This is a genomic window from Leminorella grimontii (assembly GCF_039789245.1).
In the GTDB taxonomy this organism is placed as follows: domain Bacteria; phylum Pseudomonadota; class Gammaproteobacteria; order Enterobacterales; family Enterobacteriaceae; genus Leminorella; species Leminorella grimontii.
Window position 1 is genome coordinate 945,063 of sequence record NZ_CP146357.1, and the last position, 114,162, is coordinate 1,059,224.

Here is a 114,162-nt window from a genome sequence, read left to right on the forward strand (position 1 = left end):
AGCTGCTTGACTACAATCGATATCAGGCGGATGCGAGAACGGAGAAATCCCATATCGATCTCGAGCTGATGGCGTCGGAGGTTATCGCGGCCCACAGCCTTCCCGCACGCGCCAAACTGATGACTACCGAATGCCGACTGGCGCAGAGCGAATGCTGGGCAGAATCACCGCTGTTGAAACGGGTGCTTGATAATCTCTACTCCAATGCGGTGCACTATGGCGAGGAATCCGGTACTATCTGGATTGTGAGTCAACGAGTCGGCCAAATGATTCAAATAGATGTCGCCAATACCGGTGAAAAAATACTGCCGCAGGAAAAAGCGATGCTGTTTGAACCCTTCTATCAGGGAAGTCGTCAGAGAAAAGGCGCCGTGAAGGGCAGCGGGCTGGGGCTTAGCATTGCCCGTGACTGCATTCGCCAAATGGAGGGCGAACTGCATCTGGTTGACGTAGACTATGCCGACGTGTGTTTCCGCATTGAGTTACCTTTATCCATTGAGAAGTAAAAGATAATGCCTAAGAGTTCTGCCAGAACCATAACAGCAAAAGAAAAGGCGAAGAACGCGCGCTGCCGACTGAAAAGTAAAATCGGCGGCGCTTTACTGCTGTCAGCATTCGCCCTGTTGAGCGGATGCGTCGAACGCGGCGTGGTTGACGCCGCTTCCGGAGAAATAAAGTATGAATCGCCCGATCGTAAAGTGAACGACTACTCGCGCGTGCGCTGCGACGGCGATATCTGGAAAAGCCAAAACGATGAAACCAATGCCAACGGGCTCTATTGGCTGAGGCTGATTAGCTGTGCCGGAACCTTTACGCCGACGCAGGCGCGAGTGCAGTCTTACGGTTACGACGGCACGAAATGGGACGGTGTGTTTAAGCGCGCGATCCTGCTTTCCAAGCTGGATTTAGGCAACGCAGAGCGGCGCGGCGCATTGGAACAGCTAAAGAATTTTCAGGCAACCTATCCCGACAGCGTCTATTCGCTGGTTCAGATGTGGCGCAGCGAGCAGCAGCTCCAGCTAGGCCTTCAGGAAGAAAGGGCGCGCGCTCAGCGTCAAAAAGAGGGCGCGGAATCGCAGATAGTCGATCTCCAACTGCAAATGGTGGAGATTAAGCATCAGCTGCACGAAACAACCCGCAAGCTGCAAAACCTGACCGACATCGAGCGCCAGCTTTCCTCCCGCAAGCTGACGCAGGGCGAGTCGCTGCCTCCGGTCAATGCGCTGCCTCCTCAAAATCCGAACGCGGGCTCGGCGGTAAATGAGCCTAAGCCTCAGCCGGTAGAAGCGGCGGCGCCGAAGGTGGATGAAAAGGTTGAAGAGAAGGCGGCTCAGCCAGCCAAGGCCCCTCAGGAACCGGCCGTTGCTGAACCTAAAGCAGAGGTTAAAAGCAGCGGCGCTTCAACAGAAACAAAGCAGCCTGAAAAACCGGCCACCGCAGAGCCTGAGTCCAAGCCTGCGCCCAAATCTGAGACAAAGGTAGAGAAGCCCGCGCAGCCGGCTCAAAGCCAGCCTGCGCCGAGTGAAGCCGCGCCAGCGGCGCAAAAGCCCTAACGCGGTGACGGATGAAAGGAGTTTGCTGAAATGACACAGCGTAAAACCGCCAGTCTATTGTTGGTCGATGACGACCCCAGTCTGCTTAAGCTGCTGGGAATGCGCCTGACCAGCGAGGGATTTAACGTCACAACGGCGGAAAACGGTCAGGAAGCGCTGCGGCGTTTGGCCAGAGAGCAGGTGGATTTGGTGATAAGCGACCTGCGGATGGACGAGATGGACGGCATGGCGCTGTTTGCCGAAATACAAAAGCGCCAGCCGGGCATGCCCGTCATCATCCTGACGGCGCACGGTTCTATCCCCGACGCCGTGGCTGCAACCCAGCAGGGCGTATTCAGCTTTTTAACCAAGCCGGTAGATAAAGACGCCTTGTATAAGGCGATCGACGACGCGCTGGCGTTAAAAATACCCGCCAGCGCCAGCGACGACGGTTGGCGAGAAGAGATAGTCACCCGCAGCCCGACGATGCTGCGCCTGCTGGAACAGGCAAAGATGGTGGCGCAGTCCGACGTCAGCGTACTGATTAACGGCATGAGCGGTACCGGTAAAGAGGTGCTGGCGAAGGCTATCCACCGCGCCAGCCCGCGCGGCGGCAAGCCGTTTATCGCGATCAACTGCGGCGCGCTGCCCGAACAGCTGCTTGAATCAGAGCTGTTTGGCCACGCCAAGGGCGCGTTTACCGGCGCGGTCAGCAGCCGGGACGGCCTGTTTCAGGCGGCAACCGGCGGCACGCTGTTTCTCGATGAAATCGGCGACATGCCGCTTGCGCTGCAGGTCAAGCTGCTGCGGGTATTGCAGGAGCGTAAGGTCAGGCCGCTGGGCAGCAATCGCGATCTGGACATCGACGTGCGCATCATTTCCGCGACCCACCGCGATTTGCCTAAGGCGATGGCCAAGGGCGAGTTTCGTGAAGATCTCTACTACCGTTTGAACGTCGTAAACCTGAAGATCCCCGCGCTCAACGAACGCTCGGAGGATATTCCCCTGCTGGCGGAGCACCTGCTGCGCGAGTCCGCCAAGCGCCATAAGCCGTTTGTAAAAAGCTTTTCCACCGACGCAATGAAGCGCCTGATGGCCGCAAGCTGGCCGGGCAACGTGCGCCAGCTGGTAAACGTGATTGAGCAGTGCGTCGCCTTGACCAGCACGCCGGTGATTAACGAATCTTTGGTGCAGCAGGCGCTGGAAGGGGAAAACACCGCGCTGCCGACCTTTGTTGAAGCGCGCAACCAGTTTGAGCTGGTTTACCTGCGCAAGCTCCTGCAAATGACCAAAGGAAACGTGACCCACGCGGCCAGAATGGCGGGCCGAAATCGAACCGAGTTCTACAAGCTGCTTTCGCGCCACGAGCTGGATGCGAACGATTTTAAAGAGTAGGCTTTTTAATTCTCAGGACGGTCATTTATACTGCCGTCCTCATTACCCGATAGCGAAAGTGAATTGATATGAGTAAAGCGCTTTCTATTGCATTAGCGCAGTTGAACTGGCTGGTTGGCGACATCGAAGGAAACGCCGATCGGATGCTCCGCACCGTTGACGAACAGCGGCAGGCCGGAGCGGATATCGTCATGTTTTCGGAGTTGGCGCTGACGGGCTATCCGCCGGAAGATTTACTCTATCGCGACGACTTTTATCATCGCTGCGATGAACAGCTTGAGCGCCTGCGTGAGGCTTCCAGCGACGTTGCCGTTATCGTTGGCCATCCTTGGCGGGCGGACGGCAAGCTTTATAATGCGCTGTCGATGTTCTGGCAGGGGGCGCTTCTGGTGCGTTACTACAAGCAGCAGCTTCCCAACTACGGCGTGTTTGACGAGAAGCGCTACTTTAGCGCGGGCAATGAGAGCTGCTGCATTGAGTTCAAAGGCTATCGGTTAGGCTTGCTCATCTGCGAAGATCTTTGGTTTAACGGGCCGGTCGACGCGCTTAAGGCGCTCGAAGTCGATCTTATACTGTCGATTAACGCGTCGCCCTATAATCGCGAAAAGCCCTACATTCGCAACCAGCTGCTGTCTGAGCACGCGCGCCGCACCGGCATTCCGCTGGTTTACTTAAACCAGGTAGGCGGGCAGGACGAGCTGATTTTCGACGGCTGTTCCAAAGCGTTTAATGCAGACGGCGTTATGACTCACAAACTGGCGCCGTTTAACGAAGAAGTGCGTCGGATTGCTTTTCAAAACGGCCAGCTCGACGCGATGACGATTCCCGAGCAGCCGTCCGACCTTTCGCTGATTTACGATGCGCTGGTGCTGGCGGTGCGCGACTACGTGACGAAAAACGGCTTTAAGGGGGCGATCCTCGGGCTGTCCGGCGGGATTGACTCGGCGCTGACGCTGGCGATTGCCGTCGACGCGCTGGGGAAAGACAAGGTTCAGGCGCTGATGATGCCGTTCCGCTATACCGCCGAAATGAGCATTGAAGACGCGCGGGAAGAGGCGGAGCTGCTTGACGTCGAGTTTGACGTTGTGTCCATCGAGCCGGTGTTTGACGCATTCATGGGGCAGCTTTCCCCGCTGTTTGCCGATACGCGCCGCGACACGACGGAAGAGAACCTGCAGGCCCGCTGCCGGGGCGTTATCCTGATGGCGCTTTCCAACAAGCGCGGCCGTCTGGTATTGACCACCGGCAATAAAAGTGAGATCGCCGTAGGGTATTCGACGCTTTATGGTGATATGGCCGGCGGTTTTGATGTATTAAAAGACGTACCGAAAACGCTGGTGTTTAAACTTTCAGAATATAGAAACACGCGTTCTTACGTTATTCCGCAACGCGTTATCGACCGCCCGCCGTCGGCGGAGCTGGCGCCCGACCAGAAGGACGAGGACAGCCTGCCGCCTTATCCTATACTGGACAGGATCCTGGACGGCTACGTCGAGCGCGACATGTCGGTCGAAGAGCTGGTGGCGGAAGGATTTGACGAGGCGGTAGTGCGTAAGGTAATCCGCCTGGTGGATATTAACGAATACAAGCGTCGTCAGTCGCCGGTGGGCCCAAGGATCACCGCGCGCAACTTCGGTAAAGATCGGCGTTATCCGATTACTTCAGGCTTCGGCCGCAAAAACTGGTAAGGGCTCGACTTTAATGAAAAAAATTGACGCGATTATTAAACCGTTCAAATTAGACGACGTTCGCGAAGCGCTGGCGGAAGTCGGCATCACCGGTATGACCGTCACGGAAGTGAAGGGGTTCGGCCGTCAAAAAGGCCATACCGAGCTGTATCGCGGCGCCGAGTATATGGTGGACTTCCTGCCCAAGGTAAAAATTGAAATCGTCGTGCCTGACGACATCGTCGAGGTATGCGTTGAAACCATTATGAAGACCGCCCAAACCGGTAAGATCGGCGACGGAAAGATTTTTGTCTTTGACGTGGCGAGGGTTATCCGCATTCGCACCGGCGAGCAGGACGAAGACGCGATTTGATGCAATAGAAAAGCCGCTGCAAAACAGCGGCTTTTTTGTCACCGATAGCCCGTGCTACAGCACCTTATGCGGGCCGAACACCTCATAGTGCAGGCGTTCTTTCGCTACGCCCCGGTCAGTTAGCTGACGAGCGGCGGACTGCATAAAGGCCAGCGGGCCGCAGAAGTAGAACTCCGTTTTGGGTGGAAACGCTTCGTTTATGGCCTCCAGCGAGAGCAGCCCTTCGTGATGCGCTATCGATCCGGCGCTTGAATTGCGATACCAGACGTGGCAAACGGCGTCAGGCAGAGTGCGGCAGGCGTCAGCGGCCTCCTGCCTGAAGGCGTGGCGCTCTTCGCTGTCGGCGGCGTGCAGCCAGTAGACCTTCCCCTTATGCTGACGCTGTTTTAGCGTATTGAGCATGGCGAGCATCGGCGTTTGCCCGACGCCGCCGGAAAGCAGCGCGACGGGCGCGTTTGGAGGCACGTCCAGCCAGAAGTCGCCGTAGGGCGGCGCCAGATGAATCACGTCCCCCTGCTGCGCCACGTCGTGCAGATAGCGGGACACTTTCCCTTCATCTTCACGTTTAACGGCGATGCGGTAGGAACGTCCGTTAGGCGCGTGCGTTAGCGAATACTGTCTGATCTCCTGGTTTTCCATATCATCGCTGCGAATATAGACGGCGACGTACTGGCCCGGCCTGAAGTCTGAAACCGGCTGTCCGTCCGTCGGGACGAGGGTAAAGCTGGTAATTACGTCACTTTCGCGCCGCTTCTCTTCAATGCGGAAAGGGCGAGTGCCTTGCCAGCCGCCCTGAGTTTCCACCCTGTCCTGATAGATTTCACTTTCACGATTGATAAATACGTCGGCCAGCACCTGATAGGCCTTTCCCCAGGCGTCGAGCACGTCCTGTCCGGGGCTTAGCATTTCGTCGATAGTCGCCAGCAGGTGGTGGCCGACGATAGCGTACTGTTCGGGGCGGATGCCGAAGCTGGCGTGCTTTTGTGCGATGCGCTCAACGGCAGGCAGCAGGGCGGGGAGGTTTTCGATGTTTGCGGCGTAAGCGCAGATGGCGTCAAACAGCGCCTCTCTCTGCGCGCCGCTAAACTGATGGCTCAGGTTGAAGATGTCCTTTAGTTCTGGATTGTGGAGGAACATACGGTCGTAAAAATGGGCGGTTAGCGCCGGACCGGTTTGGGCAAGGACCGGGATTGTCGCCTTAACGGTGGCGATAGTTTGGCCGTCTAGCATGATGCTTCCTGTCGTTGGATTTAACATGCATTTAAAATATATGTTTATATTGATCTATGTCAATAACTTTCTTTACAGACGATATTGTCGGGTTAACCTGCTGACGAAGTGGAAAAAACGTGTTGGTATAAGATAAACATCGGTATTAGGTAGTTTTTCCTGAGAATATTCGGATGTATTCGACGGAAAGCCCCGCAGGCAGTGGAAGCAATCGTTTGCTATAAAAGCGGTTGAGGGGTCTATTTAACAACATGAAAACATATTACACTGAGGCAGGTCACACTTTTAGGCGTTGATTAATACTATTCAGGAGATGCGGATGTTAAAGCGAGAAATGAACATTGCCGATTATGATGCCGAGCTGTGGGCGGCGATTCAAAAAGAAAATGTTCGCCAAGAAGAGCATATCGAGCTGATTGCTTCTGAAAACTACACCAGCCCGCGCGTTATGCAGGCTCAGGGTACTCAGCTAACCAACAAGTATGCAGAGGGCTATCCGGGCAAGCGCTACTACGGCGGCTGTGAGTACGTCGACATCGTTGAACAGCTGGCGATCGATCGCGCTAAAGCGCTGTTCGGCGCCGACTACGCTAACGTGCAGCCGCACTCCGGTTCTCAGGCTAACTCCGCCGTTTATATGGCGCTGCTGAATCCGGGCGATACCGTGTTGGGTATGAACCTGGCCCACGGCGGCCACCTGACCCACGGCTCCCCGGTTAACTTCTCCGGCAAGCTTTACAACATCGTGCCTTACGGCATCGATGAAAGCGGCCACATCGACTATGACGATCTGGCCCGCCAGGCGCAAATCCACAAGCCGAAGATGATCATCGGCGGCTTCTCCGCTTATTCCGGCATCGTCGACTGGGCCAAGATGCGTGAAATCGCCGACGGCATCGGCGCCTATCTGTTTGTCGACATGGCCCACGTCGCGGGCCTGGTTGCCGCCGGCGTTTATCCAAACCCGGTCCCTCATGCGCACGTGGTGACGACGACGACCCACAAAACGCTGGCCGGCCCGCGCGGCGGCCTGATTCTGGCGAAAGGCGGCGATGAGGATCTGTACAAGAAGCTGAACTCTGCCGTCTTCCCCGGCGGTCAGGGCGGCCCGCTGATGCACGTGATTGCGGCCAAGGCCGTGGCGCTGAAAGAGGCGATGGAGCCAGAATTTACCGTCTATCAGCAGCAGGTAGCCAAGAACGCGAAAGCGATGGTTGAAGTCTTTAAATCTCGCGGCTACAAGATTGTCTCCGGCGGAACCGACAACCACCTGATGCTGCTGGACCTGGTCGATAAAGACATCACAGGTAAAGACGCCGACGCCGCTCTGGGGCGCGCCAACATTACCGTTAACAAGAACAGCGTGCCGAACGATCCGAGAAGCCCGTTTGTCACCTCCGGCGTGCGCATCGGTACCCCGGCCGTCACCCGCCGCGGTTTCAAAGAAGCCGAAGTGCGCGAGCTGGCGGGCTGGATCTGCGACGTGCTGGACAACATCAACGATGAAGCGGCTATTGCAGCCGTGAAGGCGAAAGTGCTGGATATTTGTAAGCGCTATCCGGTTTACGCGTAATTATTCGTTTCTAACAGACATAGGCCTCGGAATATTTCCGAGGCCTATTTTTTTATGGTCAATTTGTATCATCAGTTATGATTTATAAACGAGAAAGCTTAGGCTGTGCCCTGCAATTGCGGGACATAACTTGGTATAAGCATGTAAAATCATTTGATGAATATTCTCATTTACGCTATCTCTGTGGCGATAGCCGTGGAGAGTCAATCAGTAGAAATTTCAAAAGGAGAGGCGGATGAAAAAGCATAACCCCGGGTTTGAAGCACTGTGTGAAGCAGCTCGCAAGCAGGTTAAAGAAGCCAGCGTTGAGCAGGTAAAGGAGATGATGGACAACGGTACTATCCCGCTGGTGCTGGACGTGCGTGAAGAGAGCGAGTGGGGGAAAGACCACCTGCCGGGCGCTCGCCACCTTGGGCGCGGCGTTCTGGAGCGCGACATTGAAACCGTCGTTCCCGATAAGGCGACGCCGATGGTGCTCTACTGCGGCGGTGGCTATCGTTCCGCGCTGGCGGCTGAGAGCCTGCAAAAAATGGGCTATACCGGCGTGATTTCCATGGACGGCGGTTACCGCGGTTGGAATGAAGCCGGTTACCCGCTGGTAAAAGAGTAATCCGCTGGGTATGACGCCGCTAATGCGCTACGCCGCAATGGCGCTATGCCTGATGCTGTCGCCTTTAGCGGCTGCGCATCCGCACAGCTTCATTGATATGGAAGCCCGACCGGTGGTGAAAGAGCTGACGCTGGTCGGCGTTCAAGTCACGTGGGAGATGGACGAACTGACGTCGGCTGAGCTGCTGCTTGACGCAGCGATGGCAAAAGATAACCCCACGGTTTGGCAGAGCATGGCCGATGAGCTGATGGAAAATACGCAAAATCAGCTCTACTTCACCTATATGCATTACGACGGCAAACCCGTGCGCTTGGGCGAAAAGGCCAACAACTATTCTCTGTCGCGCCACGGCAATCGGGCCGTGTTCACGTTTGTCATGCCGTTAGCCAAGCCTTTAGCCTTGGCGGGGCATACGATAACGATGTCCACCTATGAGCAGAGCTACTATGTCGACATCCGCTATCCGTCGGCGAAAGGCTTTCAACTGCCGAATGAAATCGCCCACCTGTGCCGCGTTGACGTTAACACGCCTAAGCCTGACACCTCGCTGTTGGCTTACGCCCGGTCATTGGATAAAAAGGACGCACCGCCTGAAGACATGATGCTAGGCCGCCGGTTCGCCCAAACGGTGACGATGGTATGTCGCTAAACGTCATCCCCGCCAGCGCACCTCCCTCCGGCTGGAAAACCTTCTGGCCTCTATTGCTGTGCGCTGCGCTTTTGCTTGCTCTGGGCGCCGCGCTGTGGCTGCACTGGCAGGACGCGCTGCTGCAAAGCTCACTGTGGCAAAAGGCGCTGCACCAGCGGCTGGTTTCTCTATTGCAACAGGTGGTGGAAAATCCGCTGAACGCCGGCGCGATGCTGATGCTTTTCAGCTTTATTTACGGCGTGCTGCACTCGGCGGGGCCGGGGCACGGCAAGGTGATTATCGCCACTTATCTGGCGACTCATCCGCTAAAGCTGAAGCAGAGCCTGAGGCTGACGCTGGCTTCCTCTTTGGTTCAAGGCATAGTTGCCATTGTGCTGGTGACCGTTGTGCTGTCCATCCTTCAGCTGTCTACCCGCATGGTTCACCAGAGCGGCTTTTGGTTGGAGAAGGGGAGTTACCTGCTGGTAGCCCTGATAGGTCTGATGCTGTGCTATCGGGCCGCAAAGAGGATGATCACCCTTGTTCGTTCGTCCCGGCGAGCGCCTTTGCAGATTTCCGCTATCAGACCGCTTGAGCCAATGCACGTTCACGGGCCAGACTGCGGCTGCGGCCATCGTCATCTGCCGACGGCACAGGAGATGGAGGCCAAAGGCGGTTGGAAAACCACGCTGGCTATCGTGTTGTCTATCGGCATGCGCCCCTGTTCAGGGGCGATTGTGGTGCTGCTGTTTTCTAAGGTTTTAGATATTTATTACTGGGGAATGGCGGCGGCGATAGCGATGTCGTTCGGTACCGCCGCGACGATTTCTCTACTGGCGCTGCTGGTTCACAGCGCGCGCCGTTTGGCGCAGCGATTGACCGTTCGCGGCCAGTCCCCCGCGTGGGGAAGCATTGCGGTTTCCAGCCTGTCCCTGCTGGGCGGGGCGCTGTTGATTATCGCAGGCGTGATGCTGTGGGTGTCGGCATCGCCCGCGGCGTCCGGCGGGCTGCGGGCGTTTGGCGGATGATGAAAGAGAATATGAAAAGAATCTACGCTCACCGGGGCATGTCGTCTCTGGCGCCGGAAAACACCCTGTTGGCCTTCAGGCTGTGCGCCGAGCACCGGGTGGCGTGGTTTGAGTGCGATATCGACATATTAAGCGACGGCACCATCGTGGTTTTTCATGATGATACCTTGGAACGCTGCACCGACGGCAGCGGGCCGCTGTTTGCCCAAACGCAGGCGTCGTTGAATACGCTGGACGCCGGAAGTTGGTTTAGCCCACGGTTTGCCGGCGAACGCGTGCCGACGCTGGCGCAGCTTATCGCGCTAATGAACCGCTGTCGGCTTAATGCGAATATCGAGATAAAGCCCGGTGAACGTACGCCCGAAGCGACGGCCAGCCTGCTGAAGGGGCTTGATGTCGCGCTTGACCGGCTTGACGCCGAGCGGCAGTACCTTATTTCCAGCTTCGATCCTTCGCTGGTTGGGGTCTTTAAGCAACGGCGTCCGCAGGCCGACGTCGCCTGCCTGTTAGAGAACGAAGCGCTGAACGACGGCTGGCGTGAAACGATGGCGCGCGTTGGCGCAACGGCTATCCATCCGCAGAACGAAGGGCTGACGCGGTGTCAGGTCGAGGCGTTCAAAGCGGGGGGCTTTCTGGTTAACGTGTGGACGGTCAACGATGCCCAAAGGGCGCGGGAGCTGTTTGAATGGGGCGTCGACGGTATTTTTACCGACTATGCGCAGGAATTTGTGGATTAACTCAGTTCATATTTTAGGCGGCTTTTTCGAAAGTCCTTCATCGTGACTTTGTTCTTGCAAAGCTCGCTAGCGTTATGCGCTTCTATCTCACGTTGTGGCGCGCAGTAAATCGACTAATGGAGTTATATTAAATGGCTATTGATGTGGGAAAATTGATCAAACAGTTAGGTAAGCCATATTTGGAAATTTTTGAACAAGGGCTAATTCCCTACAAAACAAAACCAAGTGGTACTGTTAGCGATTATAATCGCATATTAGACATGAAGCGAGAAGGGATATTCTTATCGTTTGTAAATAATCAAGATATAACTCTTAAGGAAGTGACCTTACGGTTAGAGGATGAGAATAAAACTGACAGGTTATTCCCTAACGTGCTGCCCTTCGGTCTTGAACCAGTGATGACCCAGCAATGGGTGCGGGACCAATTTGGACATCCGGTTGCTTACGTTGATGCTTGTGTGGTTATGAAGACTTATGTCGGTGTGAAAGAAATGTATGTTTTACCAGCTCCAAATCATAATATCGCAGCGGTATTTACTTACAGTAAAGATTTTTTTGTCCAAAAGGTCACATTTGTCACGTTGGAACAGGCAAAAGAAATGCAGTCAGCACTTGAAAAAAAACGGCTTAGTGGCAAATGAATATTGATGTCGAAATGCTCGTGAAACAATTAGGACTGCGCTATCAGGGGATTATTGAAAAAGGATTGATCCCCTATAAAACAAAACCAAGTGGTACTGTTAGTGATGATATATGTAGATTAGACATGAAGCGAGAAGGGATATTCTTATCGTTTGTTAATAACCAAGATAAAACTCTTAAGGAAGTGACCTTACGGTTAGAGGATGAGAATAAAACCGACTGGTTATTTCCTAACGTGCTGCCCTTTGGTCTTGAACCAGTGATGACACAGCAATGGGTGCGGGACCGATTTGGACATCCGATGACTTACGTTAATGCTCGTGTGATTATGACTATTTATGTTGGGGTGGAGGAAACATATGTTTTACCAGCTCCAAATCATAATATTGCAGCGGCATTTACTTACAACAAGGATTTTTTTGTCAACAACATCACATTTATCCCGTTGGAACGGGCAAAAGAAATTCACGCTGCACTTGAGAAAAAACGGCTTGGTGGCAAATGAATGTTGATGTCGAAACGCTCGTAAAACAATTAAGCAAACCCTATCAGGAAATTTTTGAACAAGGGCTAATTCCCTACAAAACAAAACCAAGTGGTACTGTTAGTGATGATATTTGCAGATTAGATATGAAGCGAGAAGGGATATTCTTATCGTTTGTTAATAACCAAGATAAAACTCTTAAGGAAGTGACCTTACGGTTAGAGGATGAGAATAAAACCGACTGGTTATTTCCTAACGTGCTGCCCTTTGGTCTTGAACCAGTGATGACCCAGCAATGGGTGCGGGACCGATTTGGTCATCCGATGACTTACGTTGATGCTCGTGTGATTATGACTATTTATGTCGGGGTGAAAGAAATATATGTTTTACCAGCTCCAAATCATAATATTGCAGCGGCATTTACTTACAACAAAGATTTTTTTGTCAACAAGGTCACATTTATCCCGTTGGAACGGGCAAAAGAAATTCACGCTGCACTTGAGAAAAAACGGCTTGGTGGCAAATGAATGTTGATGTCGAAACGCCCGTGAAATAATTAGGACAGCGCTATCAGGAGATTATTGAAAAAGGATTAATTTCTGATAAGAAAAAAACTTATGGTGCTATTGATGATGATACGGCCAGATTAGATATGACACGAGAGGGGGGTATGGGAAAGTCAGCTTATCCATATAAAATGCGGGCGGGATACGTTTCCCGCCCGATTCTTTATTAACGCTTCAGCGCGTCACTCAGCTCGTCGCGAACGTTGGCCAGCAGCGCTTTAACCACGCGCGGGTTACCCGCAACAATGTTGCCGGACGTGTAGAAATTGTGGCCGCCGACGAAGTCGGTGATGATACCGCCGGATTCGCGAACGATAAGCTCGCCGGCCGCGAAGTCCCACGGCTTGAGGCCGATTTCAAAGAAGCCGTCCACGCGGGCTGCGGCGACGTAGGCCAGGTCCAGCGCGGCAGAACCGGTGCGGCGGAAGTCGGCGCATTCGGTAAACAGCTTGCTCACCATGTTGATATAGGACGGCGCGTGCTGCTTGAGCTTGAACGGGAAGCCGGTGGCTAAAACGGTGCCGGAAAGGTCGCGCGCGTTGGAACCGCGCAGGCGATAGCCGTTGAGCTGGGCGCCCTGACCACGGGTCGAGGTAAACAGTTCGTTGCGCATCGGGTCGTAAATGACGGCAACTTCCGTGCGGCCTTTGATGCGCACGGCGATGGAAACGCTGAAGTGGGGTAAACGCTTAAGAAAGTTGGTGGTGCCATCCAGTGGGTCGATAATCCATTGCACGTCCTTGTCTTCGCCGACAATCTCGCCGCGCTCTTCGCTGATGATGGTGTGTTGAGGATAGGCTTTGCGAATAACCTCAACGATCAGGTGTTCTGCATCGCGGTCGACGTTAGTAACGAAGTCGTTGTTGCCCTTCAGGCTGGCTTCGACGGCGTCGGGCGTTTCGTAAAACTTGGCTATCAGGTTACCGGCCTTACGCGCAGCGCGTACGGCGATATTCAGCATTGGATGCATGGGTATCTTCCACTAGATGTTAAAGAACGAATATAAAAAGCGGCGCGTAGTGTATCACCACATGTAGCCGCCCTGCAATCGGCGGCGCGTTTTTTGAGCGGCGTTTTCTTTTCGGCTTTTCTATCATTCATTCTCCATTCTCACTATCGCCGTTGTTCTTAACCTACGCCAACGGAATGAAATAATGCGTGGTAACGTCAGGATAAGATAATGGCGAACGCTTTCCCGAGCATCATGTGTGATACAACGGGGAAGGAAGATGGTATATTTCCGTCCCTCAATGACATTATTTCGCAGGGAGCAATTCATATGGCAAACCGATCTTATCTTTATAGTCTTAGCAATCGACCTACATCTTATGCGGATCGCCCGGAAACTATTTCAGGCCTTTCCGAGTGGGGATACTGCGTGCCCCTTTCCTTCCGTATCTTAATGTCAGGCGATCCTATGCTGTGTCCTTCATTAGTCTCCGATGGTTTTGATGAGGAACCTGAAGATAAAAAGACGAAGCTATATGCTATTAGCAGCGATTTTGAGACAGGCTTCCTGCGATTGAAAAAATTTTTTACCATCCTGAATGCGGCAGTGGGGGACAAAGCGCCCTATCTGTCCGAAGAAATCGACGACGCTCTTGCCTTTCTTGAGGCGCATCGTGATAGCCATCTTTTACTCGAAACTATTGAGTTGGACATGATGACTGCCGCTGATGAAAGCGCGCTTAAGCAAAGCGTTAACGACGAACTATCTCGCTGTTTTTTTACGGGCATAGCGGTTGATGCGCTTTCAGATAATATTGATGAAGCGGTAGAGCAGCTACGCCATGCGGGTGAAGTTTCTGCCGGTTTAGAGCTGGTTCCTCTCAGCATGCTCAATCTGAATGCCGATTACGATCGCAGTGACGATGGATGCCCTGCCGGCGTAGGATATTGGAGTGAGCATCTATTTTTTGGGCTCTGGAATCGTGCTGAATTTGAAGCGGCGCTTTAGGGCTATAACGTGAGCAACTTTTTATGTCAGATCTGATTTGTAATCAAGACGCCAGCACGCCCGACTCGCTGGCGAACATTCGCATCGTGCTGGTGGAAACCTCCCATACCGGCAACATGGGATCGGCCGCCCGGGCGATGAAAACCATGGGGTTGACCAATCTCTATCTGGTAAACCCGTTGGTGCTTCCAGACTCCCAGGCCATTGCGCTCGCCGCCGGCGCCAGCGAAATTATCGGCAACGCGACCATCGTCGATTCGCTGGACGACGCGCTGGAGGGCTGCCGCTTGGTCGTTGGCACCAGCGCGCGTTCGCGTACGCTGCCGTGGCCGATGCTGAGCGCGCGCGAATGCGGCGTGAAGATGATGCAGGAGTCCGCCGCTTCCCCGGTTGCGCTAGTGTTTGGCCGCGAGCGGGTGGGGTTGACAAACGAAGAGCTGCAAAAGTGCCACTATCACGTCTCTGTACCGACCAACCCGGACTACAGCTCGCTGAATCTGGCGATGGCGGTACAGATCATGACTTACGAAATCCGCATGGCGTGGCTGGCCGCGCAGGAAGGCGGATTGCCCGAGCCGGTGTACGACGTTGCCTACCCGCCGGCAGACAATCTCGAGCGTTTCTATCAGCATTTGGAAAAGGTGCTGCTGGACATCGGCTTTATCCGCGCCGCGCATCCGGGGCAGGTGATGAACAAGCTGCGCCGTTTTGTTAACCGCGCTCGCCCCGAAAGTCAGGAATTGAACATCCTGCGGGGGATTTTAAGCGCTATTGAAACGCCCGATGCGAGAAATAGGCATAAATAATGCTCGTTATACCCCTTTCGAACTTGTTACAATAGGTATGACAATATCGACCAATCCCCTGTTTCCGCGGGTTTTGGATGAAACATCAGCGTTCATGCAACGAAGCTAATAGTTGACTAAAATAGTCAAGTAAATAGTTGACTGAAATAGTTGGGAATGCCAAACTATCTGCATATTCACACACAGATGGGCAATACCAATGAGACTGACATCTAAAGGTCGTTATGCCGTTACCGCCATGTTGGACGTGGCGCTGCATTCACAAGATGGACCTGTCCCTCTGGCCGATATCTCCGAGCGTCAGGGGATTTCTTTGTCGTATCTTGAGCAATTGTTCTCCCGCTTGCGCAAGAACGGGCTGGTGACCAGCGTACGCGGTCCCGGCGGCGGCTACCTTTTAGGTAAAGACGCGGGAGACATTGCCGTAGGTTCAGTGATTAGCGCGGTCGACGAGTCCGTTGACGCCACTCGCTGCCTTGGCCGAGGCGGGTGTCAGAGCGGCACGCGCTGCTTGACCCATACGCTGTGGCACGACTTAAGCGAACGCATCAGCAGCTTCCTTAATGAGATCACGCTGTCTGAGCTGGTCAAGAATCAAGAAATACTGGAAGTCGCCGATCGTCAAAACGGCGATAGCCAAAGTTCGGTCGTTCCCTCTCGTCGCGATTACGATGAGTCAAAAAAAATTAATCTGCGCGCATGACGGGCGGAAATAGATACATTATTTAATTTAGAAGTAGTGTACGGAGCAAAGAATGAAATTACCTATCTATCTTGACTATTCAGCAACGACGCCGGCTGACCCGCGCGTAGCTGAAAAGATGATGCAGTATCTGACCCTGGACGGGATCTTCGGCAACCCGGCTTCCCGTTCGCACCGTTTCGGCTGGCAGGCCGAAGAGGCGGTGGATATTGCCCGTAACCAGATAGCCGAGCTGGTCGGCGCCGATCCGCGTGAAATCGTGTTTACGTCAGGCGCGACAGAGTCGGACAATCTGGCGATTAAAGGCGCTGCAAATTTCTACCAGAAGAAAGGTAAGCACATCATTACTTGCAAAACCGAGCACAAAGCGGTTTTAGACACCTGTCGTCAGCTGGAGCGTGAAGGTTATGAAGTGACCTACCTGTCTCCGCAGCCTAACGGCATTATCGACCTGGGCGAGCTGGAAGCGGCGATGCGTGAAGACACCAGCGTAGTTTCCATCATGCACGTCAACAACGAAATCGGCGTCGTGCAGGACATCGCCACCATCGGCGAAATGTGCCGCAGCCGTGGAATTATCTTCCACGTCGACGCGACCCAGAGCGTGGGCAAACTGCCTATCGATCTGTCCCAGCTGAAAGTCGACCTGATGTCGTTCACCGGTCACAAAATTTACGGCCCGAAGGGCATTGGCGCGCTGTACGTTCGCCGTAAGCCCCGCGTTCGCATTGAAGCGCAAATGCACGGCGGCGGCCACGAGCGCGGCATGCGTTCCGGCACGCTGGCGGTTCACCAAATCGTCGGTATGGGCGAAGCCTACCGCATCGCTAAAGAAGAAATGGCGACCGAAATTCCCCGCATTCGCGCGCTGCGCGATCGCCTGTGGAACGGCCTGAAGGACATTGAAGAAGTGCACTTAAACGGCTGTCTGGAACAGGGCGTCGCCAGCATTCTAAACGTCAGCTTTAACTATGTTGAAGGCGAATCTCTGATGATGGCGCTGAAAGATTTAGCCGTCTCTTCCGGTTCCGCCTGTACTTCCGCCAGCCTTGAGCCCTCTTACGTACTCAGAGCGCTGGGGCTAAATGATGAACTGGCCCACAGTTCAATTCGCTTCTCTCTGGGGCGTTTTACCACCGAAGAAGAGATCGACTACACCATCGATCTGGTGAAAAAGTCCATCGGCCGCCTGCGCGAGCTTTCCCCCTTGTGGGACATGTTCAAGCAGGGCGTAGACCTGAACACCATCGAGTGGTCTCATCATTAATAAATGCGGGTTGCAGGCTGTGAGAACCGCAGCCTGCGCCAGAAGAGCAGGAGTAACAACATGGCTTACAGTGAAAAAGTAATCGAACACTATGAGAACCCGCGTAACGTGGGCTCGTTTGACAACGAAGACCCGACGGTCGGCAGCGGCATGGTCGGCGCGCCGGCGTGCGGCGACGTGATGAAATTGCAGATTAAAGTCAACGATAGCGGTATTATAGAAGACGCGCGTTTTAAAACCTACGGCTGCGGCTCGGCGATTGCCTCAAGCTCTCTGGTGACGGAGTGGGTCAAGGGCAAATCTCTGGAGCAGGCAGAAGCCATCAAGAATACGGACATCGCGGAAGAGCTGGCGCTGCCGCCGGTAAAAATCCACTGTTCTATTCTGGCGGAAGACGCCATCAAGGCCGCGATTGCGGACTATAAAAACAAGCGCGGTGAAAAATAATATCGACTCGCGGCATGAAGCGCCGCGGGCATAAGCGAGAACGATTAGAGGTTTGGTTATGGCGATTACCATGAGCGACAGCGCGGCACTGCGCGTTCAGACTTTTTTAACCAACAGGGGCAAGGGAATAGGCCTGCGCCTGGGCGTAAAAACGTCGGGGTGCTCCGGCATGGCGTACGTGCTCGAATTTGTTGACGAACTGCACGATGAAGACCGCGTGTTCGAAGACAAGGGCGTGAAGGTAATCGTCGATGAAAAGAGCCTGGTCTATCTGGACGGCACCGAACTCGACTTCGTCAAAGAGGGTTTAAACGAAGGGTTCAAGTTTAACAACCCTAACGTCAACAGCGAGTGCGGCTGCGGCGAAAGCTTCAACGTTTAACCGCTCTGGCGGCGTCCTTTATGACGCACTGATTTGTTAACCTCCACTGGCCGCGCGTTTCTGACTGAATCAGAGCGCGCGGCCTGATAAAGAGCATTAGAACACGTCATGGATTATTTCACTCTGTTTAACCTTCCCGTCCGTTTTGACGTGGATACCCAGGCTCTTTCCTCCCGCTATCAAGAACTCCAACGTCAGTACCATCCCGACCGTTTCGCCTCGGCGCCTGAAAACGAGCGTCTGGCTTCCGTTTCACATGCGGCCACCGTCAACGACGCTTATCAAACGTTGAAAGATCCGCTGCGTCGTGCAGAATACCTCCTGTTGCTTAACGGGATAGACGTAAAAAACGAACAGCAAACCATGCACGATACCGCGTTTTTGATGGAGCAGTTGGAGCTTCGCGAAGAGCTGGACGAGATTGAGCGCAGCAAAGACGCAGAGCCTGCCCTGTCAGCCTTTCGCAAGCGGGTTGAAGAAATGAGCCGCGTTCGAAGCGAACGCTTAAAGCAAGAGCTGGACGAGCAGAGCTGGCCCGCAGCGGCGGATACCGTGCGTAAACTGCGTTTTTTAGACAGGCTTTCACAACAGGTCGAGCAGTTGGAAGAAAAACTGTTTGATATCTGACGGACACTGAACATGGCTTTATTACAGATTAGCGAACCGGGCATGACTGCCGCCCCGCATCAGCGTCGTTTGGCTGCGGGCATCGACTTGGGGACGACCAATTCTCTGGTGGCGACGGTTCGCAGCGGGCAGGCGGAAACGCTGCCTGATTCAGAAGGGCGCCATTTGCTGCCCTCCGTCGTTCACTACCGGCAGGACGGCATTGACGTCGGCTGGGACGCGCGCGCGCAGGCGGCGGAAGACCCAACCAATACGCTAAGCTCGGTCAAGCGCATGATTGGCCGCTCTTTGGACGATATCCAACGGCGCTACCCCAATCTTCCCTACCGGATGGCCCCGACGGAAAACGGCCTGCCGATGATGCTGACCGCCGCCGGAGCGATAAACCCCATTCAGGTATCGGCAGACGTGCTGACTTCGTTGGCCGCCCGCGCTCAGCAAACGCTGGACGGGGAGCTGGACGGCGTAGTGATCACCGTTCCCGCCTACTTCGATGACGCGCAGCGTCAGGGCACCAAAGATGCGGCCCGCCTAGCAGGGCTGCACGTGCTGCGGCTGCTCAACGAGCCCACGGCGGCGGCGATTGCCTACGGTCTGGACTCCGGACAGGAAGGCGTGATCGCCGTTTACGATCTGGGCGGCGGCACCTTTGATATTTCCATTCTTCGCCTGAGCCGCGGCGTGTTTGAAGTGCTGGCGACCGGCGGCGATTCCGCGCTGGGCGGCGACGACTTTGACCATCTGCTTGCCGACTGGATTTGTAAGCAGAGCGGCATCAGCCCGCAGGGGAACCACCGGCTTCAACGCCAGCTGCTTGACGCGGCGACGGCGGCGAAAATCGCGCTAAGCCAAAGCGACGCGGCGACAATCAGCGTCGGCGGTTGGCAGGGTTCGGTGAGCCGAGCCCAGTTTGATGAACTGATTGCACCGCTGGTGAAAAAGACGCTGCTTTCCTGCCGTCGCGCCTTGAAAGACGCGGGCGTTGACGCCTCCGAGGTGTTGGAAGCGGTGATGGTCGGCGGCTCGACCCGCGTGCCGCTGGTACGCGCGATGGTGGGCGAATTTTTTGGACGCACTCCGTTAACCAGCATCGATCCCGACCGAGTTGTCGCCATCGGCGCGGCAATCCAGGCCGACGTTCTGGTGGGCAACAAGCCCGACAGCGAACTGCTGCTTTTGGACGTCATCCCGCTCTCGCTGGGAATAGAGACCATGGGCGGGCTGGTGGAAAAAATTATTCCTCGCAACACCACGATTCCGGTAGCCCGAGCGCAGGAGTTCACCACCTTTAAAGACGGACAGACCGCAATGATGGTGCACGTGCTGCAGGGCGAGCGCGAGATGGTGAGCGACTGCCGCTCGCTGGCGCGCTTTACGCTGCGCGGCATCCCGCCGATGCCCGCGGGCGGCGCGCACATCCGCGTAACTTATCAGGTTGATGCGGATGGGCTTTTGAGCGTAACCGCAATGGAGAAATCCACCAACGTTCAGTCGTCCATTCAGGTTAAGCCCTCCTATGGGCTAACCGACGACGAAATCGCCAACATGATTAAAGACGCGATGGCCAATGCCCAAGAGGACAACGGCGCGCGCAGGCTGGCAGAACAAAAAGTCGAGGCTGCCCGCGTGCTTGAGAGCCTCTACGCGGCGTTAAACAGCGACGGCGATCTGCTGTCGCCTGCTGAAAGAGAAGAGATCGACGCCGCCGCATCGGCCCTGTCGACGGTGGCCGAAGCGGATTCCCCTGTCGCTATCGAAGACGCTATTAAAACGCTGGATCGTGTGACTCAAGATTTCGCCGCGCGCCGCATGGATTCATCCATCCGCCGCGCGCTGGCGGGCCATTCTGTAGATGAGGTTTAAGCAATGCCTAAAATCGTTTTTCTGCCCCATCAGGATCTTTGCCCGGAAGGTAAAGTGGTTGAAGCGAAAGAAGGGGAAACCATTCTGGAAGCGGCGCTGCGCAACGGCATCGAGGTTGAGCATGCCTGCGAGATGTCCTGCGCCTGTACCACCTGCCACTGCATCGTGCGCGAAGGCTTTGATTCCCTTGACGAGAGCAGCGAGCTGGAAGATGACATGCTGGATAAGGCGTGGGGACTAGAGCCCGAAAGCCGCCTCAGCTGCCAGGCGAAGGTGACGGATGAAGATCTGGTGGTCGAAATTCCGCGCTATACCATTAACCACGCCCGCGAACACTAAAGCGTAAGGAAAAGAGCATGAGCCTAAGCTGGAAAGATTCACGCGAAATCGGCGAAGCGCTGTACGATCTCTACCCCGACGTCGATCCGAAAACCGTTCGCTTTACCGACCTGCACCGCTGGGTTTGCGAATTGGAAGAGTTTGAGGACGACCCTAACGCTTCGAATGAAAAAATTCTGGAAGCCATTTTGCTGGTCTGGCTGGACGAAGCCGACTAGCTGAAATTTAATGAGGCCGCATGACGCGGCCTTTTTACTGTTTTAAAACTTGTGTCTTAAAGAACGAATTAAAAACGGAGAAAATAATGACAACAACCTCTATGCCTATCCGCCTGTCCTATGAGCCTGCCGACGCCGTCTGGGGAGATAAGGCGCTGCTGAGCGCGGGCGCTGACGGCATGACGATTCACCTGACCGGGGAAGGGCGTCTGGGCGCCATCGCTCGCGCGGGCCGCAAGCTGGATGCGCAAGGTATTCGCCAAGTCGCATTGATCGGCGACGGCTGGGATCTGGAGCGCTGCTGGAGCTTCTGGCAGGGGTTTCGCTCGCCGAAGGGGGAGCGCAGCGTCGTTTGGCCGACGCTTTCGGCCGATGAGCGTGAAGAGCTTGAAAGGCGTTTAAAAATCGTTGACTGGGTGCGCGACACCATCAATATGCCGGCTGAGGAGCTGGGGCCGGAGCGCCTGGCTCAGCGCGCCATCGACCTGTTCTGCGGCCTTGCCGGCGACGCTATCAGCTATCAGATTATCAAGGGCGAAGCGCTGCGCGAGCAGGGCTATATGGGCATTCACACCGTCGGGCGCGGCTCCAAGCGCGAGCCGGTGCAGCTGTCTCTGGACTATAACCCTTCCGGCAACTCGGACGAACCGGTGATGGCCTGCCTGGTGGGCAAAGGCATCACTTTTGACTCCGGCGGCTATAGCCTGAAGCAAAGCGCCTTTATGGATTCCATGAAGTCCGACATGGGCGGCGCGGCGACGGTTACCGGCGCTCTGGCGCTGGCGATAGCGCGTGGCCTTAATAGCCGAGTGAAGCTGTTCCTTTGCTGCGCCGACAACATGGTCAGCGGCAATGCCTTCAAGCTGGGGGACATCATTCGCTATCGTAACGGGAAAAGCGTTGAGGTGATGAACACCGATGCGGAAGGGCGGTTGGTTCTGGCCGATGGCCTGATTGACGCCGAGGCGCAAAGCCCACAGATGATTATCGACTGCGCGACGCTGACCGGCGCGGCTAAAACGGCGTTGGGCAACGACTATCACGCGCTGTTTAGCTTCGACGATGCGCTGGTAGGCGAACTGCTGGCCTGTGCGGAGGAGGAAAACGAACCCTTCTGGCGCCTGCCGCTGGCGGAGTTCCACAGAAGCCAACTGCCGTCTAATTTTGCCGAGTTGAACAACGTGGCGGGCGCAGCCTACACCGCCGGCGCCAGCACTGCGGCGGCGTTCCTGTCCCACTTTGTGAAGAACTACCAGCGCGGCTGGATCCATATCGACTGCTCGGCTACTTACCGTAAGAGCGCCGTCGAGCAGTGGTCCGCAGGGGCGACGGGGCTGGGGGTAAGAACGCTGGCTCAAATGCTGTTGAGCAAAGAAAGCTAGCCAACGGCGCGGCGCTTCTGTACTCCGGAGCGCCGCGTTACGTTCTTGCCCTCGCTATTTAACTATGCGCCGCCTTCTCTCTTATCCCGATCTCTACGCCACGCTTCGTCGGCTGCTGATTGCGACGCTGGTTGGCGTATTGGCCGCTTTGGCCGTAGCGCTGTTTCGCCACGCCATGCTGGCGTTGGAATGGCTGTTTGTCGACGGCAGCGGCAGCTTGGTTTTCGCTGCCAGCACTCTGGCACCCTGGCGCCGTCTGATTACGCCCGCCTTGGGCGGCCTTGCTGCGGGCGCGTTGCTGTGGGGCTGGCAGCGGTATACGCGTCAGCGTCCGCATGCGCCTACCGACTATATGGAAGCGCTGGAAACCGGAGACGGGCAGTTCGACTACGGCGCCAGCATCGTTAAATCATTGGCTTCGCTGCTGGTAGTGAGCAGCGGCAGCGCTATCGGGCGCGAAGGCGCAATGATCCTACTGGCGGCGCTGGCTGCCTCCTGTTTTGCTAAGCGATTTGCGCCCAAACAGGAATGGAAGCTCTGGGTCGCCTGCGGCGCCGCTGCCGGTATGGCCAGCGCCTATCATGCGCCGCTGGCGGGCAGCCTGTTTATCGCCGAAATTCTTTTTGGCACGCTGATGCTGGCCTCTCTGGGGCCGGTTGTCGTCTCTGCCGTCGTCGCTCTGTTGACCACCGTCCTGCTCGACGGCGGCGTCTCGACGACGCTTTATCACGTTCAGCCTTTACAGAACCTCTCAGCGCTCGACTACGCGCTTATTCTCGCGGTTGCTCTGTTTGCCGGCCTTTGCGGCCCCGCGTTTATTTGGCTGATGGCGCGCAGCCATGAGCTGTTCCTGCGGCTTAAGCTGGCGCCGCCGCTGCAGCTGGCGCTGGGCGGGCTTATCGTCGGCGGGCTGTCGCTGTTAACGCCCGCCGTTTGGGGAAATGGCTATAGCGTCGTACAGTCGTTTTTATTATCGCCTCCGCTTACGCTTACGCTGCTGGGCATTTTTGCGTGTAAGCTGCTGGCGGTGTTGGTTAGCAGCGGCTCTGGCGCTCCGGGCGGCGTTTTTACGCCGACGCTGTTTATCGGCCTGGCGGTGGGAATGCTGTTCTCCAGCCTGTGCGGTCTTTGGCTGCCTGGGGATGGAGAAACGGCGATTTTGCTGGGGCTGGCCGGTATGGCGACGCTGCTTGCCGCGACGACGCACGCGCCGATAATGTCTACGCTTATGATCTGTGAAATCACGGGAGAATATGCTCTTTTGCCCGCGCTGTTGATTGCCTGTGCGATAGCGTCGGCGCTTTCTCAAACGTTACGTAAAGATTCCATTTATCATCAACAGCCTTCCGCGCGCCGCTAAAATTCCGCCTGCAAATTATACTATGCTCTATGTCGTGCCCCCTTATCGCGTGATAAGATATCGAGTATTTGGCTGTCTAATCCAACATTTCAGAGAGAATCGCTTATGCGTCAGGGACGTTCTGATTTTTTGTTGCTTAAAGGATTGCTGCTGGCATCATGCCTCAGTCTCTCATCGACGCCGCTTTACGCCGCGCCGTCCGCACCGGTTGCCGCTTCGGCGGAAACAAAAACCCCCGAGCAGCAGCTCGCCGAGCGTTACGCAGGGAAGGCGTTTACTATCCTTGATGCGTCCGAAGTCCAGTTGGACGGCGCCAGCGCTATGGTCGTGACGTTCTCAATTCCCGTTGCCGCGAATCAAAAGTTTGCCTCGATGCTGCATTTGGTTGACGAAACCAGCGGCAAGGTCGACGGCGCATGGGAGCTGTCCGATAACCGGATGGAGCTTCGCCTTCGCCACCTGGAGCCTGCGCGCAAGCTGATTCTTACCGTTGATAAAGGCATCGCGGGCGTGAACGGCGCCTCTCTCGGTTCCGAGTTTCAAAAGAAGCTGACGACGCGGGACATTGAGCCCTCCATCGGCTTCGCCAGCCGCGGATCGCTGTTGCCGAGCAAGGTGATTACCGGCCTGCCGGTAATTGCGCTTAACGTCAATGCGGTCGACGTCAACTTTTTCCGTATCAAGCCTGAAATGCTCTCCAGCTTTCTGGCCTACTGGGGCGGCACCGGGGCGAAAGGCTACTGGGAGTCTCAGGATTTTCTGAAGAAGGCGACGCTGGCCTATACCGGCCGCTTCGATCTTAACCCGCAGCGCAATACGCGCGAGCAAATTCTGCTGCCGCTGGGCAGCATCAAGGCGCTGCAGCAGCCCGGCGTATATATCGCCATGATGCAGGAAGCGGGCACCTACAACTACAGTAACCCCGTGACGCTGTTTACCCTAAGCGACATCGGCATTTCTTTGCACCGCTACCATCAGCGCTATGACGTCTTTACTCAGGCGCTGGAAGGCGGGGAAGGCATTTCCGGCGTGAAGGTTGAGCTGCTGGACGAAAAGGGCAATTCGCTGACGCAGGCGAAAACCGACTCTGACGGCCACGCTCAGCTCGTTCGGGCGGAAAAGGCAAAGATTATGCTGGCGACCAAAGACGGCCAGACCAGCATGATCGACCTGTCCAAGGCGGCGCTGGATCTGTCTGAATTCGATATCGCCGGGCCGGAAGGCTTTGCTACCCAGTTCTTTGCGTTTGGACCTCGCGACTTGTATCGCCCGGGCGAGACGCTTCTGGTTAACGGCCTGCTGCGTGACGCCGACGGCGCCGCACTGCCGGACAGGCCGGTAAAAGTGGACGTGCTGAAGCCCGATAACCAGGTGACGCGCAGCTTTGTCTGGCAGCCGAAAAAGAACGGTTTCTATCAGTTCCAATACGATATTCCACAGGGCGCGCCGACCGGCGAGTGGTCTTTGCGCATCAATCTGGGCGACTCGCTGCCCCGTTTCTATAAGTTTAAGGTTGAAGACTTCATGCCTGAGCGCATGGCGCTGGATTTGAAGTCGGTAGAAAGCGAGCCCGTTTCGCCTAAGCAGGAGATCACTTTCGACGCCACCGGCCGCTACCTGTACGGCGCGCCTGCCTCCGGCAACAGCCTGCAGGGGCAGCTTTATTTACGCCCGATGCGGGACGCAGTGGCGAAGCTTCCCGGCTATGAGTTCGGTTCCGCGCTGGATACCAACCTCAGCCGTTCGCTGGACGAGTTCAACCTGAAGCTGGACGAAGAGGGCATGACCAGCGTTACGGTGCCGAGCAGCTGGGGCGAGAGCAAGTCGCCGATGAAGGTGATGGTTCAGGCCAGCCTGATGGAGTCAGGCGGCCGTCCCGTCACGCGCCGCGCCGAGCAGGCAATCTGGCCTGCGGATAAAATGCCGGGCGTTCGTCCGCTGTTCAGTCGTAAAGAGATGTACGACTACAAGACCAATAGCTATAAGCCGCAGTACATGGTTGATGAAGACAGCCTGGCCGGCTTCGACATTGCTTACGCCGACGTCAAGGGCAACAAGCTGTCGGCTAACGGTTTAAACGTTCGCCTTATTCGCGAACGCCGCGATTACTATTGGGAGTGGTCTGCCAGCGACGGCTGGAGCTCTCGCTACGACCAGAAAGATCTGGTCATCAATCAGGAAACGATTTCCATCGGCGCCGGGCAGACGACGAAGGTCAACTACCCGGTAGAGTGGGGTTCTTACCGCATAGAAGTTGAAGATCCGCACAGCGGCGTGGTGACCAGCCTGCGCTTCTGGGCCGGCTATAGCTGGCAGGACAACACTGACGGCAGCGGCGCACTGCGCCCCGATCAGGTGAAGCTGAAGATTGACAAACCGGCCTATCGCCCCGGCGAGAAGGTGAATCTGCACGTTGAGGCGCCGGCGGCGGGTAAAGGCTATCTGATGCTGGAATCCAGCGATGGCCCGCTGTGGTGGAAAGAGATTTCCGTTCCGGTCGGCGGCGCAAACTTTGAGGTGCCGATTAATGACGAGTGGACGCGTCACGATCTGTACCTCAGCGCGCTGGTGGTTCGCCCCGGTGACAAGGCCGTTCAGGCAACGCCTAAGCGCGCAGTCGGCCTGCTGCACCTGCCGCTGATGGATGAAGGCCGCAAGATTTCACTGGCATTGAACTCGCCGGAGAAAATGCGCCCGAACCAGACGCTGACGGTGAAAGTGAAGGCGTCAATGAAGGACGGCGAGCTGCCAAAATCCATTAACGTGCTTCTGTCCGCCGTGGACAGCGGCGTGCTTAACATTACTGACTTTAAAACGCCGGATCCTTACGACGCTTTCTTTGGCCGCAAGCGCTACAGCGTCGATCAGATGGACATCTACGGCCAGCTGATTGAAGGCAAGGGCAAAACCGCCAAGCTGAGCTTCGGCGGCGACGGCGAGGACGACAAGCTGTCGCGCGGCGGCAAGAAGCCGGTGACGGTGGTGAAAATCGTTGCCCAGCAGGCGGTGCCTATTACGTTGGACGATAAGGGCGAAGGCGAAATTCAACTGCCGATCCCTGACTTCAACGGCGAGCTGCGCCTGATGGCGCAGGCCTGGAGCGATGAAGAGTTCGGCAGCGCCGAAAGCAAGGTTATCGTGGCGGCGCCGCTGATCGCGGAGCTTTCCATGCCGCGCTTTATCGCCGGTGGCGATCGCAGCATTCTGGCTTTGGACTTAAACAACCTGAGCGGCGGTGAGCAAAAGCTTAGCGTCACGATAGAAACCAAAGGTCTGGTGAAGCTGACGTCCGGTTCGAAGCAGGACGTTAAGCTGGCGAAGGGCGAGCGCAGAACGCTAAGCATTCCGGTCGAAGGGCTTCACGGCTTCGGCCAGGGCGATATCACCGTTCGTATTAACGGCCTGGTGCTGCCGAACGAACCGTCGACCGCGTTTGAACGCCACTGGACGCTGGCCGTTCGCCCGGCAGTGCCTGCGAAAACCAACGGCTATGCGCTGACGCTGCGCCCCGGTGAAAGCTGGGCGCTGCCGCCGGACGCCCTGCAAGGGCTGGCCACGCCGACGATTGAAGGGCAAATGACGCTGACGGCGACGCCGCCTTTGAACGTTGCTCAACATATCCGCGAACTGTTTGCCTATCCGTACGGCTGTCTGGAACAGACTACCAGCGGCCTGTATCCGTCGCTGTACTCGAATCAGGCGCAGCTGGCCGCCATGGGCATCAAGAGCGACACCGATGAGGTTCGCCGCCGCAACGTGGACGTCGGCATCGAGCGACTGCTGGGCATGCAGAAAGACAACGGCGGTTTCTCCCTGTGGGAGCGCGAAGGCTATGAAGAATACTGGCTGACGGCCTACGTCACTGACTTCCTGACCCGCGCTCGCGAACAGGGGTACTCGGTGCGCGACGAGGCGCTGAATAAGGCCAACCAGCGCCTGCTGCGCTACCTGCAGGATCGCAACCAGATGGAAATTCGCTACGGCAGCAGCACCGATGTGACCAACTCGGCGAAGTTCGCCGTGCAGGCCTACGCCGGTCTGGTGTTGGCTCGCCAGCAGCAGGCGCCGCTGGGCGCGCTGCGCCAGCTGTTCGACCGCCGGGCTGAAGCCAGATCCGGGCTGCCGCTGGTGCAGCTTGGCGTTGCGCTGCAGCTGATGGGCGACATGCCGAAAGCGCAGCAGGCGATTAGCCAAGGTATCGCCATGGGCGGCTCTCCTCGCGGCAACGTCTGGTTAGGCGACTACGGCAGTACGGTGCGCGACAACGCGCTGATCCTGGCTCTTCTGCAAGAGTACGGCCTGCAGCCGGAGAAGCAGGACAGCCTGCTGATGACGCTGTCTGACGAGCTGGTGGCCCAGCGTTATCTGTCGACTCAGGAGCGTAACGCCGTCTATCTGGCGGGGCGTGACCTGCAAAAGCGCCAAAGCGCCGAGTGGGAAGTCGAAATGACCGGGGCGAAGAAAGAAGCCTTTGAAGAGGACAAGCCGATAAGCCGCCTCTTTGACGCGGGTCAGCTTGGTCAGGGCATTAATCTGAGCAACACCGGCAACGTGACGGTTTATCCGCGCGTCGACGTCGTGGGCTATCCGCTCAAGCAGCCCGCGCCGGTAAGCAACAAGCTTTACATCGAGCGTCGCTTCCTGAATCTGGACGGATCAGAGGCCTCTCTGAATAACGTTCAAAGCGGCCAACTGATGGTGGTGCATCTGAACCTGTGGTCCGACAGCCAGATTAACGACGCGCTGGTGGTGGATCTGCTGCCGGCCGGCTTTGAACTGGAAAACCAGAATCTGGGCGACAGCAGCGCTAGCCTGACCGACAGCGCGGGCGAACTGATGTCGCTTCAAAGCAGGATGCAGAGTGCGGAAATCCAGTATCAGGAGTATCGCGACGACCGCTACGTGGCCGCCGTGAAGGTGAACGGATCGAGAAGATATCCTGTCACCCTGCTGTATCTGGTTCGCGCCGTAACGCCGGGCAGCTACAGCGTGCCTGCGCCTCAGGTGGAGTCGATGTACAAGCCTGAGTGGCATGCGGTGGGTTCGACGCCGGGGCGGTTGGAAGTAAAATAATCGCCGTGAAGGTGGGATGGGGAAAGGGCGTGTGAGCGCCCTTTCCGATTACTGACAAACTACCCAAATTACCTTTAGTGAATATTCCGACCGAAAATGCATTGTGCCTATATGGTCATTGTGCGCGGTCGGAAGAGCGCCTGTATTAGCATTGGTGCGCGGCGGGCCTAGCCCTCCTACGGGCACTTCGTTGGCTTACGCCAAGTCGACCCCAACGGAGGCCTCTCCCGCCGTTTTACATCGAGAGTTAATATCAATTGTTTTATGAAGTTTTGTTAGTAGTCTGCTTTTTTTATCAACCTAAAAAATACAGCCGGACTTGTTACCTTTGAGCCGCTTTTTTTCCCGCATGAAAACCCTGCGCTTTTGGCGCAGGCTGTTTGTCGCATTTACCCTATTTATCGCATTCAGCGCTGCGGCGCTGTGGTGTGCGGACAGGCTTTGGCCGCTGCCGGACCCTAACGTTCAAGCGGCGCGGGTCGTTGTGGCGGACGACGGGAGTCCGCTGTGGCGCTTTGCTGACTCGGAGGGCGTGTGGCGCTATTCCGTCTCGTTAGACCAAGTGTCCCCTTACTATCTCGAGGCGCTTTTGACCTACGAGGACCGCTGGTTTTATTCTCATCCCGGCGTTAATCCGCTGTCGATTTTGCGGGCGCTGTGGCAGAACGTCACCAACCATCGGGTCGTTTCCGGCGGCAGTACGCTGTCTATGCAGGTGGCGAGGCTGATAGAGCCGCACGATAAAACCCTGACCGGCAAGCTCAGGCAGGTGTTTCGCACGCTGCAGCTGGAGTGGCACTACAGCAAAGAGCAAATACTCACCATCTATATCAACCGCGCGCCCTACGGCGGTACGCTTCAGGGCATTGGTGCGGCCAGCTGGGCCTATCTGGATAAGCCGCCTTCAGAGCTGACCCGTTCGGAGGCCGCGCTGCTGGCGGTGCTGCCTCAGGCGCCGAGTCGGCTTCGCCCGGACCGCTATCCCCAGCGGGCTCAGGAGGCGCGGGACAAGGTGCTCGATCGCCTGCAGGAGTATGGCGTGTGGAGCGAGCAGCAGGTGCGTGAAATCAAGCAGGAAAGCGTCTGGCTTGCCGAGCGTCAGGTGCCGCAGCTCGCGCCGCTGTTGGCCCGACGCCTGCTGGAGGAAAGCAAAGACGACGTTATTCATTCCACCATCGACGCTTCGTTGCAGCGGCGGCTTGAAGACATGGCAATGGGCTGGAAAAGCCAGCTGCCCGCCAATACCTCGATGGGCATTCTGGTGGTGGAAAACGCCACTATGTCAGTGAAGGCTTACCTCGGTTCGGTCGACCTGAATGACGACAGCCGCTTCGGCCACGTCGATATGATTAGCGCCTGGCGTTCGCCTGGCTCGACGCTCAAGCCCTTTGCTTACGCGATGGCGTTGGACGAGGGGCTGATTCATGCGGAATCGCTGCTGCAGGACGTGCCTCGCCAGTTCGGCGACTATCGCCCAGGGAACTTTGATACCGGCTTTAGCGGCCCGGTCAGCGCGTCAGACGCGCTGACGCGCTCGCTGAACCTGCCCGCCGTACAGATTTTGGAGGCCTACGGGCCCAAGCGCTTTACCGGCAACCTGCGCAACGTCGGCGTTGAGCTGCGTTTTCCGATGAACAGCGACCCTAACCTTTCGCTGATACTGGGCGGGACGGGCATGCGGATGGATCAGTTAGTCAGCGCTTACAGTGCCTTTGTGCGCGAAGGTAAAGTGGCGGCGCTGCGCTATCGGCCTGAGGATCCGCTGGTTGAACGGCGCCTTATCTCTCCGGGGGCCGCCTGGATTGTTCGCCGCATTCTGGCCGGGGAAGCTCGCCCGGTGGCGGACAGCCAGCTGTCTGATTCGCCGGGGCTTGCCTGGAAAACCGGCACCAGCTATGGCTATCGTGACGCATGGACGGTGGGGATGAATGGCGGATACCTGATCGGCGTTTGGGTTGGCCGACCGGACGGGACGCCGGTAGCCGGGCAGTTCGGCTACGCGACGGCGGTGCCTGTCCTTCATCAAATTAACCATCTGCTGATTAATCGGGCCGGGCCGGCCGCCCAGCGCTGGCCGAAAGATCCCAAACCGGTAACCGTCAGCCGCGCAACGATTTGCTGGCCTCAGGGGCAGAGCCTGGCGGCGAACGATCCCAACTGTCGGCAGCGCAGGCAGGCCTGGATTTTGGACGGCACCATTCCGCCGACGCTCTCATCGCCGGGGCAGGACACCGGCATCGGCGGCTGGCTGAACTTTTGGGTCAACGGGCAGGGCAAGCGGGTTGCCGCCGACTGTAGCGGCGCAGTGAGCCGACGCATCGCCCTGTGGCCGATCGCGCTGGAAAGCTGGCTGCCCCCGTCCGAGCGGCGCGCCAACCGGCTGCCGGAAAGGGACGAAGCGTGCCCGCCGATAGGCTACGACGCCAGCCCGCCGCTGCTGATTTTGGGCGTGAAGCCGGATGCGGTGCTTAAACGGCTGCCGGGTACGCCTTCGCTGGATCTACGGTTAGATACTCAGGGCGGTCGAGGCAAGCGCTGGTGGTTTATCAACGGCGAAGCGGTGATGGAAACCGAGGAGGACAAACCGATGGTGCAAACCCTGTCCGATCCCGGTAAATATCAGGTCAGTGTGCTGGACGAAGGCGGGCAGGTGAGCAGCGTCGGGTTTGTGTTGGAGTAGCTTCGTTATAATTCCAACTGCCTTCAGCCTTCTTTTGGGGAGGCTGAGCGTTCAGGTGCGAGCTCGTTTTGCCAAGTGAATCGCATTTGCTTCATGAACTTTAAAAAAATGTTAAAGCCCAGATAGGCAAGTTAATGCACCCACCGTATAATCACTGGCGAAAAGACGTTGTTAAATCACAGTTAAACCCGTCCAGAGGTGAAAATGTCTACGGAACGTACCCTTTCAATTATTAAACCCAATGCGGTAGCCAAAAACGTTATTGGCGCTATTTATTCTCGCTTCGAAAATGCGGGCTTTACTATCGTTGCGGCCAAGATGCTGCATCTGACCAAGGAGCAGGCGGCGGGGTTTTACGCCGAGCATGAGGGGAAGCCGTTTTTTGACGGCCTGTTGGCGTTCATGACTTCCGGCCCCGTTATGGTACAGGTTTTGGAATCAGAAAATGCCGTACAGCGCCATCGCGACCTGATGGGGGCGACTAACCCGGCAAACGCGCTGGCGGGCACGCTACGCGCTGACTATGCAGACGGCCTGACGGCGAACGCGGTTCACGGTTCTGATTCTGTCGCGTCGGCGCAGCGTGAAATTGCCTACTTTTTTAGCGATAGCGAAATTTGTCCAAGATAGGACTAATAACACACTGTTTTTAAAAAAGGAAAGGTGAGTATCAATAACTTACCGCGTTAATTTGGCCTGTCAGTATGCAAAACCGGCGATTTTTAGCGCTGGTTTTGTTTTTTTGCTCCGACAGCGGCAAACCTGAACCAATGTGCGTGGCAACACAATAACAAAGAGAGTACAATGCGACGGCATAACCCTCTGCCCATAGGCTTTGAGCAGGGGATAGTTTTAGTCTTTTTGGAATATCTAGATTTTCTAGCGCCATAATGTGTAATAACGAGGCCCCTGCTTTTTATGAATGACGCCGTTTCCGTATCTTCTGACGATCTCGCTGTTTCTGAGCGCCCCGCAGAAAAAATCAACCTGTTGGATTTGAACCGTAAGGCCATGAGGGAGTTCTTTATCTCCCTGGGCGAAAAGCCGTTTCGCGCCGATCAGGTGATGAAGTGGATTTACCATTTTGGCCACGACGACTTTGAGCAAATGACGGACGTCAATAAAGCGCTGCGTAATAAGCTTAATGAAGTGGCGGAAATCCGCGCTCCGGAGGTTGTTACCGAGCAGCGCTCGGCGGACGGCACCATCAAGTGGGCGCTGGCGGTAGGCGATCAGCAGGTTGAAACCGTTTATATTCCTGAAGACGATCGCGCGACGCTGTGCGTGTCGTCTCAGGTTGGCTGTGCGTTGGAGTGCAAGTTCTGTTCAACGGCCCAGCAGGGGTTCAACCGCAATTTACGGGTATCGGAAATTATCGGTCAGGTGTGGCGCGCGGCCAAGATTATCGGGCCGTCCCGCATTGCCGGGCAAAGGCCTATTACGAACGTTGTTATGATGGGCATGGGGGAACCGCTGCTGAATCTGACCAACGTCGTGCCGGCGATGGAAATCATGCTCGACGACTTCGGCTTTGGGCTTTCCAAGCGCAGGGTTACGCTGTCTACGTCAGGTGTAGTGCCGGCGTTGGAAAAGCTGGGCGATATGATAGACGTAGCGCTGGCGATTTCTCTGCACGCGCCGAATGATAAGATCCGCGATGAGATCGTGCCGATCAATCGTAAGTATAATATTGAGACGTTCCTGGCGGCCGTTCGGCGCTATCTGGAGAAGTCCAACGCCAATCAGGGGCGAGTGACGGTGGAATACGTCATGTTGGATCATATTAACGACGATATGACGCATGCCCACCAGTTGGCTGAATGCCTGAAGGATACGCCCTGCAAGATTAACCTGATTCCGTGGAACCCGTTCCCCGGCGCACCCTATGGCCGCAGCTCGAACAGTCGCGTCGATCGCTTCTCTAAAGTGCTGATGGAGTATGGGTTTACGGTTATCGTGCGCAAAACGCGCGGCGACGATATTGACGCCGCCTGCGGTCAACTGGCCGGCGAAGTGATTGACCGGACCAAGCGTACGATGAAAAAAAGAATGCATGGGGAACCAATAGGCATTAAAACTGTCTAAAAATTAATTTGCTACAAAGAGATACGCACTACTGTCTGGGGGAGACGGCGAGCGTCAGAATAGGAAACCAATTCGATGCGAAACAGGCTGTTACCTTTACTACTTGCCGCCGTGCTGTTAACCGGATGCGCAGCAGGCAGTAACGATGATGCGGGCTTTGACGTTAAGCAGGCCGCGCAGATTCGTTTAAATTTAGGCTTAACCTATCTGACGTTGGGAAACGTTCAGAAGGCGCGTTTTAATCTGGAGCGAGCGCTGGAGTATGCGCCAGAGGACTATCGCATCCAGCTGGGAATGGCGCAGTATCTGCAGGAAACGGGTGAAAACACGTTGGCGCAGGCGCGTTACCAGCAGGCTTTACGGCTAGCGCCGCAGAGCAATGAGGTTTTAAATAATTACGGTGCGTTTCTTTGCCGCATAGGGCAGTATGATTCAGCGCTGGGTTATTTTGATAAGGCTTTGCAGACACAAAATTTAGGAGAAATTGCCAATAGCCTTGAAGGTTCAGGCTATTGCCTGCTTGATGCCGGAAGAACCGATGAAGCGTTTGAACATCTGGGACGGGCGTTAAAGCAGGATCCGAGCAAGGGCGAGCGCGTATTGACCGAATCCGCCCGCGACTTTCAGCAGGGGAAGCATAAAGAGGCCGTTGCGTTACTGGGTTTTTACCACCAGGCGTTGCCCGCTACCGCTGAAAGTTTATGGATGCAAATACAATTTGCCGCGTCAGAAAACCGTATGGGCGACGTTCAGCGCTACGGGAAAACTTTGGCGCGAGAGTTTCCACAGTCACGACAATACCAATTATTCTTAGCCCATGAATACTGATGTATCACAAGAAGTTACACCGCTCGCCGAAGTCGGTCGCCGACTCCGCGAAGCCAGGGAAGCGTTGAACCTCAGCCAACAGGTGGTTGCCGACGAGCTGCGTTTGAAAGTGACTACCGTCCGCGAACTTGAGGAGGGGCTCAATCCGCTTGGCTTGGCTCCGACCTTTATTCGCGGATACGTCCGTTCCTATGCGAAGCTGCTTCAACTGCCGGAAGAGGAAATCCTTGCTCTGTTGCCTAAAGGCGTTCAGGGTAAGAGCGACAGCCTCGCATCGAACCGCGTAAAAGGCTTTTCGCTCAGCAAGCCGCGCAAGAAGCTCGACCGCTGGTTGACCCTCTTTACCTGGCTTATTATTTTTGTCGTACTCGGCCTGACGGGCGCATGGTGGTGGGAGAACCACAAGGCGCAGCAGCAGGACGACGCCATAGAGGTAAGCGGACAGAATCAGATTGCCCTGCCGGGCAGCGGTTCTTCATCGCCTTCAGTACCTTCAGAAGGCGCTTCGATCTCTCTTTCTCCTTCTGGCAATGCCGCCAACGCACCGGCGGCGGCTCAGCAGGCGCCCGTTCAGTCTACTCCTGCATCTACGCCTACGCCTGCGGCTCCGACGCTTGAACAGGCCGTTGCCGCTCAGGTTGCGGAAGCTGAAGCGGCTAAGAATCAGACTCAGGGACAGCTGGCTCCCCAAACGCCGCAGGACGGTAACGATATTTATCTGACCTTCAGCGCCGACTGCTGGCTTGAGGTGATTGACGATCGCGGCAAGAATCTCTACAGCGGCCTACAGCGTAAAGACGGCAAGCTGTCTTTGACCGGCCAGCCGCCCTATCAACTGAAGCTTGGCGCACCGGCCGGCGTGTCGATAACCTACAAAGGCAAACCGGTTGATATGAGTCAGTACAAGAACGCGAATCGCACGACGCGCATGACGCTACCTGCCAACTAAGGCTGCGTCGGGCAAGGTTTTTGGGAGAGTAGAGTAAGATGCACAGTGAAACGCCGATAGTTCGTCGCAAGTCCAAACGTATTTATGTCGGAAATGTCCCCATCGGCGACGGCGCGCCGATTGCCGTTCAGTCCATGACCAACACCCGCACTACCGACGTCGAGGCGACGGTGAAGCAAATCGAAGCGCTGCAGCGCGTTGGCGTTGATATCGTCCGCGTTTCCGTACCGACGATGGACGCGGCGGAAGCCTTCAAGTTCATCAAGCAGCGCGTGTCGGTGCCGCTGGTGGCCGACATCCACTTTGACTACCGTATTGCGCTTCAGGTCGCCGAATACGGCGTTGACTGCCTGCGCATCAATCCGGGCAACATTGGCCGCGAAGACCGCATCCGAGCGGTAGTGGACTGCGCCCGCGACAAGAATATTCCTATTCGCATCGGCATTAACGCCGGTTCGTTGGAAAAAGACATTCAGGAAAAGTACGGCGAGCCAACGCCGCAGGCGCTGGTTGAATCGGCGATGCGCCACGTGGAGATTCTCGACAGGCTTAACTTTGACGCGTTCAAAGTCAGCGTTAAGGCGTCGGACGTGTTTCTGGCCGTGCAGTCCTATCGCCTGCTGGCTGGGCAAATTGAACAGCCGCTGCATTTAGGCATTACCGAAGCCGGCGGTGCGCGAAGCGGTTCGGTGAAGTCCGCTATCGGGCTTGGCATGCTGCTGGCCGAAGGCATCGGCGATACGCTGCGCGTTTCGCTGGCGGCGGATCCGGTGGAAGAAGTGAAGGTTGGCTTTGACATTCTGAAAGCGCTTCGCATTCGCTCTCGCGGCATTAACTTTATCGCCTGCCCGACCTGCTCTCGCCAGGAGTTTGACGTTATCAGCACGGTTAACGCGCTGGAACAGCGTCTGGAAGATATCCTGACGCCGATGGACGTCTCGATTATCGGCTGCGTGGTCAACGGCCCGGGCGAAGCGCTGGTGTCGGACCTCGGCGTGACCGGCGGCCACGGCAAAAGCGGCTACTACGAAAACGGCGAACGTCAGAAAGAGCGCCTCGACAACAACGATATGATCGACCAGCTAGAGGCCAAAATTCGCGCCAAGGCGGCGATGCTGGATCTGTCGAAGCGCATTGACGTTAGCGAGAAGTAGTCTGGGCGAGTTGAAAGGGCGGTACTGATTTCATCATTACCGCCTGTTTGCATTGATGTCAAAGGCCGAAAGCCCCTATAATCAACCCCATTTGATGAAAACAGACAGAGAATTGACGTGGCAAAGAATATTCAAGCCATCCGCGGGATGAACGACTACCTACCGCAGGAAACGGCGCTGTGGCAGCCGATTGAGCGCGTATTGAAGCGGGTGTTGGCAAGCTACGGCTACGGCGAGATCCGCCTGCCTATCGTTGAGCAAACGCCGCTGTTTAAGCGCGCCATCGGCGAAGTGACCGACGTGGTTGAAAAAGAGATGTATACCTTTGACGACCGCAACGGCGACTCCTTAACGCTGCGCCCCGAAGGTACTGCGGGCTGCGTGCGCGCCGGTATCGAACACGGCCTGGTTTACAATCAGGAGCAGCGCCTGTGGTATATGGGGCCGATGTTTCGCCACGAGCGCCCGCAAAAGGGCCGCTATCGTCAGTTTCATCAGCTTGGCGCGGAAGTTTTCGGCCTGCAGGGGCCGGACGTCGACGCTGAGCTCATCATGCTTAACGCCCGCTGGTGGCGCGAGCTGGGGATTTCCGAACACGTCACGCTGGAGCTGAACTCTATTGGCTCCTTAGAGGCGCGCGCCCGCTATAAAGAGGCGCTGACCGCCTATTTGGAACAGTTTAAAGAAAGGCTGGATGAAGACTGCCAGCGCCGCATGTACACTAACCCCATGCGCGTGCTCGACAGTAAGAATCCTGACGTTCAGGCGCTGTTGAACGATGCGCCCGAGCTTATCGACTATCTGGACGAAGAATCGAAGGAACACTTTACCGGCCTGTGCGCCTTGTTGGACAACGCGGGCATCAGCTATCGCATTAACCCTCGTCTGGTGCGCGGCTTGGACTACTACAATCGGACGGTGTTCGAGTGGGTAACGACCAGCCTGGGTTCTCAGGGGACGGTATGCGGCGGCGGTCGCTACGACGGCCTGGTGGAGCAACTGGGTGGGCATGCGGCTCCCGGCGTTGGCTTTGCCATGGGCATGGAACGGCTGGTGCTGCTGGTTCAGGCCGTTAATCCTGACTTCGCTGCCGATCGCGGCGTAGACGTTTATGTGATTTCCTCCGGCGAGGGGGCGCAGGCTGCGGCGATGATGCTGGCCGAACGCCTTCGCGACGAGCAGCCTGAACTTCGCGTTATGGTGAATCACGGCGGCGGAAACTTTAAGAAGCAGTTTGCCCGTGCCGATAAGTGGGGCGCGCAAGTTGCGCTGGTTCTGGGCGAAAATGAAATCGCTGCGGGCGAGGTCGTGGTTAAAGACCTACGCAGCGGCGAACAGCAAACGCTGGCGCAGGCGAACGCTGCGGCGCATTTGGCTAAATTGATCGGTTAATTCAAGAGGGACACCGTGCAAGTCTACAATAGCGAAGAAGAACAAGTTGAAGCGGTGAAAGGCTTTTTCCGCGAGAACGGTAAAGCTATCGCGGTTGGCGTCATACTGGGCGTAGGCGGCCTGTTCGGCTGGCGCTATTGGCAATCGCATCAGCACGAAACCAACACGACGGCGTCAATGTCTTTCGATCAGGTTGTGGCCCATGCAGACAACGCCGCGAATGCGAGCGCCTTTATTCAGGCTAATGACAACAGCTATGGCGTTTTCGCCGCGTTGTCCCAGGCCCAGCAGTGGGTGGATAAAGGGGATTTCGCCAAGGCTAAAGAACAGCTTTTGTGGGCGCAGAGCCACACCAAGGACGATAACCTGCTGCCCGCGATAGCGTTACGCCTGGCGCGCGTTCAGGTTCAGGAAAAGCAGTTTGACGATGCGTTAAAAACGCTGGATTCAGTACAAAAGGGCAGCTGGTTTGCTCAGGCTCAGGCAATTCGCGGTGACGTTTTGGTCAATAAAGGCGACGTTAAGGGCGCGCGCGAAGCTTACAGTCAGGCGATAGAGGCCAATCCTTCGCCGATGCTGAAAGAAATGCTGAACATTAAGCTTAACAATCTGGCCGCCTAAAGGGGATGTGAATGAAGTTACGTAAACTTTTTTGCGTAGGATTACTTTCTGCCACCATGCTGAGCGGCTGTTCGCTGTTTGGCGGTGATGACGATGCGGTAAAGGTGTCACCGCTGCCTAAAGTAGACAACCAGTTTTCTCCCAAGAAAATGTGGAGCACGTCGGTAGGTGACGGCGTTGGTGAATACTACTCACATCTGCGTCCGGTCTGGAAAGACGGCCGTATCTACGCTGCGGCGCGCAACGGCATCGTTAAGGCCGTGGACGCCGATAGCGGCAGCCAGGTGTGGAAAACCGACGTCACGGAGAAAAACGGGTTCTTCTCTTCATCGACCTCTCCGATGCTGTCCGGCGGCGTAGCTGCGGCTGAAGGCAAGGTTTTTGTCGGCAGCGAGAAGGCAATGGTGTATGCGCTGAACGCTGAAGACGGTACGCTTGCGTGGAAAACGACCGTTGCCGGCGAGGCGATTTCTCGTCCGGTCGTCAGCGATGGCCTGGTGCTTATTCACACCACTAACGGCATGTTGCAAGGGCTTAGCACGACCGACGGGTCCATCAAGTGGACCGCTAACCTCGGGATGCCGCTGCTGTCTCTGCGTGGGGAATCTTCTCCCGCTACGGCTCACGGCGCGGCGATCGTCGGCGGCGACAACGGCCGCGTGAGCGCGGTGATGATGAACAGCGGCATGCTGATTTGGCAACAGCCTATCGCACAGCCGAGCGGTTCTACCGAAATCGACAGGCTGATCGACGTCGACAGTACGCCGGTAATTATGGGCAACGTCATATTCGCCCAGAGCTACAACGGCAGCTTTGTCGCGCTGGATCTGCGCTCCGGTCAGATTATCTGGAAGCGCGACGTCGGTTCGGTTAATGACTTCTTTATCGAAGGCGATAAGGTTTATCTGGTCGACCAAAGCGACCGCGTGATGGCGCTTTCCTTGAACGGCGGCACCATCTTGTGGACGCAGAACGACCTGCTGCACCGCGGCCTGACCGCGCCGGTCGTCTTTAACGGCTATGTAGTCGTAGCCGACGCAGAGGGTTACATGCACTGGATGGACAGCGCGTCCGGCCAGTTCGTGGCTCAGAATAAGGTCGATGGCGACGGCTTCCTGTCTTCACCGATCGTTGCAGGAGACCGACTGGTTATCCAGGCGCGCGGCGGCGACGTTTATTCGTTCACGCGCTAATCGGCAGTAGTGATTATGTAAACGGCTCCTGACATCAGGGGCCGTTTCGTCTTGTAAAAGCGGACGCGCTGCGCGCCCGCTTAATGCTATAGAAAGAGGCTTTTATCATGGTTCCAGTTATCGCGCTGGTCGGGCGTCCCAACGTGGGCAAGTCCACGTTATTTAACCGTTTAACGCGTACTCGTGATGCCCTGGTGGCTGATTTCCCCGGTCTGACCCGCGACCGTAAATACGGTAAGGCGGAAATCAACGGGCGCGAATTTATCGTTATCGATACCGGCGGCATCGACGGTGCAGAGCACGGCGTGGAAACCCATATGGCCGATCAGTCTCTTCTTGCCATCGAAGAGGCGGATATCGTTCTGTTTATGGTCGACGCCCGCGCCGGGCTGATGCCTGCGGATTCGGCTATCGCTCAGCACCTGCGCGCTCGGGAAAAGGCGACGTTTTTGGTCGCCAACAAAACCGACGGTCTGGACGCTGACAGCGTTATTGGCGATTTCTACGCGCTGGGGTTGGGCGACGTGTATCCGATCGCGGCTTCCCACGGTCGGGGCGTGACGTCGCTGATTGAGACCGTGCTGGGGCCGGTGGATGAAGAAGAGGAACCCGCCGCCGATGAAGACGACTGGGAAGACTTCGATACCGAAGATTCAGAGGAATCAGGCGAGGATGAAGAGGAAGAGTTCGACAGCACCTATCTGGAAAATCTTCCTATCAAGCTTGCCATTGTCGGTCGCCCCAACGTCGGTAAGTCCACGCTAACCAATCGCATTCTGGGCGAGGATCGGGTCGTGGTGTACGACATGCCGGGCACCACGCGCGACAGCATCTATATTCCCATGACGCGCGACGAGCGCGAGTACGTGCTGATTGACACCGCGGGCGTGCGTAAACGCGCCAGAGTGACCGAAACCGTTGAGAAATTCTCGGTAATAAAAACTCTGCAGGCCATTGAGGACGCCAACGTCGTGCTGCTGGTGATTGACGCCCGCGAGGGTATTTCCGATCAGGATCTGTCTCTGCTGGGCTTTATTATCAACAGCGGGCGTTCGCTGGTCATTGCGGTCAATAAGTGGGATGGTCTGTCTCAGGAAGTCCGCGAGAAGGTGAAGGAAACGCTGGACGAGCGCCTGGGCTTTGTCGACTTTGCCCGCGTGCACTTTATTTCCGCGCTACACGGCAGCGGCGTAGGGAACCTGTTCGAATCCGTACAGGAAGCCTATCGCTGCGCAACCCGTCGGGTGAGTACGTCGCTACTGACCCGCATCATGCAGATGGCGCAGGACGATCACCAGCCGCCTTTGGTCGGCGGCCGCAGAGTGAAGCTGAAATATGCTCACGCCGGTGGCTACAACCCGCCTATCGTAGTGATCCACGGTAATCAGGTGAAAGACCTGCCGGATTCGTACAAGCGCTACCTGATGAACTATTTCCGCCGCTCGCTGGAGGTGATGGGTACGCCTATTCGCATTCAGTTCAAAGAGGGGGATAACCCGTTTGCCGGCCGCCGCAACAAGCTGACGCCGACCCAGCAGCGCAAGCGCCGTCGTCTAATCCAGCATATTAAGAGCCGGAGTAAGTAGCGGGCACGGTTCTGATTGAAGGGTTAAAAAAGCAAGGGCGCCAAATTTGGCGCCCTTGCTGTTTATTGGACCAAAGCTTAGTTCGCTTCGGGCTTTTGCTCCGGCATTATTGGCGCATTGGCGCCGTCGTCCTGCGGCAGCTCAAAGTCGGTATCGGTTTGGATGAGCGATGCCGGCGCGTCTTCCGGCTCGTCCTCTGGGACGATTTCTGACGCCAACATTTCGTCCTTACGCAGAGAGTCAACCAGCTCGGACACTTCGTCGTCGGCAACGCCCAGCACCTTAAGGGCTTCGGCGCCGATGTGCAGGCTGCTTTCCAGCGTTTCGATAACCACCCAGTTGGCGCCGGCTTCCAGCAGCTTATCTTTGAGGTCCATGTCGAGCACCCGTGCGAGGATTTTCAGCATCGGGTAGAGCGATCTTAGGGTCGAAACGGCCTTCAGCGCGCTGGCGCTGTGGTCGATGGAGACGATCACCATCTGCGCCTGTTCTACGCCGATAACGTTAAGCAGCTTGGGATCGGTGATGTCGCCAAAGTAGGCGGGAATGCCCGCTTTCTGCGCCTTTCTAACGATTTCCGGATTTTTCTCAATCACAATGTGCGGAATGGCGGAATCCTGCAGCATCTGCGCCAGAACGTAGCCGGTGTCGCCGTAACCGGCTACGACCACCTTCGCGCTGTGTGCGGCGTCGTCCGGCTTCAGGGCGGAGTTTTCTACGTCCGCGATGACCATCTTTCTGGTCAGGCGGCAGCCGAGCGCGTACAGGCTGGGCGTAAAGGCCATGCTGACGGAGATAACGCCGATGCCGATGATGAAGGTGGAGTCGTCGATGACGCCGAACGCCTTGGCAACGCCAAACAGCACGAAGCCGAACTCACCGCCCTGGCACAGAAGGAACGCAACCTTGGTAGCCGCCTCTTTCGAGGTGCCGAACGCCAAAGACAAAACGAACAGCAAAATGATTTTCAGCAGCAGGATGACCGCGACGTGGCTGATAAAGAAGAACGGCGCCTGCGCCAGCGTTGCAAAATCGATGGACATCCCTACCGAAATAAAGAACAGGCTCATCAGCAGGCTTTTGGCCGATTCAACGCTGGCGTGAATTTGGAAGCCGTACTTCGACGTTGAGAGCATCATTCCCATGATAAACGCGCCGAGCGCCATCGACAGGCCGAAGTGGTCCATGATGTAGGCTGCCAAAACCACGGCGAACATGACGAACAGGGAAAAGCTTTCGCGATAGCCTTTCTTGGCCATGCGGTTGAGGATCCACGGCACGCCGTAGCGGCCAAAGGCGATAACTACCAGCAGAGCGCCGATAACCGACAGGGTCTGCATCCACATCGGCGAGTCGTCCGGCAGGACGGCAATTTTGTCCGACAGCAGCGGCACCAGCGCCAGCAGCGGTACGATGGCTAAGTCCTGCATCAGCAGGATGGCGAAACCGAGACGGCCGTGCTCGCTGGAAAACTCGTTATGGTCCTGCAAGATTTGAATAACGAAGGCGGTGGAAGAGAGCGCCAGCGTCAGGCCGATAATCACGGCGGCGTTTACGCCATAGCCGAACAGATAGAAATAGCCGCCGATGGCCGCGCCGCTGAGAAGAATTTGCAGCGTACCCAGCCCAAACACCATGCGGCGCATTGACCACAGGCGCCTTGGCTGCATTTCCAGACCGATGATAAACAGCAGCAGCACGATGCCGAATTCCGAAACGTGCAGGATCTTATCCACGTGCTCTTTAAGAATGAGCTGGCCCGGCGTATGGGGACCTATGACGATCCCGGTGAGCAGCAGGCCAAGGATAGCGCCAAGACCAACCTTCTTTGATAGCGTAACGGCAATTGCAGCAACGAACAGAATAATAACTAAAAGCAGCATCGGGTCATTCATCGGCAGACCTTCCTGTAACCGGAGCTATTACTGGTTAGACCAGAGGAGAGCAGAGACTTCATGGCGTGATATTCCTTATCGCGTAATGAGTGAGTATCAGGCTGTTGCCGTTTTCTGAATTGACCGGAAGCTTAGGCTGCGTTCTTAACGAGGAACACAGTCTGGTGATTGCACCGCAAATCGGGCGGGACATCGTCTAAGCGTGGCGCATAGCGACGGACAAACTCCGTATATTATACTCAAAGCGGCAGGTCTCGTGCAGACCTTAAATGATTTTTTTGGCAGAAATATCGATGAATAATGCCAAATAGGAATAAGTCCCTCATAAGAGGTAAATAATTGTTCCCTGCACCCGTTGTTATATTTCTATTTAAAAATAGAATGAGAGAAGGCTGTCTTATATTTTTCTCATTAACGTTACGCTCAAGCTGCACAAAGGATAAAAAATAAAATGATGTCGTGGGAGACGTGGCAGTTCGCTTTTAGCGTAACGGTGCCCAACCTGCTGATGCTACTGATGGGGATAGGGCTGCGCCGCTTTCGCCTGATTAATGATGAGTTTTGTGATTCCGCCAGTCGCCTGGTGTTTAACCTGGCGCTGCCCTGCATGCTGTTTTTCAGCATCGCCACTAACCACAGCGGCCTTACTCATCACCTGCTTTTAATGAGCTTTGCCGGCGTAGGCACCTTTATCAGCTGGCTGCTGCTTGAGCTAGCGGCACCGTTTCTGGTTCGCGAGAAGAAGGAGCGCGGGGTTTTCGTTCAGGGTGGCTTTCGCGGCAACGCCGCTATTCTGGGCGTGGCGTACTGCGCCATGGCGTTCGGCGATGAAGGCGTTGCAATTGCCTCATTTTATATCGTCATGACCGTCATTCTTTACAACGTCCTTTCGGTGGTGACGCTGACCCGCAGCCTGTCCGACTGCGAAGGAAGCGGGCTTGCCGTTTTCAGCATGGTAAAAAATATTGTTAAGAATCCGCTTATCGTCGGCATTCTGACCGGGCTGCCGTTTTCTCTGTTCGACGTTCCGCTGCCGGATGTGCTTATCCGAACCGGCAGTTACGTCTCTTCCATCGCGCTGCCGCTGGCGCTGCTGTGCACCGGCGCCAGCCTGGACTTTCGCTCGATGCTGAGAACTTCCAATACCGCGATACTGGCGAGCATTGCCCGAGTGCTGGTCGTGCCGACGCTGCTGGTGCTTGGTGCGATGCTGTGCGGCTTTAAGGGGATGACGCTGGGGATTATTTTCCTGCTGTCGGCAACCCCCACCGCGGCAGCCAGCTACGTGATGACGCGGGCCATGGGCGGCAACGCGACGCTTGCCGCTAACATCATCGGGCTAACGACGGTAGGATCGTTTTTCACCACCGCGCTGGGCCTGCTGCTGCTTCGCGGAAGCGGAATGATATAAAACGAGAAGGGCGCTTCTTTGTAAAGCGCCCGTCATTTAGCGTTTTTATCAAAACTGGTAGCGCAGGCCGCCGTTCACCGTCCAACCGCGATACCCCTCGCTCAGCTCTCGCTGGCCGGCGGCGTCCGCATACAGCGACAGAGCGTTATTGACGTTAAACGTGACGCCGCCGCCAAGCTCTACGGAACTGCCATAGTCCGCCGTACTGAAGCTGTCCCCGCCCAGTTTGATATGGCCGCCGTCCAAAAAGCCGTGCAGTACGTTGGCCTTAACGTAGGGCGTTACCGTTTGGCCGTTGTTTAACACATGCGAGTAGAGCAGGCGCGCGCCCAGCCGGCCGATGAGCTGGTCCTGATCCCCGAGCGAGACGGAGAAGTTGTCTTTCTTATCGTGCGTATTGTCAAAGTGGGCGCGGATATAGCTCAGCTGCGCCTGCGGCTCTAGCGACCAGCCGGCGGCGGGCGTGAACGGATATCCGGTTTCCAGCGAAACAAACCACGTTGAACCGTCCAGATTGGCCGTTTTGCCGCGCGCATTGGTCTTCACGTCGCCGTCAAAGATCCCCGTGCCCAGCACGGAGTCCACATACCAGCCTTGCTGAGACTGATAGGTGCCGTACAGCGCCACCGAATAGGAGTCGGAGCGTCCTTCCGGGGAGCTTTCCGCGTCGGCGGTATAGCGCAGATGACCAAAGGAGACGGCAACGCCTGCGCGCAGCGTTCCTGCGTCATCCCGGCGGGCGAACAGGTTGCCGCCGAGCTGGATGGCGGCGTAGTCCAGATCGCCGTCGTACTTATAGCCTGCGGCACCATCGTCCGAATGGTAGTCGTAGCTGCCGCCGTAGCCGCGTATCCAGACTTCGCCGGTTCCGGTATCGCGGTTATACAGGCGGTCATCGCGGATTTCCCCAAGTCGACGGTGTAGGCTGTTGATGTCCAGATATCCCGCATACAGCACGGCGTTTGGCGCGCTCAGGTAGGCCGCGCCCTGCGGCACAAGCATTCTTACCGCAGGCGGACTGTCGGGGTTATCCGGATCTTCCGGTTCGGTTGCCGGAGCGTAATAGGCCGACTGCAGGCGGAAGTCCCAGTGGTCGGTCGTGCCGTCGACTATCTTTTGCGTGGGGTCCGCTTGGCCATGTTCTGAATCCGGGCCGTAGGCGTACAGGCGATACTGATACGGCTTTCCGTCCATCGCGACGTAGCCGCCCGCCAGCTGGAAAGACGCCGCCGTTGCCTGGCCGTTGACCTGGATCAGCGAGATCCCCTCACAGGAGCTGCCGGTGCCGCCGCCTGCCGTGGTTGGCTGCGGGTTACTGTTAGCGCTTGGCGACACGTACACTTTTGTAGTGCCGACAGCGTCGCCGTTGATGATGAGCCGGTCAGTAAACTGATTGCCCACCGCGCCGCCGCCGTTCATCAGGGTATTGAACACCAACGTGGCGTTACTGGCGGTGTAGTTGTTTTGTACGGTCAGCGTTTTGAAGTCCGTATTGCCTGCCGGCGCGGCAAAGGCTAGCGTACTGTCCGATATCGCCAGCGAAGATATCGTAGAGGCCGTGCTTATGCCGCCGTTAACCACGTCGCTGGCGGGAGTCAGCGTCCAGACAGAGCCATTTTGCAGCGTTAAGTCCGTGGTTGAGCCGTTGCGCAGCAGCGCGCCGCCGTTCAGCTTAGTATCGTCAGCCAATATAGTGAGCTTGGACGGCGTTAACTGCGTTGCATGCTGGTCCACGTCGAACAGTGTGCCGTTGCCTGACGTTACCGTCGTGTCGGTAAGAGACAGATAGTTGTCGCTGCCGCGTACTGAAATGGCGACGCCCTGCGCGCTGGTATAGCTGCCGCCTTTAATCGTGATAGTATTCACCTGGCCATCGTAGCCCGTCATGTGCAGCAGTCGCCCATTCGGACCTGTGGTTGTTACCTGCATGTCAGTCAGCTTCACTTCGCCTCCCTGCCAGGCGATTACGCCATACGCAGAGTCGCCAGCCGTGTTTACCGATCCGCCGGTCAGATCGACTAACGTATAGCCCGAACCGCTCGCCACCAGCGACACAACGCCGTGGGCCTGCTCGCCGGTGGTGTTGATGTTCACGTTGCTGCCCGTGATGCGGCTGGTCGTGGCGTTGCTGCTGGAGGCATACAGTCCCCAGCCGCTATTGCCTTGGGTATTTATGGTGGTATCCGTCAGCGTCGTCGTTGAGTTTGATTCTGCGTTGATGCCGTATCCGTAAGCGCCGGTCGCCGTAATAGTGGAATCTTTAAGGCTGAGCACTGAGCAGCTGGTGCTTTTATTGGCCAGGTTACAGCCCGCATGTATGCCAGAACCAGCGCCCAAAATAGTCACGTCGTCAAGCGCGGCGTTGCCGTTCCACAGGTGCAGCGCCCACGAGCTTACGCCGGTCATTAGTTCGCCTCCGGTCATGGTGAAAACGGTAGTACCGTCGCCTATACCGTTTACCTGCACGCCGTAGGTTCCCGAGATGGATGAGACGTTAACGTTGTTTAGGTTCATCCACCCGGTAGTACCGGTGCCGCTGGTGCCGACCAGTATGGCGGTGCCGCTATGAGTGCGGGTAATCGAGCCTCCCGTTAGCGTCATTTTCCCGCCGGCGCCGGCCCGTACGGGGGCGCCTCCGGTTATGGCGCCGTCGTTGATCGTCAAGTTAGTGCCGTTAATGGTGCTATTGAGCCCGATGGCATACACGGCGCCCCCCGTCGTGAGGTTTGTGCTAAACGATTGATAGGTTGCTCCATCCGGCGCGGTGGCGGTGGTACCGTTGGTGACCAATAGCTGATTGGCTAAGGCTTTGGATGGTAAAACCATCAAAGCGCTCAGAGCGGCGGTCATTGACAGTGCAAATCGTATATTTGTGCCTAATAGTGATAGTTTATATGCGTTGCGTTTCACGGAGGCCTCCCAAAGACTTCTGGTTTTAAAGTGTTTTTAATTATTTGAATTGAATTATTCCCTCTTGAAATTAAGTTTTAGCTCTATTTACATTATTTACAAATTTTAATTATTTATAATATTTTTAAATGTTTTCAAAAACGTTTCTTTAATATTTAAATCTTATTTCAAAAAGCAATTAATTTGTTTTAATTCAATTGGGTGAATTATTTTTAAGGAGTGTTTTAATGAAAGTGATTGTCTTAATAATTTTGTTGTTATGAGGGGCGATTTGTAAAATGGCGAGTTAAAAAATAAACAAATATGTTGGCGGTGGACGCCAGTTTCCGGCATGATTTATGCGAAATAAAATAACGTTAACTGCAGCGCCCCGCAGGAAGTGCTTTTTTGCTCATGTCCTGAGAGGCTTTGCGTTAAATAGCTAAAGGACGTTCAATGACTTCGCTTTGCCCACGTTGCCGCAAGGCCATGCTCTGGCGGGAAGGGGACCGCTTTTACTGTGAAAGCTGCCGCAGGGTTTATCAGCAAATAGCGCGCTGCCCGGAATGTGAACATCCGCTGGAAAAGCTCGCGGCCTGCGGCGCGGTGGACTACTTTTGCCAGCACGGCCACGGGCTGATATCGAAAAAGAGGATTGTGCTGAAGTATGAAGAAGTGGCCTAAGGGGCTAACTTACGTACGGCAGTGACCGTGCTGTCCACCCAGCCATCGCTCAGGCGAGTGGCGATAGCGTCGCCTGGGCTTATCGACTCGATGTTTCGCAACGCTGCGCCGTTTGCGCCCTGCGTAACGCTATAGCCTCTGGCGAGCGTCGCCAGCGGGCTTACGCCCTCAAGCTGCGTATAGCCGACGCTAAAGCGCTGGCGCGCGGCGTTGAGCCTGCGCTCCATCGCTTCTCTTAGCTGAAACTGGAACTGCTGAATTTGCCGCTGGCCTCGGTGTACTTGCTCCATCGGCTGGGCCTGCTGTAGCCTAAGGCGCAGGCGCTCGGCCCTTCTACCTTCGCGCAGCAGCTTTTGCTGTAGGCCTTCTTCCAGCCTGCGCTGGAGCTTTATCAGCGCCGTTTGCTGGCGCGACAGGCGAAGCTGCGGGTGCTGCTGTTGGAGGCGGCTTTCCCGCTGCGCCAGCGCCTGACGCCGACGGGCAAGGAAGTAGTCCATCGCCATTTCGAGCCTCTGCCGCTGGGACAGCAGCTGGCGCACCAGCTCGGTTTGATTGCGGCTGACCAGCTCGGCGGCGGCGGAGGGCGTCGGCGCGCGCAGGTCGGCGACAAAGTCGGCGATAGTGACGTCGGTTTCGTGTCCGACGGCGCTGACGATGGGAATTCGGCTCTGGTAAATCGCCCTGGCGACCGCCTCTTCGTTAAAGCACCACAGATCTTCCAACGAGCCGCCGCCGCGCCCGACGATCAGCACGTCGCACTCGTTTCTTTGGTTGGCGATCTCAATGGCGCGAACGATTTGCATCGTCGCCTCTGCGCCCTGAACCATGGTCGGATAAATCACCACCGGCAAGGAAGGATCGCGCCGCTGAAGAATGTGCAGCACGTCGTGCAGCGCCGCGCCGGTGGCGGAGGTCACTATCCCGACGCGGGTCGCGGGGGCGGGCAGCGGGCGTTTGCGGGCCGGATCGAACAGCCCTTCTTCGGACAGCTTCCCTTTGAGCAGATCGAACCGCTGCTGTAAGAGGCCGTCACCGGCGGGCTGCATGCTTTCGGCAATTAGCTGATAGTCGCCGCGCGGCTCATAAAGCGTGATGGTCGCTCGCACCAGCACCTGCTGGCCGTTTTGCGGCGCAAAGGTGACTCGGCGGTTGGCGGTGCGAAACATCGCGCAGCGCACCTGCGATCGGTCGTCTTTCAGGGTGAAGTACCAGTGGCCGGAAGAGGGCTGGGAGAAGTTGGAGATTTCCGCCGACAGCCAGATTTGCCCCATTTCCATTTCCAAAAGCTGGCGAACCGTTTGGTTTAAACGGCTGACGGTAAAAATAGAGGGGGTAAGAGGTATCGACATGTGACGGAGATCAAACTCTAAAACAGAGACTTAATTTACTGATACTACATGGCTGAGCCAATGAATCAAGCCCTGCGTGAAAAAAAGTGTGGAGGGAAATCGGTTTCCTCTGTATACTTCACCGGCAATATTTTATCAGTTTCCCCTTCAACCTACCCGGTGAGATATTGCACATGCTACGTATCGCGAAAGATGCCCTGACGTTTGACGACGTCCTGTTAGTTCCCGCCCATTCTACCGTTCTGCCCAACACTGCCGAGCTTTCTACCCAGCTGACGAAAACCATTCGTCTGAATATTCCTATGCTTTCCGCCGCGATGGACACCGTGACCGAAGCGAACCTGGCGATTGCGCTGGCGCAGGAAGGCGGCATTGGCTTTATCCATAAAAACATGTCCATCGAGCGCCAGGCGGAAGAAGTTCGCCGCGTGAAGCGCCACGAAAGCGGTATCGTCACCGACCCTGTCACCGTCGCGCCGGAAACCACCGTGCGTCGGATTAAAGAGATGGCGGTCGAGCACGGCTTTGCCGGTTTCCCGGTGGTGATTAAGAACAACGAGCTGGTCGGCATTATTACCGGCCGCGACGTGCGTTTCGTCACCGATCTTGACCAGCCGGTCAGCGCGCTGATGACGCCGAAAGAGCGTCTGGTCACCGTGAGCGAGAAAGAAGCCAAAGACCGCGATCTGGTATTCCAGAAGATGCACGAAAAGCGCGTAGAAAAGGCGCTGGTGGTGGATAAGAAGTTCCAGCTGCGCGGCATGATCACCGTGAAAGACTACCTGAAGGCCGAACAGAAGCCGAACGCCTGTAAAGACGAGCACGGCCGCCTGCGCGTAGGCGCTGCGGTCGGCGCCGGCGCCGGTAACGAGGAGCGCGTTGCCGCGCTGGTGGAAGCGGGCGTAGACGTGCTGCTTATCGACTCGTCTCACGGTCACTCTGAAGGCGTGCTGCAGCGCATTCGCGAAACCCGCGCCGCCTATCCCAAGCTGCAAATCATCGGCGGCAACGTCGCGACCGCAGCCGGCGCTAAAGCGCTGGTGGAAGCGGGCGTAAACGCGGTGAAAGTGGGTATCGGCCCCGGCTCTATCTGTACTACCCGCATCGTCACCGGCGTAGGCGTGCCGCAAATCACGGCTATTGCCGACGCGGTTGAAGCCGTAGGCGCCATGGGCATTCCGGTTATCGCTGACGGCGGCATCCGCTTCTCCGGCGACATCGCCAAGGCTATTGCTGCCGGCGCGTCCTGCGTGATGGTGGGCTCCATGCTTGCCGGTACGGAAGAATCTCCGGGCGAAATCGAGCTGTATCAGGGCCGTTCGTTCAAGTCCTACCGCGGCATGGGCTCACTCGGCGCGATGTCTAAAGGCTCTTCCGACCGCTACTTCCAGACCGACAACGCGGCGGACAAGCTGGTGCCGGAAGGCATTGAAGGTCGCGTGGCCTATAAGGGCTACCTGAAGGCCATCGTGCATCAGCAAATGGGCGGCCTGCGCTCCTGTATGGGCCTGACCGGCTGCGGCACTATCGACGAGCTGCGCACCAAGGCCGAGTTTGTCCGCATCACCGGCGCGGGCATTCAGGAGAGTCACGTTCATGATGTGACAATTACTAAGGAATCGCCTAACTACCGTATGGGGTGATTAGGTTCGGCGGCCTTAGCGCTAAGGCCGCCGCGTTTAAGCGAGAGGTGAGTTAGGTCGATACGCCTCTCGTAATCTTTCTGTTAAGTCGGCTATAATGCCGGGTCTGATTGTTGGCAAAGTCTTTAAATATACATCAGTGATCGTTCCGGCCGAGAACACGCCGTGCCTATATGATCATTGTGTTCGGCCGGAAGGGCGCTTGTTTTTAGTCTTGGAGCGCGTCGGGCATAGCCTTCCTAGGGGCGCTTCGTTGGCTTACGCCAAGTCGACCCCAACGGAAGACTCTCCCTCCGTTTGGCTCCGAAGGTCGTCCGGAACTTACTTCAGGCGTTTGTCATTATTCTGACTCGGTTGTAGCACTGAGTAATTTTCTTTTTCTTGCTCGTTTATCGGGCGTGATTCTCTCGTTTTTGGAAAGCGTACATGTCAAAAAACATTCATAGTCACCGCATTCTGATTTTGGACTTTGGTTCTCAATACACCCAGCTGATTGCCCGTCGCGTTCGTGAGATCGGCGTGTACTGCGAGCTGTGGGCCTGGGACGTCAGCGAAGCGCAGATCTGCGAATTCAATCCGACCGGGATTATCCTTTCCGGCAGCCCTGAAAGCACCACCGAAGCGGGCAGCCCGCGCGCGCCGGAGTACGTTTTTAACGCCGGTATCCCGGTGCTCGGCATTTGCTACGGCATGCAGACCATGGCGGTCCAGCTGGGCGGCGAGGTGCAGGGCTCCAACGAGCGTGAGTTCGGCTACGCCAAAGTCGACGTGATTAACGAAAGTGCCTTTACCCACGACGTGAAGGACTCTATCTCCGCCGAAGGTAAAGCGCAGCTTGACGTTTGGATGAGCCACGGCGACAAGGTGACGGCAATCCCGGCGGGCTTTACCGCCGTTGCGCGCACCGACACCTGTCCGTTCGCCATTATGGCTAACGAAGAGAAGCGCTTCTACGGCCTGCAGTTCCACCCAGAGGTGACTCACACCAATCAGGGGCTGCGCCTGCTCAAGCGTTTCGTGTTGGACATCTGCGGCTGTGAAGCGCTGTGGACGCCGGCCTCTATTATTGAAGACGCCGTTGAGCGCATTCGCCAGCAGGTGGGCGACGACGAGGTTATCCTTGGCCTGTCCGGCGGCGTTGACTCCTCCGTTACCGCGATGCTTTTACACCGCGCTATCGGCAGCAAGCTGACCTGCGTTTTCGTCGACAACGGCCTGCTGCGCCTGAACGAAGCCGAGCAGGTGATGGACATGTTCGGCGACCGCTTTGGCCTTAACATCGTGCACGTGCCCGCCGAGCAGCGCTTCCTGAGCGCACTGGCCGGCATTGCCGATCCGGAAGCCAAGCGTAAGACCATTGGCCGCGTGTTCGTCGAAGTGTTCGACGAAGAGGCCTCAAAGCAGGTCAACGTTAAGTGGCTGGCGCAGGGCACCATCTACCCTGACGTGATTGAATCCGCCGCGTCCGCGACCGGCAAGGCCCACGTGATCAAGTCTCACCACAACGTCGGCGGCCTGCCGGAAGAGATGAAGATGGGGCTGGTTGAGCCGCTCAAAGAGCTGTTCAAAGATGAAGTGCGCAAAATCGGTCTGGAGCTGGGCCTGCCGTACGACATGCTCTACCGCCACCCGTTCCCAGGCCCCGGCCTCGGCGTTCGCGTGCTGGGCGAAGTGAAGAAAGAGTACTGCGACCTGCTGCGTCGTGCCGACGCCATCTTTATCGAAGAGCTGCATAAGGCGGACCTGTACAACAAGGTCAGCCAGGCGTTCACCGTCTTCCTGCCGGTGCGCTCCGTCGGCGTAATGGGCGACGGCCGCAAGTACGACTGGGTCGTCTCCCTGCGAGCGGTGGAAACCATCGACTTTATGACGGCGCACTGGGCGCATCTGCCGTATGACTTCCTGGGGCGTGTGTCGAACCGCATTATTAATGAAGTGAACGGGATCTCTAGGGTGGTTTACGATATTTCTGGGAAGCCGCCGGCGACGATTGAGTGGGAATAGGAATCTGATATTCTCCGATAGTTAGAGAGCATTTAAAAAGCCAGCTATGTCATTTGATTAGCTGGCTTTTTTATTTATGCCATTATGTGTTTCTTCAATGGAAATAGTATTTATACCCGTGTCGGAAGGACTGAATAAATCCTATCTGGCTGTCAATAAACAATTTTTTCTAATGCAGACTCTGCCTGAAAAAATTGATTCACTGTATTTGTTTGATGTGAATAGATTTAATAACGCGGTAAATATTGCCTGATATGCGCGTTTTGATGATGATTATTTTGAGTTTTTTCTAATGTTCGTTCTATATTATCGTTCTAGGAATATCTTCTTAAAATATCCAAACAAGCGTATTATATTATAGCGGTATTGGTGTGAAGATGTATGTAAAAGGACATGATTTAATATAGGGAGTTGCGGTATGAGCGATGGCACAAATTCCTCGGAGTTAGACTGGAAGAAAGTTTTTTGTATTTTGTTTACCATTTTTGTACTGGGTAAAATGGGCTATAAAGCATATGACGCTTTTATCGTTCAGCCACGTATAGAGGCACAAATTGAGCAGGAAAGGAACGATCCGTTTTCAATAACCAATCAGCTTAAAGCATTACGTAAAAGGAATGCGGCTGCTGATGCTTGGATAAAAGAGTTTAACGATAAAATAAAAGCATCACCGCCAGAAAAAGATGAAACATTCAGACTGGTGGAGCTGGCGCGTCACGAGGATGAGATATCATTTATTAGGGCGGCAAAACTCAACGCGCAAACACTTGATGCAATAAAAGCGGATAAGGTAAAGGCGCAGCAGGAGATTAAAGCCAAAAAAATAAAAGGGATATGTCGTGAAAATAGCGCTACAGCATCATTACTAAATGCCGGTTTTAATGTGAAAAACGTCTATGTGGGAGAAGACAATCAGGAAATTATTTCCTATGTTGTTACGGCACGCGAGTGTGAAAAACTACAGGAAAACGCTCAGGACATTCCAACATCGGGTGGTCAACAACCTGGATAGTATGAATATATGCGCTCGATGGGTGATTGGTGTTTAATCGATAACTTCAAGTGACGAAATGTTATCCTACATAAGACTTAATAAAATTCGGTTATAAACATAATGAATGACTCCAGCACTCCCAAACCATGGACTGAAGCGGAACTTCGCTCTTCGGTTATCGCCTACCTAGAAATGCTGAAGCTTAATCAGTCAGGCAAAAAATTTAATAAGAAAAAATATTATGACGAACTAGCAGCTCAATTTGGTAGAACGACGAAAGCGTTCGAATACCGCATGCAGAATATTTCTTATGTTCTATCTCTTATGGGCCGAAGTTGGCTGCCTGGTTTGAAGCCCGCGAAGAACGTGGGCTCAAACGTTGGTGGGCAAATTGAGAAATTGATTGCTGACGCCGAGGGTATAACGTCTTCTGTCGCCGCCTTTGAGATTGCGGTTCGGGAAGCGATGAAGAAAAAAAGGACGGGACCGCCGCCGGGAAACGCTAAGCCGAAAGCAGCGAGAGTTTATTCAGTACAATATCAACGCGATCCAGAGGTAAAAGCTTGGGTATTGAAGCGAGCTAACGGTGTATGCGAGTGCTGCCAAAGGCCAGCGCCTTTTCTAAATTATGAAGGGAATCCCTATCTTGAAGCGCATCACGTTAAGCGCTTAGCGGATGGGGGATCGGATACGGTCACTAACGCGGTAGCCATTTGTTCTAACTGCCATGCGGAACTTCACTATGGCGCTAATGCAAAAGAAGTCGCTGAAAAACTGTATGACAGTCTTCAATGTTTAATCCGCGAGTGATCGTGATGGCCGGTATCAGCCGTAACTTGATAAAAGGCTAGTGCAAGCTGGCCTCAGTTTTTGTTGATGATAAAGGTTTTATTGCGGCATTCATCGCATTCCACGTGCCATACGTCTGAAATAACTACAAGCTACCTTGGCGAAAAGTCGCAATTTCCCCAAATATCAAATCGAAGGTGAAGACAAGCGCCTTGGCTTTCTAGTATACCTCCATAACCCACTGACAAAAGATTAAAAACAAAGCCTCGCTTGTTGGTGGTCTAAATATGGTCTATATTAAAATCAAGGTGCATTCCATGAGATCAGAGATCGTGAAAGTAGAAACCATCAGCTACATCAAAAGAAACGCGGCGACGCTTGACCTGTCCGAGCCTATCCTGGTGACGCAAAACGGCGTGCCGGCCTACGTGATAGAGTCCTACGACCAGCAGCAGGAGCGGAAAAACGCCATTGCACTGCTGAAACTGCTAACTCTTTCAGAGAAAGATAAGTCCGAAGGGCGCGTGTTCTCAAAAGAGCAGCTATTAGACGGCATCGCAGACTGAGGCTTAGGCTGCTTGATGGCTAAGGGACCTAGATGAAAAACGACGTTACCTTTGAGTACACGCTTACGGTGAAACACTGCATTGACCATATCGTGAATCACCTGCGCCGCATTGGCGCTGAACCTCGCCCGATTATTGCGGATATTCTGACCCAGTTTGAGCATACCGTTGGTCAATTTCCGCTTGGATGCCAGATTTGTCCTGAACTGCTGAAGATTGGCTGCGCGAAGTACCGTGAATATAACCACGCCGAAGGTTATCGGGTTTTGTATTCCGTTGACGAGGTATTAGTGACCGCGCATGCGATCCTGTCGCATCGGCAGGATATACAGCAGTTGCTGTTTAAGCGTCTGATAGCGGCGTGATCCCGCTCGGCAATAGTTCAGTTCCCCGCAGCTTTATAAAAAATTGCGGGGATCTTCGTCGGACAATCAGTTACCGCCCACTTCCTGCCTCTCCAGCGTAGAAAACGCCACCCGTCCCAATTCTCCCAGCGCCGGCACCAGCTGCCCAATCGACGTTATCCCATGCCCCAGCTGACAAAGGCTCTCTGGCGTGAACTCGTGCACGTCGCTTTGGGCGAAGCTCAGCATCGTATCGCCGATAAACGTCAGGCAGTGGCAAAGGCCCGCTTGCGCTTCCTGACAGCAGTGGGCCAGATGCAGGCGCTCTTCGGGCGTCAGGGTGGAGACGTCGACCTTTTCCAGCGCGTTCGCCAGGTCAGAATAGAGGATCTCGGCGTTGGGCAGTGCGTCGAAATACTTGTTCGTGTTACTATTATCGATAGCCATATCATTACCTTGTTTAATGTTGTGGTTAGACGCCTCGACAGTGTTACCGCACTTCGGGGCGTTGTTTTTTGTTCGGTGTGATAGTAATGTGTCATCACACATAGCTACATTAACTCAAGTGTAATTTAGGTGTCAATACACATGAATGAAAGAAGAGGTAATCCTCCGTTTCAGTTTCGCCTCGACCCCGAGCTGAGAGCCGCAATGGAGAAAGCGCAGCGTGAGGACGGCGATGAGTCGCTGGCTGCGTGGATCAAACGAATCCTCCGTAAAGAGCTGCGCGAACGCGGCATCGATCCAAAAGGCTAATCCAACCCCAACGGCCAACACCGCCATGAAAACAAAAATCCTGGTCAGCGCCTGTCTGCTGGGCCATGAAGTCCGCTATAACGGCAGCGCTAAAGCGCAACTGTTGCCCACGCTTGAGCGCTGGCGGCAAGAGGGGCGGCTGGTGGTCCACTGCCCGGAGCTGGCGGCGGGGCTGCCGACGCCGCGCCTACCTGCGGAAATCGTCGCCAGTCAGGGTAGGGCGGTGATGCAGGGCAAGGGAAGGATTGTCGAAAGCAGCGGCCATGACGTCACCGCGCACTACCAGCTAGCAGCCTGGCTGGCGCTAAAGGCTGCGACGGAAGGCGGATGCCGCGTGGCGCTGTTGACCGACGGCAGTCCGACCTGCGGTAGCCGGTTTATCTACGACGGCTCGTTTAGCGGGCAGCGTAAGCCGGGCGAAGGCGTCGCCGCCGCGCTGCTGCGCGAGCACGGTATTGAGGTGTTTTCAGAAGAACAGCTTGCCGAGCTTATTGCTCGTGTGGAAAAGATGGACGCCGATTAAATCGAGGTACCTTACAGGGAAGAGTAACAAGATGAAGATAATAGCCGTTTCCGGGCTTTTGCTGCTGGCGTTTTTGCTTCCTAACGTCGGCTATAGCCATATCTATCGCGGTTTGGAAGACGATCGTACCAACGACGTCAAGCATGGGCTGTATGAAATCAACGAAGAAGCGGAAAAATTTCTCGTTGAAGAGGAAGCCAGAACGCATATCAAAAGAAAAAGCCTGGGACCAAACTTAAAAGTGGTTGTTGCTCCGTGCGCCGTTCCCCTCAAGTCAGGGTGGGCGCCGAAAAGCATGGGGCTTTCTGTAAAATATACGGTTTTGGTAAGCTGCGAGCGAAGCGAAAAGGGCCAATATGGGGATGGTAAAGGCTGGCGCGTCGGCGTTCCCACGGCGCTTCTGGATGAGTAGTTAATTTTGTAATAGGCACAGGCCTAATCGGCCCGAGGTCAGCCCTGCCGCTATCGTCAGTGATGTTTCATTCGTTATTATTTATTGTTAACTTATGCTGCGAATCCACCCATTGCCACACTACGGAGCAAACCCATGCAAAAATGGCTAAACGCCGCGCTGCTAGCGCTACTGTTTTCGACTCCGTTAGCTCAGGCGAATGCCGCATCGTCTGAAGAGGCGCTGACGGGCGAATGCTTGAAATACGGCCTGGAGGCGGTTAAAGACAACCCAGGGTTTCAGACCCGGCTGAAGGGGCTGACGCCAGAGCGCGATAGCATTATCGTAGAGAGGTATGACGCGAAGGTGGGCAGCCAGCATATCGCCACGCAGTTGACCGCGACGCTGGAAGATAAGCTCGGGGAGCCGCTTAACATGCTGTGCCTGTTAGAGAACGACGCTCCGCTTTATGTTTATTTTTATGAGTGAGCACTGACAGGCGTCTTTGTTTGCGTTGCTAATTAAAAACCGGACTTTTTGATTGAGAAGTCCGGTTTTTTAGGAAAATGGCCCTGATATTATTTATCTACTGCCTTCGATAGAACATGAGGTTGAGCTGGAACCAATGCCGAACAGCCGCTCAATCTCTGCTTCTCCCATCCGGTCAAAATCATCAGGTACGCTGATATTTCCCACCATAAAGCCTAAACGCTTTTCCTTATGGGCTTTTGGCGAATTGACTGTAGGAATTTCTATCTGTGGTTTATCCGCTTTGCCTTCGTGAATGTTGGGTATTTTCATGACGTCCTCGTAATCTTTGAGGTGAAACGCCCCTCCACCAGAACAGCGGCAGCGGCCTCCATCACCCGTAACGATAAAACCCTTTCCCACTCTTCTTGCCAAGCGCGCCGCCGCGGACCATCTTGCGCAGCAGCACGTGCGGCCGATACTTCGGATCGCCGGTTTCTGAGTAGAGCACTTCCATAATGGCGAGGCAGACGTCTAGCCCTATAAGGTCGCCCAGCGCCAGCGGGCCCATGGGGTGGTTAGCGCCAAGCTTCATGGCGGTATCGATGTCTTCCGCGCTGGCGGTGCCGTCAGCGTAGATGCCGATGGCCTCGTTCACCATCGGGATCAGCACCCGGTTAACGATAAAACCGGGGGCGTCCTTGGAGATAACCGCCACTTTGCCGACTTTTGTCACTAATTCCTGCATTTTGGCTACCGTTTCGTCGGTAGTGCCCAGGCCAACGACGATTTCCACCAGCGCCATCACCGGCGCGGGGTTGAAAAAGTGCAGGCCGATGACCTGGCGGTCCAGCCCGGCGCTGAGTTCGGTAATGGACAGCGAAGATGTGTTGGAGGCGAAGATTGCGTCGGGCCGGCAGGTTTTCATCAGGCTATTAAAGAGCTGGCGCTTGATCTCGATCTTCTCGACTACCGCCTCGATGATGAGGTCGCAGTCGGCGACGGCGTCCGTCAGGCCCGGGGTAATATTGGCCGCGATCGCCTTGGCCTTTTCTGGCTCCATCTTGCCTTTTTCCACCAGTCTGCCGAGCGCGGCGATAATGCCGTTTTTCCCTTTCTCTGCGAACTCCTGCTTGATATCGCAGAGAACCACCGAAAAGCCTTCTGCGGCGGCAAACACCTGAGCAATGCCTGCGCCCATTGCGCCTGCGCCGATAACGCCTACTTTCATATTTAGATCCTTTCTATTTTTCAACCGGTTGGAGAGCTTTTTATATTTATTTAAGGATTATATCGCCAAGCGGCGGAGAAGACCGTGTCGCGGAGCGCAGATTTGGAACATGCGTTGTATTTTATCCGCCGCACTCGCCCTTTAGCCATTGGCTGAACGTCTTAAAACGAGGGCGCTCGCGGTTTTCCTTCGGGCAGATCAGGTCGTAGCCAAACGGTGACGCAACGGCCTCGTCGCTGAGGCTGACCAGCCTGCCCGCCGCCAGCAGCGGCTCGATCAGCGTCAGCCGCCCCATCACCACGCCCAGCCCGCTTTCCGCCATCTGAACCGCAATGGAATGGTTGTTGACGCCGTAGCATCGCGCTTCAAAGGGGAGGTCGCGGCCCGTTTCCTTGCACCACAGGCGCCATTCGGCAAACCGGTCCTGCACGTCGGTGGACTCCTGTGCGTGGATAAAGGTGGCGTCGGCGAGTTTCTCTACGGAGTGTAACCGGTGCTGCTGCCGATAGGCGGGGGAGCAAACCGGCAGCAGCTTTTCTCCCATCAACCTTTCCTGATAAAGGTCGGGGTAGCGCGCCGCGCCGTAGTAGAGGGCCAAATCGACGCGCTCTTCGTTGAAATCCATCGCCCCGGCGCGCACTTTGAATTGGAGATTCAGCCCCGGCCAGGCGGCCTGAAAGCGGGGCAGGCGAGGCGTCAGCCACAGGTGCGCCAGCGTCGGCGCAATGCCGATGTGCAGCGTGCCGCGCAGGTCCTGTTCGCGGATATCTTCAATTTCGTCGACGATGGCGCGCAGCGAGTGGCTCAGCGTGGCAAGCAGCCGCTTTCCCTCTTCCGTCAGCGCTAGTCTTCGAGTCATGCGGATAAACAGCCTAAAGCCAATCTGCATTTCCAGCCGGTGGATGCGGTGGCTGATGGCCCCCTGCGTCAGATTTAGCTCCTTTGCCGCCAGAGTAAAGCTCAGGTGCCGCGCCGTCACCTCAAAGGTTTGCAAAAGCGCCAGGACGCTCTGTTGTTCCAGCATGTTTTTCCCCTTCGTTATGCATTAATCAGGTTAATGCATAAGCCGATTTTTTTCGTTTGTTCGCGCATTTCATCGCCTTTTTAATAGTTATATATCAATTCATGAGGGGGGAACCATGTCGAAGCTTAAAATAGTCGTCATCGGCGGTGGCTCCAGCTATACGCCGGAGCTGATTGAAGGGTTGCTTAAGCGTCACGGCGAGCTGCCGGTAGGGGCGCTGTGGCTGGTGGACATCGAAGAAGGGCGCGAGAAGCTGGAGATTATCACGGGCCTGGCACGGCGGATGATCGCCAAAGCGGGGCTGTCGATTGAGGTGGTAGCCACGCTTGACCGACGGGCGGCGCTAGAGGGGGCGGACTTCGTCTGCTCCCAGTTCCGCGCAGGCTGCCTGGAAGCGCGCATCAGCGACGAGCGCATCTCACTGAAGTACGGCCTGATTGGCCAGGAAACCAACGGCCTCGGCGGCTTTGCCAACGCCTGTCGAACCATCCCGATCGCGCTGGAGATTGCCCACGAGATGGAGCAACTCTGCCCGGACGCATGGCTGCTTAACTTCACCAACCCGTCGGGCATGGTGACGGAGGCGATTTTACGCCACAGCGGTGTCAAAACCGTTGGCCTGTGCAACGTGCCGGTCATTATGCAAAAGGGCGTGGCGCAGCTGCTGGAATGTGAAAACGAGAGCGATTTCATTATGCAGGTCGCCGGGCTAAACCACTTTATCTTTGCCCGTCAGATCCTGCACAGGGGCAAAGAGCGCCTTAACGACGTTATCGCCCACATCAGCGCCGGGCGCGATCCGCTGGTGCCAAGAAACATCCCGCCGTTCAGCTGGCCGAAGCACCTGCTGCAAGGGTTGGGCATGATCCCCTGCGCCTACCTGCGCTACTACTACATGAAGGGGGATATTCTTAAACAGGAACAGGCGGAAGCGGGCGGCGAGGGCACGCGCGGCGAAGTGGTGAAACAGCTGGAAAAAGAACTGTTCGACCTCTATCGCGACCCAAGCCTTGCGGTTAAGCCGAAGGCGCTGGAAGGGCGCGGTGGGCAATACTACTCCGAAGCGGCCTGTGAGCTGATGAACGCTATCTACAACGACAAGCGCACCATTATGCACGTCAACACGCGTAATAACGGCGCTATCAACGGCCTGCCGGACGACTGTGCGGTGGAGGTCAGCTCGCTGATTACCCGTTCCGGCCCGCTGCCGCTGAACGTCGCGCCATTCCCTGAGGACACGCTGCGGCTTCTCCAACTGATGAAGTCGTTTGAGCAGCTGACTATCGAGGCGGCCGTTACCGGCGACCGGCACACCGCGTGGCGCGCGCTGGTGCTCAATCCGCTGATTACCAGCGGCGAGGCGCTTGAGCAGGCGCTGGACGAGGTGATTGAACACAATCGGCCGCTGATGCCGGCGTTTCATCGGCGTCGGGGATAGGCTACGGTCGCGTAAAACCCTGAGCTGAACGCCTTCGCTCAGGGTCTTTGCGCTACGGCGGCGTCAATCCTGTCGGCAATTTCCCTAATTTGATAAACCGGTATCCCGTTTTTTGCCAGCTCCACCATGGCGTTGAGATAGGGCACCATCGTAGCGAACATGATCTTATAGCCTTCGCAGAAGTAGGAAATTGGGTTGTCCGTTCCCTTGTTGATCCGGTGCTTTGGGCAGCCGCCGTGACAGATGGGCCTATAGCTGCACTGCTGGCATTCCAAAGAGAGCTTCTTTTTCTGGGCGGAGAGCGTCACGCTGCTCATGGTCTTGAGGCTGTCGCGGTGTATATTCCCGGTTTTATAGTCGTCGTAAACGAAGTGATCGCACTCATAAATATCGCCGTTGGACTCGATCACCATGTTGTCTTTGCACGACTCCTGAAAGATACAGCTGGTGTGGCCGTTGCCGAGAAAGCGGCTGACGAAGGTTTCAAACTGGCGGACGAACACGTCGCCGACGTCGTTTTTTACCCAATGTTTGAATATTGCAGACATAAAGCGACCGTAAGCCGCCGCCGGAACGGAAAAGGCGATAACGTCGTGCTTTTCTTCCGGTGAGCCGAAGCAGACGTTGGGCTTGGCCGTTTCAAGCAGCTCGATAAACTGCATGTGGCGGCTGCCGATGCTTTTTAGAAACTCGTAGACTTCAAGCGGATGCTGGACGTTATGCGCGTTGACCACCGTCAGCGTATTGAACTCAACGCCGTGCTGCTTAAGCCGTTCGATGGCCGCCATCACCTTATCAAACGTGCCTTTTCCTGCCCGAGTACGGCGATAGCGGTCATGCATTTCCTGCGGACCGTCGATGGAGATGCCGACTAAAAACTGATTATCCTTCAGGAAGCGGCACCACTCGTCGTTAAGCAGCAGCCCGTTGGTCTGAAGCGCGTTGTGGATAGTTTTACCCTTTTTGAAGCGTTCCTGATAGCTCAGCGCTCGACGAAAAAAGTCGATGCCCGCCATGGTCGGCTCGCCGCCCTGCCAGGTGAAGTAGACGTCGTTACCCGGCGAGGCCTCAATATAGCGGCTGATAAAAGCGCTCAGCGTTTCGTCGTTCATCCAGCCTTCGTGCTTAAAGACCGTCTCTTTTTCCAGATAGAAGCAGTAGTCGCACTTTATGTTGCACTGGTAGCTGGTAGGTTTAATCGTGAAGTGCATAGCGTTCCTCAAAAAGGCAGGAGGAGTATTCCCCCTGCCGAACAGTCAACTACTTGGCGGCGTCGAGCGATGCCTTAATATGGTCAAACTTCGCCTGATTGACTTTACTCAGAGGCCTTTGGCTCCCGTCAATGAAGTCTTTAACGACGCCTTTCATCTCTTTGACGACGTCAGGCTTTTGGTCCGCCAGGTTGTTGGCCTGCTGAAGATCCGTCAGCTTATACAGCCCCAGCTTATTGCCCTCGTAAGTGTAGACCAGCGAGTACTCGTTGCTGCGAACGGTATAGGAGAACTCGCTCAGGTCTTCGGTGTTGGGGTTGTGAGGATATTCGTCGGACTGCTTGCGTACGTACTTGTGATAGTTGTCCCAGAACGGGATGTTCTCTTCATCGAACCAGTGCGAGTAGGAGGTGACCCACGTCAGGTACTGGTGCGGATTACCCGCTTTTTTCTCCTTGGTCAGATAGGGCAGTAGGGATACGCCGTCGAGGTTTTTAGGCGCGTCGATTTTGGCTGCGTCCAGCACCGTGGGGTAGAAGTCCATGGCGGATACCAGCTTGTCGTAGTTGCCTTTTACCAGCTTGCCTTTCCACCACATAAACATCGGCGTGTGGGTTCCGCCCGGATAGGTTTGGCTCTTGTAACCCTTTTGCGCGCCGTTAAGCGGCAGCGGGCCGTCAATGACCGCACCGTTATCGGAGGTGAACAGAATGATGGTATTGTCGTACTGCCCGTTCTTTTTCAACTGCTCGAGCAGCTTCTTCACGCCCTGATCGACGGAATAAATAGCCGCGTAGAAGTTATCTGCGGTAGGGCTGCCGGTGTTGAACTGCTTTTGATATTGCTCCGGCGCAGGATTATCGTTCGGCAGGTGCGGCGCGTTGTAGGCGAGGTAGAGCATAAAGGGCTCATCGAGCGACTTGGCGCGGTTGACGACGCCGATGGCCTCATCGGTCAGTTGGTCGCTTATGTAGCCTTTGGCCGCTACTCGCTCGCGGTTGTGGAACAGCGACGGAGAGTTGTAGTAAGCCGTGCCCGCCGCGTGGAATCCCATAAAGTAGTCAAAGCCGCGGTTTTGCGGCTGCCACTCTTCGGCGGAGTAGGTGGTGAAGTTGTCGTGATAGTCGCGGGTCTGCTTGGACTCCGGCACCGGCACGTTGCTGATTTTCGACAGGTGCCACTTACCGATGGCCGCCGTATAGTAGCCGTGGTTTTGGAACAGCTCCGGCAGGAATTTTTCCGTCAGAGGAATGCCGTCCTGCGCATCAGTGTTGGAGTAAACGCCAAACCGCGCCGGGGAACGCCCTGTCATGATTGCCGCTCGGGATGGGCCCGACACGCCGTGAGCCACGTAGCCGTTGGTAAAGCGTACGCCTTCGTCCATCAGTGAGAGCAGGGTAGGCGTTGACTTCTTGGCCGCTTCGATAGCCTTATCGATACCGATCTTGTAAGTATCAACGACCTTGCGGTTTTCCATTGATTTTGTATCGAACGAGCCCTGATCGAAGGGCAGTTGGCCATATCCCAGATCGTCCATCGTCAGAATGATAACGTTGGGCTTCCCTTTGGTGGAATATTCTGTCGGCGTGAAGTCGGAGAAGGCAACGTTGGTTTTAGTCGCTTTCAGATTGACGTCATCGGCGGCGTTAACCGATGCATTCATCATTGTGCCGGCTAATACCATTGATACCGCCGCACTGGCGACGCTGCGTTTAAATGTCATTGTCATAAAGTCTCCTCGTTTTAAAGAGCCTTTTATTTTTCGTTGAAAAAAAAGATTTTTCTGTGAAGAGTCTCAAAAATAAGTTCCAAAAGAAAATATTTACATTGGCAATTGATTTAATTTTAAATGATGGATTTTTTGGCGTCATTGGCAGGAAATTTGAATAAGGATGGACGGTTATTATTGGTTTTGCAGGTGATATATCCCCTTATTTTCTCTTGAGAATTAAATGTAGCGCCCTGCTTAATGCGGGCGGGCTCTCTTCGTCAGCCGATGCGCAAACGCGGCGGAAAAGAAAAACGCCCGATAAGGCCGAGAATAATCGCTCTGTATGACTAACTGCATGAAAATAATGAGATACCGCTAGCAGAACCGTCGAACTCAAGGGCGTATAGTTTTGCCCACGCGTTTTTTCACAAGGCAGGAAAGAGTAAATGTTTAAAAAGGGTTTATTCGCACTGGCTCTGGCCTTCAGCGCTTCGGCCTTTGCCGCCGAGCACTGGATTGACGTGCGCATTCCAGAGCAGTATCAAAGAGAGCATATTCAGGGCGCGGTCAACATCCCGCTGCAGGAGCTGACGGAGAAAATCGCCGCTCAGGTGCCGGATAAGAGCGACACCGTCCATCTCTACTGTAACTCCGGCCGCCAGTCCGGCCTGGCGAAAGAGGCTCTGCTGGACATGGGCTACACCCAGGTGTTTAACGACGGCGGTATTAGCCGGATAGATAAGCCTAAGGTTAAGGGCGAGTGATCGGCCCGGTTAGTTTTCTGACCGCAGCTGCCAAATCTGTTTAAGCGACTCGGCGCTATCAACGCTGTCGCAGCTGGCCGGGAAGGGCTTTTTCTCCCGCGCCAGCGCCGTTATTTTATCTTCCTGGCAGAGCTCGGCCTGCCCCTTGGCATAGCCTTCCAGATAGGCGATGCGGTTGATCTCCGCTTCCCCGTACCATTCCGACAGCGATGCGTTGTCCTTTACTCCGTTGCCTTCTGCGGCCTCTTTATAGCCGACGTCAAACCAGGTGGAGGAGCGCTCAGTCGTTTCTGCCGCGTCGGCGGGGACGCTTTCGCTGGCGGCCGCTCCGCAGCCGGTCAGAAGCCCGACCAACAGCAGCATGGTGATATTTTTCACGTTGTTATTCATTTCCGTTATGCAATGCCCAGTTGTTCTTTCAGCGGTTTCAGATAGCGGCGGCTGACGGGGATGCGTTTGCCTGAGCGGGTTACCGCCTCCGCGCTGCCGTTATCCAACAGCTGGATTTCGCCGATGTGGTCCAGATTTAACAGGTACTGCCGGTGGCAGCGGGTAAACGGCGTTTTTTCTTCTAAAATTTTCAGCGTAAGCTGAGTATATCCGCTTTGCTCTGTACCGATGACGCGAACGCCGCTCAGCTCGCTGCTTAGGTATTCGACGTCGTCCAGCCTCAGGAGAAAAATGCGGTTGTGGCCGTAGCAGGGAATGTGCTTCAGCGCGTTGTCCGCAATCAGGTGGACGTTTCTATTGACGGACCTGGCCCCTCTCAGACGTTCGATGGTCTTGAGCAGGCGCTGGCCGTCGACCGGCTTTAGCAGGTAGTCAAAGGCGTGCTGTTCAAACGCCTTTACCGCGTATTCGTCATAGGCGGTGGTGAATACGATGTGCGGCATGGTGGCCGGATCGAGCATGGCTGTCATTTCGAGCCCGCTTATTCTGGGCATCTGTATATCGAGAAAAACCACGTCAGGCTGCAGGCGATGAATGGCCGCAATGGCTTCCAGCGCGTTGCTGCATTCGCCGACGACGGTCAGGTTTTCAACATCGGCAAGCAGTTCGGCCAGCTCTTCCCGAGCCGGCTGCTCGTCGTCAACAATCATTGCTCTAAGCATGTTCCCTCCACAGATTTCGGTCAGTTTATCATGTAGGTAAATCTCCTTAAATGGAAAGATATATTTACGGTTATTTTTATTTCTATTGCTGTTATTACTGGATATAAAAATAACAGTAAAATTATCTTTACAAATTTGGATTCTAAAGTTTACACTCAGCTCAGCGTCGTTAAAAACGACCCTCGACTCTTCATCTTAAGGCGTTTTAACCCATCAGGGGATGGGCCTAAGGAACAACTATGATCATGCAGAAAGACCAGCTTAATAACGTAAACATCAGCGCAGAACAGGTTTTGATTACGCCCGAAGAGCTGAAGCAGAAATATCCCCTGAGTCGGGAGGATGAGGCCTCTATTTCGGCCGCCCGTCAGACTATCGCCGACATTCTCCACGGGCGCGACCGTCGCCTGCTGGTAGTCTGCGGCCCCTGCTCGATTCACGATCCCCAGGCCGCTATCGAGTACGCCCACCTCCTGAAAAAGCTAGCGGACGAAACCAAAGATCGCCTGTTTATCGTGATGCGCGTTTACTTTGAAAAGCCGAGAACTACCGTTGGCTGGAAGGGGCTGATTAACGACCCTCACATGGACGGATCGTTCGACGTTGAGCACGGTCTGCATGTGGCGCGTAAGCTGCTGCTTGAGCTGGTGGCGATGGGGCTGCCGCTGGCGACCGAAGCGTTGGACCCGAACAGCCCGCAGTACCTTGGCGACCTGTTCAGCTGGTCGGCCATCGGCGCGCGCACTACCGAATCGCAAACCCACCGCGAAATGGCATCGGGCCTGTCGATGCCGGTCGGATTTAAAAACGGCACCGACGGCAGTCTGGCGACGGCGATCAATGCCATGAAGGCCGCTGCTATGCCGCACCGCTTTGTCGGCATCAACCAGGAAGGGCAGGTTTGCCTGTTGCAAACCCAAGGCAACGCCAACGGCCACGTCATTTTGCGCGGCGGCAAAACGCCGAACTACGATCCTCAGAGCGTGAAGGACTGCGAAGAGCAAATGAAGAAAGCGGGGCTTAATCCGGCTCTGATGATCGACTGTAGCCACGGCAACTCCAATAAGGATTTTCGCCGTCAGTCCGAGGTCGTCTTCTCCCTGTTGGAACAAATTAAGGCGGGCAATCGTTCCATCATCGGCATGATGTTGGAAAGCAACATTCACGAAGGCAACCAGTCTTCCGAACAGCCAAGAGCCGACATGCGCTACGGCGTTTCCGTAACGGACGCCTGCATCAACTGGGAAACCACCGAACGCCTGCTGCAAAAGGTGCACGCCGAACTGGGCGAAGCGGTGCTTGTGTGTCAGTGATTTTTATCTGATGATTATCGTTTATCTGGCTGATGATAAATTATTCAATCGGCTTTGGAGTATGTTCCGTCCGAAAACACGGCCTGCTTATATCACCATCGTGCTCGGCCGGAAGGGCGCTTGTATTAGGCTTGGGTGTGCGGCGGGCATAGCCTTCCTAGGGGCCGTTATGAAGCCCTTCGGGCTTCACCCTAAAGGGCCAGCGCAAGCGCTGTTCAAACCGGCTTTGCCGGTTTGTCGTTGGCTTACGCCAAGTCGACCCCAACGGAAGACTCTCCCGCCGATTGATGCCGCAAATTATCCAGAATTTACGTTTAGGGTTTGTTAGCAGCCGAATGCCGCCGAAAGGCGGCATGTTTGTATACTCGAGAAAATAAAGGGTATAAGCATTAATTTGGGGAGAGAACAACAACATGGTGGCGGAACTGACGGCGCTGCGCGAGCGCATTGACGAAGTGGACAAAGGGCTATTGAAGCTGCTGGCCCAAAGGCTTGCGCTGGTAGCCGAAGTAGGAGAAGTGAAAAGCCAGCACGGGCTGCCGATTTACGCGCCCGATCGGGAAAGCAGCATGCTGGCTTCTCGCCGCAAAGAGGCGGAAGCTATGGGCGTGCCGCCGGATTTGATTGAAGACGTTCTGCGCCGCGTGATGCGTGAGTCCTACACGAGCGAAAACGATAAAGGATTTAAAACCCTGAAGCCGGACATGGGACCGATTGTTATCGTCGGCGGTCGCGGCAAGATGGGGCAGCTGTTTGGTCGACTGTTTACGCTTTCAGGCTATCAGGTTCGCGTTCTGGAGCAGGAAGACTGGCCGAACGCTGACGAGATACTGAAAGACGCCGGTATGGCGATCGTCAGCGTGCCTATTCATCTGACCGAACAGGTCATTCGCCGGCTGCCTAAGCTTTCCGACGACTGCATTCTGGTGGATTTCGCCTCCATCAAGCAAAAGCCGATGGAAACCATGCTGGAGGTTCACGCCGGGCCGGTGCTGGGCCTGCACCCAATGTTCGGGCCGGACGTCAGCAGTCTGGCCAAACAGGTGATCGCCTACTGCGACGGAAGAGCGCCCGAAGCCTACCAGTGGCTGTTGGAACAGCTTCAGGTCTGGGGATCGCGGCTGCATGCCATTACGCCTGCGGAGCACGACCGCAACATGGCCTTTATTCAGGCGCTGCGCCACTTCGCTACCTTTACCTACGGCCTTAACCTGTCGCATGAGAACGCCGAGCTGGAGCAGCTTTTGGCGCTGTCGTCACCCATTTATCGCCTGGAGCTGGCGATGATCGGCCGCCTGTTTGCGCAGGATCCGCAGCTGTATGCGGACATCATTATGTCGTCTGAAGAGAATCTGGCGCTGATTAAGCGCTACTACGCCTGCTTCGGCGAGGCGGTAGAGATTCTGGAGAAAGGGGACAAGGCGGCGTTTATCGACAACTTCAATCAGGTGAAGAATTGGTTCGGCGATCACGCGAATCGCTTCTTGAGCGAAAGCCGTACGCTGCTGCGCCAGGCGAACGACAGTCGGCAGTAAGGGAATTAGAAAAATGGAGAGTAGCCACGCCGTTCGGCGTGGCTTCAAATAGCTCAGGCTACGTCCGGCATGTTCCTGCCGTAGTAGATTTCCTGCATTTCTTTACGCACCAGATTAGTAATGTGCTGGCGCTCGCTCTGGCTTAAGTCTTCCGGCTTGGCGTTGAACAGGTAGTGGTCGAGATCGAACTCTTTGAGCATCATCTTGGTGTGGAAGATGTTCTCCTGATAGACGTTAACGTCCACCATATGAAACTGAGAGGTGATGCTCTCGGCCATAAAGTTCTGAATAGAGTTGATCGGATGGTCGATGTAGTGCTTCACGCCGTTGACGTCGCGGGTAAAGCCGCGCACGCGGTAGTCCAGCGTTACGATGTCGGACTCAAGCTGGTGAATAAGATAGTTGAGCGCCTTAAGCGGAGAAATTACGCCGCAGGTAGACACCTCAATATCCGCTCGGAACGTGCATATCCCGCCCTGAGGGTGGCTTTCCGGGTAGGTATGAACGCAGATATGGCTTTTATCCAGGTGAGCGACCACCGCTTCGGGCAGCGGACCGGGATTTTCTGACTGGTCGACCAGGCTTGGGTCGATCGGTTCCTCGCTGATGAGGATCGTCACGCTGGCGCCCTGAGGATCGTAGTCCTGACGGGCGATGTTGAGGATGTTTGCACCGATGATAGAACAGGTTTCCGTCAGGATTTCGGTCAGACGGTTGGCGTTGTACTGTTCATCGATGTAGGCAATATATTGCTCTCTGTCATAGTCCGTTTGGGTATAACAGATGTCATAGATACAAAAACTCAGGCTTTTGGTTAAGTTATTGAAGCCGTGTAGTTTTATTTTGTGCAATTTGGTTCACCGCCTTAGTTTGTCGATGTAGGAAACGAATGATTATTTATCGTTCAGCGCGTCGTGTAAATATTGCGGTAGCGCAAAGCTGCCCGCGTGTATTGCCGGGTTGTAATAGCGGCAGTGCAGGCCGGAGGCCTTAAAGCGCGCTTCCAGCGTCGCCAAGTCGTGCTGGCGGAGCATCGGATTCTGGCTCGCCCAGGCGAAGGTCATGATGCCGCCGTAGTAGGTTGGGATCGCGGCCTGATAAAAGCTGACGTCGTCGAAGTAGTGCGACAGCTTGCGGTGGCTGTTGACCGCTTCGTCCTGCTGGAGGAAGCAGACGCCGTTTTGCGCAACGAAAATGCCGTTTTCATTCAGGCAGCGCGCGCAGCCCTGATAGAAGTCCGACGTAAACAGACTTTCTCCGGGGCCGATGGGATCGGTACAGTCGGAGATAATCACGTCGAACTTCAGGTCCGTTTGGCTAACGAAGTTAACGCCGTCTTCGATAACCAGATTAAAGCGCGGATCGTCATAGGCGCCGCTGCTGTGGTTGGGCAGGTACTGGCGGCAGAATTCCACCACGCCCGCGTCAATTTCTACCATCGTCACGTGCTCGACGCTCTGATGGCGGCACACTTCGCGCAGCATTCCGCCGTCGCCGCCGCCGATGATAAGAACCCGCTTAGCCTTACCGTGGGCAAAGATCGGCACGTGAGCCATCATTTCATGATAGATAAACTCGTCGCGCTCGGTGGTTTGAACGACGCCGTCGAGCGCCATCACGCGCCCCAGCACGTCGTTTTCAAAAATGATTAAATCCTGATGTTCGGTCTTATTGTGATAAAGGGTTTTATCAATGGAAAAAAACTGACCAAAGCCGCTATGCAGCGTTTCAAACCAGATCTCTTTTTGAGACATGCGCCTTAATCCTCAATGCCGGACAAAAAATTTAGCGCGATATCATAGCGAATTTAGGGCGGGGATGCACGGTAAACGCCGTATTTATGCACACCAGGCTGCAAATATAGGCACAACGAAACGGCAGGGGCCTCAGCGAGCGATAAGGCCGAAAGAGTCTTTGGCAAGGCTGCGGCACTTAATCTTTTCATCAATGGGAATTCGTTTTAAATCTCGGTAGCTGGCGCTGCCGAGCTCTTCCATATTGAGCTGGTTGTAGTTGCTCAAGTCCCAGTGGTTTTGTTGAGCAAAATAGATAAGCGCGCGCTTGATTTCAGGAATAGGCAAATCACCGTAGCCGCACTCTTGCTTAAGGTATAAGAATACGGCGGTCAGGTCGGCGAGGTCTTCGGCCTCGGGCTCCGTTAAAGCCTGGCTCTCGAAAGAGAGCCCCGACAGGGACAGCAGTAAAAGGGGTAATCGAAAGAAGGATTTGCGCGTCATATCACTGATATTCGTTACGGATTCCTAACGACGTTATCACACCGCATGACGATGACAAATCTTTTTATTCTTTCGGCCTGCGCGGGAATAAAACGGAAAAGGATAACGATACCGCTCTCAGGCGCGATAGCGGTAGTCGGAAGGGGTCTTGTCATACATTTTTTTAAACGCTCGGGTAAAGCTTTGCTGAGAGTCGAACTGATACTTATAGGCGATGTCCGCAATGGTTTTGCGGCTTTGCTTAAGCTCGGACGCCGCATTTTGCAGGCGCTTTTTGCGAATGTAGGTCGCTAGCGAATCGCCGGTGGTGTTCTTAAACAGCCGCTGTAGGTGCCACTGAGAGTAACCGGCCTTCGTGGCGACGCGCTTGACGTTAAGCGGCTCCTCTAAATGGTTCTCTATCCAACTGACCAAGTCATGAATAATGGTTGTTTGCAGCATTGCGTTATTTCCTTCAGCTATGGTTCCGAGCTCGGGTTCTTCAGGCTCGTCTTTTGCATTTCTTGACTAAATGCGTCTTATTCATTTCATATTCGTACTGTACGGTACAGTATTTTATTGAGGGGAAAGCGTCAAATAAAACAGCACTAAAGGTCAAAAATGGGGGAACCCGCAGGAGAGCTGGAATGTGTGGACATGTAATCAAATTAATTTATAAATGTTAAAAAATTTTAGCATTAAAAGTTAATACAGCGTCAGTTTTTGGATCTAGGATTCATGCATGGTTTGAATTAAATTGATTTAGATTTTTTTATTATATTTATTTAATTCAAATTATTAGGTTTTTATCCATTAATATGTTGGATAATTTTGAATATCATATTCAGAAATTTTGAATTAAATGTCTGGATGAAAATTACGAGGCAATTTTATGAAAAAGTCAGCTGCACTTATCGCTTTGCTATTCTCACTTGGCGCCGGTTCCGCTATGGCGGCGACTCAGGTTAGCAGCCAACAGGCACAGCAGTTACAAAGCATGGGCTCTATTTCCGGTTCGGTTCAGGTTGTTGACATGGACCAAGCGGTGAGCGCCATTGCGAAAAAGGCGGAAAGCATGAATGCAGGGCACTATCGCGTTATCGCGGTGGATTCACGGGATAACTCGAATAACTGGCGTATTTCTGCTGAGCTCTACCGCTAACCGGTTGTAGTGGCTGCCGAAGCGGGTATGAATAGTTTGGGGCCGGACGGAATTTTATTTGCCTTCTGTCCGGCGTATGATGACTGAACGTAGAATTTGAAAGGGCGTTCATCATGAAATTAGTATCGGCTTCGGTGATGTTTCTGACGCTTATTATCAGCAGCTATGCAAGCGCCATTACGGAGATCCCCCGCCGCGACGTGGCTGAAAAAATGGGGCTGCAGAGCATGGGGGTGATTAGCCTTACGGTAGACGTTTCAACCCAGGATCAGGCCGTTGAGGCGATTGCTAAAAAGGCTGAAAAAGAAGGGGCTGACTACTATCGCGTCATTGGCGCACGCGACTATGACACTTCCCCTTACTGGCGGGTTTCCGCCGAGATTTACCGCGCAGGCGGAACGGATACCGCGCCGGCTAAAAAGTAGCGCACCCTATTTTCCCTCGATTGAACCAAACGGCGGCCTCGTCCTGTAGGCTGCCGTTTTTCTATTTTGATAAGCAAACGTTAACGTATTTTACATATGCCACATCCATCAAAAAGATGCCTTCTGATAACAATAAATAATTCATTGTTTTTAATTTATAAATTTACCGTGGTGGCCAAAAGGCCAGTTGCGTGAATACGTATCAAAATGTAATAAAAAATACATATATCTCTTTGGGAGAGGTCGGAGGAGTTTGTCGTTGGCTTTGTTGTTTGCAGGTTTTTTTGCCCTGCGAGTTGAAACATTTTCAGGTAAGGGGCGCTCTTGAGAGCGCGGTTAGGGGAATATTCGGAACTCTATGATGAAAATAAAAAATGACGTCCAGGATGGAAAACGCGCCGCTTTGACCGATGAACCACAAAGAATGACTCGGGTGCGGGCCCGTACGATGGACAAGTTGATGACGACGGCAATGAACGTGCTCGAGAACGGCAAAATACCCTCCATTACAGAGCTGGCATGCGAAGCCGGCGTATCCCGGGCAACGGCCTACCGCTATTTCCCAACTCAGAGTGCGCTGATATCCGCTATTGTCAGCGACGTTTTAGCCCCGATGAAAGCCTGGAAGCCAAAAGAGAAGTCCGTGGCCGAGCGTCTGGAATCCCTGCTGGCTTTCGCCTATCCCCAGTTGGAAAGGCACGAAGGCGCCCTGAGAGCCGCGCTGCGCATCTCTCTTGAGCAGTGGGCCGCCCAGCGCTCAGGGGAAGGCGAGGCCGACATGGGGCCGCCGCTGATAAGAGGAAACCGTAAGCAGCTGGTGGAATTGGTCGCTCAGCCGATGAAAGAAAAGATGCCCAAGGCCGAATGGGACAGAATGAAGTATGCCTTTTCCCTGATTTATGGTTCAGAAGTTTTTCTTGTCCTCAAGGATATCTGGGGGCTGGAGAGCAACCAGGTTCTCGACGTCATACAGTGGATGGGCAAGGCTATCGTGCGCCAGTCCGAAGAAGAGGCCGGGCTGACTCAGCATTAACCAACGTTGATGCCCAGCGTCTCGGCGCCGTATGGCGGCAGCCTGAATCGCAGTGGGTATAGCCGGTCGATGTCCCCTTTTTATCGTCCGGCTTTTTTCTACCTTTAACCGCTTACCTTTCTCCTCGTGGGTTATGTATAACCGATGCTAAGATGTGTTACACTCCTTGGCCTTCCGTTTAATAACGCTCAATTCTAAAGGATCGTTCGATCGGGCTCCCCGATCGTTTTTCGCTATGAAACATATTGTTGAAACCATGATTTCCGAGCAGGAAGTGAAGGCGCGCATTGCTGAACTGGCTGCTGAGATTAACGCACGCTATAGCGATAGCGGTAAAGAGCTGGTGCTGGTTGGGCTGCTTCGCGGTTCGTTTATCTTCATGGCCGACCTGTGTCGAATGATAACGGTTCCCCACGAAGTCGATTTTATGACCGCTTCCAGCTACGGCAACAGCATGGACAGCAACCGCGACGTAAAAATTCTTAAAGATTTGGATGAAGACATTCGCGGTAAAGACGTGCTGATCGTCGAGGACATCATCGATACGGGCTATACCCTGACCAAAGTACGCGAAATTCTGCTGCTGCGAGAGCCTAACTCGCTGGCGCTCTGTACGCTGCTGGACAAGCCGTCTCGCCGTGAAGTACCGGTACCGATCGACTATATTGGCTTTTCTATCGCCGATGAGTTTGTAGTGGGATACGGTATTGACTATGCGCAGCGCTATCGCCATCTGCCCTACGTCGGTAAGGTCGTTCTGCTGGACGAATAAAGTTAAAAAAATAACCCGGGCGGCGTCTGCCGCTCGGGTTTTTACCTGAAGGTGGTTACTTGTCCGCCTTGTCCGTAACGAGCAGGTTGGAAATAGCCTTGCGGTACAGCAGCTCGAGTGATTCGCGGCTTGAGGCGCTGATTTCCAAGTCGCGCAGTTTTCCGTCCTGTACGTCATAAACCCAGCCGTGGATCAGCACCTTTTGCCCGCGCTTCCAGGCCGACTGCACGATGGTTGAGTGGCCCAGGTTATAAACCTGTTCCACCACGTTGATTTCGCTGAGCAGGTTGGCGCGCTTTTCCGGCGGGAATTCGCCGATAAGCGAGCTGTGCTTATACCAAATGTCGCGGATGTGCAGCAGCCAGTTGTTAATCAGACCCAGCTCCGGGTTGTCAATGGCGGCAGTAACGCCGCCGCACTCGTAGTGCCCGCAGATGATGATGTGCTCAATTTCCAGCACCTCAACCGCATACTGCACGACGGAAAGACAGTTTAAATCGGTGTGAATAACCAGGTTAGCGACGTTGCGGTGAACGAACAGCTCGCCAGGCTCAAGCCCGGTCAGGCGTTCAGCCGGTACGCGGCTATCGGAACAACCAATCCATAGAAAACGCGGCTTTTGCGCCAGCGCCAGACGTTCAAAAAATCCGGGATCGTCCTTGCTGATAGTAGCTGACCAAACCTCGTTGTTGTGCATCAGTCGTTCAATGTCTTTCATAAGTGCTATCGCTCATTGTGTTTAACGGCGTTAATATACTCGTCATACTTCAAGTTGTTGGCGCAGAAGCTGACCGTTCGGCAGAGAAGGGCCAAGGCAGCTTCATCAGGAAGACGACCGAGCGTTATTTTATACCTGATTGAATTGTTTCAAAAGTGTTAATTGATTTGTTATGCAGAGCTAGAGCGATTAAGCTGGTCGTATGTGTGGGGAATAACCCACGAATCTGCTCCGTTCCTCATTTTTCAAAATAAGGTAATCCTGTTGGCTATGACGTACGCGCTAGAATTATCTAAGTTAACCAAAGTGTATGCCGGCGGCGTTAAGGCGCTTAAAGGCATCGATTTGACCGTCGAAGCCGGCGATTTTTACGCGCTGCTGGGGCCCAACGGCGCGGGGAAATCGACCACTATCGGCATCATCAGTTCTCTTGTCAATAAAACCTCCGGGCAGGTAAAGGTGTTTGGCTACGATACCGATACCTCTTTGGTAAACGCCAAGCGGCAGCTGGGGCTGGTGCCTCAAGAGTTTAACTTTAACCCTTTTGAAACCGTACTGCAGATAGTCGTCACGCAGGCCGGATACTACGGCGTGCCGCGCCAGGAGGCGATGGAGCGCGCCAAGATGTATCTTAAGCGCCTGGAGCTTTGGGAAAAGCGCAACGAGCGCGCGATGCGCCTTTCTGGCGGCATGAAGCGCCGGTTGATGATTGCCCGCGCGCTGATGCATCAGCCCAAGCTGCTTATCCTCGATGAGCCGACTGCGGGCGTCGATATCGAGCTGCGCCGCTCGATGTGGCTATTTTTGAAAGAGCTTAATCAGCAGGGCATTACTATTATCTTGACCACGCACTACCTGGAAGAGGCGGAGATGCTGTGCCGCAACATTGGCATCATTCGTCAGGGAGAGCTGGTGGAAAACACCTCCATGCGCGAGCTGCTGTCCAAACTGCAGTCGGAAACCTTTATTCTCGACCTGGCGCCCAAGAGCCCGATCCCGCAGTTGGAAGGGTACGTCAGCCGCCTGGTGGATACCGCCACGCTTGAAGTCGACGTGGAGAGGGAGCAGGGGCTTAACGGCGTCTTCGCCCAGCTTAGCGCACAGGGCGTGCCGGTCTTGAGTATGAGAAACAAGGCGAACCGTTTGGAAGAGCTGTTTGTTCATCTGGTTAACGACTATAAGGAAGGCGAGCAATGATTCGTTTGTACTGGATTGCGCTAAAAAGCATCTGGATTAAGGAAGTCACCCGCTTCGCCCGGATTTGGATCCAGACGCTGGTGCCTCCCGTCATTACCATGACGCTCTACTTCATTATTTTCGGCAACCTTATCGGTGGGCGCATCGGCGAAATGCAGGGTTTTGGCTATATGCAGTTTATCGTGCCGGGCCTTATCATGATGTCGGTTATCACCAACTCCTACTCTAACGTGGCGTCTTCGTTCTTTGGCGCCAAGTATCAGCACAGCATTGAAGAGCTGCTGGTAGCGCCGGTGCCAACCCACATTATTATCCTTGGCTTTGTCGGCGGCGGCGTTGCGCGAGGGATCTGCGTCGGCATTCTGGTTACGCTGGTGTCGCTGTTCTTCGTACCGCTGGAAATCCACTCCTGGTGGGTGATTGCCGCGACGTTGCTTTTGACGTCGGTACTGTTTTCACTCGGTGGATTGGTTAACGCGGTGTTTGCCGAAACGTTCGACGACATCAGCATCGTACCCACGTTCGTGCTGACGCCGTTAACCTACTTGGGCGGCGTCTTCTATTCACTGACCCTGCTGCCGCCGGTGTGGCAGATGGTGTCCAAAGTGAACCCGATAGTCTATATGATTAGCGGCTTTCGCTACGGCTTTCTCGGTATTACCGACGTATCGCTTGCGATGACGTTTGGCGTACTGCTGGCCTTTACCGCCGGGTTTTATCTGCTGAGCTGGTGGCTGATTTCCCGTGGAAGAGGGCTGCGTAGCTGACGTTTATTTGTTTGTATTGTTTCGGCGGGTTATCATCCGCCGACCGTTTTTCCTTTCTTTGATTTAAACAGGGACGTTTTAGTGATGAAAAAGATATCTTTTATTTTCGGCGCATTTTTAATGCTGCTGCTGACCGGTTGCGACATGAACAAGCCGGAAATCACCGCCGAGCAGTTTCAAACCGCGATGGAAGCGGAAGGCTTTACGATGGATAACTCCAAGGATTCAAACGGCAAAGACGACGTTATTAAGCGCTATCTGATTGCGGAAAAGGACGGCGTGGCCGTTAATTTCTTGACGTTTTCCAACGAGGCGCAGGCTACTCGTGCCTATAGTCTGATGCAAAAAAAATATGAGGAAGAGAAGTCGGCGTCGAACCTGACCTCTTCAAATAAAGTCAGCATGGGAAATTACAATAAATACTCCCTGAGATATAACGATAACTATGCGCTGATGTCTCAGATTGGCAGTACGCTTATTTATGTCGGCACGCAGGCGGACAAACGGGAATGGATTGCTTCCGTCGTCGAAAAGCTGGGCTACTAGCGTTTTTTGTAACCCGTTCCGTCTTGGATGAAAAGGATGTCATCAATGACAAAGACCGTTTTAATCACCTTCCTGCTGCTGGGCGCAGGGCTTTTCGCCTCTTACGCGGCGCTCTCTGAGCAGCCGCTGGAAGTTCCGTTCGCGGCGCAGGACGCGGTGATATCGGCGCCCGTGAAGCCTAAAACCAACCTGGCGCTGGCCCGCAGCGCCGAAACTCAGATTGGCAAAACCCTCTACTACGACCCCGCCTATGTCTCTTTGCCTTATCCTAACGGCGACGTACCGGAAGACCGCGGCGTGTGTTCTGACGTCGTTATTCGCGCTTTGCGCCTTCAGGGCGCAGATTTACAGCAATTAGTTCATAAGGATATGAAGGCGAATTTTTCGTCCTATCCCGCGCGCTGGGGGCTAAAAAAGCCCGATACAAATATCGATCACCGACGCGTTCCGAATCTTGAAACTTATTTTAATCGGCATAGAATGGGCGAGCCGATTACGTTTAATCCAAAAGATTACCAGCCCGGAGACATTGTTTCCTGGCGTTTAACTAATGGATTACCCCACATCGGTATTGTGACCGACAGCTATACCTCTGACGGACGGCCTTTAGTGGTTCACAATATAGGTTCCGGAGCTCGGGTTGAGGATATTCTCTTTTTATGGACGATAAACGGACACTACCGCTATTTTTCTGAGTAAATAATGACGTTATTTATTGGAAGGACGGCGCGGTCTTATTTCAGGATGTCTCATCTTTGCCTCTATCGTCCGGTTATCTTTATGATTCTAATAAAATCAATACGATAATTTTATGAACTTCAAACATGTTCTCCGTTTGCCGATTGCGCTGTTTCTGTTCGTCGTCGGCTCCACGCTGGTCTGCGCGCAGGATACGCCTTTGCCTGATGCGAAATCCCCTCCGATTCAGGTCAAGCTGATCCGCGACAGCGAGGTTATGGCGCCGGTTGCTGGCGAAGTGATTAAGGTCGGCACGCTGCGCGAAAACGTGGAGCTTATGGCCTATCCGCTTAACGATGACTACTATGAATTTACCTTCGGCAACGGCAACGGGCTTATTGATAAAGACGATCTGAAGCCGGTGCAAAAATCGAAAAAGGCGATGGGGCTTGAACTGGCGGATCTGCAAAAGCTTAATCAGAACCTGATAACCACCCGTACGACCTCGCTCTACAACCATCCTACTGCGAAGAGCCGCGTCTTCGGCGAGCTGAACGAGAACCTGCGTTATCCTATTTTGGGGCGGCTTAAAGGCGATGACGGGGTCCTGTGGTATGAAATCAACGTCGGTGACGACGTAAAGTACGTGCGTGCCGACGACTGCGAGCTGGACAACGGCATTCCCGTCCTGACCTATCACCACGTGCTTCGGGACGAAGAGAACAAGCTTTTCCGCAATACGTCCACCACTACGTCGGATACCGCGCTCGACGCCCAGATGGGCTACCTGAAAAGCGCTGGCTATAAAACCCTATCTATGGCTCAGCTTGAAGGCTATTTGAACAACAGCGTTAACCTCCCGGCGAAGGCGGTCGTACTGACGTTTGACGACGGCCTGAAGTCGGTTTATCGCTACGCCTACCCAATACTGAAAAAGTACGACCAGCATGCGGTTGCGTTTATCATTTCTTCTCGCGTTAAGCACAATCCTCAGGCGTGGGACGCCAGTTCGCTGCAGTTTATGAGCATCAGCGAACTGAAGCAGATTCAGGACGTGTTCGAGATCCAGTCGCACACCCACTTTTTGCACCGCTATTCTGACGACCGGCGCCCGGTTCTGCTAAGCCGCACCGAGCACAATATTCAGCTGGACTTCGAACGCTCTGCCCGCGCGCTGCGGCAGTTTAATCCTAAGGTGCTTTACGTTTCCTATCCGTTTGGCGGCTATAACGACAAGGCGATTGAAGCGGCCAGGCTGGCGGGGTATCGTCTGGCGGTTACGACGGTGAGAGGAAAAGTGAAGCCGGGCGATAACCCGTTTACGCTCAAGCGGCTTTATATCTTACGCACTGACTCTATCGACACCATGGCCGAGCGCATTGCCAACAACCGTTCAGACGTCAAGCCGATGGAGGTAAAGCAGTAAGCTCAATAGCCTAGGGCGAAAACCAGAGAGAGACTCCCTCATTGCTCAGCTGTGCCAGACGTTGGCGCAGCGGCGTTCCATCGGGGAATATGAGGTCGGGAGCGATGTCGGCCAGCGGGTAAAGCATAAAGGCCCGATTGTGCATATCGTAGTGGGGGACCGTCAGGCGAGGCGTATTGATGATGCGATCGCCAAACAGCAGGATGTCGAGATCCAGCGTGCGGGGGCCCCAGCGCTCTTCTTTTCTGACCCGTCCCTGCTGGAGCTCAATCTTTTGAGTGGCATCCAGCAGCGCTTCAGGCTCCAGCGTGGTTTCCAGCTCGACCACCGCATTAAGGTAGTCGGGCTGATCTTTAGGCCCCAGCGGCGCAGTGCGGAAATAGCGCGAACAGCTGACCAGCCGCGTTTGTTCAATGCGTTTGATAGCCTCCAGCGCCGCTTCAACCTGCTTTAGCGGCTGCTCCAGATTGCTTCCCAGCGCGATAAATACCCGCGTACGGTTATGGGCCACAGCCTAAGCCTTAGTCCTGAGCCTTCGGCGTCCGCTTGCGCGGACGGCGGGGACGGCGGGGCCTGTCGGGCTCGTCGCCCAGAGAGTTAAGCATGGTTTTTTGCCGCTGGGTGTCCGCTTCCTGAAACTCTTCCCACCAGTGGCCAAGCTTCTCCAGTTCGCCTCGCTCAATTTCGCCGCGCAGCAGCAGCAGATCGAACGCCGCCCGGAATTTGGGGTGCTCCATCAGCTTATAGGCCTTTTTACCCTGGCGGCGCGGCAGGCGGATTTGTAGCTGCCAAATGTCGCGAACCAGCGAAGTGATGCGCTTAGGGATAGCCAGCGTGCGGCACTGTTCGTCCAGCGTATCATTCATTGCCAGCGCGAAGGCGTCGTAGTAGGTCAAGCCGCTTTCCTGAGCCAGCTTGTGGGCAAGCTCGACCAGCGGATACCACAGCATGGCGGCAAACAGGAAGGCCGGATTAACGCGCTTTCCGCTTTGCAGGCGACGGTCGGTGTTCTGCAATACTTTCACCAGCAGCTTTTCCATATTGCTGTCGCCGCCGGGCGTGAAGTTACGAGCGATAACCGGGAACAGCGGGCCAAACAGCCGGTGTTCGCGCATCAGCAGATAAGTATCGTAACCCTGGCCGGACTGTAAAAGCTTGAGCGCCTCCTCAAACAGCCGTGCGGGAGGAATGTCGTTCAGCAATTCCGCCAGTCGTGGAATGGGCTCGGCGGTCGTCGGGTCTATTTTCATACCTAGCTTGGCGGCAAAACGCACCGCCCGCAGCATTCTGACCGGATCTTCGCGATAGCGAACTTCCGGTTCGCCGATAAGCCTGATGATGCCCTGCTGGAGGTCGCTTAAGCCGCCGGTAAAGTCGCGCAGCGTGAAGTCGCTGGCGCTGTAGTAAAGGCTATTGATAGTAAAGTCGCGGCGATAGGCATCTTCGGTAATTGAACCGTACACGTTGTCGCGCAGCAGCATGCCGCTGTTGGCCTGCTGAGAGGCATTTTTATCGTCGCTGTCGTCGTGGGTGCCGCGGAAGGTGGCGACTTCGATGATTTCCGGCCCGAACATGATGTGGGCAAGGCGGAAACGGCGACCAATCAGGCGGCAGTTGCGAAACAGCTTGCGCACCTGCTCCGGCGTGGCGCTGGTGGTGATATCGAAATCTTTCGGCTTTTTGTTTAACAGCAGATCGCGGACGCCGCCGCCGACCAGATAGGCTTCATAACCGGCCTTATTCAGCCGATAGAGCACTTTCAGCGCGTTGTCGCTGATGTCTTGGCGGGAAATGTTGTGCTGCGCGCGAGGAACGATAAGAACGTCGTCTTGGGCATTGTCGTCTTGCAGTTCGCCTGATCCAGGCTCTCGAGTGAATACCTTGCGGCAAAAATCAGCTACGCGGGTAAAAATAGGACACCTCGGTTGTTGTCTTTCTGTAAACCAATGAGCCCGAAAGCGCGCTTGCGCCATAACGGCCAAGCGGTCGGGCTCTGAAAATTCGTTAATTCCGCCCTTAGGCGGACGACATCATCCACTGTGGATGAAAAAATCGGCGGCCTATGATAGCTCACGCGAAGGCGTTTGAGAACGAAAACCGTATTAGGGCCGCTTTCCTCAATTACTGGTAGCGCCTGTACTGTGCGAAGGGCAGGGGATCGACGACGGCGTCCAGTGGCCGATCGCCCACGCCAGAAGTTCGTCGGTCGATGCGTCGGCCCAGCCGTCGGGCAGCGTTTGCCCAAGAAACGTGAGCGCCTTGCCAAGCGTCGGCACGGGATTTCCTTCCGGCAGCGCCGGCGCGTGATTCTGCTTGGACAGTTTGTCGCCCGCCTCGTTGAGCGCCAGCGGCAGGTGCAGGTAGTCCGGTTCCCGCCAGCCAAGCTGGCGATAGAGCGCAATCTGCCTGACGGTGGGAAGGATGAGATCGGCGCCGCGTACGATTTCCGTCACGCCCTGAAAGTGGTCGTCCACCACGACGGCAAGGTTATAGGCGAACAGGCCGTCTTTGCGGTGAATGATAAAGTCTTCTTTGGCAAATTCAGGCGGCACGTTGATATCGCCGCAGAGTTGGTCGTGAAAGCCTAAAACGGGCTTAGCTAATCTAAGTCTGAGGGCAGCTCCGCCTGCGGGAAGGTTCAGGTCTCTGCAGTGGCCGTCGTAAACGCCGTCAAGCAGCTGGATTCGAGCGCGGGTGCAGTTGCAGTAGTAGCAGAGATTTTGTTGATAGAGGGAGTCAAGCACCTGTCGATAGGCGTCGGCGCGCTGAGACTGATAGAGAACGTCGCCGTCCCAGTGAAGCCCGTAGCGCGCAAGCGCGTTCAGTATTCTGGACGCGGCGCCGGCAACCTCACGCGGAGGATCGATATCCTCAATGCGGACCAGCCAGCGTCCGCGGCGGGCTTTGGCCTGCAAGAAGCTGCCCAGCGCGGCGATGAGTGAACCAAAGTGCAGGTCCCCGGAAGGAGAGGGGGCAAAGCGCCCCACATAACGAGTCGTCATGAAAACGGAGTATGCGTTAAGAAAGGCGAACCTTTCTCTTTAACGGTATATCAGCGAAGCCGGATGGCGGCGTTAGCCCGCCATCTGCTTTTCACGGATCTCAGCCAGCGTTTTACAGTCGATGCACAGATCGGCCGTAGGACGGGCTTCAAGACGGCGAATGCCGATTTCAACGCCGCATGACTCACAGTAGCCGAACTCGCCTTCAGCGATTTTTTGTAGCGTTTTGTCGATTTTCTTGATCAACTTACGCTCGCGATCGCGGTTACGCAGCTCCAGGCTGAATTCTTCTTCCTGCGTCGCACGGTCAGCAGGATCGGGGAAGTTTGCCGCTTCGTCTTGCATATGGCTAACGGTGCGGTCAACTTCATCCCTGAGCTGCCCACGCCACGCTTCAAGAATCAGCTTGAAGTGTGTAAGCTGGGCTTCGTTCATATATTCCTCTCCCGGCTTCTCTTGATAAGGCTCTAAGCCCGCAATAGCCAGGATACTTAAGGACGAGGTCTTACGCTTTTGCCCTTCTTGCATTTTGCTTCTCCTACAAAATACGCGTTGTCGATTTGACTCTAAGAAAAAATCAGGCCGCTATAAATAACAGATGAGGATGAAGTTAGCAATTTTTCCTCCTCTGAGTATGACAATGCTGTGAGGGAAAGCACTTTCCGCTGTAAACACTGTCGTTTCTTTAAGCAAAACTGTTTCACGCGTTATTTTTTATTCTAAAAATCACTCTTTAAAAGGTAGCGGCGCCTGCAGGATCATCCCCTTTGGGGAGATATCTGCTTTATAACAGACGACTTCGACACCGCATTCCTTAACTCGTTCAAAAAGCTTAGCGTAAGTCGGATCCACGTGCCTTGCGACGTCGACGCACTCAATGCCTGAATGCAGTACGGCAAACAGCAAAACGGCTCGATGACCCCGCTCGGCTTCGGCCTGCAGCTCTCTTAGGTGCTTCTGGCCGCGCGCGGTGACGGCGTCGGGAAAGTAGCCGCATCCGTTTTCCAGCAGCGTGACTGACTTCACTTCAATATAGCAGTCAGGTCTGTTTTCGTGCCCCAGCAGAAAGTCGATGCGGCTGTTCTCTTCCCCGTAGCGCACCTCGCTGCGAAGGGTCTCGTAACCCTTTAGCGGTGCGATGTTGCCCTGTTGCAATGCCTCTTTCACTAGCTCATTGGCCCGTAACGTATTGATACAAATAAAGTGCCCTGCCTGAGTTTGAGTGAGCTCCCACGAGTGCGCATATTTCCGCTTTGGATTCTCGGACGTAGAGTACCAAACCGTGTCGCCGGGCTCCGCGCAGCCGGTCATTGCGCCGGTGTTGGCGCAGTGCAGCGTCAGGGTTTCGCCCTGTGGCGTGACGACGTCGGCTAAAAATCGCTTATAGCGCTTGATAAGCAAAGCGGATTTCAGCGGGGAGGAAAACAGCATGGCAGTCGTTGTCCTTCATAAGTAAAACGCTATGGGGGGAGGATTATTCACTATGTCGGGCGATAGGTAAAACACTAAACGCGTCATTTCGTCGTTTATGTCGGCAGGAATTGAAATCCCCGCGAAGCCTTATCGCTTCGCGGGGGCGCTCACTTCAAGAAGTGACGAACGTCGTCGGCAAAAAGATGAGTATCCAGAATGCCGGCCATATGCCCCTTTTGGCTCTCTATTTCTACTAAAGTGACCTCTTTTTGCATATCGCTTAGCGTCTGCGCCATCTGGCGGTTATAGACCGTCGGCTGAAGCTGATCCTGTCGGCAGGAGACCAGCAGGACCTTAGCCTGAATTTTCTCCAGCGCGTTTTTCAGCGAATCGTGCCCTCGCGCCGCGTCGTGAAGCATCGTTGCCCGGCAGGTGTAATACCAGTGGCTGGCGTCAATAACGGCGCAACTTGCCGCGACGGCGTTGCCCAGCGTGGTCTCGAATCCTAGCGGATGATCTATCGACGCATAGGGTGCGTCCGCGCTGTCGCGCGGGTAGGCCTGCTCATATAATTCGGCGCTAAAGGCGCCGGCGTTCATCATCTGCACCGCCAGGCGTTTACCCTCTTCTGGCTCCCGATCGTCTTCGTAGTCGCCGTTCTGCCATTTGGGATCCAGTGCAATGGCGCGCATGGCGTGCTGGCATACGTTAAACGAGGTCTGAACCGGGTTTTGAGGATTGGTGATGACACCGATTGCCCGCTCCAGCATGGTCGGATAGAGGATAGCCCACTCAATGGCGGCAAAGCCGCCGGCGGATGCGCCCGCTACGGCGTACAGTTTTTCAATACCCAACTGAGTGGTTAAGAATTGGTGCTGAATGCGCACCATGTCCTTGAAGGTGAATTGGGGAAAGCGGCTTCCCCAGCGCTTTCCCGTCGCCGGGTTGACAGATCTTGGGCCGGTCGTTATCACCTTTGGGTTTTTCCACTGTACGTTGCAGAGGTTGTCGATGGCGATAACGAAAAACCGACGGGTGTCGATAGCTTTTCCCGGCCCGATCAGGCCGTCCCAGTATCCTGGCGCTGCGTCCTGCGGCGAGTATTTTCCCGCAGCGTGGCTGGAGGCGCTGAAGTAGTGGGCGATAAGAATAACGTTGGACTTTTCGTCGTCCAGCGTCCCATAGGTTTCATAGCCCAGCGTTATCGGAATGGACTGGCCGCACTCCAGCGTGAAGCTTGCTAACTGAAAGCTTTTCTTTTCTACCTGATTGAGTTCCATTACTTAGCCTCCTGACGCCGTTTTCTGCCGGTTTCAGGCAGAAGAAAAGAGCCGATAAAGAAAGACAAACTCAGCGCGACCGACAGGTATAGTCCGGTCTTAAAGCCATAGGCATCGATGACCAGCCCTACGCCGTAGTACGCTACCGTTTCAAAAATATAGGAAAAGGACCAGAAGAACCCCATCATCAGCGTGAGCCTGGACGGCGTCATTTCCGGCAGCTCCTGCGGAATGGTCAACAGTGCGGTCATCGGCAAAAACATCATAAAGCCTAGGCCCGCAGCGGCGGCTAACGCCACCGGCGCGGACGACGCCGTCACCATGAGCAGACCGAAAGCGCTCATTACCAGGCCGGACCAGCGAACGATCGGTAAACGCAGCGGGAATTTTCGTACGGCAAAAATACCGCAGGCCGCGCCGACGACGCCGGCGAAGGCCACCGTGGCGCTCAGGTTTTTCGGGTCGATGGCGCTTATCTTGGAAATCGGCAGGATAGTTAATACCACGATGTAAAGCAGCAGCAGGCCGGAGTAGGTAAAAGGCATAGCATAATTGAACGGGTCTTTGAGCCCGTCGGAAAAGCCGTACTCTTTTTTCGGCGTTGAGGTAGTCGCCGCGTTAGCGGGCTGGTTCAGCGGAAAGTCTTCACCGATAAACAGCCACAGCACTAAAAGCACCGCGCTGCATCCGGCAAAGAAAATCAGCGTTCCCTGCCAGCTGTTTTGCTGCCAGGCGACGACCGGCGCAACCACTATCATGGCTAAAATGCCGCCGATGTTGTACGCCGAGGCGTTGATGCCGTTCATCAAGGGGCGCTGCGACGCTTCAAAATAGCGCACCACAAAGGGGGCGAAGTAGACCACCAGCAGCGCGCCGCCGAACCCCATGACAAAACGCATCAAAACAAACATCCAGTACTGGGTGGCGAACGCCGCCAGCAGGGCGCCCAGCACGATCGCGCTCGACGCGAAGGCCACCGCCCACTTGGGGCGAAGCTTGACCAAAAACCAGGCCGCCATCAGGTTTCCTACGATTTTTGCCAACGTAATCGCATTGGAAATCAGCGTGGCCGATGCGAACGACGTCAGGCCGAAGAAGGCCATTATGCTTCCGGTCAGCGTCGAGCCGGCAATCCAGTTCACGGCAAAAAGGGCGTAGGAGAAGAAAAGTAAAAACTCAACGAGGTAAGCGCGAAGTCCCGGTTTGTTCATTTTTCATGTCCGTCTCAGAAGTTGAAGGAAGTAACAAAAAGGAAAGGGCTCTTGGCATTAATTCTATACTGCGGCGATTTTTATTCTATGAAAGACGGTGGATGAAACTCGTCGTCAGAAGGCGTCGTTTTAGGCTTTTGGGCGGTGACCGATTATCGGGTCGGATGTATCTATATGAGATGCCGCCTGGGTTCTACGCAAATGACGTGTATAATTGCGGGACACTGCGGAGGCACACTTTTTGACTATGTATGGTTTTCAGCAAAACTCTTTTTCGTTATCCATAAACGACGTTCTTGAACCTCTGTTCGAGGAGATGCAGCGTTCGCAGGCCGTATTGTTACAGGCGCCTCCCGGCGCGGGAAAGTCGACCTGGCTGCCCCTAAAGCTTCTTGAGCAGCCGTGGCTTACCGGGAAAATTATTATGCTGGAGCCGCGCAGGCTGGCGGCGCGCAGCGTTGCCCAAAGGCTGGCGGAACAGCTCAATGAGCCGGTGGGAGAGCGGGTCGGCTATCGCATGCGTTCAGAAAGTCAGTGTGGGGCAAACACGCGCCTTGAGGTGGTTACCGAGGGCGTGCTCATTCGCATGCTCCAGCGAGACCCCATGCTGGAAGGCGTTTCTCTCGTTATCCTCGACGAGTTCCACGAGCGCAGCCTGCAGGCGGATTTGGCCCTTAGCCTGCTGTTAGACGTTCAGGGCGGTTTGAACGATGAATTAAAGCTCCTTATCATGTCGGCCACGCTGGATAACCAAAAGCTTCAGCAAACGCTGCCGCAGGCGCCGGTGATTAGCGCCGAAGGGCGCAGCTTCCCCGTCGAGCGCCGCTACCTGCCTTTACCCTCTACCGGGTACTTTGAAGATAACGTCGCCCAAGCCGTTCGACAGATTTTGAACAAGCATCAGGGCTCGCTGCTGCTGTTTTTACCCGGTGTGGCGGAAATCCGACGCGTATACGATGCGCTGAACGGTACGCTTTCGCCCGATATCGACCTGTGTCCTTTATATGGCGCGCTTTCGCTGGCCGAGCAGCAAAAGGCGATAGCGCCGTCGCCCGACGGCAGGCGCAAGGCGGTGCTGGCAACCAACATTGCTGAAACCAGCCTGACGATTGACGGCATCAGTCTGGTGGTGGACAGCGGCCTGGAGCGTACCGCGCGCTTTGACGCCAAAAGCGGGCTGACTCGCCTGGTGACGATGCGCGTCTCCAAAGCCTCGATGACCCAGCGCGCCGGGCGCGCCGGGCGACTGATGCCCGGCCAGTGTTGGCACCTGTTTTCTCAGGAGCAGGCCGAACGGGCGGCGGAACAGGGCGAACCGGAGATTTTGCAGACCGACCTTTCTATGCTCTCGATGGAGCTTCTACAGTGGGGCTGCCGCGATGCCCTGCAACTCACCTGGCTCGATCGCCCGCCGGAGGCGTCGCTGTCCGCTGCGCGCCGCCTGTTGACTCAGCTTGGCGCGTTGGCGCCGGACGGCGGGCTGAGTCCGGCCGGTAGAAAAATGGCCCAGATGGGCTGCGAACCCCGGCTGGCGGCCATGCTGGCCTTTGCCCAGACGCAGGGAGAAGGCTCGCTGGCGACGGCGCTTCTGCTTACGGCAATGATGGAAGAACCCCCGAGAAGCGGAAGCCGCGACGTGGCGCACTGGTTGTCCAAGCCGCTTCCCCAGTGGCAAAAACGCGTTCGACAGCTTCGCTCCAGGCTGTCTGGCCCAGTGGGAAGGCCGGACGCCGACGAAGCGCCGGTGCTTTTGGCCGTAGGGTTTGCCGACCGCATTGCCCAGCAGCGCGGCTCCGACGGCCGCTATCTGCTGGCAAACGGGCTGGGCGCACAGCTGGAGCCGGACGATCCGCTAAGCCGCTCCCCCTGGCTGGTAGCGGCCTCTTTATTACAGGGCGCCAGTAGCCCCGACGCGAGAATTTTGCTTGGTGTCGCTGCCGATCCCGAGCGGCTTGCCCTGCGCCTTCCCCATTTGGTGAGCAGCCAGAGCGCCATTGAATGGGATGAAGAAAAGGGCACGCTGCGCGCCTGGAAGCGCCAACAGATAGGCCGCCTGGTGCTGAAAGCCGCGCCGCTGGCCAAGCCGTCAACGGAGGAGCTGCACGCAGCGCTGCTTAACTGGGTAAGAACGCAGGGCGTTGACGCGTTGGGCTGGGACGACGACGCTCGCCTGCTTCGTTTGCGCATTCTGCGCGCCCGCGAGTGGCTGCCGGATTCCCCTTGGCCGGACGTCAGCGATGAAGGGCTGCTGGCGTCGCTGGAGCGCTGGCTGCTGCCTGCGCTTGAGGGCGTGCGGGATATTAAAGGCTTAAAGCAGGTTTCTTTAGCTAAGGCGCTGGGCCAGCTGTTGGACTGGCGGCAAAAGCAGCGCCTCGACGACGCGCTGCCTGTCGCCTACCGCGTGCCGACCGACAGCCTGATCCCTATTCGCTATAGCGAGGAGGGGCCGCCCGCGCTGGCCGTGCGGCTACAAGAGATGTTTGGTGAAAGGCAAACGCCGACCATTGCCGATGGGCGCGTTTCTTTGGTGGTCGAACTGCTTTCCCCGGCCCATCGGCCGCTGCAAATTACGCAGGATCTGGCCGCCTTTTGGCAGGGCGCCTATCGTGAAGTGCAAAAAGAGATGAAGGGTCGCTACCCGAAGCACGTATGGCCGGACGACCCGGCGAACGCCGCGCCGACTCGCAGAACCAAGCGGTTTTATGAGGGGTGAACGAGCCAAAATGAGATGGCGAACCTTGCTGTGTTCTAGGGTACAATACGCCCCGGTTGCGAGGATGCAGCCGGGATATTTCAAAGGGAATAAACGAACGTTGCTTGGAGTTATTGATGGCGAAAGCAAAAAAATCCCGTAAGAAGCCAGGCTTGATAAGGCGCCTTTTTGGGCTGTCCGTCAAGCTGGGGATTGTAGCGATAGCGCTGCTGGCGTTTTACGGCGTCTATTTGGACTCTCAGATCCGCAGCCGCATCGACGGCAAGGTGTGGGATCTGCCCGCGGCGGTTTATGGCCGGATGGTCAACCTTGAGCCGGGCATGTCCTATAGCCAAAAGGAGATGGTCGATCTGCTCAACGGCATGCAGTATCGCAACGTCACCAAAATTACCCGGCCTGGTGAATATTCCGTGCAGGGCAACACCATTGAACTCCTGCGCAGGCCGTTTGACTTCCCTGACGCGAAAGAGGGGCAAATCCGCGCCCGATTGGAGTTTAATAATCTGGGCCTGGCGCGCATTTTGAATTTGGATACCGGGCGCGAGTTCGGCTTTTTCCGCCTCGATCCTAAGCTGATTACCATGCTTCAGGCGCCGAACGGCGAACAGCGCCTGTTCGTTGCCGGTAAAAACTTCCCGTATCCGATGTCTGACATGCTGATTGCGACCGAAGACCGCAACTTCTATCAGCACGACGGCATCAGCATTTTGTCTATCGGCCGGGCGGTGCTGGCTAACCTTTCCGCCGGGCGCACGGTGCAGGGCGGCAGTACTCTGACGCAGCAGCTGGTAAAGAACCTGTTTTTAACCAACGAACGCTCCCTGTCGCGCAAGCTGCGCGAAGCCTATATGGCCGTTATTCTCGACGCCCGCTATAGCAAAGAGCGCATTCTTGAACTGTATATGAACGAAGTGTTCCTTGGCCAAAGCGGCGCGGATCAAATTCGCGGCTTCCCACTGGCCAGCCTCTACTTCTTTGGCCGACCGGTTAACGAGCTGAGCGTCGATCAGCAGGCGATGCTGGTGGGGATGGTGAAGGGTGCTTCGCTGTACAACCCGTGGAAGAACCCGCAAATCGTGCTGGAGCGCCGCAACCTGGTGCTGAAGCTGGCGCAGCAGCAAAGCGTTATCGATCAGGAGCTGTATAACGTGCTGAGCGTTCGCCCGCTGGGCGTGCAGCCCAGAGGCGGGGTGATCACTCCGCAGCCTGCGTTTATGCAATTGGTGCATCAGGAAATGAACGAAAAGCTGGGCGATAAGGTGAACAACCTGTCCGGCGTGAAGATTTTCACCACGCTCGATCCGGTATCGCAAAACGCGGCGGAAAAGGCGGTTGAGGACGGTATCCCGGCCCTGCGCGCAGCGCGCGGCGTAAACGATCTGGAAGCGGCGATGGTCATCGTTGACCGCTTCAGCGGCGAAGTGCGCGCGGTGGTCGGCGGCTCTCAGCCGCAGTTCGCCGGCTTTAACCGCGCCGTTCAGGCGCGTCGCCCTATCGGCTCTTTGGCTAAGCCGCCGACCTATCTGACCGCCCTGAGCGAGCCGGATAAGTATCGGCTTAACACCTGGCTTGCCGACGAGGCGCTGGCTATTCCTCAGCCCGGCGGTAAAACCTGGCGGCCGCAAAACTACGATCGCCAGTTCCGCGGCCGCGTGCTGCTGGTGGACGCGCTGGCCAACTCGCTGAATATCCCAACGGTTAATTTGGGACTGGAAGTCGGGTTGGATAAGGTCAGCGATATGCTGCAGCGTCTGGGCGTGCCGGAAAGCTCGATTCAGAAAGTGCCGGCCATGCTGCTCGGGTCGACCAGCCTGACGCCAATGGAGGCCGCGCAGATGTATCAAACCATCGGCAGCGGCGGCCAGAGAGCCAAGCTGTCAGTGCTGCGTTCCGCTATCGCTGAGGACGGCACGGTGCTGTATCAAAGCCTGCCGCAGGCGCAGAGGGTGGTTGAACCGCAGGCGGCCTATCTGACGCTGTATGGGATGCAGCAGGTCGTTGAGCGCGGAACCTCGCGTTCGCTGACGGGGAAGTTCGGCAAGTATCATCTGGCGGCTAAAACCGGTACCACCAACGATCTGCGCGACAGCTGGTTTGTCGGCATCGACGGCAAAGAGGTGGCGATCGCCTGGGTGGGGCGCGACAACAATGGCCCCGCCAAGCTGACCGGCGCCAACGGTTCGCTGACGCTCTATCGCCGCTATCTGGAAAACCAGACGCCGCTGGCGCTCAACCTGGTGATGCCGGAGCGCGTTTCTATGATGGGCATTGACGCTGACGGCAGCTTTGTTTGCAGCGGCGGTGCACGTACGCTGCCGGTGTGGACCGACTTCCCGGACGATCTGTGTCGACAGCAGCAGCCTGCGGCTCCTGCCCAGCAGGAAGAGAGCAGCGTGCCGGGCTGGATCAGGGATATGTTCGGCAACTGATGCATGACCGTGCTTTAGGGTAAATAACGGAAGGCCGCTTTGAGAAAATGCGGCCTTTTCTCTAAAACGGATATGTTTGGCGTAGTTTGAAAGGAGATTAAGTACATGGAGTTAACGTTAGAGCGCATGCGACAGGCGTTTGCCGATCTGCCCGAAGGCTATGTGACCTACGAAGAATTTTTTTCCCACCGGCCCATTGTGGACTTTTATCAGCAGAGCATCCAACAGAAGCGACAGGATGACGCCGTAAGGTTTCTGGCCAGCGAGTTTAGCCAGAAGTCCCTGCCGCAGGCGGCGCTGATGGCGTTTCTTTGCGGCAGCCTGGTTGAGAGCGGCGCCTCGCCGGAAACCGCCTTTCTTCCCTCTGCAAACCTGCTGCTAGCTATTCTTCAAGAGCTTGAGCCTTACTGTGCCGAAGCGCCGAGCGAGGTAGAAGAGGGGGAAGAAGACGAAGAGAATATCGCTGCCTCCACGCATTTTAGCGACGTGCAGGCGCTTCTTGCCAACCTGTCGAAAGAGCCCAAAGATCGGTTAGATAAGCTGCATCGCGCCGCTGATATTCTGGTGCTGCCTTTAATGGCGATGCTGATGCGCAGCCCGGAAAACCATCGACGCTTTCTGGAAAATAAGGCGCTGGTCGCCCTGATTCGAGACTGTGCCTATAACAATACCCTTGAGTTTAGCGATCTGCACTATTTAGAGCTGTCGGCACAGTTGACCTACGAGGACATCGTCGTGGTGCTCCCGACCAGCCGAACCGGTCTTTTGGTGAGGATCCACGCCGCCAACAACACCTTTCACGCGCTGACGCTGCTCCAGCCGCTGATGGCGGAGCATGCCGCTGCCCTACGGTTAGGACGCGTGAATCCCGACGTTTTACAACCCGAATCGGTGGAGTATGCGCGCTATAGCTGGCTGTCAGCCGTCGCCTATCAGGGCGGCGAGCTAAAAAACAGCCTGGCGCTGGCGTGGGGCGAGCCCCCTTTATACTCGCACCCGAGGCGCGGTGGGAAAGTGGTGCTTTTTGCCGTTGAAGATGAAGAGAAGAACTACCTGAAAAGAAGCTGGAATAACTTCTGTAGCGTCATCCATGAGGAACAGCGCGCCAGCGCGACGTTTATACGCTATCTGACCGAGGAAGAGGTTTCTCTATATATGGCGGGTTAGACCCGGTTTTCCCGTTTTCTCCTTCCATTTTCTTCCTTGTTTTATTTTGAAATAACCCGCTTTCATTTTGAAATGAAAGCGGGTTTCTTCATATTAAGAAACGTGATGCCAGTCACCGGCGAAAAAACGAATCTGAAAAGGAGAGTCATTAAAAGCGTTTAATATCAAATAGATATAATTTTACCGTTTGAATTTATGCCGCTTGGCACGGCGAATGCAATAAGGAGGGCGTAGCTAACAACAAACTCAAAAAGGAGAAAGTGAATGACTTTTAAAATTCTGCTTCCGCAGGAAATCATGCAGGAAGGAAGAGAATATCTTGAAAGCCGCGGCTATCAGCTGATTGACGGCTCCGGGATGGAAGAAGAGGACATTATCCGCGACATTCCCGACTGCGACGGCATCATCGTTCGTCTTTCCAAAATGTCCGATCGCGTGTTTGAAGCGGCGAAAAAGCTGAAGGTGGTCGCTCGCCACGGCGCCGGCTACGACACCGTCGACCTGGAGTCCGCCAAGCGTCACGGCGTCACCGTGCTCAATGCCCCGGTGGCAAACAGCATGTCGGTGGCTGAACTGGCCATTTTCTACATGCTGCACTGCTCTCGCAACTTCAAGCTGGTCCAGCAAAAAATGCTGGAAGACTACTACTTCGCCAAGCTGCGCACGCCAAAGGTTGAGCTGGACGGTAAAACGCTGGGCATCATCGGCGTCGGCAACATCGGCTCTCGCGTAGCGCTTAAGGCCCTTCACGGCTTTAACATGAAGGTCATCGCCTACGATCCGTACAAGACTCAGGAGCAGGTTCCGGAAGGCGTAGAGCTGACCGACGACTTCGATCGCATCTTTAAAGAGAGCGACTTTGTCTCTCTGCACTGCCCGGCGACTAAAGAAACCTTCGACTTCATCGGCGAGAAGCAGCTTGCCATGATGAAGCCGACCGCTTATCTCATCAACACGGCGCGCGGAAAGATTGTCGATGAAGGCGCGCTGTATCGCGCTCTGAAAGACGGCTTTATCGCCGGCGCTGGCGTAGACGTTCTGAAAGAAGAGCCGTTTAATCCTGAACATCCGCTGTTTAGCCTGAACAATATCGTTATTGCCCCCCACATTGGCGCGGCGACCAAAGAGGCAACGGACAGGGCTTCCCTGCATTCCGCCATCGGCGTTGACGAAGTGCTGTCTGGCAAAAAGCCATCCTGGCCGGTCCCTGGATTCTGAGGAGAATAAAAATGACGATTGGAAATCGAATCTTCACCAAGCGCCCTGAGTTTGATCTCGCACTGCTCGAGGGTTACAAAGCGCTTCCTGCCGCCAACGTAGCGGACAAAATGAACCGCATCGCCGTACTGGGCAACGGTATTCGGCGGATTTCATCGCCCAAGGCGCCGGTAATGGCGGGCTATGCGATTACCGTAAAGGCTCGCGCCGGGGATAACCTAATGCTGCACGCCGCGCTGGACATGGCGGGAGAAAATGACGTGATCGTGGTTTCAAACGAAGGCGATCGTTCGCGTGCGCTGATGGGCGAAATCATGGTGGCCTATGCGCACTACGATAAAAAGATCGCCGGCATCGTGCTGGACGGCCCGATACGGGATATCGACGCGCTGTCACAAATGGACTTCCCCCTTTTCGCCACCGGCTCCAACCCGGCCGGCCCTTTCAAAGAGGGACCGGGCGAGGTGAATACGCCGATTGCCGTCGGCGGCGTGGCCGTTTGTCCGGGCGATCTCATCATCGGTGACGCCGATGGCGTTATCGTTGTTCCTTTAAGCGACGCCGCTGGCCTGCTTGAGGCAGCGACGGAGTATGCGAAGTTTGACTCCTCCAAGGTTGAAGCGGCAAAAAGCGGAAAGGCGAACCGCGCTTGGGTAAATAAGTCGCTTATTGAAAAGGGCGTTGAAGTTATCGACGACGTGTATCGCTAAGCGCACGTTTTCTATAAATTCTCATAAATAATAATCAGCCATGCTAACCGCACGGCGGCGCATGGCTGTCAAAAAAGGGTAACAACGATGTTCTATTTAAAACTCTTACCTATTATTTTATTTCCGGTGCTTTTCTGGGTTATACCTAATCCCGAAGGCGTTTCGGCCCAGACGTGGCACATGGTCGGCATTTATTTGGCGATGCTGTGCGGGCTGGTTTTACGCCCATTTACCGATGCGGTCATTATGCTCATTATTCTTGGCATCGCTTCGGTCTTTATTTCTCCCAACCTGCTTTTCGCCGGATTCGGCAGCCCGATGGTATGGTTTATCATCAGCGCCTTTATCATCTGTAAGGCGTTCGTCATTACCGGACTGGGTAAACGAATCGCCTATTTGTTGCTGAGAAAATACGGAAAAAATACGCTGACGCTCGGCTATCTAATGATGGTAACCGACACCGTTTTGGCGCCGGCGACCGGTTCCAACATGTCTCGCTCCGGCGGCATCACCTATCCTATTTTCCGCAATATCGCCGAAGCGCTGGGCTCCACGCCTGAAGAGGGCAGCCGCAAAATCGGCGCCTACCTGACTATCCTGATGTACGTTGTGTCAATGGGCACCTCGTCGCTGTTTTTGACCGGCATGGCGACTAACTCGATCACCGTGTCGCTTGCTAACGAAATCATGGGGGTAAACCTCGAGTGGATGGTCTGGTTCAAGGCCGCCATCGTTCCCGCCGGCATTATCCTGTTGGCCGCGCCGCTGATTATGTACAAGCTTTATGCGCCCGAACTGAAAAAGATCGACAACGTGGCTGAAATCGCAAATCAGGGGCTATCCGCGCTTGGGCCGGTGAAGCGTGAAGAAAAGCTGCTGATGCTCTTCTTCGTGCTGGGCGTTTTAGGCTGGATGACAGGCTCGCTGACGGGCATTGCCTTTATTCCCGTCGGATTGGCGTTTTTAGGCTGCCTACTGCTGTTTAAAGTGCTGAGCTGGAACGACGTGGTTAGCGAAAAGAGCGCGTGGCAAACCTTCGTATGGTACGGCGCGTTTTACGGCGCGGCGGTAGCGCTTTCCAAGGGCGGTTTCTATGTCTACCTGGTGGAGCTGATTAAAAACTATCTCGATCTTTCCCAACTGAGTGAGCTTAGCGCGCTGGGCGTGCTGGTGTTCATCAGCCTGGCGGTGCGCTACTTCTTTGTTTCCAACAGCGCCTTTGTGGTGTCTTTCTATCCGGTGCTGTTCACGCTGGGAATGACGACGCAAGCACACCCTATGTACGTCGCGCTTTCGCTGGCCTTCTCTGCGGGCTATGGCGCGCTGCTTACCCACTACGGCAACGGCGCGGGCGTATTCACCTTCTCAAGCGGATACGTGCCGCAAAAAACGTTCTGGCTGCTTGGCACCATCATGGTGCTCATCAACGTGTTGGTCTACTTCCTCATCGGCATACCGTACTGGAAGATGATTGGAATTTAACGTTTTAAGGATGCCTTATGAAACTGGATATTTTGATTAAAAACGGCCTGGTTGCCGACGTAGAGAGCGGAACTTTTTCTAACCGCAGTATCGGGGTACGGGCAAACAGGATAGTCAGTCTGGCTGACGGTGATGAAGCAGACGTGGAGACCGTGATTGACGCAAACGGCGCGCTGGTGCTGCCGGGGCTGATTGACTTTCATGCGCACGTTTTTCACGGCGGTGCGCCGATTAGCGTCAATCCAGACGTGGTTTGCCTTCCCAACGGCGTCACCGGCATCGTTGACGCCGGAAGCAGCGGCTGGGCGAACTATCCCTCGTTTTTTAACTCGGTGATTACGCCTTCGACGGTGAAAATCAAGAGCTATCTAAACGTAGTGAACGTGGGGCTCTCCACGCTGGGCGGCGGCCCAACCGGGTATTTGGAAAATACTAACCCTGCCAACTACAACGTGGAAAGAATCAAAGCGACGTTTGAGCGCCATAGCGAAAACCTGCTGGGCCTTAAGCTGCGCTACAGTCAGGACATCGCTAAAAACCGGAATTACAGCGCCGATCCGTTTCTTGCTACGCGGGCGCTGGCCGATGCGCTGAACGTCTCTTTGTGCGTACACGTGACCGATTCGCTGATGAGCGCCGACGAGCTGGTCGGCCACTTCAGGGAAGGGGACGTTTATGCCCACTGCTTCCACGGCACCGGCCATACGATACTGGACGACTCGGGCAAGCTGTATGATTCGGTCAAAGCCGCCAAGGCGCGGGGCGTTATTTTCGACTGTTCCAACGGCGTGGCCCACTTTGACTTTAAGGTTGCCAGAGCGGCGATGGAAGACGGCTTTCTGCCCGACGTGATAAGCACGGACTTAACGACCAGAAACAGCCTGAGAACCAATAAGGTCTACAGCCTGCCGTTCATCATGTCGAAGTACTACAACATGGGAATGCCCCTGATTGACGTTATTCGGGCTGTGACCCAAACGCCGGCCCGATTGATGAAGATGGCCGGAGAAATCGGCACGCTGAAGCCAGGCGCCTTTGCGGATATTTCCATTATGAAGGTTCGTCATGAAAATATCGTTTTTGAAGATACGGTCGGAGAAACCATGAAAGGGGATAAGTATTTCGACAACTGCGCGACCGTGTGCAACGGCCAAATAGTTTATCGGAGATTTAGCTTCTAATTTCTTTATTGTGCCGCAGGTAAAACTGCGGCTTTTTTATGGCTTCCCCGATTCTTTATCCCCGCTCATCACACTTTTACACGCTGCCGACGCAGGCGGGATCGTGGGGATGATACTATCTGGTCGAGTTAAAGTTGATGGATAAACGTTGGACTGGCCATGGGTAAAAATGAAATTGTCATATTCTCGGTTTCTCTGAGGATCACGCAGCGTATTTCTACGCTGCTTGCCGAGAGAAAGCTTCAGATCCCGGTTTATGAGCTCAATTATTTTGACGTTCTTGATAAAGCGAATGAGCTAATAAAAAACGGCACCAAAATAATCATCAGCCGGGGTGGAACGGCCGATCTCCTGAGAAACAACGTCAGTATCCCCATCGTCGAGATATCGCATAATTTTTATGGCATCTACCGGACGCTTAAAGAGGCGAGGGAGAAGTCCCATAAGATCGCAGCCGTCGGCTTTCCGAGGTTTTGCGACATGCTTAAGCACTATCAGAGCCTGACGAACGAGGAGTTTAAAATATGTCAGGTGTATAACCACGCCGACATTGAAAACGTTATCAGGCAGCTGTCGGAAGAGAACTATCGGCTGGTTATCGGCGGGCTTACCGTAGCGGAGAAGGCGAAAAAGTACGGCCTCGGCGTCGTGATGGGGGATACGGATAATATCTCTATCGAGCAGGCGCTTAACGAGGCCTTCAGCTTTCTGAAATACATTCGGGAAGAAAACGAGAAGCTGCTGATTTCCAACGCGGCGCTGAACCAGACTCGCGAAGGCATTTTATGTATTGATGAGTCGGGAGAAATTAAGCGAATCAACGCCAAGGGCGTCGATATCTTTAAATGTAATGCTGGCGAAAACATATTTAGAAAACCTCATTTTGAGCCAATCCATAACAGCATTATCAATGAGGTTGAGCTTAAGGATCACCCCGTTGAAATTCACGGTGAAACCGTATTTTTAAACCTCAGGCACGTTAAGAACAGGCAGAACTTCTACACCATTTTATCGGGCAACCGCTCGGACAGCGCTTTCATACTTAACGGTAAAGCGGGCGGAAAGCTGTCGCCGAAAAGCTTTTTGGTGAAGTACGGCTTTTCCGACATCGTTGGATCGTCAAAGCCCTTGATGCACGCCGTCGACCTGGCGAAGACCTATGCGAAATTTGATTTCCCCGTGCACATCTATGGCGAAACGGGGACCGGCAAGGAGCTGTTCGCCCAGAGCATACACGGTGAAAGCGCGCGCAAAAATGAGCCGTTTATTGCGATAAACTGTGCGGCGCTGCCGGAAAGCATTCTGGAAAGCGAACTGTTTGGCTACGTTGACGGCGCCTTTACCAGCGCGCGTAAGGGGGGAAAGGTCGGCATTTTCGAGCTTGCCCGCAACGGCACGGTGTTTATCGATGAAATCAGCGAAGCGCCGCTGTCCGTCCAGATTAAGCTTCTGCGCGTACTGCAAGAAAAGTCGTTTACGCGATTGGGCGGTGAGTCGCTAATCAGCACTGACTTCAGGCTCATTACGGCCAGCAATAAGGACCTGTCGCCGCTGGTTGTGAGCGGGGCGTTCAGGGAAGACCTCTTTTACCGAATCAACATACTGAATCTCAACCTGCCGGGCCTCTGCGAAAGGCGTGACGACGTGATGGCGATTATCTACGCGCTGTTGGCGCAAAGCGGCCGAGAGCTCTCCTTTACCGACGCCGCGATTGCCTGCCTTAAAGAATACGCCTGGCCGGGCAACGTTCGCGAGCTTCAGGCGGTTGTCTATCGGCTGTTGGTTCTGGCGGAGCGAGACGTTGTCGACCGTGAGGATTTGTACCGCTATGGGAAGATGGCGCGTTCAGACGCCTCTGCATCAGCTTCTCTTGCGATTGATGCGGATGCCACCGACTTGCTCAGGAAGAACGAGCAGCACCTTATCAGGGAGGTTATGGCGTTAACGGCGGGGGACAGAGTAAAGGCATCAGCGATTTTAGGCATTAGTCCTTCTACGCTGTGGAGAAAGACAAAGGTGCTGGAGTAGCAAAAGTAGCGGCGCCCGATTGGGCGCCGCTAAGGTTAATAGGAAAGGTGGAAATTAGAAGCTGTACTTCATCCCCAGAGTGGCGGAGGTGTCGCTGTAGCCGGCGTCGCCGAGCTGCTGGCCCACGTTCCCCCACACCGTGAAGCGCGGAGACGTCATGCCTTCAACGCCGAGCTTAAGCTCTCCGACGTTTTTAGCGCCTTTTTGCTCGTCGCGCGTTTCGTTCATTTTGACCGTCGCGTTGCGGGTGTTGTGCAGCCAGTTTGCTTCAATAAACGGCTGGAATTCTCTGCCCTTACCGTTATCCTGCTCGCTGTGGCCCATCATGGAAGCGCGAAGGCCCAGGCGCGTCATCACGTTGCCCGCCGAGTCGTCCTGTACTCGCGTTCCGTTGTTTTCGGTATGGTCATCCGCTTTAACGTCCATCCAGATAACCTGGGCTTTGGGCTGCAGCCAGTAGCTGGCGTTTTGGGTCTGCCCCAGCTTGAAGGTATATCCGCTTTCTACCGAAGCCGTGACGCCCTTGGAAGAATACTTCTCGGCAGACAGTCCTTCGCCCTCTACGCGGTTATCGAACCAGTTATAGAGTGCCCAGGTGTCGACGTACAGACCTGACTTGTCTTCTGCATTGGCATACCAAGTGCCGTACAGACCCGCGCTGTAGCCGGTGCTGTGGCCGCGAGAGGTGTGGTCGGTCACGTCAGAGTGGGTCTTGCTGCGATTGTTGGCATAGCCGCCCATAACGCCCAGGTGCCAGTGGTCAAGCCCGTTTCGGCTCCACTGAGCAACGTCGCCGCCGAGCTGTGCGACGTAGCGGTTGCTGGTGGTTTTTAGCTGCTCGCTGCCGTCTTTAAAGCCGTTGTGGCCGCCGACGTGGCGCATCCACAGGCTGGTGACTTTCTTTTCGCCGGTCAGGGCATCGGTATACTGAGTTTCGCCCAGACGGTCATGCAATTGGGTGATAAACAGGGTATTGGCCGCCGCGTTGTTGGCCAGATAGCTGCCTGCTTCCGGGCGATAAACGTGCTGGTCGTCATCGCTGGGAGTTGGCGTGGGGGTTGGTGTCGGATCCGGATCGGGCGTAGGCGCTGGCGCCGGTGAATAAGTGCTGGTCAGGTACCAGTTCTTATCGTTGGTGCTCGATCCCTTTTCGAGACGGTATTCGTAAGCGCCGGCGACAATACGCCCCTGCTGCGTAAAGGTGGCGTCGGAGTTACCCGCAACGCTGATTAACTCAATCCCTTCCAGCGTTTGAGCGCCGAGGCCGCCTGCGTTTTTAACGGCGACGAAGGCCGTGCCGGAGGCGTTGCCCGTAACGTTCAGTTTGTCCGTCAGAGAGGCGTCTTCGTTTAGTTCGGTATTAAAGACGATCGTTCCTCCGTTACCGACAAAGTCGCTTACGCTAAGCGTTACTGGAGTAAAGCTTCCCGTTCCGGCGTATTCCCGCTGGAACGTCAGGGTACCGGCAAGGTTAAGCGAGGAGAGGGTCTGGTCGAATCCGTTAAGATCGAGCGTTCCTGCCGTTTGAACGTTAAAGACGGACGCGCTGCTGAACGCCGTGTTTGAACCCGCTTGAAGCGTACCGTCATAAACGGTGGTGCTTCCGGTATACTGATGAGTTCCCGTTAGTCTGGTTACGCTGTTTGCGCCGCGATGCTCCAGGCTGCCGTTCCCCCTGGTGTTAGAGGCGAACTCATAGTCACCGTCGGTGTGGTTAAAGTTGATAACGCCCTTTTGGCCGATAATGATATTTTCCGCGTTAAGCGTACCCGCCTGAACGGCAGACTGACCCGCAGCGGCGCCGATGTTGAGTATGCCGGTGCTGATATTGTTGTAGCCAAATCCCATGCTCGCCGTACCCGCAGCGGCGTTGACGTTAACGACGCCGCCGTTGTTGATGGTCAGCGTACCTACTGAATCGGCGCCGGCCAGGTTGGATCCCACAAAAATGAGACGTCCAACGGTGAGCTCGGAATTCTGTCCGCTGACTACGACGTGCCCCTCTGAACCATTCTCAAAGGCAATCAGCATCTGGCCTGCCGTGCCGACGGTAACCTTACCGGCGTTGGTGACGTTGAGCCTGCCTATGCCCTGCGCGCCGATGGTCATTGAGCGAAGCACTTCTACATGGCCGCCGGTGCTGACGTTGACGATGCCCGTACTGTTTTGAAGATAGCCGGTTTCCAGGGTGTCTTCAGAATAGAGGTAACCGCCGTTCTCAACCGTGAGTTCCCCCTGACCGCCGGAAGTGCCCAGACGGATGCTTGGCATGAGGACGTTATTGTTTCTATCATTGGCGTCGACTAGCGTTAAAGACGATCCTGCGCCGCTGATGGTCAGCGAGCCCGTAGAACCTGCTCCAGCGCCGATATAGCCGCTAAATCCGCTGACTGCGCGGCCTCCGCTGATAGTCAGCGAACCGCTGTTGGTTGCTGAAGGTGCGGAAACATCGGCGCCAATGATAACGCGATAAAGGTGGTCCCAATCGCCCGTTGCGTTTGTCGTTGCGTCAAGAGTCACGTTTTCACTGTTGTTAATCGTGAGATCGTCTTGGGCCGCAGGAGAATAATCAGCCAAAGCAATAGAAGGGAGCGTTCCTAGAAGTATTGAAATAGAGAGTGCGATGGTAGAAATGCGAATTTTATCTTTATCCATGACAAAGCGTTCCTTGTATATGTTCACTCTTAAAATAAAAGAGGGGATAATAATTCCGGTTTTCTTATATGTCTGGCATGGCTGTAATACAGAGCGCTCAGCCGTTACCGGTTTAGCCTTCTGCTATGCCATACGTAGTCATTTATAGGGTTTTTTAGGCATTAACTTAAATTTAATAAGCTAATGCTCGTTCGATGATGCTACCAATATTTTGGCTTTGATCAACATTTTAGTTTGTCCAAATTTGTCATTTAGATTTTTAATCTAATTGTTTTGCTATTTATATCTTTTTTGTTTTTTCTATGCGTGACATATAGATTATGAGATCGAGATGTTTGGGGTATATAGAATTACTGCTTTCTTTAATATCGAATAAATATATCCATATTCGTTATTTTTTCGTAAATAAAACGGTTGTTGCTGTTTATTATTTCTTCTTTGTTAAATGTAGGTGTAATTTTTAATTATTTCTTGTTTATAAATATAGCCGGGAAATAGTATTGATTGGGAAGCGATCGAGGGGCGGCGTCTTGGATGTTCAAGGTCGTTTAAGTTTGCTGTCAGGAAGGTAGGTGGAGGGAAGGGGAATCGCTTAACCTCAGACCTCAAAAGAGGCCGAAGTTAAGCGACGTTGGGGCTTAAAGAGGCTATTCGAGGGAAACGGGGACGACGTTCTCGCTCGGGAAGCAGCCAAGCACTTTGACCGAGCGCGTAATTGGGCGCAGGTCTTCCAATGCGCCCTGCATTTCGATGGAGTTCAGGTTGGCCTGCATATCGATATAGAACATCTCCTCCCACGGATTGCCGTTGATGGGGCGAGATTCCAGCTTGGTCATCACGATATTGTGCTTACGCAGCACCAGCAGCGCCTCGACCAGCGCACCAGACTGCTGGCCGGTCGCCATGATTAGAGTGGTCTTGGCCGGTATTTGCGCGGCGACCTCAATGGGCTTACGGGCAACGACGATAAAGCGGGTGATGTTTTCTTTTTGGTTAGCCCGTATGTGTTCCAATACCTGAAGTTGGTACAGCGCGCCCCCTGGCTCGCTGCCGACGGCGACCGCGTGCGGCGACTTGAGGCTTGCGACTTTTTCCATAGCGGCAGAGGTGCTCTCGCAGTATTCGATTTTCCAATCGGGGAAGCCGCTCAGGTACTGGGTGCACTGCTGGAAAGGCTGCGGGTGACTGTAGAGGGTGGTGACTTGATCGAGCGTCGTCTCCACCGCGCTGAGCAGGCAGTGGTTAATCGGGTTGGTCAGTTCGCCGACGATAAACAGGCTGGTGGACTGCAGGAGATCGTAGACTTCATTAATCGATCCCGAGCTGGTGTTTTCGATAGGCAGCACGCCGTAGTCTGCCTGGCCGGTTTCAACCAGCTTAAAGATGTCGTCGAATCGGCTGCATCCGCATTCGACGAGGCCGTCAAAGTAGCGGGCGGCGTATTGGCGAGCGGCCAGATGCGAGTAGGAGCCCTTGGGGCCGAGAAAGGCAATTCTGGCGGTGCTGAGCTTGTCCTGATTGATAAACTGCTGCAGGAGTGCCTGTTGCGTCAGTACGGAGTCTTCAATGATCAGCTGAAATACGCGGGTAATGTAGTGCCCGTCCAGGCTGTGCTTTTTGCCTTCTTCAACCAGGCGGCCAAGCAGCGCGCGCTCGCGTTCCTTATCACGGATCGGTAGATGGGTGGCCTGTTTGGTGCGTGCTACGTCCAGCGCCAGGCTGCGGCGCTGCGCCAGCAGTTCCAGCAGTTGCAGGTCAAGCGCGGTAATGCGTTCTCTGAGTCCAAGCAGTGGGTTTTCGTTCATAACGTTGTGTCACCTGTTTTTATACCCGTCATACTTCAAGTTGCCTGTGCGTTGGCTGTAAATACTCGGCCCATCCATGGGCCTCGCCCTTGCGGGCCGCCGCAAACGGCGTTCAAATCTGTTCCAGACAGATTTGTCGTTCACCCCAGTCACTTACTTATGTAAGCTCCTGGGGATTCACTCCCTTGCCGCCTTCATGCAACTCGAATTATTTAGGGTATATGTTCTGTAGTAATAAAAAGCGTCCAATAAAAAAGCCTCCCTTTTGGGAGGCTTCAGTGTTCGTCTTCGCTTTCTTTCTGCTCGCTTCGGAGCTACGGACGAAACGCCTCCCAGTCAGGGGTGGCTAAAAAAGAAAGCGAAGAAAAACGGCACGGATCTCATTGCGTTGGAAATATCCTGAATAAAAAGATGCCCTAACTTAACCGGCACCTTTCCGCTCTGTCAACCGATATTGTTCATCGGCGAAGTAAAAGGCCCAAATGCAGGGAAGGCGAAGGCGTTATGGCCTACCGGAATGAAAAACGCGCCCCGGAGGGCGCGTAAAATAAAAAAGAGAAATCAAATCAATCTTCTTGCAGCTGCTGCAGATTCGCTTCCTTTACGCTGCCGTCGGCGCGGCGGGCTTCCGCCTTGTGCTGCACTTTGTTGAGCTGGCGTTCAAGCTTTAACAGCAGCTCGTTGATAGCAGCATACATGTCTTCATGTTTGGCGCTGGCGACCAGTGGGCCGTTCGGCGTTGTTATCGTCGCATCGGCAACGAACACTTTAGGTTCTTTAGAAAGTACGATATGGGGATTAATTAACTGAACCTGCCATTTCTCCAGCTTTTTGAGACGGTCTTCGACGTGAGTGCGAATTGCCGGGGTAATATCCATTTGTTTGCTAGTAATATTTACTGTCATATAACTTACCTCTTTATCAGTCAACTGCCGTCAAATTCAATTTTAGAATACCGCTCCGGGCAAACAATTATGTGATCGAAATCAATTTTTCCTTTGCCCTGAAGTAAAGATGGCAGAAGTGTGATAACCGTAGTGGTTTGCGACTTTCTGCTTGAGTAATCAGTATAGCTCAAGCAATATTATCAGTTGTGTCGACCTTACAAATCTGTACAAAAGAACACCAATTCCCCTTTTTTTAATCAATTATTTTTTATCTTCCGCAATGTTCCACTTCATTTGAGCGCCTGCGGCTGCGCCTTTTTGGCACCTTGACCCAAACGAAAATTCGTCGAATAATGACCTTCTGACTCGGGGTGCTTCGCTTAACGCGCGGCTGAGATATCACCCGTATTACCTGATCTGGATTATGCCAGCGTAGGGAAGTCACCGTTTCCCAACGGACCTGTCTTCTTCTCGCCGGTTGGGAGCCTTATGACCTCATCTGACCCTGTTATTCTTTCCGGCGCGATTGCCGCCGATTCTCTTTCCCTGCTGCGTAAGAAAGCGCCGCTCATACACTGCCTGACCAATCAGGTAGTGCAGAACTTTACCGCCAACGTTTTGCTGGCGCTCGGCGCTTCCCCTGTGATGGTCGTTTCCCGGCAGGAGGTCGCTGAATTTGCCGCCATTGCCGACGCGCTATTGGTCAACGTAGGGACGCTGCATGACGAACAGAAAGACGCCATTACGCTGGCGGTCGCCTCGGCCAATCGAGCCGGCGTTCCCTGGGTGCTCGATCCGGTTGCCGTCGGGGGCCTGCACTACCGCACGGCGTTTTGCCGGGAGCTGATAGCGCAAGGGCCTGCCGTTATTCGCGGCAACGCCTCTGAAATCATGGCTCTGGCGGGAAGCGCCGCCCGTGGGAGGGGAGTCGACAGCGCTGATGCGTCCTTCACCGCGCTGCCTTCGGCGAAAGCGCTGGCGCAGGAGACGGGAGCGGTGGTGGCCGTAACCGGCGACGTTGATTATATCACCGACGGGCATTTGACCTACTCTGTACCCTACGGCTCCCCGATGATGACCCGCGTGGTCGGCACCGGCTGCGCGCTGTCCGCCGCGGTGGCGGCGTTTATCGCCGCCAGCAAAGAGCGGCGACTGGAACGGGCGGCATCTGCCTGCATGGTGATGGCCGCCTGCGGCGGCATTGCGGCGGCTGAGGTCGATGGGCCGGGCAGCTTTACGCCGCGCTTTCTGGATTTGTTTTATCAGCTTAGGCCGCAGCGGCTAGAGGAGATGACGGTATGAGAATTAACGCACTGACTATTGCCGGTACCGATCCGAGCGGCGGGGCGGGCATTCAGGCGGATTTGAAGGCCTTTTCAGCGCTGGAGGCCTATGGCGCCAGCGTAATGACGGCTCTGGTGGCGCAGAATACGCGGGGCGTGCAGTCCGTCTACCGCATTGAGCCGTCGTTTGTCTCCGCCCAGCTGAGTTCCGTGCTGGACGACGTCAGAATTGATACCGCCAAGATAGGCATGCTGGCGGAGTCTGACATTGTGCATACCGTCGCCGACGCGCTGGAACGCTACGATATCCCCTTTGTTGTGCTGGATACCGTGATGGTTGCCAAGAGCGGCGATCCGCTGCTGGCGCCGGAAGCGGTGGCGGCCATTCGTCGGCGCCTGCTGCCGACAGTGTCTCTGATTACGCCAAACCTGCCGGAGGCCGCCGCGCTGCTTGAATGCGCACAGGCTGCAAGCGAGCGTGAAATGCTGGAGCAGGGAGAAGCGCTGCTGGCCATGGGGTGTAAAGCAGTGCTGATGAAAGGCGGGCACCTGAGTGAATCCGAAAGCCCGGACTGGCTGATAACGCCGCAGGGAAGCCAACGTTTTACCGCGCCGAGGGTAGCGACTCGCCACACTCACGGCACTGGCTGTACGCTGTCGGCCGCGCTGGCGGCATTACGTCCTCGCTGTGACGACTGGCCGCAGGCGGTCGAAGCGGCGAAGGCCTATTTGCAGGGCGCGCTTGTAGCGGCGGATTCGCTGGAGGTTGGCGGCGGCATTGGGCCGGTTCATCACTTTTATCGCTGGTGGTGAACGTTGAATGAAGGTCGGGCGCTAAGGCGCCCGATGCTTTTTCTAACGAGAATATGAAGACCGTCAGGCCTGAGCCTCTTTCTCCACTGGCGCGCTTTGACGCAGCGCCTTATCGCAGTTGCTCATCGCCCATGCGGTATCCAGCATGCGGTTGGCGAATCCCCATTCGTTGTCGCACCACACCAGCATTTTCACCAGATGCTGGCCGCTGACGCGGGTTTGGGTTCCGTCGACGATGGCGCTGTGCGGATCGTGGTTGAAATCGGTAGAAACCAGCGGCAGCTCGGTATAGTCAACGATGCCGTTAAGCGCATTGTTGGCGGCGTGCTCCAGCAGGCGGTTAACGTCGCCGACGTTGACCGGCACTTCCAACGTGACGCTCAGGTCGATGGCGGTGACGTTAACGGTAGGAACTCGCACCGAAATCGCCTCGAAGCGATCGCAAAACTTGGGGAAAATGCGGGTGATGCCCGCCGCCAGCTTGGTATCCACCGGGATAATCGACTGTCCGGCAGCGCGGGTGCGGCGCAGATCCTTGTGGTAGGCGTCAATTACCGGCTGGTCGTTCATGGCGGCGTGGATAGTGGTCACCGTACCCGAACGGATTTCGAAAGCGTCGTCCAGCAGCTTGATGACGGGAATAATGCAGTTGGTCGTGCAGGAGGCGTTGGATACGATGCGGTGCTCCGCGCGAAGAATAGCGTGGTTGACGCCGTAGACAATCGTTGCGTCGAGGTCGTTGCCGCCGGGGTGTGAAAACAGCACCTTTTTGGCGCCGGCCGCAATGTGGGCTTCGCCGTCGGCCCGGCTGCCAAATACGCCGCTGCAGTCCAGCACGATGTCGACGTTAAGGGACTTCCACGGCAGATTGGCGATCTCTTTTTGATGAAACAGCTGGATGGCGTCATCGTCAATCCACAGCATCTTCCCTTCCTGGCGGACGTTCCGGGCGAAGCGACCGTGGGTTGAGTCATATTTCAGCAGGTGAGCCATTCCCTTAGGCTCGGCCAGTTCATTAATGGCGACGACGCTGATATCCCTATTCCGGCCGGATTCGTAAAGCGCACGCAAAACGCTGCGGCCAATGCGGCCAAAGCCGTTAATGGCGATTCGAAGGGTCATGTTATTCCTTATAGGTACTTGGGGCCGTTCAGCCCTGTTGTCATGCCGGATTGGCAGAATAACACAATGGAGTAAGGGAAAAAGCCTTCCGAAAGGCGTTTAATAGTAAAAGATCATGCGCAAATGTTGACGGCGATGTAGCGTTGGATGAACAGAATGTGCTTTTTTCAACGCGTTTTCGAACTTAATTTGCCGTCGCCTCCGATTATTGCTTCATAATCAGCGCCGCTTTAGATAGCGCTTTTTGTTCTTTACATGTAGTAAACGTCATGAATACAAACCTCTTTACCGCCCGCTGGAGCCGCTCCGGCAACCTGCTGTGCCACGGCGAGTGGCAAATTACCTATAACGGAATCCCCATCCTCCTCCCTGAACGCCTGCGTGACAAAGACATGGGCACCTACGGCATATATGACATCATGGATCCCGATAACGAGCTGTTTGCCGACGGCCTGAAGGAAGACGACTGGATTTTGGAAAATTTGGAGTGGCTGGCGGATTTTTTTGCCGAAAACGACATACCCATTGAAGAACCGCTTATTCGTCAATTTTATCAAGAAATTAACCGGCAGGACTGGCGCTGCACCAGCTGTGCGGGATGCATGTAGCCGGTTGATCACGCATAAAAAATAGGGTTGAACAGAAACAAGTGGATTCATATAGTTACCTTTGTAAATTAATTTCAAGGGAGAAGCCGTATGAAGTGGATGCTATGTGCCGTCGTGCTGCCGCTGGTTGGATGTGGAACTTATCAAAGCGGATGCGACGTCAGGGAGCCTTTGCCTATTTACAAACGCGACGCCGATACGGGAGAGTACAGGCGCGATCGGCGAATGGAGCGGGTTCGGGAGCAGGGAATGCGAGACGGTTCGACGGACGGCGGCGCGATGGGGTGTCGATAGCGTTGTCTACCGCTCAAAAAGCGCGGTAGAGAGTTCGGCAACGTAAATTCCTTCCTGTGAATAGGCAGTTACGCAATGGCCGCGCATGTGATAGAACACGGCGGTCAGATTTTTATCGGCGACAGCAGTAAGGGTTAGGTTATCCCGTTTCTTCATTGACTGGGCAGGCTTGATATCCATAAAGGAAGCAGCGCACGGCCTGGCGCACATGGAGGTCGATCTCTTCTTCCGACGGCGCGGGCACGCCGAACAGCGCGTCCTGCATCAGATTACACTTAATCAGGTTGATCAGGTGGTCGCAGGCCAGATGAGGGTCGGTTTGAATCAGCTCGCCGCGGTCCATGTAGCCTTTGAGAAACGATTCCAGATAGCGTGAAACGCGGCCCGGGCCTTGGGTAATAAAGAATTCGCCCAGCTCTTTGTCGTGAAAAGACTCCGTCAGCAGCAGGCGATAGGTATTGACCATGCAGGGCTGAAGGATGGTGCTTAGAAAGTTGCAGCCAAGCTGCACCAGCTGCTGTTCCAGCGTTTTGTCATCATCATGACGAAAGTTGAAAACGGCGGCGACGTGCTCAATGCTTAGGCCGATAACGGCGGTCAGCAGGCCGCGCTTGTCGCCAAAATAGCTGTAAATAGTCTGCTTGGAACCGCCGCAGCGCTCAATAATCTGATCCAGGTTGGTTTGGGTATATCCTTGCTCAAGAAAAAGATCGCTGGCGGCCTTAATAATTTTTTGCTGTTTTAGCTTTGTCGATGGGCGCATGTAAATACCTCGCGAATGTCGTGTCATTAGAACAGCATTCGTTCTGCTATGCAATTCCCCTTAGTTTATTGATTAATAAAAACTAAATTCGAAAAATAGCGCGTTATCGGCCGTTTTACGTACTTATTAGTACGAATTTTGCGCGGGGCGGCCTTTTAACTTTGCCAGATACTGATGCTGGAAAATGCACATACGAATGGCGTCACGATACTCTCCGTTAATAAAAAACTCGTGCTTTAACGTGCCTTCGATTTCAAAGCCCAGCTTGGCGTAAATGTGGATGGCTTTTTCATTTTCCCTGTCGACTATCAGATACAGCTTATACAGGTTGAGCACCGAGAAGGCGTAGTCCATCGCCGAGCGGGCGGCCGCGCTGGCATAGCCTTGGCCTTGAAATGCCGGATCGATAATTATCTGGAACTCCGCCCGGCGGTGAACGTGGGTGATTTCCACCAGCTCAACCAGCCCGACGCGCTGGCCTGCGGCTTCAATGATAAAGCGGCGCTCGCTCTGATCGTGAATGTGCTTGTCGTACAGGTCCGACAGCTCGACGAAGGCTTCGTACGGCTCTTCGAACCAGTAGCGCATGATGCTGGCATTATTATCCAACTGGTGGACAAACCTTAAATCTTCGCGCTCAAGAGGGCGCAGGGTAACGAGGGGACTGTGGCCCGACATGGGAACTCCATAGGAATATAATCGCATTGTTAAAAACGAGCGCGCGGGGCGCCCGTTAACTAGCTTAGTCGGGTTTTTGGTGGGAGGGCAAGGGGCGTTTGTAGGAATGCGGCCAAGAAAATCGACCGCCTTGTGCTATTTAAAGCTGATATCCCTGAGCCGACAGCGCCTCTCCATCCATCCAAACCTTGCCGTCGCGCATGGTGAGCCGCCCGTCGACAAACCAGCTCACCACCAGCGGATAGATGCGGTGCTCCTGCGCCTGAACGCGCTTGGCGAGCGTCTCTTCCGTGTCGTTTTCAAGCACCGGAACGGCGGCCTGAAGAACGACGGGGCCGCCGTCGAGCTCTTCGGTGACGAAGTGGATGGTCGCGCCGTGCTCGGCGTCGCCGTTTTCCAGCGCTCTCTGGTGGGTGTGCAGGCCGGGATATTTCGGCAGCAGGGAAGGGTGGATGTTGAGCAGCCTGCCCGCATAGCGGTTGACGAATGCTGGGCTCAGGATGCGCATGTAGCCTGCCAGCACCACGAGGTCCGGGCGATAGGCGTCGACGGCGTCCGCCAGCGCGGCGTCGTAGGCGGCGCGGTCGGCAAACCCGCCGGGTTCGACCACTTCGGTAGCGATCCCGGCCTGGCGCGCGCGCGTCAGCCCATAGGCGTCGGCGACGTTGCTGAAGACCGCGCAAATGCGGCCGTTAATTTCGCTGCGGGCGCAGGCGCCAATCAGCGCCTGAAGGTTGGATCCGCTGCCGGAAATTAAAACGACGATCCGTTTCATCAGCGGATCACCACGCGCTCATCGCTGTTGGACGCCTGAATTTTGCCAATTTTCCAAGCGGTTTCTCCGGACGCGTTCAGGCGGGCAACGGCGTCGTCGGCAAGCTCCGGCGACAGCGCGATAATCATGCCTACGCCGCAGTTAAAGGTGCGGTACATTTCGCGGCGCTCGACGTTGCCCGCTTTCGCCAGCCAGTCAAAGACCGCAGGCCAGCGCCAGCTGGCTTCATCAATCACGGCCTGCGTTCCTGCGGGCAGAACGCGGGGAATGTTTTCCCAGAAGCCGCCGCCGGTAATGTGGGCGATGGCTTTAGCGTCGACGTGCTCAAGCAAAGACAGGATGGACTTGACGTAAATACGGGTGGGCGCCAGCAGGCTGTCGGCCAGCGGTTTGCCTTCAAGCGTCGCGACCTGAGGGTCGGTTTTGCTGACTTCAAGAATCTTGCGAACCAGCGAATAGCCGTTGGAGTGCGGGCCGCTGGAGGCCAGCGCAATCAGCGCGTCGCCTTCACAAACTCGGCTGCCGTCGATAATTTCGGACTTCTCGACCACGCCGACGCAAAAACCGGCGACGTCGTAGTCTTCACCGTGGTACATGCCGGGCATCTCCGCCGTTTCGCCGCCTACCAGCGCGCAACCGGACTGCTTACAGCCTTCGGCGATGCCGGTAATGACGCGGGCTGCGGTATCGACGTCTAACTTGCCGGTTGCAAAGTAGTCCAGGAAAAACAGCGGTTCAGCGCCTTGAACAATTAAGTCGTTGACGCACATGGCTACCAGGTCGATCCCGATCGTGTCATGGCGCTTAAGGTCCATCGCCAGGCGAAGCTTGGTGCCGACGCCGTCGGTGCCGGAAACCAGCACGGGTTCACGGTACTTCTTAGGCAGAGCGCACAGCGCGCCGAATCCACCGAGGCCGCCCATCACTTCCGGACGGCGGGTTTCTTTGACGACGCCTTTAATACGATCGACTAATGCATTGCCGGCATCGATGTCCACGCCGGCGTCTTTGTAACTTAAGGAAGTTTTCTCAGTCACTTCGGGATCCCCTGGAAGGTATCTGTAGGCTATACATTGGTAAATAATGTTTCGCAAAGCGGCGCTATTCTATCAGGGAAAGCAATCGTTTGCTCCTGTTATTTGGGCTAGCAAATCAGGCCAAGGCGCCGGGTCTGGCGGGCGCTTTTCCGTGTGGCCATTTAGTAATCAGTATTTCATTATTCGAGCAAGCTGTAACCGTTTATGATCTTAATCATGCATTTGACGATCTCTTGCCCGTCGTTATGAGGTATAATTTACCGATTTTTTTGAGAACGACGTGCGCCATCCGCAGCAGGGGAGAAAATAAAAATGAAGATCGTAGTAGTTAGCCATCCGTTAGTTAAGCACAAGCTGGGCCTGATGCGTGAAGAAGACATCAGTACCAAGCGCTTTCGTGAACTGGCGTCAGAAGTTGGCAGCCTGCTGACCTATGAGGCAACTGCAGATTTAGAAACCGAAAAAGTGACTATCAACGGCTGGAACGGCCCGGTTGAAATCGATCAGATTAAAGGCAAAAAGATAACCGTCGTTCCTATCCTGCGTGCGGGCCTGGGCATGATGGAGGGCGTTTTGGAGCACGTGCCTAGCGCGCGCATCAGCGTCGTCGGCGTATATCGCGATGAAGAAACGCTTAAGCCGGTGCCTTATTTCCAGAAGCTGGTTTCCAACATTGAAGAGCGCATGGCGCTGGTGGTTGACCCGATGCTGGCGACCGGCGGCTCTATGATTGCAACGATTGATCTGCTGAAGAAGGCGGGCTGTCACTCTATTAAGGTACTGGTGCTGGTTGCCGCGCCGGAAGGCGTTGCGGCGCTGGAAGCGGCGCATCCTGACGTAGAGCTGTATACCGCCTCTATCGATCAGGGCCTGAACGACAAAGGCTATATCATTCCGGGCCTTGGCGACGCCGGCGATAAGATCTTCGGTACCAAGTAATACGGGTAGCGGTTTTTTAAGCCGCAGCCTCCTTTCGACAGGGACGTGCTTACGGCGTCAACGTTAGGGTTGGCGCCTAATCAGGCTTGACAGATAAGGGGTTTCGAATGTCTCGATATCACAGTTTTTTAGCCGCAGCTCTGACGCTGGCGCTTGCCGCGCCGGTATGGAGTAAAGAAGCGCCGACCAGCAACGCCAACAGCAACGTCAACAGCCGTGAAGTAGCGAGCGCACTGGGCGGCATCACCAATAAAACCTTTTCTTTGCAAGAAGCGCCGGTGTTGAAAGTGGCGTCGTTTAACATCGC

At 55.1% G+C, this 114,162-nt stretch carries 108 protein-coding genes, 1 pseudogene, 1 riboswitch and 1 other annotated feature (2 of these 111 running past the window's edge); of the genes and pseudogenes, 76 read left to right on the forward strand and 33 right to left on the reverse strand.

Annotation, left to right across the window (positions count from 1 at the left end):
- The 5 genes from V8L73_RS04485 to glnB form a co-directional block, all read left to right on the forward strand.
- On the forward strand, positions 1–506 hold the 3' portion of the coding sequence (locus V8L73_RS04485; RefSeq protein ID WP_027274113.1) for a HAMP domain-containing sensor histidine kinase. 919 nt of this gene lie to the left of the window's left edge; 506 of the gene's 1,425 nt are visible here — the last part of the coding sequence; its start codon lies off the left edge, out of view; the stop codon is at positions 504–506.
- Positions 507–512: 6 nt separating this feature from the next.
- Complete coding sequence (locus tag V8L73_RS04490; RefSeq protein WP_261831286.1) at positions 513–1,553, forward strand: hypothetical protein; 1,041 nt, start codon at positions 513–515, stop codon at positions 1,551–1,553.
- A gap of 30 nt (positions 1,554–1,583) precedes the next feature.
- Positions 1,584–2,927, forward strand: coding sequence for a two-component system response regulator GlrR (glrR, locus tag V8L73_RS04495; protein WP_027274112.1), 1,344 nt, complete (start codon positions 1,584–1,586; stop codon positions 2,925–2,927).
- A gap of 68 nt (positions 2,928–2,995) precedes the next feature.
- Positions 2,996–4,615 carry an NAD+ synthase gene (locus tag V8L73_RS04500; protein ID WP_027274111.1) on the forward strand — a complete coding sequence of 540 codons (1,620 nt, stop codon included), beginning with the start codon at positions 2,996–2,998 and terminating at the stop codon, positions 4,613–4,615.
- Positions 4,616–4,628: 13 nt separating this feature from the next.
- Complete coding sequence (gene glnB / locus V8L73_RS04505) at positions 4,629–4,967, forward strand: nitrogen regulatory protein P-II (RefSeq protein ID WP_027274110.1); 339 nt, start codon at positions 4,629–4,631, stop codon at positions 4,965–4,967.
- Positions 4,968–5,021: 54 nt separating this feature from the next.
- On the opposite strand, the gene hmpA is transcribed toward glnB, so the two are convergent.
- Positions 5,022–6,197 (reverse strand): NO-inducible flavohemoprotein, encoded by a 1,176-nt coding sequence (gene hmpA, locus V8L73_RS04510; protein WP_347254225.1) that lies wholly within the window; start codon positions 6,195–6,197, stop codon positions 5,022–5,024.
- 319 nt (positions 6,198–6,516) lie between these two features.
- Here hmpA and glyA point away from each other — a divergent pair, with 319 nt between their 5' ends.
- From glyA to V8L73_RS04555, 9 genes are all read left to right on the forward strand, one after another.
- Positions 6,517–7,770, forward strand: a complete 1,254-nt coding sequence (glyA, locus tag V8L73_RS04515) for a serine hydroxymethyltransferase (RefSeq protein WP_347254226.1) — start codon at positions 6,517–6,519, stop codon at positions 7,768–7,770.
- A 235-nt stretch (positions 7,771–8,005) separates the two neighbouring features.
- Positions 8,006–8,380, forward strand: a complete 375-nt coding sequence (locus V8L73_RS04520; protein WP_027274107.1) for a rhodanese-like domain-containing protein — start codon at positions 8,006–8,008, stop codon at positions 8,378–8,380.
- A gap of 10 nt (positions 8,381–8,390) precedes the next feature.
- A complete protein-coding gene (locus tag V8L73_RS04525; protein WP_027274106.1) occupies positions 8,391–9,029 on the forward strand; it encodes a DUF1007 family protein in 639 nt (212 codons plus the stop codon).
- Positions 9,020–10,036 (forward strand): nickel/cobalt transporter, encoded by a 1,017-nt coding sequence (locus tag V8L73_RS04530; RefSeq protein ID WP_347254227.1) that lies wholly within the window; start codon positions 9,020–9,022, stop codon positions 10,034–10,036. Before V8L73_RS04525 ends, V8L73_RS04530 begins: the two co-directional genes overlap by 10 nt.
- 11 nt (positions 10,037–10,047) lie before the next feature.
- Positions 10,048–10,773 (forward strand): glycerophosphoryl diester phosphodiesterase, encoded by a 726-nt coding sequence (locus V8L73_RS04535; RefSeq protein ID WP_347254228.1) that lies wholly within the window; start codon positions 10,048–10,050, stop codon positions 10,771–10,773.
- Positions 10,774–10,904: 131 nt separating this feature from the next.
- Positions 10,905–11,414, forward strand: coding sequence for a DUF6392 family protein (locus V8L73_RS04540; RefSeq protein WP_347254229.1), 510 nt, complete (start codon positions 10,905–10,907; stop codon positions 11,412–11,414).
- A complete protein-coding gene (locus V8L73_RS04545) occupies positions 11,411–11,920 on the forward strand; it encodes a DUF6392 family protein (RefSeq protein ID WP_347254230.1) in 510 nt (169 codons plus the stop codon). Before V8L73_RS04540 ends, V8L73_RS04545 begins: the two co-directional genes overlap by 4 nt.
- Positions 11,917–12,426, forward strand: a complete 510-nt coding sequence (locus V8L73_RS04550; RefSeq protein WP_347254231.1) for a DUF6392 family protein — start codon at positions 11,917–11,919, stop codon at positions 12,424–12,426. Before V8L73_RS04545 ends, V8L73_RS04550 begins: the two co-directional genes overlap by 4 nt.
- Positions 12,427–12,494: 68 nt before the next feature.
- Entirely contained in the window at positions 12,495–12,635 is a 141-nt protein-coding gene (locus tag V8L73_RS04555; protein WP_347254787.1) for a hypothetical protein, read from the forward strand.
- Here the strand turns inward: V8L73_RS04555 and suhB are convergent.
- On the reverse strand, positions 12,632–13,435 hold the full coding sequence (gene suhB, locus V8L73_RS04560) for an inositol-1-monophosphatase (RefSeq protein ID WP_261831278.1): 804 nt from the start codon (positions 13,433–13,435) through the stop codon (positions 12,632–12,634). The genes V8L73_RS04555 and suhB overlap by 4 nt on opposite strands.
- A 210-nt stretch (positions 13,436–13,645) precedes the next feature.
- Here suhB and V8L73_RS04565 point away from each other — a divergent pair, with 210 nt between their 5' ends.
- The 23 genes from V8L73_RS04565 to der all read left to right on the forward strand — a co-directional run bounded on the left by V8L73_RS04565 (position 13,646) and on the right by der (position 41,377).
- On the forward strand, positions 13,646–14,422 hold the full coding sequence (locus V8L73_RS04565; protein WP_261831277.1) for a hypothetical protein: 777 nt from the start codon (positions 13,646–13,648) through the stop codon (positions 14,420–14,422).
- A 23-nt stretch (positions 14,423–14,445) separates the two neighbouring features.
- Positions 14,446–15,228, forward strand: a complete 783-nt coding sequence (gene trmJ / locus V8L73_RS04570; protein ID WP_347254232.1) for a tRNA (cytosine(32)/uridine(32)-2'-O)-methyltransferase TrmJ — start codon at positions 14,446–14,448, stop codon at positions 15,226–15,228.
- A gap of 199 nt (positions 15,229–15,427) precedes the next feature.
- Complete coding sequence (gene iscR, locus V8L73_RS04575) at positions 15,428–15,931, forward strand: Fe-S cluster assembly transcriptional regulator IscR (protein ID WP_027274099.1); 504 nt, start codon at positions 15,428–15,430, stop codon at positions 15,929–15,931.
- Between the two features lie 52 nt (positions 15,932–15,983).
- Positions 15,984–17,198 carry an IscS subfamily cysteine desulfurase gene (locus tag V8L73_RS04580; protein WP_347254233.1) on the forward strand — a complete coding sequence of 405 codons (1,215 nt, stop codon included), beginning with the start codon at positions 15,984–15,986 and terminating at the stop codon, positions 17,196–17,198.
- A 60-nt stretch (positions 17,199–17,258) separates the two neighbouring features.
- On the forward strand, positions 17,259–17,645 hold the full coding sequence (gene iscU / locus V8L73_RS04585) for a Fe-S cluster assembly scaffold IscU (RefSeq protein ID WP_027274097.1): 387 nt from the start codon (positions 17,259–17,261) through the stop codon (positions 17,643–17,645).
- A gap of 58 nt (positions 17,646–17,703) precedes the next feature.
- Entirely contained in the window at positions 17,704–18,027 is a 324-nt protein-coding gene (gene iscA / locus V8L73_RS04590; protein ID WP_027274096.1) for an iron-sulfur cluster assembly protein IscA, read from the forward strand.
- Between the two features lie 108 nt (positions 18,028–18,135).
- Positions 18,136–18,654, forward strand: a complete 519-nt coding sequence (gene hscB, locus V8L73_RS04595; protein WP_347254234.1) for a co-chaperone HscB — start codon at positions 18,136–18,138, stop codon at positions 18,652–18,654.
- A gap of 12 nt (positions 18,655–18,666) precedes the next feature.
- On the forward strand, positions 18,667–20,517 hold the full coding sequence (gene hscA / locus V8L73_RS04600; RefSeq protein WP_347254235.1) for a Fe-S protein assembly chaperone HscA: 1,851 nt from the start codon (positions 18,667–18,669) through the stop codon (positions 20,515–20,517).
- A gap of 3 nt (positions 20,518–20,520) precedes the next feature.
- A complete protein-coding gene (gene fdx, locus V8L73_RS04605; RefSeq protein ID WP_027274093.1) occupies positions 20,521–20,856 on the forward strand; it encodes an ISC system 2Fe-2S type ferredoxin in 336 nt (111 codons plus the stop codon).
- 17 nt (positions 20,857–20,873) lie between these two features.
- Complete coding sequence (iscX, locus tag V8L73_RS04610) at positions 20,874–21,074, forward strand: Fe-S cluster assembly protein IscX (RefSeq protein ID WP_027274092.1); 201 nt, start codon at positions 20,874–20,876, stop codon at positions 21,072–21,074.
- Between the two features lie 86 nt (positions 21,075–21,160).
- Positions 21,161–22,456 carry an aminopeptidase PepB gene (pepB, locus tag V8L73_RS04615; protein ID WP_347254236.1) on the forward strand — a complete coding sequence of 432 codons (1,296 nt, stop codon included), beginning with the start codon at positions 21,161–21,163 and terminating at the stop codon, positions 22,454–22,456.
- Positions 22,457–22,520: 64 nt separating this feature from the next.
- Positions 22,521–23,816 (forward strand): voltage-gated ClC-type chloride channel ClcB, encoded by a 1,296-nt coding sequence (clcB, locus tag V8L73_RS04620; RefSeq protein ID WP_347254237.1) that lies wholly within the window; start codon positions 22,521–22,523, stop codon positions 23,814–23,816.
- Between the two features lie 105 nt (positions 23,817–23,921).
- Positions 23,922–28,889: an alpha-2-macroglobulin gene (locus V8L73_RS04625; RefSeq protein ID WP_347254238.1), complete on the forward strand. Its 4,968-nt coding sequence runs from the start codon at positions 23,922–23,924 to the stop codon at positions 28,887–28,889.
- 349 nt (positions 28,890–29,238) lie between these two features.
- The gene (gene pbpC / locus V8L73_RS04630; protein ID WP_347254788.1) at positions 29,239–31,569 is read left to right on the forward strand and encodes a peptidoglycan glycosyltransferase PbpC; all 2,331 of its coding nucleotides are present in this window, start codon (positions 29,239–29,241) and stop codon (positions 31,567–31,569) included.
- A 204-nt stretch (positions 31,570–31,773) separates the two neighbouring features.
- On the forward strand, positions 31,774–32,199 hold the full coding sequence (gene ndk / locus V8L73_RS04635) for a nucleoside-diphosphate kinase (protein WP_027274083.1): 426 nt from the start codon (positions 31,774–31,776) through the stop codon (positions 32,197–32,199).
- A 288-nt stretch (positions 32,200–32,487) separates the two neighbouring features.
- Positions 32,488–33,654 carry a bifunctional tRNA (adenosine(37)-C2)-methyltransferase TrmG/ribosomal RNA large subunit methyltransferase RlmN gene (locus V8L73_RS04640; RefSeq protein WP_347254239.1) on the forward strand — a complete coding sequence of 389 codons (1,167 nt, stop codon included), beginning with the start codon at positions 32,488–32,490 and terminating at the stop codon, positions 33,652–33,654.
- Between the two features lie 75 nt (positions 33,655–33,729).
- A complete protein-coding gene (gene pilW, locus V8L73_RS04645) occupies positions 33,730–34,482 on the forward strand; it encodes a type IV pilus biogenesis/stability protein PilW (protein WP_347254240.1) in 753 nt (250 codons plus the stop codon).
- Positions 34,472–35,431: a cytoskeleton protein RodZ gene (gene rodZ, locus V8L73_RS04650; protein ID WP_027274080.1), complete on the forward strand. Its 960-nt coding sequence runs from the start codon at positions 34,472–34,474 to the stop codon at positions 35,429–35,431. The genes pilW and rodZ overlap by 11 nt, the downstream gene beginning before the upstream one ends.
- A gap of 38 nt (positions 35,432–35,469) precedes the next feature.
- Positions 35,470–36,585, forward strand: a complete 1,116-nt coding sequence (gene ispG, locus V8L73_RS04655; protein WP_027274079.1) for a flavodoxin-dependent (E)-4-hydroxy-3-methylbut-2-enyl-diphosphate synthase — start codon at positions 35,470–35,472, stop codon at positions 36,583–36,585.
- 117 nt (positions 36,586–36,702) lie between these two features.
- On the forward strand, positions 36,703–37,977 hold the full coding sequence (gene hisS, locus V8L73_RS04660; protein ID WP_027274078.1) for a histidine--tRNA ligase: 1,275 nt from the start codon (positions 36,703–36,705) through the stop codon (positions 37,975–37,977).
- Between the two features lie 15 nt (positions 37,978–37,992).
- A complete protein-coding gene (locus V8L73_RS04665) occupies positions 37,993–38,598 on the forward strand; it encodes a YfgM family protein (protein WP_027274077.1) in 606 nt (201 codons plus the stop codon).
- A gap of 11 nt (positions 38,599–38,609) precedes the next feature.
- Positions 38,610–39,791, forward strand: coding sequence for an outer membrane protein assembly factor BamB (gene bamB / locus V8L73_RS04670; RefSeq protein ID WP_027274076.1), 1,182 nt, complete (start codon positions 38,610–38,612; stop codon positions 39,789–39,791).
- A 107-nt stretch (positions 39,792–39,898) separates the two neighbouring features.
- Positions 39,899–41,377, forward strand: coding sequence for a ribosome biogenesis GTPase Der (der, locus tag V8L73_RS04675; RefSeq protein WP_347254241.1), 1,479 nt, complete (start codon positions 39,899–39,901; stop codon positions 41,375–41,377).
- 77 nt (positions 41,378–41,454) lie between these two features.
- On the opposite strand, the gene V8L73_RS04680 is transcribed toward der, so the two are convergent.
- Entirely contained in the window at positions 41,455–43,272 is a 1,818-nt protein-coding gene (locus tag V8L73_RS04680) for a cation:proton antiporter (protein ID WP_261831262.1), read from the reverse strand.
- Positions 43,273–43,726: 454 nt separating this feature from the next.
- Between V8L73_RS04680 and V8L73_RS04685 the strand changes: the two genes are divergently transcribed.
- Positions 43,727–44,683, forward strand: coding sequence for an AEC family transporter (locus V8L73_RS04685; protein ID WP_027274074.1), 957 nt, complete (start codon positions 43,727–43,729; stop codon positions 44,681–44,683).
- Between the two features lie 48 nt (positions 44,684–44,731).
- Here V8L73_RS04685 and V8L73_RS04690 read toward each other — a convergent pair whose 3' ends face one another.
- Positions 44,732–47,509 carry an autotransporter outer membrane beta-barrel domain-containing protein gene (locus tag V8L73_RS04690; protein ID WP_347254242.1) on the reverse strand — a complete coding sequence of 926 codons (2,778 nt, stop codon included), beginning with the start codon at positions 47,507–47,509 and terminating at the stop codon, positions 44,732–44,734.
- A gap of 519 nt (positions 47,510–48,028) precedes the next feature.
- On the opposite strand from V8L73_RS04690, the gene V8L73_RS04695 reads away from it, so the two are divergent.
- On the forward strand, positions 48,029–48,256 hold the full coding sequence (locus tag V8L73_RS04695; protein WP_261831260.1) for a zinc ribbon domain-containing protein: 228 nt from the start codon (positions 48,029–48,031) through the stop codon (positions 48,254–48,256).
- Here V8L73_RS04695 and xseA read toward each other — a convergent pair.
- Positions 48,253–49,605, reverse strand: a complete 1,353-nt coding sequence (xseA, locus tag V8L73_RS04700; protein ID WP_347254243.1) for an exodeoxyribonuclease VII large subunit — start codon at positions 49,603–49,605, stop codon at positions 48,253–48,255. The two genes, V8L73_RS04695 and xseA, sit on opposite strands and share 4 nt — an antisense overlap.
- A 173-nt stretch (positions 49,606–49,778) precedes the next feature.
- Between xseA and guaB the strand changes: the two genes are divergently transcribed.
- The 6 genes from guaB (at position 49,779) to V8L73_RS04730 (ending at position 55,966) form a co-directional block, all read left to right on the forward strand.
- Positions 49,779–51,248: an IMP dehydrogenase gene (gene guaB, locus V8L73_RS04705; protein WP_261831258.1), complete on the forward strand. Its 1,470-nt coding sequence runs from the start codon at positions 49,779–49,781 to the stop codon at positions 51,246–51,248.
- Positions 51,249–51,674: 426 nt separating this feature from the next.
- The gene (guaA, locus tag V8L73_RS04710) at positions 51,675–53,252 is read left to right on the forward strand and encodes a glutamine-hydrolyzing GMP synthase (protein ID WP_347254244.1); all 1,578 of its coding nucleotides are present in this window, start codon (positions 51,675–51,677) and stop codon (positions 53,250–53,252) included.
- A gap of 418 nt (positions 53,253–53,670) precedes the next feature.
- Entirely contained in the window at positions 53,671–54,264 is a 594-nt protein-coding gene (locus tag V8L73_RS04715; protein ID WP_347254245.1) for a hypothetical protein, read from the forward strand.
- A 102-nt stretch (positions 54,265–54,366) separates the two neighbouring features.
- The gene (locus tag V8L73_RS04720) at positions 54,367–55,056 is read left to right on the forward strand and encodes an HNH endonuclease signature motif containing protein (RefSeq protein WP_347254246.1); all 690 of its coding nucleotides are present in this window, start codon (positions 54,367–54,369) and stop codon (positions 55,054–55,056) included.
- Positions 55,057–55,367: 311 nt separating this feature from the next.
- On the forward strand, positions 55,368–55,601 hold the full coding sequence (locus V8L73_RS04725) for a type II toxin-antitoxin system Phd/YefM family antitoxin (protein WP_347254789.1): 234 nt from the start codon (positions 55,368–55,370) through the stop codon (positions 55,599–55,601).
- Positions 55,602–55,633: 32 nt separating this feature from the next.
- Positions 55,634–55,966 carry a type II toxin-antitoxin system RelE/ParE family toxin gene (locus tag V8L73_RS04730; RefSeq protein ID WP_347254247.1) on the forward strand — a complete coding sequence of 111 codons (333 nt, stop codon included), beginning with the start codon at positions 55,634–55,636 and terminating at the stop codon, positions 55,964–55,966.
- Between the two features lie 66 nt (positions 55,967–56,032).
- Here V8L73_RS04730 and V8L73_RS04735 read toward each other — a convergent pair whose 3' ends face one another.
- Positions 56,033–56,392 (reverse strand): hypothetical protein, encoded by a 360-nt coding sequence (locus V8L73_RS04735; RefSeq protein WP_347254248.1) that lies wholly within the window; start codon positions 56,390–56,392, stop codon positions 56,033–56,035.
- Positions 56,393–56,533: 141 nt separating this feature from the next.
- Here V8L73_RS04735 and V8L73_RS04740 point away from each other — a divergent pair, with 141 nt between their 5' ends.
- From V8L73_RS04740 to V8L73_RS04755, 4 genes are all read left to right on the forward strand, one after another.
- Positions 56,534–56,701 (forward strand): hypothetical protein, encoded by a 168-nt coding sequence (locus tag V8L73_RS04740; RefSeq protein ID WP_036023592.1) that lies wholly within the window; start codon positions 56,534–56,536, stop codon positions 56,699–56,701.
- Between the two features lie 25 nt (positions 56,702–56,726).
- A complete protein-coding gene (locus tag V8L73_RS04745; RefSeq protein WP_347254249.1) occupies positions 56,727–57,224 on the forward strand; it encodes a DUF523 domain-containing protein in 498 nt (165 codons plus the stop codon).
- A 31-nt stretch (positions 57,225–57,255) separates the two neighbouring features.
- Positions 57,256–57,636 carry a hypothetical protein gene (locus V8L73_RS04750; protein WP_261831249.1) on the forward strand — a complete coding sequence of 127 codons (381 nt, stop codon included), beginning with the start codon at positions 57,256–57,258 and terminating at the stop codon, positions 57,634–57,636.
- Positions 57,637–57,771: 135 nt separating this feature from the next.
- Positions 57,772–58,104 (forward strand): hypothetical protein, encoded by a 333-nt coding sequence (locus V8L73_RS04755; RefSeq protein ID WP_027274060.1) that lies wholly within the window; start codon positions 57,772–57,774, stop codon positions 58,102–58,104.
- 93 nt (positions 58,105–58,197) lie between these two features.
- Here V8L73_RS04755 and V8L73_RS04760 read toward each other — a convergent pair whose 3' ends face one another.
- The 3 genes from V8L73_RS04760 to V8L73_RS04770 all read right to left on the reverse strand — a co-directional run bounded on the left by V8L73_RS04760 (position 58,198) and on the right by V8L73_RS04770 (position 60,293).
- Positions 58,198–58,416 (reverse strand): hypothetical protein, encoded by a 219-nt coding sequence (locus V8L73_RS04760; protein WP_051155630.1) that lies wholly within the window; start codon positions 58,414–58,416, stop codon positions 58,198–58,200.
- A gap of 61 nt (positions 58,417–58,477) precedes the next feature.
- On the reverse strand, positions 58,478–59,314 hold the full coding sequence (locus V8L73_RS04765) for a 3-hydroxyacyl-CoA dehydrogenase family protein (protein WP_027274059.1): 837 nt from the start codon (positions 59,312–59,314) through the stop codon (positions 58,478–58,480).
- A 121-nt stretch (positions 59,315–59,435) separates the two neighbouring features.
- Positions 59,436–60,293 (reverse strand): LysR substrate-binding domain-containing protein, encoded by an 858-nt coding sequence (locus V8L73_RS04770; RefSeq protein ID WP_347254790.1) that lies wholly within the window; start codon positions 60,291–60,293, stop codon positions 59,436–59,438.
- 160 nt (positions 60,294–60,453) lie between these two features.
- Here V8L73_RS04770 and V8L73_RS04775 point away from each other — a divergent pair, with 160 nt between their 5' ends.
- Entirely contained in the window at positions 60,454–61,776 is a 1,323-nt protein-coding gene (locus tag V8L73_RS04775; RefSeq protein ID WP_347254250.1) for a 6-phospho-beta-glucosidase, read from the forward strand.
- Between the two features lie 38 nt (positions 61,777–61,814).
- On the opposite strand, the gene V8L73_RS04780 is transcribed toward V8L73_RS04775, so the two are convergent.
- Together V8L73_RS04780 and V8L73_RS04785 are read right to left on the reverse strand one after the other, a co-directional pair.
- Positions 61,815–62,987: an anaerobic sulfatase maturase gene (locus V8L73_RS04780; protein ID WP_347254251.1), complete on the reverse strand. Its 1,173-nt coding sequence runs from the start codon at positions 62,985–62,987 to the stop codon at positions 61,815–61,817.
- A 49-nt stretch (positions 62,988–63,036) separates the two neighbouring features.
- Entirely contained in the window at positions 63,037–64,716 is a 1,680-nt protein-coding gene (locus V8L73_RS04785) for a sulfatase family protein (RefSeq protein WP_261831243.1), read from the reverse strand.
- A 428-nt stretch (positions 64,717–65,144) separates the two neighbouring features.
- On the opposite strand from V8L73_RS04785, the gene pspE reads away from it, so the two are divergent.
- Positions 65,145–65,462, forward strand: a complete 318-nt coding sequence (gene pspE, locus V8L73_RS04790) for a thiosulfate sulfurtransferase PspE (RefSeq protein ID WP_027274054.1) — start codon at positions 65,145–65,147, stop codon at positions 65,460–65,462.
- Between the two features lie 9 nt (positions 65,463–65,471).
- On the opposite strand, the gene V8L73_RS04795 is transcribed toward pspE, so the two are convergent.
- Both V8L73_RS04795 and btsR read right to left on the reverse strand, forming a co-directional pair.
- Entirely contained in the window at positions 65,472–65,840 is a 369-nt protein-coding gene (locus tag V8L73_RS04795; protein ID WP_027274053.1) for a DUF2799 domain-containing protein, read from the reverse strand.
- Between the two features lie 17 nt (positions 65,841–65,857).
- Positions 65,858–66,574, reverse strand: coding sequence for a two-component system response regulator BtsR (btsR, locus tag V8L73_RS04800; protein ID WP_027274052.1), 717 nt, complete (start codon positions 66,572–66,574; stop codon positions 65,858–65,860).
- A 239-nt stretch (positions 66,575–66,813) separates the two neighbouring features.
- Between btsR and V8L73_RS04805 the strand changes: the two genes are divergently transcribed.
- Both V8L73_RS04805 and tyrA read left to right on the forward strand, forming a co-directional pair.
- Positions 66,814–67,887: a 3-deoxy-7-phosphoheptulonate synthase gene (locus V8L73_RS04805; RefSeq protein ID WP_027274051.1), complete on the forward strand. Its 1,074-nt coding sequence runs from the start codon at positions 66,814–66,816 to the stop codon at positions 67,885–67,887.
- Between the two features lie 413 nt (positions 67,888–68,300).
- Positions 68,301–69,422 (forward strand): bifunctional chorismate mutase/prephenate dehydrogenase, encoded by a 1,122-nt coding sequence (gene tyrA / locus V8L73_RS04810; RefSeq protein ID WP_347254252.1) that lies wholly within the window; start codon positions 68,301–68,303, stop codon positions 69,420–69,422.
- Positions 69,423–69,475: 53 nt separating this feature from the next.
- On the opposite strand, the gene speD is transcribed toward tyrA, so the two are convergent.
- The 4 genes from speD to V8L73_RS04830 all read right to left on the reverse strand — a co-directional run bounded on the left by speD (position 69,476) and on the right by V8L73_RS04830 (position 72,100).
- A complete protein-coding gene (gene speD / locus V8L73_RS04815; protein WP_027274049.1) occupies positions 69,476–70,273 on the reverse strand; it encodes an adenosylmethionine decarboxylase in 798 nt (265 codons plus the stop codon).
- Positions 70,274–70,315: 42 nt separating this feature from the next.
- Positions 70,316–71,176 (reverse strand): polyamine aminopropyltransferase, encoded by an 861-nt coding sequence (gene speE, locus V8L73_RS04820; RefSeq protein ID WP_027274048.1) that lies wholly within the window; start codon positions 71,174–71,176, stop codon positions 70,316–70,318.
- 132 nt (positions 71,177–71,308) lie between these two features.
- Positions 71,309–71,659 carry a YacC family pilotin-like protein gene (locus tag V8L73_RS04825; RefSeq protein WP_027274047.1) on the reverse strand — a complete coding sequence of 117 codons (351 nt, stop codon included), beginning with the start codon at positions 71,657–71,659 and terminating at the stop codon, positions 71,309–71,311.
- A gap of 117 nt (positions 71,660–71,776) precedes the next feature.
- Complete coding sequence (locus V8L73_RS04830) at positions 71,777–72,100, reverse strand: helix-turn-helix domain-containing protein (RefSeq protein ID WP_051155628.1); 324 nt, start codon at positions 72,098–72,100, stop codon at positions 71,777–71,779.
- Positions 72,101–72,530: 430 nt separating this feature from the next.
- Here V8L73_RS04830 and V8L73_RS04835 point away from each other — a divergent pair, with 430 nt between their 5' ends.
- From V8L73_RS04835 to hpt, 4 genes are all read left to right on the forward strand, one after another.
- The gene (locus tag V8L73_RS04835) at positions 72,531–72,800 is read left to right on the forward strand and encodes a DUF1471 domain-containing protein (protein ID WP_027274046.1); all 270 of its coding nucleotides are present in this window, start codon (positions 72,531–72,533) and stop codon (positions 72,798–72,800) included.
- Between the two features lie 113 nt (positions 72,801–72,913).
- Positions 72,914–73,225 carry a DUF1471 domain-containing protein gene (locus V8L73_RS04840; protein ID WP_036023589.1) on the forward strand — a complete coding sequence of 104 codons (312 nt, stop codon included), beginning with the start codon at positions 72,914–72,916 and terminating at the stop codon, positions 73,223–73,225.
- A gap of 358 nt (positions 73,226–73,583) precedes the next feature.
- Complete coding sequence (locus V8L73_RS04845; RefSeq protein WP_347254253.1) at positions 73,584–74,258, forward strand: TetR/AcrR family transcriptional regulator; 675 nt, start codon at positions 73,584–73,586, stop codon at positions 74,256–74,258.
- 235 nt (positions 74,259–74,493) lie between these two features.
- Complete coding sequence (gene hpt, locus V8L73_RS04850; protein ID WP_027274044.1) at positions 74,494–75,030, forward strand: hypoxanthine phosphoribosyltransferase; 537 nt, start codon at positions 74,494–74,496, stop codon at positions 75,028–75,030.
- Between the two features lie 55 nt (positions 75,031–75,085).
- Here hpt and can read toward each other — a convergent pair whose 3' ends face one another.
- Positions 75,086–75,748: a carbonate dehydratase gene (can, locus tag V8L73_RS04855; RefSeq protein ID WP_027274043.1), complete on the reverse strand. Its 663-nt coding sequence runs from the start codon at positions 75,746–75,748 to the stop codon at positions 75,086–75,088.
- 270 nt (positions 75,749–76,018) lie between these two features.
- Between can and V8L73_RS04860 the strand changes: the two genes are divergently transcribed.
- The 5 genes from V8L73_RS04860 (at position 76,019) to V8L73_RS04880 (ending at position 80,362) form a co-directional block, all read left to right on the forward strand.
- Positions 76,019–76,945 (forward strand): ABC transporter ATP-binding protein, encoded by a 927-nt coding sequence (locus V8L73_RS04860; RefSeq protein WP_027274042.1) that lies wholly within the window; start codon positions 76,019–76,021, stop codon positions 76,943–76,945.
- Positions 76,942–77,712, forward strand: coding sequence for an ABC transporter permease (locus tag V8L73_RS04865; protein WP_027274041.1), 771 nt, complete (start codon positions 76,942–76,944; stop codon positions 77,710–77,712). Before V8L73_RS04860 ends, V8L73_RS04865 begins: the two co-directional genes overlap by 4 nt.
- Positions 77,713–77,796: 84 nt before the next feature.
- Positions 77,797–78,258 carry a hypothetical protein gene (locus V8L73_RS04870; RefSeq protein ID WP_027274040.1) on the forward strand — a complete coding sequence of 154 codons (462 nt, stop codon included), beginning with the start codon at positions 77,797–77,799 and terminating at the stop codon, positions 78,256–78,258.
- A 45-nt stretch (positions 78,259–78,303) separates the two neighbouring features.
- The gene (locus V8L73_RS04875) at positions 78,304–78,957 is read left to right on the forward strand and encodes a DUF1287 domain-containing protein (RefSeq protein ID WP_174788500.1); all 654 of its coding nucleotides are present in this window, start codon (positions 78,304–78,306) and stop codon (positions 78,955–78,957) included.
- Between the two features lie 112 nt (positions 78,958–79,069).
- Entirely contained in the window at positions 79,070–80,362 is a 1,293-nt protein-coding gene (locus tag V8L73_RS04880) for a polysaccharide deacetylase family protein (protein ID WP_261831238.1), read from the forward strand.
- Positions 80,363–80,372: 10 nt separating this feature from the next.
- Here V8L73_RS04880 and folK read toward each other — a convergent pair whose 3' ends face one another.
- From folK to V8L73_RS04915, 7 genes are all read right to left on the reverse strand, one after another.
- Positions 80,373–80,873 (reverse strand): 2-amino-4-hydroxy-6-hydroxymethyldihydropteridine diphosphokinase, encoded by a 501-nt coding sequence (gene folK / locus V8L73_RS04885; RefSeq protein ID WP_261831237.1) that lies wholly within the window; start codon positions 80,871–80,873, stop codon positions 80,373–80,375.
- 10 nt (positions 80,874–80,883) lie between these two features.
- Positions 80,884–82,275, reverse strand: coding sequence for a polynucleotide adenylyltransferase PcnB (gene pcnB / locus V8L73_RS04890; protein WP_261831420.1), 1,392 nt, complete (start codon positions 82,273–82,275; stop codon positions 80,884–80,886).
- A 204-nt stretch (positions 82,276–82,479) separates the two neighbouring features.
- On the reverse strand, positions 82,480–83,364 hold the full coding sequence (gluQRS, locus tag V8L73_RS04895) for a tRNA glutamyl-Q(34) synthetase GluQRS (RefSeq protein ID WP_036023584.1): 885 nt from the start codon (positions 83,362–83,364) through the stop codon (positions 82,480–82,482).
- A gap of 72 nt (positions 83,365–83,436) precedes the next feature.
- Positions 83,437–83,892, reverse strand: coding sequence for an RNA polymerase-binding protein DksA (gene dksA, locus V8L73_RS04900; protein WP_027274034.1), 456 nt, complete (start codon positions 83,890–83,892; stop codon positions 83,437–83,439).
- Positions 83,893–84,090: 198 nt separating this feature from the next.
- Positions 84,091–84,795 (reverse strand): DNA/RNA nuclease SfsA, encoded by a 705-nt coding sequence (sfsA, locus tag V8L73_RS04905; RefSeq protein WP_347254254.1) that lies wholly within the window; start codon positions 84,793–84,795, stop codon positions 84,091–84,093.
- Positions 84,796–84,944: 149 nt separating this feature from the next.
- Complete coding sequence (locus V8L73_RS04910) at positions 84,945–86,057, reverse strand: alpha/beta fold hydrolase (RefSeq protein ID WP_347254255.1); 1,113 nt, start codon at positions 86,055–86,057, stop codon at positions 84,945–84,947.
- The gene (locus V8L73_RS04915) at positions 86,057–87,268 is read right to left on the reverse strand and encodes an MFS transporter (protein WP_347254256.1); all 1,212 of its coding nucleotides are present in this window, start codon (positions 87,266–87,268) and stop codon (positions 86,057–86,059) included. The genes V8L73_RS04910 and V8L73_RS04915 overlap by 1 nt, the downstream gene beginning before the upstream one ends.
- Positions 87,269–87,515: 247 nt before the next feature.
- On the opposite strand from V8L73_RS04915, the gene hrpB reads away from it, so the two are divergent.
- The 8 genes and pseudogenes from hrpB (at position 87,516) to V8L73_RS04955 (ending at position 100,196) form a co-directional block, all read left to right on the forward strand.
- On the forward strand, positions 87,516–89,981 hold the full coding sequence (gene hrpB / locus V8L73_RS04920; protein WP_422655612.1) for an ATP-dependent helicase HrpB: 2,466 nt from the start codon (positions 87,516–87,518) through the stop codon (positions 89,979–89,981).
- Between the two features lie 140 nt (positions 89,982–90,121).
- Positions 90,122–92,410, forward strand: a pseudogene (mrcB, locus tag V8L73_RS04925) (bifunctional glycosyl transferase/transpeptidase); the annotation flags it as partial.
- A gap of 105 nt (positions 92,411–92,515) precedes the next feature.
- A complete protein-coding gene (locus V8L73_RS04930; RefSeq protein ID WP_347254258.1) occupies positions 92,516–93,577 on the forward strand; it encodes a hypothetical protein in 1,062 nt (353 codons plus the stop codon).
- A 264-nt stretch (positions 93,578–93,841) separates the two neighbouring features.
- Positions 93,842–94,795: a hydroxyacid dehydrogenase gene (locus V8L73_RS04935; protein WP_347254259.1), complete on the forward strand. Its 954-nt coding sequence runs from the start codon at positions 93,842–93,844 to the stop codon at positions 94,793–94,795.
- An 11-nt stretch (positions 94,796–94,806) separates the two neighbouring features.
- Positions 94,807–95,505: an RraA family protein gene (locus V8L73_RS04940; protein ID WP_261831229.1), complete on the forward strand. Its 699-nt coding sequence runs from the start codon at positions 94,807–94,809 to the stop codon at positions 95,503–95,505.
- An 87-nt stretch (positions 95,506–95,592) separates the two neighbouring features.
- Positions 95,593–96,987 (forward strand): DASS family sodium-coupled anion symporter, encoded by a 1,395-nt coding sequence (locus V8L73_RS04945; protein WP_027274027.1) that lies wholly within the window; start codon positions 95,593–95,595, stop codon positions 96,985–96,987.
- A 17-nt stretch (positions 96,988–97,004) separates the two neighbouring features.
- On the forward strand, positions 97,005–98,168 hold the full coding sequence (locus tag V8L73_RS04950; protein ID WP_347254260.1) for a metallo-dependent hydrolase: 1,164 nt from the start codon (positions 97,005–97,007) through the stop codon (positions 98,166–98,168).
- A gap of 159 nt (positions 98,169–98,327) precedes the next feature.
- On the forward strand, positions 98,328–100,196 hold the full coding sequence (locus tag V8L73_RS04955; RefSeq protein WP_347254261.1) for a sigma 54-interacting transcriptional regulator: 1,869 nt from the start codon (positions 98,328–98,330) through the stop codon (positions 100,194–100,196).
- 54 nt (positions 100,197–100,250) lie between these two features.
- Here the strand turns inward: V8L73_RS04955 and V8L73_RS04960 are convergent, their stop codons facing one another.
- The 3 genes from V8L73_RS04960 to raiA all read right to left on the reverse strand — a co-directional run bounded on the left by V8L73_RS04960 (position 100,251) and on the right by raiA (position 105,561).
- The gene (locus tag V8L73_RS04960) at positions 100,251–102,851 is read right to left on the reverse strand and encodes an autotransporter outer membrane beta-barrel domain-containing protein (protein WP_347254262.1); all 2,601 of its coding nucleotides are present in this window, start codon (positions 102,849–102,851) and stop codon (positions 100,251–100,253) included.
- Between the two features lie 647 nt (positions 102,852–103,498).
- A complete protein-coding gene (gene pheA, locus V8L73_RS04965) occupies positions 103,499–104,656 on the reverse strand; it encodes a bifunctional chorismate mutase/prephenate dehydratase (RefSeq protein ID WP_027274024.1) in 1,158 nt (385 codons plus the stop codon).
- Positions 104,657–104,903: 247 nt separating this feature from the next.
- Positions 104,904–105,041, reverse strand: a sequence feature (Phe leader region).
- 181 nt (positions 105,042–105,222) lie between these two features.
- Complete coding sequence (gene raiA, locus V8L73_RS04970; RefSeq protein WP_027274023.1) at positions 105,223–105,561, reverse strand: ribosome-associated translation inhibitor RaiA; 339 nt, start codon at positions 105,559–105,561, stop codon at positions 105,223–105,225.
- A gap of 339 nt (positions 105,562–105,900) precedes the next feature.
- Positions 105,901–105,999: riboswitch (TPP riboswitch) on the forward strand.
- Positions 106,000–106,032: 33 nt separating this feature from the next.
- On the opposite strand from raiA, the gene thiM reads away from it, so the two are divergent.
- Positions 106,033–106,845: a hydroxyethylthiazole kinase gene (thiM, locus tag V8L73_RS04975; RefSeq protein WP_347254263.1), complete on the forward strand. Its 813-nt coding sequence runs from the start codon at positions 106,033–106,035 to the stop codon at positions 106,843–106,845.
- Positions 106,842–107,639, forward strand: coding sequence for a bifunctional hydroxymethylpyrimidine kinase/phosphomethylpyrimidine kinase (thiD, locus tag V8L73_RS04980; RefSeq protein WP_347254264.1), 798 nt, complete (start codon positions 106,842–106,844; stop codon positions 107,637–107,639). The genes thiM and thiD overlap by 4 nt, the downstream gene beginning before the upstream one ends.
- 63 nt (positions 107,640–107,702) lie before the next feature.
- On the opposite strand, the gene epd is transcribed toward thiD, so the two are convergent.
- Positions 107,703–108,761, reverse strand: a complete 1,059-nt coding sequence (gene epd, locus V8L73_RS04985) for an erythrose-4-phosphate dehydrogenase (protein WP_051155624.1) — start codon at positions 108,759–108,761, stop codon at positions 107,703–107,705.
- Between the two features lie 269 nt (positions 108,762–109,030).
- On the opposite strand from epd, the gene V8L73_RS04990 reads away from it, so the two are divergent.
- Together V8L73_RS04990 and V8L73_RS04995 are read left to right on the forward strand one after the other, a co-directional pair.
- Positions 109,031–109,369 carry a hypothetical protein gene (locus tag V8L73_RS04990; RefSeq protein WP_347254265.1) on the forward strand — a complete coding sequence of 113 codons (339 nt, stop codon included), beginning with the start codon at positions 109,031–109,033 and terminating at the stop codon, positions 109,367–109,369.
- Between the two features lie 90 nt (positions 109,370–109,459).
- On the forward strand, positions 109,460–109,663 hold the full coding sequence (locus V8L73_RS04995) for a hypothetical protein (protein ID WP_027274019.1): 204 nt from the start codon (positions 109,460–109,462) through the stop codon (positions 109,661–109,663).
- Positions 109,664–109,802: 139 nt separating this feature from the next.
- Here the strand turns inward: V8L73_RS04995 and V8L73_RS05000 are convergent, their stop codons facing one another.
- From V8L73_RS05000 to purM, 4 genes are all read right to left on the reverse strand, one after another.
- Complete coding sequence (locus V8L73_RS05000) at positions 109,803–110,426, reverse strand: TetR/AcrR family transcriptional regulator (RefSeq protein WP_347254266.1); 624 nt, start codon at positions 110,424–110,426, stop codon at positions 109,803–109,805.
- A 126-nt stretch (positions 110,427–110,552) separates the two neighbouring features.
- Positions 110,553–111,104: a spermidine N1-acetyltransferase gene (gene speG / locus V8L73_RS05005; protein ID WP_261831220.1), complete on the reverse strand. Its 552-nt coding sequence runs from the start codon at positions 111,102–111,104 to the stop codon at positions 110,553–110,555.
- Positions 111,105–111,243: 139 nt separating this feature from the next.
- The gene (purN, locus tag V8L73_RS05010) at positions 111,244–111,879 is read right to left on the reverse strand and encodes a phosphoribosylglycinamide formyltransferase (RefSeq protein WP_347254267.1); all 636 of its coding nucleotides are present in this window, start codon (positions 111,877–111,879) and stop codon (positions 111,244–111,246) included.
- Positions 111,879–112,916, reverse strand: a complete 1,038-nt coding sequence (purM, locus tag V8L73_RS05015) for a phosphoribosylformylglycinamidine cyclo-ligase (RefSeq protein ID WP_027274015.1) — start codon at positions 112,914–112,916, stop codon at positions 111,879–111,881. The genes purN and purM overlap by 1 nt, the downstream gene beginning before the upstream one ends.
- Positions 112,917–113,228: 312 nt before the next feature.
- On the opposite strand from purM, the gene upp reads away from it, so the two are divergent.
- Complete coding sequence (upp, locus tag V8L73_RS05020) at positions 113,229–113,855, forward strand: uracil phosphoribosyltransferase (RefSeq protein ID WP_027274014.1); 627 nt, start codon at positions 113,229–113,231, stop codon at positions 113,853–113,855.
- Between the two features lie 107 nt (positions 113,856–113,962).
- On the forward strand, positions 113,963–114,162 hold the start of the coding sequence (locus V8L73_RS05025) for an endonuclease/exonuclease/phosphatase family protein (protein ID WP_027274013.1). Its footprint extends 700 nt past the window's final position; 200 of the gene's 900 nt are visible here — the first part of the coding sequence; it begins with the start codon at positions 113,963–113,965; its stop codon lies beyond the right edge, outside the window.

Bases quoted from the DNA above. Each gene is read 5' to 3' on its own strand.
- V8L73_RS04490 (WP_261831286.1), top strand. From the start codon at position 513: ATGCCTAAGAGTTCTGCCAGAACCATAACAGCAAAAGAAAAGGCGAAG.
- glrR (WP_027274112.1), top strand. From the start codon at position 1,584: ATGACACAGCGTAAAACCGCCAGTCTATTGTTGGTCGATGACGACCCC.
- V8L73_RS04500 (WP_027274111.1), top strand. From the start codon at position 2,996: ATGAGTAAAGCGCTTTCTATTGCATTAGCGCAGTTGAACTGGCTGGTT.
- glnB (WP_027274110.1), top strand. From the start codon at position 4,629: ATGAAAAAAATTGACGCGATTATTAAACCGTTCAAATTAGACGACGTT.
- hmpA (WP_347254225.1), bottom strand. From the start codon at position 6,197: ATGCTAGACGGCCAAACTATCGCCACCGTTAAGGCGACAATCCCGGTC.
- glyA (WP_347254226.1), top strand. From the start codon at position 6,517: ATGTTAAAGCGAGAAATGAACATTGCCGATTATGATGCCGAGCTGTGG.
- V8L73_RS04520 (WP_027274107.1), top strand. From the start codon at position 8,006: ATGAAAAAGCATAACCCCGGGTTTGAAGCACTGTGTGAAGCAGCTCGC.
- V8L73_RS04525 (WP_027274106.1), top strand. From the start codon at position 8,391: ATGACGCCGCTAATGCGCTACGCCGCAATGGCGCTATGCCTGATGCTG.
- V8L73_RS04530 (WP_347254227.1), top strand. From the start codon at position 9,020: ATGTCGCTAAACGTCATCCCCGCCAGCGCACCTCCCTCCGGCTGGAAA.
- V8L73_RS04535 (WP_347254228.1), top strand. From the start codon at position 10,048: ATGAAAAGAATCTACGCTCACCGGGGCATGTCGTCTCTGGCGCCGGAA.
- V8L73_RS04540 (WP_347254229.1), top strand. From the start codon at position 10,905: ATGGCTATTGATGTGGGAAAATTGATCAAACAGTTAGGTAAGCCATAT.
- V8L73_RS04545 (WP_347254230.1), top strand. From the start codon at position 11,411: ATGAATATTGATGTCGAAATGCTCGTGAAACAATTAGGACTGCGCTAT.
- V8L73_RS04550 (WP_347254231.1), top strand. From the start codon at position 11,917: ATGAATGTTGATGTCGAAACGCTCGTAAAACAATTAAGCAAACCCTAT.
- suhB (WP_261831278.1), bottom strand. From the start codon at position 13,435: ATGCATCCAATGCTGAATATCGCCGTACGCGCTGCGCGTAAGGCCGGT.
- V8L73_RS04565 (WP_261831277.1), top strand. From the start codon at position 13,646: ATGGCGAACGCTTTCCCGAGCATCATGTGTGATACAACGGGGAAGGAA.
- trmJ (WP_347254232.1), top strand. From the start codon at position 14,446: ATGTCAGATCTGATTTGTAATCAAGACGCCAGCACGCCCGACTCGCTG.
- iscR (WP_027274099.1), top strand. From the start codon at position 15,428: ATGAGACTGACATCTAAAGGTCGTTATGCCGTTACCGCCATGTTGGAC.
- V8L73_RS04580 (WP_347254233.1), top strand. From the start codon at position 15,984: ATGAAATTACCTATCTATCTTGACTATTCAGCAACGACGCCGGCTGAC.
- iscU (WP_027274097.1), top strand. From the start codon at position 17,259: ATGGCTTACAGTGAAAAAGTAATCGAACACTATGAGAACCCGCGTAAC.
- iscA (WP_027274096.1), top strand. From the start codon at position 17,704: ATGGCGATTACCATGAGCGACAGCGCGGCACTGCGCGTTCAGACTTTT.
- hscB (WP_347254234.1), top strand. From the start codon at position 18,136: ATGGATTATTTCACTCTGTTTAACCTTCCCGTCCGTTTTGACGTGGAT.
- hscA (WP_347254235.1), top strand. From the start codon at position 18,667: ATGGCTTTATTACAGATTAGCGAACCGGGCATGACTGCCGCCCCGCAT.
- fdx (WP_027274093.1), top strand. From the start codon at position 20,521: ATGCCTAAAATCGTTTTTCTGCCCCATCAGGATCTTTGCCCGGAAGGT.
- iscX (WP_027274092.1), top strand. From the start codon at position 20,874: ATGAGCCTAAGCTGGAAAGATTCACGCGAAATCGGCGAAGCGCTGTAC.
- pepB (WP_347254236.1), top strand. From the start codon at position 21,161: ATGACAACAACCTCTATGCCTATCCGCCTGTCCTATGAGCCTGCCGAC.
- clcB (WP_347254237.1), top strand. From the start codon at position 22,521: ATGCGCCGCCTTCTCTCTTATCCCGATCTCTACGCCACGCTTCGTCGG.
- V8L73_RS04625 (WP_347254238.1), top strand. From the start codon at position 23,922: ATGCGTCAGGGACGTTCTGATTTTTTGTTGCTTAAAGGATTGCTGCTG.
- pbpC (WP_347254788.1), top strand. From the start codon at position 29,239: ATGAAAACCCTGCGCTTTTGGCGCAGGCTGTTTGTCGCATTTACCCTA.
- ndk (WP_027274083.1), top strand. From the start codon at position 31,774: ATGTCTACGGAACGTACCCTTTCAATTATTAAACCCAATGCGGTAGCC.
- V8L73_RS04640 (WP_347254239.1), top strand. From the start codon at position 32,488: ATGAATGACGCCGTTTCCGTATCTTCTGACGATCTCGCTGTTTCTGAG.
- pilW (WP_347254240.1), top strand. From the start codon at position 33,730: ATGCGAAACAGGCTGTTACCTTTACTACTTGCCGCCGTGCTGTTAACC.
- rodZ (WP_027274080.1), top strand. From the start codon at position 34,472: ATGAATACTGATGTATCACAAGAAGTTACACCGCTCGCCGAAGTCGGT.
- ispG (WP_027274079.1), top strand. From the start codon at position 35,470: ATGCACAGTGAAACGCCGATAGTTCGTCGCAAGTCCAAACGTATTTAT.
- bamB (WP_027274076.1), top strand. From the start codon at position 38,610: ATGAAGTTACGTAAACTTTTTTGCGTAGGATTACTTTCTGCCACCATG.
- der (WP_347254241.1), top strand. From the start codon at position 39,899: ATGGTTCCAGTTATCGCGCTGGTCGGGCGTCCCAACGTGGGCAAGTCC.
- V8L73_RS04680 (WP_261831262.1), bottom strand. From the start codon at position 43,272: ATGAATGACCCGATGCTGCTTTTAGTTATTATTCTGTTCGTTGCTGCA.
- V8L73_RS04685 (WP_027274074.1), top strand. From the start codon at position 43,727: ATGTCGTGGGAGACGTGGCAGTTCGCTTTTAGCGTAACGGTGCCCAAC.
- V8L73_RS04690 (WP_347254242.1), bottom strand. From the start codon at position 47,509: ATGGTTTTACCATCCAAAGCCTTAGCCAATCAGCTATTGGTCACCAAC.
- V8L73_RS04695 (WP_261831260.1), top strand. From the start codon at position 48,029: ATGACTTCGCTTTGCCCACGTTGCCGCAAGGCCATGCTCTGGCGGGAA.
- xseA (WP_347254243.1), bottom strand. From the start codon at position 49,605: ATGTCGATACCTCTTACCCCCTCTATTTTTACCGTCAGCCGTTTAAAC.
- guaB (WP_261831258.1), top strand. From the start codon at position 49,779: ATGCTACGTATCGCGAAAGATGCCCTGACGTTTGACGACGTCCTGTTA.
- guaA (WP_347254244.1), top strand. From the start codon at position 51,675: ATGTCAAAAAACATTCATAGTCACCGCATTCTGATTTTGGACTTTGGT.
- V8L73_RS04715 (WP_347254245.1), top strand. From the start codon at position 53,671: ATGAGCGATGGCACAAATTCCTCGGAGTTAGACTGGAAGAAAGTTTTT.
- V8L73_RS04720 (WP_347254246.1), top strand. From the start codon at position 54,367: ATGAATGACTCCAGCACTCCCAAACCATGGACTGAAGCGGAACTTCGC.
- V8L73_RS04730 (WP_347254247.1), top strand. From the start codon at position 55,634: ATGAAAAACGACGTTACCTTTGAGTACACGCTTACGGTGAAACACTGC.
- V8L73_RS04735 (WP_347254248.1), bottom strand. From the start codon at position 56,392: ATGGCTATCGATAATAGTAACACGAACAAGTATTTCGACGCACTGCCC.
- V8L73_RS04740 (WP_036023592.1), top strand. From the start codon at position 56,534: ATGAATGAAAGAAGAGGTAATCCTCCGTTTCAGTTTCGCCTCGACCCC.
- V8L73_RS04745 (WP_347254249.1), top strand. From the start codon at position 56,727: ATGAAAACAAAAATCCTGGTCAGCGCCTGTCTGCTGGGCCATGAAGTC.
- V8L73_RS04750 (WP_261831249.1), top strand. From the start codon at position 57,256: ATGAAGATAATAGCCGTTTCCGGGCTTTTGCTGCTGGCGTTTTTGCTT.
- V8L73_RS04755 (WP_027274060.1), top strand. From the start codon at position 57,772: ATGCAAAAATGGCTAAACGCCGCGCTGCTAGCGCTACTGTTTTCGACT.
- V8L73_RS04760 (WP_051155630.1), bottom strand. From the start codon at position 58,416: ATGAAAATACCCAACATTCACGAAGGCAAAGCGGATAAACCACAGATA.
- V8L73_RS04765 (WP_027274059.1), bottom strand. From the start codon at position 59,314: ATGAAAGTAGGCGTTATCGGCGCAGGCGCAATGGGCGCAGGCATTGCT.
- V8L73_RS04775 (WP_347254250.1), top strand. From the start codon at position 60,454: ATGTCGAAGCTTAAAATAGTCGTCATCGGCGGTGGCTCCAGCTATACG.
- V8L73_RS04780 (WP_347254251.1), bottom strand. From the start codon at position 62,987: ATGCACTTCACGATTAAACCTACCAGCTACCAGTGCAACATAAAGTGC.
- V8L73_RS04785 (WP_261831243.1), bottom strand. From the start codon at position 64,716: ATGACAATGACATTTAAACGCAGCGTCGCCAGTGCGGCGGTATCAATG.
- pspE (WP_027274054.1), top strand. From the start codon at position 65,145: ATGTTTAAAAAGGGTTTATTCGCACTGGCTCTGGCCTTCAGCGCTTCG.
- btsR (WP_027274052.1), bottom strand. From the start codon at position 66,574: ATGCTTAGAGCAATGATTGTTGACGACGAGCAGCCGGCTCGGGAAGAG.
- V8L73_RS04805 (WP_027274051.1), top strand. From the start codon at position 66,814: ATGATCATGCAGAAAGACCAGCTTAATAACGTAAACATCAGCGCAGAA.
- tyrA (WP_347254252.1), top strand. From the start codon at position 68,301: ATGGTGGCGGAACTGACGGCGCTGCGCGAGCGCATTGACGAAGTGGAC.
- speE (WP_027274048.1), bottom strand. From the start codon at position 71,176: ATGTCTCAAAAAGAGATCTGGTTTGAAACGCTGCATAGCGGCTTTGGT.
- V8L73_RS04825 (WP_027274047.1), bottom strand. From the start codon at position 71,659: ATGACGCGCAAATCCTTCTTTCGATTACCCCTTTTACTGCTGTCCCTG.
- V8L73_RS04830 (WP_051155628.1), bottom strand. From the start codon at position 72,100: ATGCTGCAAACAACCATTATTCATGACTTGGTCAGTTGGATAGAGAAC.
- V8L73_RS04835 (WP_027274046.1), top strand. From the start codon at position 72,531: ATGAAAAAGTCAGCTGCACTTATCGCTTTGCTATTCTCACTTGGCGCC.
- V8L73_RS04840 (WP_036023589.1), top strand. From the start codon at position 72,914: ATGAAATTAGTATCGGCTTCGGTGATGTTTCTGACGCTTATTATCAGC.
- V8L73_RS04845 (WP_347254253.1), top strand. From the start codon at position 73,584: ATGATGAAAATAAAAAATGACGTCCAGGATGGAAAACGCGCCGCTTTG.
- hpt (WP_027274044.1), top strand. From the start codon at position 74,494: ATGAAACATATTGTTGAAACCATGATTTCCGAGCAGGAAGTGAAGGCG.
- can (WP_027274043.1), bottom strand. From the start codon at position 75,748: ATGAAAGACATTGAACGACTGATGCACAACAACGAGGTTTGGTCAGCT.
- V8L73_RS04860 (WP_027274042.1), top strand. From the start codon at position 76,019: ATGACGTACGCGCTAGAATTATCTAAGTTAACCAAAGTGTATGCCGGC.
- V8L73_RS04865 (WP_027274041.1), top strand. From the start codon at position 76,942: ATGATTCGTTTGTACTGGATTGCGCTAAAAAGCATCTGGATTAAGGAA.
- V8L73_RS04870 (WP_027274040.1), top strand. From the start codon at position 77,797: ATGAAAAAGATATCTTTTATTTTCGGCGCATTTTTAATGCTGCTGCTG.
- V8L73_RS04875 (WP_174788500.1), top strand. From the start codon at position 78,304: ATGACAAAGACCGTTTTAATCACCTTCCTGCTGCTGGGCGCAGGGCTT.
- V8L73_RS04880 (WP_261831238.1), top strand. From the start codon at position 79,070: ATGAACTTCAAACATGTTCTCCGTTTGCCGATTGCGCTGTTTCTGTTC.
- gluQRS (WP_036023584.1), bottom strand. From the start codon at position 83,364: ATGACGACTCGTTATGTGGGGCGCTTTGCCCCCTCTCCTTCCGGGGAC.
- dksA (WP_027274034.1), bottom strand. From the start codon at position 83,892: ATGCAAGAAGGGCAAAAGCGTAAGACCTCGTCCTTAAGTATCCTGGCT.
- sfsA (WP_347254254.1), bottom strand. From the start codon at position 84,795: ATGCTGTTTTCCTCCCCGCTGAAATCCGCTTTGCTTATCAAGCGCTAT.
- V8L73_RS04910 (WP_347254255.1), bottom strand. From the start codon at position 86,057: ATGGAACTCAATCAGGTAGAAAAGAAAAGCTTTCAGTTAGCAAGCTTC.
- V8L73_RS04915 (WP_347254256.1), bottom strand. From the start codon at position 87,268: ATGAACAAACCGGGACTTCGCGCTTACCTCGTTGAGTTTTTACTTTTC.
- hrpB (WP_422655612.1), top strand. From the start codon at position 87,516: ATGTATGGTTTTCAGCAAAACTCTTTTTCGTTATCCATAAACGACGTT.
- V8L73_RS04930 (WP_347254258.1), top strand. From the start codon at position 92,516: ATGGAGTTAACGTTAGAGCGCATGCGACAGGCGTTTGCCGATCTGCCC.
- V8L73_RS04935 (WP_347254259.1), top strand. From the start codon at position 93,842: ATGACTTTTAAAATTCTGCTTCCGCAGGAAATCATGCAGGAAGGAAGA.
- V8L73_RS04940 (WP_261831229.1), top strand. From the start codon at position 94,807: ATGACGATTGGAAATCGAATCTTCACCAAGCGCCCTGAGTTTGATCTC.
- V8L73_RS04945 (WP_027274027.1), top strand. From the start codon at position 95,593: ATGTTCTATTTAAAACTCTTACCTATTATTTTATTTCCGGTGCTTTTC.
- V8L73_RS04950 (WP_347254260.1), top strand. From the start codon at position 97,005: ATGAAACTGGATATTTTGATTAAAAACGGCCTGGTTGCCGACGTAGAG.
- V8L73_RS04955 (WP_347254261.1), top strand. From the start codon at position 98,328: ATGGGTAAAAATGAAATTGTCATATTCTCGGTTTCTCTGAGGATCACG.
- V8L73_RS04960 (WP_347254262.1), bottom strand. From the start codon at position 102,851: ATGGATAAAGATAAAATTCGCATTTCTACCATCGCACTCTCTATTTCA.
- pheA (WP_027274024.1), bottom strand. From the start codon at position 104,656: ATGAACGAAAACCCACTGCTTGGACTCAGAGAACGCATTACCGCGCTT.
- raiA (WP_027274023.1), bottom strand. From the start codon at position 105,561: ATGACAGTAAATATTACTAGCAAACAAATGGATATTACCCCGGCAATT.
- thiM (WP_347254263.1), top strand. From the start codon at position 106,033: ATGACCTCATCTGACCCTGTTATTCTTTCCGGCGCGATTGCCGCCGAT.
- thiD (WP_347254264.1), top strand. From the start codon at position 106,842: ATGAGAATTAACGCACTGACTATTGCCGGTACCGATCCGAGCGGCGGG.
- epd (WP_051155624.1), bottom strand. From the start codon at position 108,761: ATGACCCTTCGAATCGCCATTAACGGCTTTGGCCGCATTGGCCGCAGC.
- V8L73_RS04990 (WP_347254265.1), top strand. From the start codon at position 109,031: ATGAATACAAACCTCTTTACCGCCCGCTGGAGCCGCTCCGGCAACCTG.
- V8L73_RS04995 (WP_027274019.1), top strand. From the start codon at position 109,460: ATGAAGTGGATGCTATGTGCCGTCGTGCTGCCGCTGGTTGGATGTGGA.
- V8L73_RS05000 (WP_347254266.1), bottom strand. From the start codon at position 110,426: ATGCGCCCATCGACAAAGCTAAAACAGCAAAAAATTATTAAGGCCGCC.
- speG (WP_261831220.1), bottom strand. From the start codon at position 111,104: ATGTCGGGCCACAGTCCCCTCGTTACCCTGCGCCCTCTTGAGCGCGAA.
- purN (WP_347254267.1), bottom strand. From the start codon at position 111,879: ATGAAACGGATCGTCGTTTTAATTTCCGGCAGCGGATCCAACCTTCAG.
- upp (WP_027274014.1), top strand. From the start codon at position 113,229: ATGAAGATCGTAGTAGTTAGCCATCCGTTAGTTAAGCACAAGCTGGGC.